We start from the raw sequence: 115,343 nt of genomic DNA, 5'->3' as shown, positions 1-115,343 counted from the left end.
CGATCCACGCGTTTAACGCCGACCCTCGCGTGACCGGCATCATCCTCCAGCGCCCGGTGCCGGACACGCTCGACCTCGAGGAATTGGAAAACACCATTCATCACAGCAAGGATGTGGAGGGGATGAGTTCGCTCAATATTGGCAATATCGTCTATGGCGATTCCTCGCTCGGACCGTGCACCTCGCTCGCTTCGGTGGAACTGCTCAAATCTACGGGGTTGAACTTGCGCGGGCTGGAAGTGGTGGTAGTTGGGCATTCGGAGATCGTAGGCAAGCCGGTGGCGTTGTTGCTCGTGGAAGACCTGTGCACGGTGACGATCTGCCATCACGGCACGCGCAACCTCTCGTATCACACGCGGCAAGCAGACGCGTTGATCGTGGCGGTTGGCAAGCCGGGGCTGATCACGGCGAACATGGTCAAGCCTGGCGCGGCGGTAATCGATATCGGCATCAATCAGGTGGATGTCACCCTGTCCGATGGCGCGCGCGGCACGAAAGTTGTGGGCGATGTGGATTTTGAAACTGTGAAGGAAGTGGCGGGGTGGATCACCCCGGTGCCCGGCGGCGTGGGTCCGATGACGGTGGCGATGTTATTGCGGAACACAGTGGTTGCCACAGAACGCCAGCGCAAAAGGTACGAAGAGTTGGTGCGCGCATGAGCGTCGTTCAAATTGCGCGCATGGACTCGACCACGCCGGTGACAGTGTTCCGCTTGCTCGAACGCGTGTCGCTCGATAATTTCGCCGAACTGGAAGCCATCACCAAAGACGCGCACGCCAATGGGACGCGGAACCTTGTGTTCGACTTGGGCGCGCAAGAATCGCTCTCCAGCATTGGGGTTCGCGCCATTGTGGTGATGCATAAGATTCTTGCCAAAGATGGGGGCAACCCGTTGAAACTGGCGGGCGTGGCTGGGGGCATACGCGAGGTGTTGAACATTTCAGGCATCACCACATTCATCGATATCTTCGATACCGTCGATGACGCAGTGAGCTCGTTTCAATAGACCTCTTGCGAAAACCGTTTTTGCCACAGAGAGCACAGAATAAAGATTTTGTGGCGCGGCAACTTTTGTAAAGTCATTTCAACAGATCAACCAGCTGATCCAGCGACAATTCAGCCAGCGAACCGACGACCAGATCGGCGCCTTCGAGCGAGAGGCGTGAGGTGACGTGGTTGGGCGCCGCCACGACGAAGATGCCGGCGCGATTGGCGGCTTTGATTCCGTTGGGGGAATCTTCGAAGACCACCGCTTCGTTTTTCTGGACTTGAAGTTGATTCAGCGCCGTGAGAAATAGATCGGGGTTCGGCTTGGTGCGTCCCGCGCCCACATCGTCTGCGGCGATGACGGCATCGAACAGGTCGAAGATGCCGAGGCGTTTGGCGTGCGTATCCACCCACTCGTGATGTGAGCTGGAGGCGATGGCAAGCTTCCATTGGCGGGCTTTTGCGTTATGGATGATTTCGATCACGCCTGGCAGGATGGACTGCGCGTGAACCATGGCAAGGCTTTCCACGCTGTGACGGGCGCGTAGGGAAACCGGATCAAGCCGCCCCTGCGAAAGACGCGAGAGAGTATCCGCCGCGTCGAAATCCAGGAGTCCGTTTCCGCCGATGATTTTGCCCCAGTCGTCGTGAGGAAAGTCGAATCCGTTTTCTTCGTAGATGGTTTTCCAAACGATGTATTCGGGGGTTTCGGTGTCGAGGATGAGTCCGTCGAAGTCGAAGATCAGGGCGTTGAGCATGAAGGGGATTATACTCAGGGCAGGCTTGTATCACAAAGGAGAAACCAACATGGACGATCTATATTACGGCGAGTATATTGGGCTCGATACGATCTTGAACAGCCAGCATCCGCGCAGTTTTGACAGGGTGGAAGACGGCAACGATGAGATGTTGTTCATCATCATCCATCAGGCATATGAATTGTGGTTTAAGCAGGTGATCTTCGAGTTGGATCGGGTGCGGCGCATTTTCATGGGAGGCAATATCAACGATAATGCGGGCGAGATGGGCGCGGCAACGAGCAAGTTGAAGCGCGTGGTGAAAATTTTGGAGTTGGTTAATCAACAGGTGGGCGTGCTGGAGACGATGACCGCGCTCGACTTTTTGGAATTCAGGAATTATCTATTGCCCGCTTCGGGGTTTCAGTCGAAACAGTTCCGTTTGATCGAGGTGAAACTGGGGTTGAAAATGGAGGAGCGGCATAAGCGCGAGTATTACAAGCACACGCGGCGCGGAAGTCTATCGGAAGCCGATATGCTGGATGTGACGCGCGCGGAGGGCGAGCCGACGTTAAAGGGGCTGGTGGTCTCCTGGTTGGAGCGGATGCCGTTCTTCGAGGAGCAGTATTGGGCGGAGTATATTTCCACCAGCGGGGCGGGCGCGGATAAGTTCTGGTCCGATTACCGCGAGGCGTACCGCGAGAGTCTGTCGGCGGGGGAGGGCGGGAGGTTTGCGGAGTTCGAGAAAGTTTTATTCGCCGAGGGGCGCGGCGATCTGACGCCGAAGGCATTGCAGGCGGCATTGTTCATCACGTTGTACCGCGAAATGCCGATTTTTCAGTATCCATTTGAGTTGTTGAACACGCTCTCGGAGATCGACGAGTTATTGTCGAATTGGCGGTACCGCCATTTTTCGATGGTGCGGCGGATGATCGGCATCCGCGCGGGGACGGGCGGCACCAGCGGGGCGGGCTACCTCGAAGGGACGTTGAGCCAGCATTACGCTTTCCGTGAGATCACAGAACTTGCGACATTCTTGATCGAACGTAGTAAGTTGCCAAAGTTACCTGAAGCGTTGAAAGAGAAGGTGAGTTTTCAAGCGTAGGTTGCGGGGTTAGGTCAATTCTGCTTGGATGATTTTGTCGAGCGACGCCACCTTTTCACCCGCTCGACGATTCTCTCCTCCCGTAATTCTGCGCACACTTTCTTCAAGCTTGATCGAGCTCCCTGCCACTCCAAATCGTTGAGCGATTCTTTGAGCGGCACATCCAGCCGAAGCGTGGACAATTCTCTGAACAGCAACGCGTCCTTGTAATTCTGCTGGAGATTTTCGCTCAGAGTCGTCGCGCGCCCCAGACTGAACGGAAGTTTCTTCGGGTCTTTGGGAATCGACTCGATATGCTTGTACTTCGCCAGCACCGCAGACGTGGACGCCGCGCCCCAGCCTTTGATGCCAGGGTAGCCATCGGCAGAGTCGCCAACTAGCGCAAGATAATCGGGAATTGATTCTGGCTTCACGCCAAATTTTTCAACCACGCCTTTTTCATCCAAAGTAATCTCGCGGCGGCGATCCCAGCAGACCACTTTCTTGCCATCCACCATTTGAGTCAAATCTTTGTCCACCGAACAGATGATGATTTGCTCCACAGATTTTTCTTTTTTGAATTTTGTCACAGCCGTCGCAATCGCATCGTCCGCTTCAAACTTGACCATTGACCAAACAGGCACACCCAACGCGGCGACCGCTTTTTCAGCGATCTCAAATTGATTCAAGATGATCGGGTCAACGCCTTCGCTGGATTTGTAGCCCGCATACATCTTGTTGCGAAATGACTCGATCACATGGTCAAACGCCACAGCGACGTGGGTCACGCCTTCAGTTTGGAGCAACATCAACAAACTGCGGACGAGTCCCAGCGTTGCGCCTACTTCTTGTCCGCTCAAAGATTTTTTTGGTGGTGCACCAAAATGTGCCCGAAATAATTCGTATGTGCCGTCAATCAAATGAATTTTCATGTGATGTTCCTTTACAACTAGAAAACGCCGATTCGCTTTGGATTGTATCAGCGAAATCAGCGTTCAAAATTGAAATGTCGCTCTGATTAGAGCAAAGAGTCTCTGAGACTACTTCTTCACAGGCTCGTAATGCAAAACCAAAACACCTGTGCTGAATTGTTTCACTTCCAAAAGTTTCATGGCGGTTTGGTCAATGTTTTCAAAGAGACGCTGTCCTGTTCCAACTGCCACAGGGTAAGCCATCACTCGAAATTCATCAATCAAGCCATGTTTGAGCAGTGTGCGCGTCAATTCGCCGCTTCCGTATTGCAAAATATAACCACCCGATCCCTGCTTCAAATCGGCAATTGATTTTGTGACATCACCCTTGATTAGGTTTGAATTCCAAGTGAGCGGTTCTTTCAAGGTCCGTGAAGCGACATATTTCGGCAGGCTGTTCATTCGATCTGCAAAATCGTCAACGCCAGCGCGCGCGGGCCATGCCGATACAAAGCCTTCGTAGGTCACTCGCCCCATCACCAACGTATCGGTTGCAAAAAGTTGTTCGCGCGCATAAGCCAAAAACTCATCGTTGACATAATCGAACGCCCAATTGTGCGCGTTGCCGATCACGCTGTCCATGCTTGCTTGTGTGGATACAATTAATTTTCTCATTTCAAATCTCCTTGTTCTTTGATGCCCCCATCGTATCTCCGCTCGAAAAAGTTGTCTTGAATAAAAACGACAACTTCCGTAGGTCACGCTTTGAGCGTGACTGTCACGTTATAAACGTGACCTACGGTTATTTGGATTTAACCACCTCAGACGGAGTCTGCCCCGCGAACAATTTCAACGAGCGAGTCAGATGCGGCTGATCGGAATAGCCCGCTTCAAACACCACGTCGACGATTGGTTTGCCCGCCTGCAACATGGTCAACGCCCGACGCGCCCGCTCGATCTGCTGGAATGTCTTGTGAGTCAAACCCGTCACATGCAGAAAACGCCGCTGTAAACTGCGAACAGACAGACCCTGAGTCGCGCCGCGCAGAACGTCATCCACCACCTGGTCGCGATTCAACAAATCCTGCCGCACAAGATGGGTCACGAACGTATCCGCATTTTCAAAGTTGGGAATTTCATACACGCCGCCCATGACCGTGAACGCGCTGCGCGTGGACTGCGGCAGGTGAATCGATTCGTTGACAAGATTTTGTTTCGGCAGATGCGGCATGAACACACTGCGTTTGAAAATGATCCCGAAATATTCGGCATGACCATTTGGGATTTGCGCCCGCGACGCCTTCGCTTCGGGTCCGCGGATGCTCAAGGTGTATTTGCCCAGATGTTTTGTGATGACCATCTCCCAGCGGCTCTCGGCTGTGGACATGAACGATTCGTCGTTGCCGATTGTTTCCGTGTGCCACACGGCTTCAACCAACGGCGAGTCTGATGGGCGGATTTTGAAATCGAAGGACATGGTTGTTTGCATGTCACTCTAAGCGATAGCGAAGAGTCTCTTGCACGATCATCTGAGACTCTTCGGTCGCAACCAACGCTCCCTCAGAGTGACAGGTTATATATGTTATTTCTTCTTCGCCGAATTCAACGCCACCGCCTCACGGATCAACTCTTTCAACGCGGCTTCGTCTATTTTTGAATTTTCGGTCAGGTCAATGCCGCGCGAACCTTTCGCTTCCAGACCAGCGTTGAACAATTTCTTCGGGTCTTTCAGCGACGCGCCTTTGAAGAAATTCAATTTGACGTGATCTTTGAAAATCCCAGCCGCCACCACATTTCCTTTGGAGACAAATACGGCGGTGCCCCACTTCCAATCTTCCGTAAGATCGGAAGTGGCGGAAAGGATCAGTTTTCTCATACGCGCCAGCAGTTTGCCGCGCCAGTCACTGCCTAGCTCTTTGATCTGTCTGTCAATCTCTTGGGATGGAGTTAAGCTTGTCATAACTAATCTCCTTAATTCGTCTTACGTTTTTTGCCGCGGAGTCACAGAGACGCTGAGAAATCCTATAATTTTTTCTCTCTGTGACTCCGCTCGCTTACGCAGTCTGTGGCTAGACTGCGTAACATCAATCCTTAATTCCTCAAATACTCACTCGTGATCGAACGCTTCGCACTGACCAGTTGCTTGGGCGTGCCTTCGAAGATGATTGTACCGCCCTTGCTTCCACCCTCGGGACCCATATCAATGATCCAATCCGCATTCTTGATCACATGCAAATTATGTTCGATGATGACAACCGTATTGCCAGTGTCCACGAGCCGATTGATGACTTCCATTAGATGCCCAATATCGGACATGTGCAAGCCTGTCGTGGGTTCGTCCATGATGTAGACGCTTCCCTTTTTGTGCAACTCACTAGCAAGTTTGATGCGCTGACATTCTCCGCCAGATAACGTGCTCAACGGCTGACCCAGACTCAAATAATCAAGTCCCACATCACTCATAGCTTGCAATTTCTTTGTCACTTCGGGAATCTGGAAATATTCCAACGCCTCTTCCACTTTCATCGCCAAGACTTCCGAAATATTTTTCCCGTTCAGTTTGTATTTCAACACTTCATCTTTGAAACGTCTGCCTTCACAAACTTCGCAGGGAGTCTTGGCTTCGCTGAGAAACGCCAGATCGGTGTAGATCACGCCAAGCCCCTGACAATTTTCGCACGCGCCTTTCGAGTTGAAACTGAATAACGAAGCCTGCACTTTATTCGCCGCCGCAAACGCCTTGCGGACATCATCCAAAATGCCTGTGTAGGTGGCAGGGTTGGAACGGCTGTTGGCTCCGACAGCGGATTGGTCAATCACAACCGCATCAGCATGTTGCGCCAAAAAGACTTCGTTGATCAGCGAACTTTTCCCCGAACCCGCCACACCTGTGACGACAGTCAAGATTCCCGTCGGAATATCCACGCTGACGTTTTGCAGGTTGTTCACTTTTGCATTCTTGATTGGCAGTTTGCCCGTTGCCTTGCGGAACTCATCTTTCAGCGGGACTTTCTGATTCATGAACTTACCTGTCAGCGTGTTTGTTTTCAGCAAATTCGCAAAACTGCCTTCGTAGACAATCTTGCCGCCGTGCGTGCCAGCCTTTGGACCAACATCCACGATATGGTCAGCGGCTTTGATAACGTCGGGGTCATGTTCGACGACGATGACTGTGTTGCCTTTGTCGCGCAGTCTTTGCAACAACTCGTTCATTCGATGCACATCGCGCGGATGCAAGCCCACGCTCGGCTCATCGAAGATGTAAATCACATCCGTCAAACTGCTTCCCAAGTGTTTGACTACTTTCACGCGTTGCGACTCGCCGCCCGACAAAGTGTCCGTTTCGCGGCTGAGGGAGAGATATTCGAGCCCAATGTCTACGAGATGTTCCAGGCGTTCAATCAAGCCTTTGACAATGGACTGCGCCGCAGGTTCTTTGAATGTTTTCACAACTTTGATCAACTCTGGAATTTCCATCGCGGTCAAATCTGCAATGTTATAGCCGTTGATTTTGCTCTTCAACGCCGCCTGACTCAACCTTGCGCCATTGCACAGGTGACATGGACCCATCGTCATATACGGCTCCACTTGCTTTTGAGTCCGCGCCGACATGGTCTTCAAATCACGTTTGATGTATTTGTTCGTGAAGCGCGTGACGATGCCCTCATAAGTCATGTTGAAATCTTTTGCGCCAACTTTGGTCTTAATCTTTATCGGCTCGCTGTGCAACAGATCATCTATTTCTTTTTTTGTGTACTTGGACAACTTCTTATCAGGGTCGAACAAGCCTGTGCTGATGATTTGACCCCAATACCATCCATTCACCGCATATTCGGAGAATAATATCGCGCCTTCATTCAACGACTTGGATGTATCCAACAATTTATTCAAGTCCACATCCAGTTTGCGACCCAGTCCGTTATAATCGGGGCACATCCCTTTTGGGTCGTTGAAGCCGAAGAGATTGGCAGAGCCAACATGCGGTTTGCCGAGCCGTGAAAATAATAAACGCAATAAAGTATTGATGTCTGTAATGGTTCCAACCGTCGAGTGTGAACCGCCGCCCATGCGTTTTTGATCCACCACGATGGACATGCTCAGGTTTTCAATCGAGTCGGCGTCGGGTTGTCCGTACTTCGGCAGAAAATTCCGCACGAACATGCTGAAGTTTTCGTTCATCAATCTCTGCGATTCGGTCGCGATCGTATCGAACACAATGGACGATTTCCCTGAACCCGATACGCCTGTAAAAATTGTGATCTTGCGCTTGGGGATTCGCAGTGAGACATTTTTCAAATTGTTTTCGCGCGCGCCGCGAATTTCGATGTATTCTTGTGGCATGGATTCTCCTCAGTTCATTAGTCATGTAGGGCAGGTTTTTTACCCGCCATGAATAAAATTTCAAGAGAGCGTCAGGCTAAAAGCCTGACTACGAATGATTTGATGGTATTACAACATCTAAACCAACCTCCCGAAGGACATCAGGACGATGTGCGGGATGGTTTTTCTTATGAATTCAATTTTATCAACTGCTTGAGAATCTTCTCAAGTTCAGATTTCTTTGCCGTGATGTCCTTCATGTTCGCAAAATACATCATGCGCCTGTCTTTGTAATCGCCTTCGAGCAAATCACTTTTTATTTTTGCAATCATCGGGTTATGAAAAACAAGATGGATTCGATTTACATCACGCAGATTAAACGTTACCAAATACTCGCCTTTGTAATTGAAGGATGGCGCTTTCCATTTGATTTCTTCATTGATACCTTTGCTCGCGCCCTTGATGATCGCCCGCACCGCCTCTACCTCCGCTTTGAGTGGGTGACTCAAACCCCGAAGGAATTCATCCACTACATCCATGCGGCTGACGGGCGAGCCTTTCTTCTTCAACTTCTCGCCTGCTTTGGCTGGCTTGAACGACCAGCCCCTTGCTTTCAACGCCTCTTTCAAAATACGTATCGCCCTCGGACCGACCCCATGCAATTGAGCCAACTCCGCTTCGGAGACTTTGGTCAACTGCTTGAGGGTTGTGTAGCCTTCGTGAGTCAACGCGCGTGTGGCGGGCGCGCCAATGTTGGCGAGGTCGAATGCGGGGCTTTTGGTGGTCATGAAAATCTCCTTTTCCCTCACCCTGGCCCTCTCCCGAAGGGAGAGGGGACAAGACTCCCTTCTCCCTTCTTCCTTTGGGAGAAGGGCTGGGGATGAGGGCATTACGCCAACTCGCCTTCAGGCAAGGCTGGCGACTCGCTTTCGCCGTCCATGTATCTATCAGACAACAACTTGTAATATTTTGAGTTCATCGCAATAACGGTGAGGATCAAGCCGATGATACCTACCACCGTGAAGACCAGCGCAATGCCGCGCGCGGGACCTGTCCCGAACCAACTGCCGATCAAGCCGACGCCTGCGCCCGTCGTCATAAAAGGGATGAAAAATGTCTCAGTAATTGGACCAATTAGAAAGGTCGTCAGAGGCGCGGCAGATTGCTCAATGCTTTGCGCGAACCCGAAGACGCGTCCCTGTCGTTCAAACGGGACCACCTTCTGAAGGATCGTCTGCTCAGCGGCTTCGATGAACGGCACAACGCTGATATAAATGAACATGCCGACTGCCAGCAGAATGATGGAGGGTTGAATGGTGAAGACGGCGGAGACGATCCATATAACGATGTTGGCGGCGAACATGGCGAACAATGGATTCTTGCCTAAGCCGTATTTTGCAATGATCATCCCGCCGACGATGAAGCCTGTGCTGATGACTGCGAAAAGCAAGCCCCATGTTTGAACCGAAACGAGCGAGAGGCCGTACGCATCCATGAGTCCCATGAACGCGCCGCCTAAAAAGTTGTTGATGGTGGCGAAGAGGATCATCGCCATCAAACCAGGGATGGCGGCGACGACTGCGTACGTGCCGCGCAAATCCACTTTGGGTTGTTGTTCGAGATGCACAATTTCTTTTTCTGGAATTTGTAACGTCCACATGTGAAAAATGGAAAGCGCCATCATCACGATTCCAAGGATCAACACATAGAACATGCCGCCCGCGCCCACCAACAAACCGCTGATGGCGGAACAAATTAAAAATGCGATGCCGAAGGCTGTGCCGACGAGTCCGTTGGCTTTGGCGCGGTCATCTTCGGGAATCAAAATGGTGACGAGAGTCGGCACGGCAATCGAGCGGATGTTGCCTGCGATCACGCCAACCAATAGAAGCACATTGAAAACCCAGAGCGTGACGCTGGTTGGGTTCTTCCATGTTTCGGCGGGGAAGGCGAGATAGATTCCAAAGCCGACGATGTAAATGAGCAGTGAAATCACGCCCGAAAGAATCATCATATTCTTTTTCTTGTTGTGGTCAACCAGGCTCCCGAACCATATCCCCAACCCAGCGGTGAACACAAGGAAGATGCCCGAAACAATTGAAGTGGCGGTGACCGATTTCGTTTCGAGATACATAAAAAAGATCATCGCAAACCAGACGGTCATATTGGTGACGTTGGCAATCACGGTATTGGCTAAGATTTGATAAAAAGTTTTCACGAGATTTTTCCTTTATTAGACCTCTTGCATAAGTATTTGTAGGGCGGGTTTTCAACCCGCCATTCATAAATATGGAGGGTGTCAGGCTACATACCCATATCTGGGCACAAGAGCCTGACCTACGAGTCTCTTGCTTTGAACCACGGAGACGCCGAGTCACGGAGTTTTTTATGTTACTTCGCAATCTCCCAAATAGTACCGCTGGGATCCATAAAACTAGCGGTCCGCACACCCCACGGGCGATCCATCGGACCGTTCAGCAGTTTCACGCCGCGCGTCGCCAACTCGGCGCACATTGCGTCCACATCGTCAACGCCAATCGTGAAGACAAAGCGGGGGCCAGCGTCACGGCTCCCCACGTTCGCAGGTTCGATGAGTTCCTTTGCCTCGCTAGATTTCAAAAGGTTGACCAGCGTGTTCCCGAACTTGAACACGCACGAATCTTTATCTTCAAAAACTACTGGCAACCCAAAGATCTGTAAATAAAATTGTTTTGTCGCAGGCAGGTCTTCGACAAACAAAGTAACCGTCGTAATTTCTTTTACCCACGAATTTGTATCCATGCTCGAAACTCCTTATTGATTGGACGGAGAGATATTCTGATTCATGCGGAATAGATTCGTGGGATCATATTTCGCTTTGACGTGGCGCATCTTTTCCAACGTGGAGGCTGGGTACGCCGCTTCGAGTTCTTTCTCGCCGATAGTGTTGATGAAGTTGACGTACTTGCCCTTGTCGCTTTGTCGAATGGCGTTCTCAAATTCATCCACCCATGTTTCGTGGACGGATTTTTCATTCAGGTCTTGATACAACGCGGCAAGGTTCGCCATAATCTTCGACTTGCGATGAGCATACGCAGTGACATCCGCTGGGATGCGCGTCATCGCTCCGCCCAACACGCGCAGTTGACTCACCGCCATCATGCCTGTTGATTTCTTCAAGTGACTCAAGATGGTTTCAGCAACTGATACATCCACGTAATCCAAAAACATCGTGCGGTTTGCGGCAATGGGATGATACTCTCCATTCTCTGGCGGGAACATTTCAGGGTAAGCCATCGGGCGGAGCATGTCGGCATAGGGTGTGGCGAGATTGCGGAACGGAGTCATCGCCTGTTCGCCTTGTGCAGGGTCGCCCGCATAAAACATCATCGCCATGAGGATGGGCTTGCCAACCACGTCCTCGGGCAGGAACGGCATCGGGGGCGCGGTCATCACGTTTGCAATGGTGGATAATGCCTCGGGAGCCGAATCAGCCTCCCTTAAGAAAGAAGCGACTGTCTCCGCTGTGGCTGGGAGGAACAGCATTCCGCCGTACGCTTGACCCAAATCCTGCAATTGAAATTTGAATTTCGTCGCCACGCCAAAGTTTCCGCCGCCGCCGCGCATCGCCCAAAATAAATCGGCGTGATTCGATTCATCGGCTTGCAAAATTTTTCCGTCGGCGGTGACGACTTCCACGGCGAGCAAATTATCAATCGTCAGCCCGTGCTTGCGGACGAGAAAGCCAACGCCGCCGCCAAGCGTTATGCCGCCAATGCCGACCGAACCCGTGTCGCCGAAGCCTGTGGCGAAACCGTGTTCGGCAACCGCACGCGTATATTCCGCGGCGGTGAGCCCCGACTCAGCCCACGCGGTTTTTGTGTTCGCATCAATCTGCAAATTTTTCATCAGCGAAACATCCAACAGGATCCCGCCGTCGTTGACGCAGAACGCGCTGTGTCCGCCACTGCGGACGGCGAGTTCAAGTCCCGTTTCTTTTACAAGCGCGATGACTTGTGCCACTTCATTTACATTCGTCACCTTGATGATGACAGCAGGGCGGCGGTCAATATCGCCCGCGACAGCGGTTCGCGCTTTGTCATAATCTGCATCTTTGGGCGCGATCACATGCTTGAATGTTTTACGAAGTTTTGTAATTGAAAGTTTGTTTGACATCGTTTCTCCGTGGATAAATTAATTGTATCTGCCTTAAGTTAATTAAGATAATAGATGTCCGATTATAGAACGTGCGTTCTAGTATGTCAAGCAGAAAATAAGAGGCGAAGAAGGTGGGGAAATTTCAAAAATCTTGACGATAAAGAACATCCGCACTAATATTTTAGAATGAATAAAGATAAAAAAGTAGACGCATATATCGCCTCATTTGATGAACCTCTACGCGCTAAATTAAGTGAGATTCGAAAGCTCATTCGACGTCTCGCGCCACAGGCTAGCGAATTAATCAGCAATGATATGCCTGGTTATATCTTGCACGATAGTTTAGTTTGGTTTGCTGGAATTGGAGAGCGCGTTGCTTTATATCCGCGGGGTCACCATTTTAAGAAAGCCTATGCAAAGGAACTTGTAGGCTATCAGACGATAAAAGGCGCAATCCTGTTCTCGTCCGATGTCGCGTTACCGATTACGTTAATCACAAAAATAATTAAGGATAGGGTAGATCAAAATATACTTGTTGCAAAGCCGCTCCCCGAAGGTTTTCCAGCAAAACTTGCCTTACCAGTCAAACGAGCGCTGGCAGTTGCCAAGATCACAAGTTTGGATATCCTAGCAAGCTACTCTGAAAAGGAGATTTTAGATTTGCACGGCATAGGTCCGAGTGACTTCCCTTTGTTGCGTTCGGCGTTGCAAGTAGTTGGTCTAAAATTTCGGCGCGACGAGTAGGCTTAACAATGGGGTAGTTAGTCAGCTAATACCATGTTGAATTAAATGGCTAACGAATATGCCGAAAAATGTAGCCACAAAAGTCTCTGTGACCTTTGTGGCTAATATATCTTAGAAGGATGTATATGGCGATGCTTAAGCTTTATCTGACCGCTTTCTTCACCAGCGCGGTGATTATGTTGCCAAATCGCCGCTTGTTTCTCAGCATGCGTTCGTTGGGCGGGGCTCAGACCTATCGACGCCTTGAGCTTGTTCGACTCTCATGCAGTGAGCGTTTACGCATAACTCACCGGGTAGCGCAAATGCGTCACGCCGACACCTTGAATTACCGCCGGGCTCCCAAGTGCGGCCCTTGTACCTGCGAGGTGATCAAAGAGGCGGACTCCGGAACCCAGAAAGATCGCGGCTATATCAACGCTAATTTCGTCCAGGAGCCCAGCTTTGATGCATTGCTGGATGGTATCGGGACCATGCATTCCGACCGATTTTCCACCCGCGGCGGCTTTCGCTTTCTCCACAGCGCTTTCGATACCGTCCGTCACGAAATGGACCGTTGAATTCGGACGCGGCCAGCCAGCAGGGATGCTGTGTGTCAGGACAAAGGCAGGTCCCCAAGAGTGATTCCCGCCCCAGCCTCCAGCAACTTCAAAAGTGCGTCGTCCCGTAAGGACTGCCCCCAGCTCGGAGGTGAGACTACGAATGTGCCCAGCGCTCGGCTCGGACACCTTGAATGTCATCGAATCCGGTCCCCCTGTGCGGACTTCAACATTTCCCGAGCTGAAGTACCAATCGAAGACTTCGGACACGCTGTCATTCGGGCCGGCGACAAAGCCATCTAGCGACATAGACATGATTGCAATTACTTTCGACATTCGGATGCTCCTTTTTGTAAGAAATTATCTCAAAAGGCATTCTGAGCCAATCTGCGAAACCAAAGCATAGCGCAGGCAAACTGAAGCAGGGCGAGATAGTTTTTCGCTTTCTTTTCGTAACGGATCAACAAGCCGCGACACTTGGATAACCATGCTAACGTTCTTTCCACCACCCATCGTCGAGCAGGATGCTTTTTTTACCCCTGCTCAACTTCTCTTCACCAATACGGCGAACATGCCCCGTATAGCGGTGCTTCTCTATCGCCGCCTTGCCTGTTGGGTTGTCATAGCCTTTGTCCAAACAAAGATGTTGAGGCTTTGCTTTCGTTACTTTCGGTCGTTCCACCACAATGGCTTCAATCGTTTTGTCCAACAACTTCGTATCGTGAACATTTGCCCCCGCGACAATAATCGCAAGCGGCCCGCCCAACCGATCCGTCAAAAGGCTCTTTTTCGAGCCGTTTTTGCCTCGATCTGTCGGGTTGGCTCCAATTTCATCGCCTCCCGAACGAGCCTTGCCCAGCGTGCCATCCGCGGCTTGCCATTCCCAATCCACCAGCCCCAGTTCTTCACATTCCTCCAGCAACAATGCCCAAAGCTTGGGAAACAAATCGATTTCCACCCAATGTTGGAACGTTCGATGAATTGTAGAATCATCGCCATACACGCGTGGAATGTGATTCCATTGACACCCCGTGCGCATCCGAAAAATCAAGGCATCCAAAACATTGCGCGGATGGATGCGCGGTCTGCCCGTTTCTTTGGGTGGGTCAAATTCCAAGATGAGCGGTTCCATGCGCTTCCATAATTCATCGGGAACCTCCCAGATAGTGGGTAGTGGCGTCTTTTTCTTCATCGTTGGGTTTCCTTTGTTGGCACTGAAATTATATGCCCTCAAAGAGTTTTGAGATAGTTACTAAGTGGGTTTCGGGATCAACAAAACGCTCTGGTTACAAATAAGCCTTTTACGAAAAGAGGCAAACCTCCGGCTCGGAGCGTCCGCCCAACTGGTATTAGTTGACTGCTCTTTTCACGAGCGCGGCAATCTTCGCTTCCTCCGCAGGGGATATCTTCACCAACGCAAAACCAGCCGCCCACATATTGCCATCGTCGAGGCGCGCCGAATCGGTGAGTCCGAACGTGCAATACCGCGAGCCGAACTTACTCCCTGCCTGAAAGAAACACACCACCTTGCCCTCCGCGTTGGCATAGGCGGGCATCCCGTACCAGGTCTTTGGCGTGAGCCCGGGCGCGGCGGCTTTGACGATCTCGTGAATCTTTTTCGCCATCGAACGCTCCGCGTCGTTCATCTTGGCGAACGCCGCAAAGACAGCCTTCTCCATCTCTTCCTTGTTCGCCGCCATCTTCCGCTCTTTGAGAGTCTCCTTCATCGCCGCTATTTCTTCTGCCGATAACCCTGTGGTGGATTTTTTTACAACTTTCTTGGCGCTCATCATGATCTCCTTGTTTAACCTTGCGTCAAAACGAATTTAGTTATATAATAAAGATACTTTATAACAAAGATAATGTCAAGGGTAGCGCTATGGCAAACTCCAAAACAGAATTAAAAAAACGAGCCTTTATGGCAGTCAGGGATTATGGCGTCAACTTAAAGTTATTCCAAAATGCTGTGGATGAAAAGGCGGGTCTCAACACAACCGACACGGAATGTCTTAGGTTGCTGTTTCAAAAAGGCACTGCCACGCCCACTGAAATTGCCAAACATACAGGTCTCACCTCTGGCGCAACCACCGCCATGCTGGACAGACTTGAAAATGCAAAATTAATTGAGCGAAAACCAAACCTCGCTGACAGACGTGGAACTTTAATCACGCCTGCAAAATCAGCCGCAGAAAAAGTGGCGGCATGGTTTCAACCAGCCCGAAACGCCCTGGACGAATTAATTGCGAGTTATTCAGCAGAGGAATTAGAAATCATCTCTGGCATTTTTGAACGATTCGCAAAACTATGGGATGATGAACGCGGGAAGTTGAAAAGAGGATAACCCCCGCACCCCGTATCGCAAAGGTCACTTTGCGCTTCCTGAACCCGAAAGAATCCTCATGCGTTTATTTCTCCTCTAACATTGAACCATGAAGGATCTCCTGCGCGCGCGGATGCTTCGCGTACACGCCGCGATAGGATTCGGGCAGGAGCGCGGCGATCTGGCACATGATCTCATCTGTGGCGTTTTGTAGCGCGGCATCGCGCTCTTTGTTGGGGAGCGGGGAGATGGTGAACGGCTTGCCCCCGGTTAACGTGATGAGCGATTTTCGCAGGCGTTTGAGGTTGCCGACGACAAGTTTGTCCTCCGTGCCTGTGATTCCCACAGGCACGACTGGGAAGCCCGAACGCGCCGCCAGGTAAGCGACGCCCGGCTTGCCTGCGATCAGCGCGCCGGTAGGCGAACGCGTCCCCTCGGGGGCGATGATCAGACACTTGCCTTGCTCCATGAGGGCGATCATTTTCCGAATCGCTTTCAAGTCCGGATTGAAGCGATCTACGAAGATCATGTTCAATGGACCGCTGAGCGCGCGAATCCACCCAACCTTTTCCCATTTTTCCGCCACAGGGATGAACAAGTCCGTGCGGTTGATGGCGAAGTAGACCAATATCAGGTCGAGGAAGCCGATGTGATTCGCCGCAAGGATCATCCCGCCGGTGAGCGGAACATATTGTTTGCCGCGAATTTCAAAACGGCAGATCAGGTTGAGCGCCAGGCGGATAAGCGCTCTAAGTAGACGCAGGATCATGATGGTTCACAAGTTCAAGCAAGCGCGGATGGTTCGCATAAAAGCCGCGGTACGACTCAGGGAGCATCGCGCCGATCTGGCACATGATTTCATCGGTGGCCGCGCGCAGGGCTTGTTCGCGTCCCTTCCCTTTAGGGATTTCAATGCGGATCGGGTCGCCCACTCTGACTACGATCTTCGCGCGCCGGAAGCGCTTCAAGTTTTCCAGAACGACGCGGTCTTCTGTCCCGGTCGCCGCAACTGGCAACACAGGGAATCCGCTTTTGCTGGCGAGAAACGCCACGCCGAGTTTTGCCTCTTGCAATGCTTCGCTCTTTGAGCGCGTGCCCTCCGGCGCGATCACCAGCAAACCGCCCTTTTCCATGCGCGCCAGAATCTCGCGCAACGCGGAAAAATCGGCTTCGAAGCGGTTGAGCCAGATGGCGTTGGCGGCGCGCCCAATGAGACCGAACAACCAGTGGTTCTTGTACTTCTCAGCCACCGGCATGATGATGTCTTCGCGCTCCACCACGCATAGCAGGGCGGCGGTATCCAGCCTGCCGAGGTGGTTCGACGCGCCGATCAAGTTGCCGGGCGGCATTTTTTCCAGCCCGCGCACTTCGATATCGGCGATCAAGTTCATGATGAAACGGATGATGGAACGGATCAGTCTGAATTTCATGCGCCAATTTTACAACAAGCAGGGCAGTCTGGCGGAAAAACGGGCACTGTAAGAGTTACACCGATCGGACTCTACCCGAAGCGGGCAAAGAGACTGGTCTGCGCAGTTTAATTTTCGTAACCGCGCTTGTCCGCGAAAAAAAACCGACCAAGTTCAACTGGTCGGTTTTCATCTTGCTCGATGCAGACAAAAGAAAATCCACGAGGGACGGCGCGCTCCGTGACTGAATCGTTAAATAGATCTCTTGCGAAAGTCATTTTTGCCACAGAAAACACAGATGACCTCTTGCGAAAGTCATTTTCGCCACAGAGAACACAGAGAAAAAGAGCATTTCTCAAGGGTCTCTGTGGTCTCTCCCGAAGAACATCGGGACGATGTGTGGCTAAGCAGGAGACAGTTATGCAAGAGGTCAAATCTTGAAGATCATCACGATGGCGGAGATGAATAGGGCAGGTCATCGCCACAAATAATCGTTCGAACTTTTTTTCCGCGCTGTTTTTTCCGAGCCGTACTTTTCAAACATGCGCTGGAAGACCAGCATATCGCTCGGCGAAATATTGACGATCTCAAACCCCACGTTGAACGTGTTCGGGTCCACGTAATCGGGGCGCGTCCACTTACTGCGCGCAATGAACACCATCGTCTCTTTCTCGGAGATGTCGGGCGTCAGGTCGATCAGCATGTGAAAATCCTTGCCCGGCGGAATATTCTTCGGCGAATCAAGTTTGAACCCGCCCGAACTGATATCCGATAGATAACCGATGGTCTGCTTTGTCGATTCATCCTTAACCTGCATGTAATAGGTAAAGTCGCGGCGATCGATCTTTCTCTTATCTGACATTCTTACTCCTTCTTTCTTTGCAGTATAAATCTGCCTTGAAGTTATGTCAAAAATAAAAATGCGTTTGTAACGCAGACCAAACCATATCTGGCGGCGATGCGCGCCGCGTTCCAACCTGTGGTTGTCAATCGGCTCTCAAAATGTGCGTGACGATCGTCGCCCCCGAGCCGCCGATGTTTTGCGCCATGCCGATTTTTGCCCCATCCACTTGTGTGACGCCACACTCGCCGCGCAATTGCTGGACAACCTCCACGATCTGATAGATTCCCGTCGCGCCGACTGGATGCCCCCGCGCTTTGAGTCCCCCGCGTGTGCAGACGGGTCTTTCCCCGGTCGGGCTGATTCGCCCTTCCAAGCCGAGTCGCACCCCCTGCCCTTTTTCCGCGAACCCGCACGCCTCGAGCGACAGCGCCGCCATGATCGAAAACGCGTCGTGCAGTTCGAACACGTCAATATCCTCGGGTGAAACGTTTGCCATCTCATACGCGCGCTTCGACGATTGATACGCGGCGGATAAAAACAATGGGTCTTTGCGCGAATGTACTGCGATGGTATCTGTCGAAGAGGCGGAACCCGCAATTGTTATCTTCGGCTTTCCATTTAATGAGACCACTTTTTCCGCAGGGACGATGACCACAGCCGCCGCGCCGTCGCCGATGGGAGAGGCGTCGAGCAGATTGATCGGCGTGGCGACCATGCTCGACCTCTCGAATTTTTCGACGCTGATCTTTTCATGCAATCGCGCAAATGGGTTGTGCATGGCATTCGCGTGCGCGTTGATCGAGAACGGTGCGAAATCTTCATGCTTCCAGCCGAACTCGTGCATGTACCGCCGCATGATGAGCGCGTTCAACCCGACGAAGGAGATGCCCTGTTCCAATTCGTAGTCCGCGTCGGCGGCGGTGGCAAGCGCGGAGGTGACGTCGTGTCCCGCTTTGTCGGTCATCTTTTCGACGCCGACCACAAGGGCCGAGTCCGCGTCGTTTGCCGCGACAGCCATAAGGGCGGAACGAAGCGCCGCCGCTCCCGAAGCGCAGGCGGCTTCCACTTTCACCGCTTCCTGTTTCCACAGCCCGATCCAATCCGAAAAGAACGCGCCGAGTTGGTTCTGCCCGCTGATGGTGGAGGAGAGCATGTTGCCGACGAAGAGCGCGTCCACTTGTTCGACGCCCGCGTCTTGCATGGCGGCGAAGGCGGCTTCCCCGCCGATCTCGCGCAGGGATTTGTCCCAATGCTCGCCGATCTGTGTTTGTCCGATTCCTAGAATTGCCACTGGTCGCATGTTTGCCTCAGATGATTTATACTCGTGATGCGTGTTCTCGACGCAGTTGTACTGCGTTGAGGCTGGCGGCACATAGTTCCTGACGGCAGTGCAACTGCCGTCAGATCAGATGATTGAACCCTTGTAATTGTAATCGGAGCGACTCTCACTTGCTATCAAAAATGACGCGGGCGGCATGGAGCCAGAATTTTTTGCTGGCGCTCGAAGGATTCGGCGAGGAAGGGCAGATCGCCTCCTCGTATTTGCGGGCGCATCGAACGTACATCGGCTTTTGGAAAGTGCGGAAAAATGTCGGCGCGTTTTGGACGTTTCTTGGAACGATCCATTTCAACTCACTTTATTATTCGTTGCAAACGAATCCCGCCGACCCGCGCTTGCTGACGTTGTTGATCCATGAGGTGAAGCACCTGCAACAAGGACTCGTCACCGCGCTTTCGGTGTATGGCGAGTTGGAGGCGTGGCAGTTGCAGTTCAGGTTGTATCATCAAAAGACAAACGCAAAGATGCACCCCGTAATCGAAAAACTTTTATCGCTCCCGCTTGGTTGGGATCGTGACGTGTTACAGCAAGCGCGTGTGTTGATGCAGGAATTCGCGGGCAAAGGCTATCGCGCCGATTTGCTCCCGCTGTATCCGCTGGGGAAAGAGATTCGATTTCGTCTGTTTGGGAAGACCCCATGAGCGCGCGCGCAGATATTCTTTTGCTTCTCAATGGAAATAGACTCGCTACGCCTCCCGCGTTTAGCGGGTTGATCCATGTCACAGTGGAGGGATTGCAAAACGAGGGGCTTGCATTGCACGAAGTCCATCACGATGCAATGAAGATGGCGCGCGCGGCGGCGAGTACCTTCAAGTTGACGGGGATGCGGTCTGCAACGTTGCCGCTGGATTTATGCGCTCCTGCCGAGATGCTAGGCGCAGAACTGAATTATTTTGAGGGCGGAGAGTTGATGCTTCCGCAGGTGAGGAGGGCGATCGCTGAAAGCGCGAAAGAGATTAGAGAATTAGAGAATTGGGGATTGGAGACTGGAGATTGGGAGAATTGGAGAATTGGGAGAATTGGGTTGGTGTGTGATGCAATCCGATTAGTGAAGGAAGATGTGGGAAATGAGATCGTCGTTTCGGGGATGATCCCGGGTCCGTATACGTTGTTATTGTATTTGTGCAACCCGAAGAATTTATTTATTGAAATGAAACACGAGCCGCAAGCGGTACTCGATGCCCTCTTTCATCTTTCCTCTTTCCTTGCGAAGATCGGCAACGCGTATCGAAGCGCAGGCGCGGACTTCATCACCATCCACGAGATGGGAGGGTCGCCTGGGTTCATTGGACCGTCGAAGTTCGAGCAGTTTGTCCTGCCCGCGTTGAGGGAGTTGCACGCGAGTCTGCCGAGTCCGCGCGTGTTGTCGGTGTGCGGGAATACAAACAAGTCGGCCGCGGCGTTGGCTGAATCGGGCGCGGAGGCGGTTTCGGTGGATCAGTTGAACGATCTTGCCGCGTCGCGCGAGGTGTTGAAAGATACTCTGCTGTTCGGGAATCTCGATCCTGTTGCGACGCTGTGGAAGGGCGATGAGGCTGAGGTGGCTGAATCAACTCGAAGGGCGAAAGAGGCGGGCGTGGACGCCGTCTGGCCCGGCTGTGATCTCGTCCCATCCACGCCGATCCGAAACGTGAAGGCGATGATGTAGGAAAACGTCCCGCAGGGTGGGCTGAATGCGGTGATGCTTTCGAAAAAACCTGCGGGACGGTTTTCTCCATTGACTTGTAATTTCACGGGCTGTATCATAGATGCGTTGTCACCCAAATGAGGAGAGATGGGCATGGCGAGGAAGCCGAATTCGGCAGGCAAGGCGGCGAAACCCAAGGCTAAAAAAGTTACGAAGCGGGGTGTGTTGACGCGTCGGACAAAGGCGTCAAAAGTCAATTCGACGAAGAAATCAGCCAAAGTTTTGCGTGAATCACACACTATTGAACAGCAACTTGCACAACGCGAAGCCGAGTTGCAGATCATCAACTCCATACAGCAGGGACTCGCCGCGGAGTTGGGCTTCCAAGCGATCGTGGACTTGGTCGGCGATAAGTTGCGCGAAGTGTTCAACACACCCGATTTTGAGATTAGATGGTATGACGAAAAAACCAATTTGCTTCATTTTCTTTATGTTTATGAACATGGGAAGCGTATTGCTATATCACCAGCGAATCCGCCCCCGGGCGGCGTGTTCGATACTCTGCAAAAAACTCGTCAACCTTATGTGCTCAACACTAAGGAGGGAAGGGATAAACTGGCGGCTTATAGGATTCCTAACACAGATGAGGGGAAGTCTGTTGCCTGGATACCCATTATCAGCAGTGACCGCGTATGTGGGCTCATTGGTACTCAAAATTTTGAGCGCGAGAATGCTTTTGGTGAATCTGAAATCCGCCTGCTAACTACGATTGCCGCGTCGCTCGGAACCGCGCTCGAAAACGCCCGTCTCTTCGATGAGACCCAGCGCCTGCTCAAAGAGACCGAACAACGCAACGCCGAACTTGCCATTATTAACAGCGTCCAAACCGCGCTGGCGGCAAAACTGAATATGCAAGGGATCTACAATGTTGTTGGCGATAAGATCCGCGAGATATTCAATGTGCCAAATGTTGTTATCTTCGCCTTCGACCGTCCGTCCAACCGCATGCAAATCCCTTATGGGGGAGATGAAATCTACTCTTTCGATATCAACAAAGTAAAGGATAAGCGATTCTTTGAGTACTTTGATGAAACCAAAAAATCGCTCTTGATCGATCAAAACGTAAAAACGGAGGCGCCCAAATACGGCATTTATAGTTTTGACGACCCTGTCTTATATGACCCAGAAGCCACGTCAACTACAACCTATAGCGAAGGTTCTCTGCTTTTTGTGCCTCTTATTGTGGGAGATGAAGTCAAAGGCATTATCTCTCTCCAGAATCTTGAACGCGAAAATGCGTTCGCTCCATCCGACGTGCGCCTGCTGGAAACCCTCGCCAATTCGATGAGCGTCGCGCTCGAAAGCGCGCGTCTCTTCGACGAGACCCAGCGTCTGCTCAAGGAGACCGAATCGCGCAATGCCGAACTTGCCATTATCAACAGCGTCCAACAAGGATTGGCATCCAAACTGGAGATGCAGGCAATTTACGACCTGGTCGGCGATAAGATGCGCGAGATCTTCGACGCGCAAGGCGCGGGCATCGCGATCATTGACCGCCCTCAAAACCTGGTTCTCCTCAAGTATTTGTTCGAGGACGGGCAGATCTACCGCGACAAGACTTTCCCACTCGGGCAGGGACTGACTTCGTATGTTTTCGAAACCAAAGAGACGCTCTTGATCCAGTCGGATGATGACCGTGAAAAATATCAACACAGGTTCATCTATCCCGGATCGCAGTCCATGTCGAAGTCATGGCTTACCGTTCCGATCCTCATCGGCGGCGAGGTGATCGGCGGACTCAATGTTCAAAATTTTGAGCGCGACCACGCCTTCTCTGAATCGGATGTGCGATTGCTCCAGACGCTGGCTTCCAGTTTGGGCGTGGCTCTCGAAAACGCGCGTCTTTTTGATGAGACTCAACACCTGCTCAAGGAGACCGAATCGCGCAATGCCGAACTTGCCATCATCAACTCGGTGCAGAACGGGCTGGCTTCTGAACTGGATATTGACGCGATCATCCACTTGATCGGAGATGAGATCCGAACGATCTTTAGCGGCGCCGATGTGGAAATCTCGCTGTATAACTCCGTCACGCGCATGATTTCTTTTCCCTACTGGTGGTCTGCAAAAGATGGGATGATTCCCGAAGAGCCGCTCCCCTTGGGGCTGGGTCTGCATTCCAAGTTGATCGAATCGCAACAACCGCTTCTGCTCCGCACGTCTCAGGAAATTTCCGCTCAAGGTCCTGTGATGCCCGAAGGCGTGGCGCTGAGGAAGTCTTTCCTCGGTGTGCCGATCAATTCGGGAAAAAATGTTGTCGGCGCGCTCACCTTGCACGACGCGTTTGTCGACAACCGTTTTACCGATGCCGATATGCGGTTATTGACCACCCTTGCGAATAGCATGAGCGTCGCGCTGGAAAACGCGCGTCTTTTCGATGAAACCCAACGCCTGCTCAAAGAGACCGAACAGCGCGCCGCCGAGCTTGCCACCGTCAACACCGTAACGAACGCGCTGGCGGGCGAACTCAATCTCGAGGCGTTGATCGAACTGACTGGCGAGCAGATCCGCGCCACGTTTCGGGCAGATATTGCCTACGTGGCATTGCTGGATGAAAAGAGTCAAACGGTCAACTTCCCCTATACGTTTGGGGAGGACCTCCGCGCGCTTAACTACGGGGATGGGATCACAAGCCGCATCATTCGGACGGGGAAGCCGATTCTCATCAACGAAGAGTTGGATCGCCAGGCGAGAGAGTTGAGCGGCAGGGTGATCGGGCGGCGGTCGCTGTCTTATTTGGGCGTGCCAATTTTCGTCGGCGGGCGAAGCGTGGGCGTCGTCAGCGTGCAAAGCGCCACAGCGGAGGGGCGCTTCTCCGAAAGCGACCAGCGACTGCTAGGCACCATAGCGGCGAACATCGGCGTGGCTCTGCAAAACGCGCGGCTGTTCGACGATGCCCAGCGAAGCAACCGCGAGATCATCGAGAACCTCGAACAACAGACCGCCACCAGCGAGATTTTGCGCGTCATCGCCGAATCGCCGACGGATATTCAACCGGTCATGGAGGTGATCGCCGAAAACGCCCGCTGGCTCTGCGATTCGACGTTGTCGGCTGTCTATCGCACCGATGGGCAAATGGTCTATGAGGTGGCGATCAGCGATGTGTCAGCCGAAATGCTCGAGACCACGCAGGAAGTCTCCGGGCAATCGTACCCTGCCCGGTTAGATTGGAACAACAGCCTATCCTCCCGCGCTATTCTCAGCCGCTCGGTCCTGCATATACCGGACCTCGTCCACGAGAGTGATCTGCCTGTGATCACGCGCCGCTATGTGGAATCAAAAATTCTCAACAGCGTCTTGTTTGTCCCGATGATCCGCGAAGGCGAGGCAATTGGGTGCATTGGCGTGGGCAAACGCGACGCCATGCCCTTCACTGAAAAACAGACCGCGCTCTTGAAGACCTTTGCCTCGCAGGCGGTGATCGCCATTGAAAATGTGCGTTTATTCAACGAACTGGAACAGCGCAACCGCGAGATTACCGAAAACCTTGAACAGCAGACCGCCACCAGCGAAATCCTGCATGTGATGGCAAGTTCTCCCACCAGCATCCAACCTGTGCTCGATGCGATCACAGAGAATGCGGTGAAACTGCTGGGCGGCGATTTTGGGAACCTTTATCAAACCGATGGCAAACTCGTTTACGAGACGGCGCAATATAACTTTCCGCCGGAAGCGGTGGCAGAAGCAAAACGCTCCTATCCCGCGCCGCTCATCAGGGATCGATTGTCGTCGCGCGCCATTCTGGATCGCGCTGTTGCGCACCTCCCCGATATGCAGAACCATCCCGACCTGCCCGAAGTGACGCGGCGCTACACCAAATCGCTTAACATGCAATGCGTGGTCATGGTGCCTCTCATGCGCGAGGGAGAGGCGATCGGGAGCCTGGGTATCGGCAAACATGACCCGGCGCCGTTCACTGAAAAACAGATCGCGCTGTTGCAGACTTTTGCCTCGCAGGCGGTGATCGCCATTGAGAACGTGCGGTTGTTCAATGAACTGCAAGACCGCAACTTGAAAATCTCTGAAAACTTGAAACGCCAGACCGCCACCAGCGAAGTGTTGGGGGTGATTGCCGGGTCGCCGATGGACGATCAGCCGGTCTTTGATGCGATCATCGAGCGGGCGGTCAAACTCTGCCGCGGCAACGGCGGATATATTGCCCGCGTAGCCGATGGGATGATTCACTTTGCCGCGGGGCATAATCAAATTAAACCTGTTTCGGCGCGGGACATTCTCGACGGTTTCCCCATCAAGTTGGAAGGTCACGACGAACCCAGCACTCTGTTGAATATCATCAAGGATCGCACAACGCTTCACGTGGAGGATTTGAGGAACGACCCGCGCGTGACGCCCAAGAACCGGGAGGATGCCGCGCGTTGGGGGTTGGGCAGTACGTTGTGGGTGCCTCTCTTGAAGGACAACAAAGGTATTGGCGCGATCGTCATCGGCAGGGACGAAGTCCGCCCGTTTAGCGATGATGAAATCGCGCTCGTGAAGACCTTTGCCAGCCAGGCGGTGATTGCCATCGAGAACGTGCGCCTGTTCACGGAAACCCAGCGCCTGCTCAAAGAGACCGAACAACGCGCCGCCGAACTCGCCATCCTCAACAGTGTGGGCGACGCGATGGGGAAAACGTTCGATTTGAAATCAGTGGCGCATATCGTCGGCGAAAAAGTGCGCGGCATCTTCAGGGCAGAAGTGGTGGATATTTTGCTCTTCAACCCCGATACGCGGGTGGTTAGCCTGGTATATAGCTTTTGCGACGATGAATATTATGAGAATGAACCGCCCTGGGAACTGGGGGAGGGCTTGACGTCGAAGATCATCCTTACGCGCCAGCCGTTGTTGCTTCATACCGCCGTCGAAATGGACGAGCAGGGCGCCGCGGCATACGTCACTGCGCCGGCGGGAGAACGCGATCCCGAATCGTATATGGGAGTGCCGATCCTCGTCGGCGACAAGGTGCTGGGTGTTGTGGATGTGCAGAGTTACCGCGCAGATGCGTTCACCGAAGATAACGTGCGTTTGCTCTCCACGCTCGCATCCAACATGGGCGTGGCAATCGAGAATGCCCGTCTTTTCGATGAGGCGCAGGAAGCGCGCGCCGCCGCCGAGCAAGCCAACGAGGCAAAGAGTTCCTTCCTTGCCACCATGAGTCATGAGATTCGCACGCCAATGAACGCGGTGATCGGCATGAGCGGTCTGTTGTTGGATACAAACCTCGATCACGAACAAGAGGATTATGCCGAAACGATCCGCAACTCGGGCGATGCCTTGCTGACCATCATCAACGATATTTTGGATTTCAGCAAGATCGAAGCCGGGCGCATGGATATTGAAAGTCGTCCGTTCGACCTGCGCGAGTGCGTCGAATCCGCGCTGGATCTGGTTTCCGTTCGCGCCGTGGAGAAAGGGCTGGACATTGCCTACATGATGGAGGATGACGCGCCTGCCGCGATCTATGGCGATGAGACGCGCCTACGCCAGATCCTGCTCAACCTGTTTAGCAACGCGGTGAAATTTACCGAGAAGGGCGAAGTGGTTCTCACAGTTTCACGTGATCGAAACTTGAAACCTGACAGCCTGAAACTTGAAACACTGATTTTCACCGTCCGCGATACGGGCATCGGTCTTTCCGAAGATGGCATGAGCCGACTCTTCGAATCCTTCTCTCAAGCCGATTCCTCGACGACCCGAAAATACGGCGGCACGGGGCTGGGACTTGCCATCAGCAAACGCCTCGCCGAGATGATGGGCGGCACGATGTGGGTGGAAAGCGGGGGGGCGGGCAAAGGCTCCGCATTCTCCTTCACCATTCGCGGCGAGGCGGCAGAATTGCCCAACAATGCCGAGCGCGAATATAACGGCGTCCAACCTGAGTTGCAGGGCAAGCGCGCGCTTGTTGTGGACGATAACGAGACGAATAGAAAAATCATGCATGCGCAGACATCCAAGTGGGGGATGTCTGCGCGCGAAACCGGGTCGGCAACCGAAGCCTTGCAATGGCTCCGGGACGGCGCGGTATTCGATCTCATTATCCTGGACATGCGCATGCCCGATGTGGACGGCGTCGAACTGGCGAAGCGCATCCGCCTGACCGGCGTGAAAACTCCCATGGTGTTGTTCAGCTCGCTTGGTCGGCGTGAAGCGGGGGTGGATGAAAGTCTGTTCGCGGCATACCTGACCAAGCCGATCAAACAATCCCAGTTGTTCGATACGCTCGTCGGTATTTTTGTGGGCGCCAAACCGCGCGAGCAAAAGACGATCACCGGGCGCTTCAAACTCGACCTTGATTTTGCTTCGCGCAACCCGTTGAAGATCCTACTGGCTGAAGACAACGCCGTGAACCAAAAGCTGGCGTTGCGCCTGCTCGAGCAAATGGGCTATCGCGCCGATGTGGCGTCGAATGGGTTAGAAGCAGTAGAGTCTGTGGCGCGCCAGAAATACGATGTGATCCTGATGGATGTGCAGATGCCCGAAATGGATGGCTTGGAAGCGACGCGTCAGATCGTGACGAATTGGTCGCGCAACCATCCGCGTATCATTGGTTTAACGGCGAACGCCCTCGAAGGCGACCGCGAGATGTGCCTTGCCGCCGGTATGGCAGATTACATTTCAAAGCCCATTCGCGTGGAGGAGCTGGTTGCCGCATTGGAGAGGGCGAGGGTGGAGCACGGAGGGCGGGCTTGAGCCCGCTGGGATGAAATGCGCGTTTCAGTCCTGAAGAATACGCGGCAGTTTTTCTCTCTCTGTTCATCAGCGTGAATCAGCGTTCACGCCGCACTGGCGCTCGGCGCAAGCGTCTGCGTCCTGTTCGGAAACACATAAATTGGTTTACCGTAGTAACGACTTCAGCGTTTTTTGTAGCGAAAAGGCGACCGAAGTCGCCACTACGATCTCAGGCAATCATGGTTACTCAGAATAAAAATTATTTCCGATAGAGTCTATGGCGTACCATCACTCACATAACTTTGCGAGCTACGCACAACGAGGAGAAATGCGATGGCAGGAAAACAATCAAGCAAGCCGAAGAAAAACAGGAAGACCAACGAAGTTCAACCCGCGCCGCAGCAAGCCGCGCCCGGCGGCTGGATGACGCATCCAATCTTTGGAATAGCAAACCCCCGTTCTGAACAGCGCCGTATGCCCTGGTTCGGCTGGCTGGGGTTGGCGATCATGATCCTCGCTGAGATATTCCTCACGCCGGGCGACCATCCGCTTGCGCTGGCGTTCACGCCCATCATGTGGAGCGGCTACATCCTGTTCGTGGACGGTTGGATCTGGCAAAGACACGGCGATTCGTATTTCATCGAGCGGCGGCGCGAATTCCCCATGTTGTTTTTGATCTCGATCCTGCTATGGTCGATGTTCGAAGTGATCAACTTCAAAACAAGGACCTGGCATTACGACAATATTCCCTCCGTGGGCATGCGTGAATTCCTCGGCGCGTGGGCATATGGGACGATCATCCCCGCCTTGTTCCGCACCTGGGATTTTTTCGCCACCTTGAAGATGTTCGAGAAAGCCCCGGCTCGCCATGTCAAAGTGACGCCGTTCAAGTTGGCGTTTTCTTTTATTTTCGGGGTTGCCTGCATCAGCATCCCGTTGTTGATGTCTGATTATTGGGCGAATTTTCTCATCCCGTGCATCTGGCTGGGGTTCATCTTCCTCGTCGAACCCATCAATTATCTGCTCAATATCCCGCGCATTTCCATTTTCCGCCAGTTGGAAATGGGGAACTCCAAATCGCTTTGGCAGTTGCTTGTGGCAGGCTTGTTTTGCGGCGTGATCTGGGAATCGTTCAACGCGGAGGCTGTGCGCGCGGGCGGGCTGGTGTGGGTTTATACCCTCAATCAATTTTGGGTCGATCTGGGATTTGGGATCTACCCGATCCGGAACGATTCGATGCCGCTGATGGGTTTTGGCGGGTACCCTCCATTCATCTGGGAGAATTTTGTCATGTATGAGTTGATCAAATACGCCATGCAAGGCAACAAGATGTGGAAGACCCCCGGCCAACATCATCCAGATGATGGGTTGCCGACGGAGTAAAAAGATCAAGCGTTGTAAATCCTAACCGTTGAATACCAATGCTCACAAGGTGATCGATGGAAGAGTCCGCTGAATTTGCGATCAAAGAAACCCTGCATACCAGCGCGCGCACAAGGGTCTATCGCGCCGCGCGCCGTTCCGATGGCAAGCCGGTGGTGTTGAAGACCCTCCATGGCGCGAGGATCACGCCCGAACTTCTGGCGAGGTTTCGTCAGGAATACGAGATCAACGCCTTGCTCAACCCGGTTGCCGGGGTGAGCGAAGTCCACAAGTTCGATACCTCTGGAACCCCGACCATCGTGATGGAGGACATCGAGGGCGATACGTTGAGTCAAACAGCCAAGCCAATCCGCGACTTGACCGAGTTCCTCAAGATTGCCATCGCAGTGACAGACGCGCTCGGGCAGATCCATGCGCGCCAGATCATTCATAAAGATATCAATCCATCCAACATCATTTACAACCCGAATACGGGGAACGTCAAGATCATCGACTTCGGGCTTTCCACATTGCTACCGCGCGAAACGGTTGCGCAAGTCAATGTCAACGTGCTGGAAGGGACGATTGCCTATATTTCGCCGGAGCAAACCGGGCGCATCAATCGACCCGTAGATTACCGCGCGGATTTTTATTCCCTGGGCGCCACGTTGTACGAATTGCTGGGCGGCGTTCGTCCCTTTGAAGAAACAGACCCGCTGTCTCTCATCCACAGCCACCTGGCAAAGCAACCTGTTCCGGTCAGCGCGGTCAACCCTGCGGTCCCGTCGCCTCTATCGGATATCATCATGAAATTGCTGGCAAAGAACGCGGCCGACCGGTACCAGTCCGCCTTTGGGTTGAAGGCAGACTGGATCGAATGTCAGCGTCAATGGCAGGCTGGCGGCGCGATTCGTGAATTTCCCCTCGGGCAAAACGATGTATCAGACCGATTCCAGGTTTCGCAAACGTTGCACGGGAGGGAAGATGAACTACGCCAATTATTGAGCGCATTCGAAAACGCGCGGCGCGGTTCGGCTGAGGTGGTCTTGATCGCGGGCGAAGCGGGCATGGGGAAGACCAACCTGGTTCATGAACTACAAATTCCCATCGCCCGCCAGAATGGAATATTCATTAGCGGCAAATACGCCCATTCTCCCAACCCCACGCCTTATTCAGGGCTGGTAGACGCCCTCCGCGCGCTCATTCGACAACTTCTCTCTGAAAGCGAGGCAAGCCTGGCTTCTGCCCGCCAAAAGATCAACGAAGCCATCGGCGTAAACGGGCAGGTGATTCTCAACCTGATACCGGAGGCTGAGCATGTTCTCAGACCGCAACCGCCCCTGCAATCCCTTTCTCCCGAGGAGGAACAAAATCGATTTAACCTTACCCTGCAGAACTTTCTCGAGTCGTTTTTGAATTCCGAACGCCCGCTGATCTTGTTTTTCGACGACATTCACTGGGCAGATGTCGCCTCCAGCTCCTTCCTTCAGCGCTTTGCGGCGTCTGCCAACCTGCATCATGTGATGGTGATCGCCTCGGTTCGCAACAGCGCGATCACCTCGGATCACCCATTACACGGGCTCCTTCAAAAATTTATCGATGAAGGCAACACCGTCACGCAAATCGATCTCAACCCTCTGCGCGTCGACGAAGTGAACCGCCTGCTTGCCCAATCCCTTCACTGCCCGTTGGACAACTCGTTGGCGCTTGCCGAAGTGATACAAGCCAAGACAGGTGGCAATCCGTTTTTTATCAATGAATTCTTGCGAGGCAGTCACAGCGACGGACTGATCCGATTGAACCTGGAGCGCGGCGGCTGGGATTGGGATCTTCAAGGCATTCAAGCGCGGCAACTCACCGACAACGTCCTCGAAGTCATGGCGGAAAAAATTAATGAGTTGCCTGATGATACGCGCCGCATGTTGGAATTCGCCGCCTGTATCGGATACGAATTCGACCTCTCCACCCTAGCCGCGCTTTCGAATCAACCCCAGCCTGAAACTGCCTCTGCCCTGCGGCCTTCCCTGCGCTCCGGCCTGGTCGTCCCCCTAACCCCAAATTACCTGATCGCCGAACAGGCAGAAACCGAATCTGACGCGCGATACGCCTTTGCTCACGCGGGCATTCAGCAAGGGGTTTACGAAGCCATCCCGCAGGCGGGAAGAACATCCATCCACTGGAGGGTGGGTCAACGCCTGCTACAAAGCAGTTCCGCCACAGAACGCGAACAGACGGTCTTCGGGCTGGTGAATCAGCTGAACCTGGGGGCTGGGATGGCTGACACCCAGGAGGATTACCTGGAATTGATCCGCCTGAACTTGCTGGCAGGGCAAAAGGCGCAAGCAACCGCCGCGCATGATATTGCCTATCATTACCTGAAGACCGGCGTCGGCTTACTTGAACATATCCCAGCCCATTGGCGGGAACAATATTCGCTCGCCTTCAACGTACATGTTGCCTGCGCTGAAGCGGCATATTTGACCGGTGACCTCGAGGAAAAAAACCGTCTTGTGAGCGCCCTGCTTGCCCATGCCAACCCCGGGCTCGATCAATCCCGCGCTCACGAGATCGATATGCGCGCCTATCTTGCGCGCGATGAACGCACCTCAGCCGTGCGCGCCGGACTTGAAGCCTTGCGGTGTCTTGGGGTGATCCTTCCGTTAAAACCCAACACATTCCAGATTCTGGCGGCTTTGCTCAGGGTGCGTTTCCTGCTCTCGCGCAAATCGAAAGCCGAGTTGCTTCAACTCCCCGAATTGGACGATGAACGCGTCGAGCGAATTTTCTGGATCGTGCGTATTATCTTCTCCCCGGCGTATACGAACATTCCAACCCTCCTCCCGTTGTTATTCCTCAAAACTGTGGAACTCAGCCTCAAGCATGGCAATGGCTCCATCTCCGGGTTTGCCTTTGTGGGATATGGCTTTTTGCTCACAGTGGCATTGGGGGATATCAAAGGAGGCAGCGAGTTTGGCGCGATCGGTCTACAACTTGCCGATGCGCTGGATGTGGAGAAGGAGCGATGCGCCGCAAAAGGATTGCATGCCACCGTGCTTCAATTTTGGACGGAGCCTTTGCGAAACACTCTCAGCCTTCTTATGGATTCATACCGGGCAAGCCTGAACCTGGTGGGAGATTATGCCCAAGCCAGCAACAGCGCATTGATCTACGTTTACCATTCCTATTGGGCGGGATGCAAATTATATGAGTTGGAACAGGAAATGAGCGCGTTTAGCGGCAGAATCAAGCAGATGCGCCAATCGTCCAACCTCAATCACGTTGGGTTTCACCATCAAGTGGTCTTGAACCTCATGGGAAAATCTGCCGACCCGCGCAAGATCGTTGGCGCCGCCTACGATGCCGAGAGCCAACTGCCCGAACAGATCGCAAAGAACAATCGAAGCATCGTCATGAACATTTATATGTATACGATGTATCTGAATTTTTTGTTCGGGGACTATCAATCTGCCCTTGGATATTCAGCCTCTTGCAAAGAGTTTTTGGATGGCGGCGCGGGCGCGTATACATCGTTTATGTATCCGTTCTTTGATTCTCTCGCGCGTCTCGCTTTGTGGAACGACGCCACGCCTGCTGAAAAGGAACACTGGCTGAAGATCATAACCGCCAATCAAAAAAATTCTAAGAAGTGGGCGGCATTTGCCCCCGAAAATCACCAGCATAAATATTTGTTGGTCGAGGCGGAACTGGCGCGCGCGCGCGGCGACACCGGCAAGGCGCGCGAACTGTACGATGAGTCGATTGCGCTGGCAAAACAGAATTTATTTTTGAATGAAGAGGCGCTGGCGCGCGAGTTGGCGGGCAAATTCCATCTTGAGCGCGGTTTGCATGAACTGGCTGGTCATTACCTCGGTCAGGCGGTTCGCGCCTACCACGAGTGGGGCGCCTTCGCCAAAGTGAAGCATCTCGAAGAAGCGTATCCGCAATTTTTTTCAAGAGCGGAGGCTGGCGCTGGGCTCTCCTCTTCAGTGATTACATCGTCGACAAACACCGACGGCGCGGCCGCCATCGATTTCGCCAGCCTGATGAAGGCGACGCAGGCGCTTTCCAGCGAGATCGTGCTGGAAAAATTGTTCGCTTCCCTGTTGGAAGCCGCGATCGAAAACGCCGGGGCAGAGAAGGGCTGGCTACTGCGAGAACAAGCCGCAATGTGGATGATCGAGGCGCAAGGGGTGCGAGGCAACGTCCGCGTGCTGGCCGAGTCGCCCGCGCATCCGCAAGACTTGCCCGTTTCCATCCTCAGCTACGTTGCCCGCACGCAAGAAACCGTGGTGCTCGATGATGCCGCGCGGAGCGGTCAGTTCGCGCGAGACCCTTATCTCATTGCGCACAAACCCAAGTCGATCTTGTGCGTGCCGATGTTGAATCAGGGAAAATTATCGGGCTTGCTGTATCTTGAAAATAACCTGACGACGAACGCGTTCACCCCGGAACGCCTGGAGGTGATCCGCGTGCTTGCCTCGCAAGCCGCGATCTCGTTCGATAACGCGCGGTTGTACGGCGACCTCAGGCGGAACGAGGAGAAATATCGCGCGTTGTTCGAGAATTCGCGCGACGCCATTTTTGTGATCACGGCGAATGCCGACATCGTGGATGTCAACCAGGCAACGCTCGACCTGTTCGGGTATACGCGCGACGAACTGCTGAAACTTGGGATGGCGGAGATCGGCGTGACCGAGGAACAGTTTGCCGGGTTCCAAGACCTGATCGGCGCGCAGGGTTCGGTGCGCGACTTTGAGGTAAACCTGACGCGCAAAGACGGTGTCGTGATGGAATGCCTGCTGACCGCCACACTCCGCCGCGACGATGATGGCGCGCCCAACTCGTATCAAGGTATTTTGCGCGACATCACCGAACGCAAACGAGCGGCGCGTATGCTTGAAGCATACAGTCACAACCTTGAGCAAATGGTCGAGGAGCGCACAACCGAAGCGCGCCGCGCCCGCCAGGACGCAGAAGCCGCCAACGCGGCGAAATCCATCTTCCTCGCCAGCATGAGTCATGAGATCCGCACGCCGATGAACGGCATCATCGGCATGACCGGGCTGTTGCTCGGCACCGAACTTACCAACCAACAGCGCGATTTTGCCGAGGTGATTCGCGCCAGCGGCGAAACCCTGCTGACCATCATCAACGACATCCTCGATTTTAGCAAGATCGAATCGGGCAAAATGGAACTCGAGAACCAGCCGTTCAACCTGCGCGAATGTATCGACAGCGCGCTCGACCTCGTCGTCACCCGCGCGGCGGAACATCACCTCGACCTTGCCTGCATCCTCGAAGAGGATGTGCCGCCGGCGGTCTTCGGCGACGTGACGCGCCTGCGACAGGTGTTGTTGAACTTGCTGGGCAACGCGGTGAAGTTTACCGAGAGCGGGGAGGTGGTGGTGACCGTGAAGGTGGACAAAGCGATAAGCCAACAGAACGACTCGGAGCGTATCTCGCCTGTTTCCGCGTCTACGGTTGCGCTCCAATTCACTGTCCGCGATACGGGCATCGGCATTCCCCAAGACCGCATGAGCCGTTTATTCGAATCGTTCACGCAGGTGGATGCGTCGACCACGCGCAAATATGGCGGCACCGGGCTGGGGTTGGCGATCAGCCAGCGGCTGGTCGAATTGATGGGCGGAAGCGTGTGGGTCGAGAGTGAGGGCATTCCCGGCCAAGGTTCGTCCTTTCACTTCGCCATCCACGTCGAGCCGGCGGAGAGGGTTCGCACCGCGGCAAACCCGCGCGAGGATCGGCATCTTCTGGAGGGGAAACGCGCGCTCATTGTGGATGATAACCTCACGAACCGACGCATCCTGAAATTGCAGTTCGAAAAATGGGGCATGCTCGCGCAAGACACCGAATTCCCGCGCGATGCGCTTGCCATCCTCGAACGCGGCGAACCGTTCGACCTGATCGTGCTCGATATGTTCATGCCCGAGATGGACGGCGCCATGCTGGCCGGTGAAATTCGCAAACACAACGTGTCCATCCCGCTGCTTCTTTTTTCATCGATGGCGCAAAGCGAACTGGGGGAATACAGGACTTTGTTCAACGCCTTCCTCGCCAAACCGATCAAGCCCTCGCTTCTTTTCGACGTGCTGGCTGGTCTCTTTGACCCCAGCCGACTCGCCCCGGTCAGCGCCCCCAAAACCTCCGCCTTCGACATGGAAATGGCGTCCCGTCATCCATTGCGCATCCTCATCGCGGAGGATAATGCCGTCAATCAAAAACTCGCCATCCGCATGTTGGAGCAGATGGGCTATCGCGCCGACCTCGCCTCGAATGGACTCGAAGCCATCGAAGCGATTACGCGCCAGCCCTACGACGTGATTCTCATGGATGTGCAAATGCCCGAAATGGACGGACTCGACGCCACGCGAAAGATCCGTATGATCCAAACGGTTGCCCAACCTCGCATCGTTGCCATGACCGCCAATGCCATGCAAGGCGATCGTGAATTATGCCTCGCCGCCGGCATGGACGATTACATCTCCAAACCGATCCGCGCGAATGAACTTGTTGAGTCGTTGATGAGGGCGGGGAGCCATGCGTAGCCCGGTGGGCATGGGGATGCGTGAACATATTCATCCCTGTGTGCATGCTCACTTGCTCGCTTGCTCATTTGCTCACTTGCCCACTTGCTCACTTGCCCACTTGCTCATTTGCTCATTTGCTCACTTGCCCACTTGCTCATTTGCCCACTTGCTCACTTGCCCACTTGCTCACTTGCTCATTTGCTCCCCTGTACACCCGTTTCCCTGTATACTTGCGCGCAGGCACTTAACCAAAGGAAACCAATCATGCCCGTCATTGACCGCACAACCTTCGACGAACTCAAGCAAATCTCCGGCGCGGAATTTATCAACGAATTGATCGACACGTTTCTAGACGATGCGCCGCGCTTGTTCGATGAGTTGAAATCTGGACTGGCAGAGGGGAATGCCGATTCGTTCCGTCGCGCGGCGCACTCGTTGAAGTCGAATGCGGCGACGTTTGGAGCAAATCGACTGGCGGAGTTGGCGAACGTGTTGGAGGGGATCGGGCGGGAGAACCGGCTGGGGGAAACGGGAGACAGGCTGAACGTCCTGAATGAAGCGTTGGGATCCGCCTGCGATGAATTGCGAGGGCTAAAGTCATGAGCGCCACGCACGAGCCCGGTCGCATGTTGATCGTGGACGATAACCGCGTTAACCGGCTATTGCTCACTCATGCGCTGGAACAGAATGGGCATCACGTATACACAGCCGAGAACGGCAAGATCGCCATGGAGATGTTGCGCGAGAAGTTGTACGATGTGATCCTGTTGGATATCGATATGCCCGTGATGAATGGCTTCGAAGTGTTGGAAGCCCTGTTAAGCGACAACGAACTGCGCGACCTGCCGGTGGTGATGACCTCGGCATCGGATGAGCTTGACCGCGTGGTGAAGTGCATCGAAATGGGCGCGGAGGATTATCTCGTCAAGCCGTTAAACCCGATCCTTCTGCGGGCGCGCGTCAACGCCAGCCTTGAGAAGAAGCGACTGCGCGACCAACAGCGAAAACTGTTTCGCACGTTTGCCACACCCGAGGTGGCGGAGCAACTCTTGCGCGAAGGGTTTTCACTCGGCGGAAAATATGTGACGGCTTCGGTGATGTTCGCCGATATCCGTTCGTTCACCTCTCTCAGCGAAAAACAGGAACCGACCGAGACCATCGAACTGCTCAATAATTATTTTGCGTTGATGTTCGACGCGATCACCAGTCACCATGGGACGGTGAACCAAATGGAAGGCGACGGGATGATGGCGATCTTCGGCGCCCCGGTCTTTCATGAGCGTCACCACGACCACGCGGTGCGCGCCGCGCTCGAAATGATCGACCTGCTGAATGTGTTCAACGAGCAACGCGCCGCGCAGGGCAGAGGGCAGATCAAGATCGGCATCGGCATTGCCACCGGGCGAGTCATTGCGGGGTACACCGGCACACAACATCGCGCCACCTACACGTGCGTCGGCGATACGGTCAACATTGCGGCGCGTATTGAAAAGCACACGAAAGCCGCCCAGCGCCCGATCTTGATCGATCGCGCCACGCGCGACGGTTTGAGCGAAGATTTCAAGACTGAGGATCTTGGTGATGTGATGTTTGCGGGCAAGGAACAAGCCATCAAGATTTTTTCCGTGAGCGCGTGATTTGTTCTTAGGCAACGACTTCGCACAGCCATGGAAATCACCACCCCGTAACTTGACGCGCCCTCTTGGATGTGCTACCATCCCCGAAACTTTGTTCTGTGTTTCAGGAGAAGATTATGTTGAGAATGAAGCGAGGCGCGATGATCGCCTCCATAACAGTGATCGGCGCGATGTTGCTCACGGCGTGTCGACAACCGTTTTCCACGCCGGTGTCTGTCACCAGCACGGCGATTGATACGAGTAATTTATTCGAAACCCTCGGCACTCCGGTTGCCAGCCCCACCGGGCTGGGAGGCGTTCAGCAGGCAACCACACAAACCGCGCAAAGTATCGACCCGAATTTGTTGAACACTGCCACACCGGGCGGCGTCGCAGAAACCGCCACATTGACTCCATTCGTGCAGTTGCCATCCAACCCCACTGCGACACCCACAACGACTCTCGCCCTCCCCAGCGGGCCGACCAGCACGCCTCAACCGCAGGTTCCGCCCGGTTCGCATCCTTCCACGTATGCCCTCAAAAGCGAGGAATTCCCATTCTGCATCGCGCGCCGCTACGGGATCGATCCCGCGGCGTTGCTGGCGGCAAGCAACCTCTCCAGCCCGGATATTTATTACGCGGGCTTGGTCTTGACCATCCCATCGGGTCCGGCTTGGTCCGAAGCCGATTTGGGCCCGCGTTCGTTGCGCGCGCATCCCGGTTCCTATGTGGTGACCGGCAATGCCGATACAACCGTGTTTGGAGTGGCGTGTAAATTCGGCGATGTAACGCCGGACGCCATCGTCGCCGCCAATGGCGGGCTTACCCTCAATTCTACGCTGGCGGCTGGTCAGAGTTTGAGCATTCCATAATTCAACGCTTTAAGTAAAATACGATTAACCTCAGGACTTACGCAGTTGGCGGGCAGTTCGATTTGCCAGGCAAATCGTGCCGCCGCCGCAGTGCAACTACGGCGCAACAGGTTCAACTGCGTAAGTCCTAATCCTTTAAAACGCTGATTGACGCTGAGAGAGTAGCATCAGCGTTTTCTGCATGAATCAGGGTCTTATTCATTTTCAAGCGAGTCGTATTTCTTTTATAATGCGATCATCACGATCTGAGGAAACTTACATGACCTTTGAACTCATCAAATCGGAAACTTTATTGCAAGGGCGCGTCTTCCGCATCCGCCGCGACACACTCAAAACTCCCGATGGACGCGAAACCAAATTCGAGATCATCGAACATGGCGGTTCGGTGGTCGTCATCCCGGTGGATGAACATGGAGACATGTATTTCGTGCGGCAATATCGTCACGCCGCGGGGATGGATCTGCTCGAACTCCCGGCTGGCACGCGCGATGGTGACGAACCATACGAAGAATGCGCCGCCCGCGAGATCCGCGAAGAGACCGGCATGGAAGCGGGGAAATTGCAAAAGGTGGGGGAGTTCTTCCTTGCCCCCGGCTATTCCTCCGAATTTATGGAAGTGTATCTAGCCACCGACTTAAAGCACAACCCGCTGGAGGCTGATGAAGATGAATTCCTGTCGGTCGAGAAATATCCGGTGCGACAAGCCATCGAAATGGCGGAGCGCGGCGAAATGCCCGATGCCAAGTCGCTGGCGGCGCTGTTGATGGCTAAACCCTATTTGAATTTGTAGATTCATCCCTCTGATACAATCGCATCATGAAGCCAATTTCATCCACTGAAGAACGCGTCTGGGCTGTGCTGGCGCATCTTTCCGCGCTGGTGATGGGCATGGGACTCATCCTGCCGATCATCGGCTGGGCGGAGCAAAGGCGGAAATCAAAATTTATCGCGTATCAGTGTTTGCAGGCATTGGGGTATCAGACGCTTGGGTATACGATCTGGCTTCTAGGCTATTTGCTGTTCATTACCGTCATCATTGTTTTAATGATGATCGTTGCGATGGTCAGCCCGAAAGACGGAGATGCGTTTGCGGCGTCACTCGTCGGCTTCAATATCTTCTTTTTCGTTTTTGTCATTGGCTCTCTCGGAGTTTATCTTCTCCTGCCGATCATCGCCGCTGTTGCGTGCGGCATGGGAAAAGATTTTCGATACCCGATCATGGGCAAGCGGCTGGCGAAGTATCTTGAATACAATGCCGAAAGCGAGAACGGGCTGAACGAAGATCACGAAGACCGCTGGGTCGCCGCGGCGGGACATTTCAGCGTGATCCTCGCGTTTTGGGGATTGCTCGCCCCAATCACCGCGTGGATTCTGCAAGGCAAACGAAGCGCGTGGCTGAAGTTCCAATCCGCGCAGGCGATTGCGCTTCATGCGTCTGTGCTTATTCTTGGAATTATTGCCGGTATGTTTTACATGGTTGGCATGGTCGCCTTCATCGCGCTCACTGGCTTCGACCCAGAGTCAGTCGCGAATTCATCTGCGGGACTCATGGGCTTGGTGGTCATGTTCGGTTCGATGATTGTCGCGCTGTTGATCGCGCTTCTCGTTCCGCTATTTCACATTGCAGGGCAGTGGGCTGGCTATCGCGTGTTGAAAGGCGATGATTATTGGTATCCGATTATCGGGAAACTGATTGCGCGCGTCATCCCCCCGAAAGAACATTGGGACGATGTGAGTGGAGCGAAGAATCTCCCAGCCCGCGAGGAAGACCCTTCGCTACGCTCAGGGTGACATTCCGAGGAGAGTTATGAAAATTCTTATCGCAACAGACATGGAAGGGATCACCGGCGTCACCACGTGGGATCAGGTCACGCCGGGACATGCAGAGTATGCGCGTTTTCGCAGACTCATGACACAAGATGTGAATGCCGCCATCCGCGGCGCGTTCGATGCCGGCGCGGATGAAGTCATCGTTGCCGATGGGCATTGGAATGGCTCGAATATCCTCATCGAGGAACTCGACCCGCGCGCGAAATTGAACACCGGTTCGCCGAGTCCGCTTTCGATGATGCAGGGCATTGATGAAAGTGTGGACGGTGTTTTCTTCGTCGGCTATCACGGGCGCAACGGTTTGCAAAACGCGGTGCTTGATCACACGTGGTCATCGAAGACCGTTGCGAATCTTTGGCTCAATGAAATCCTCACCGGCGAATATGGTTTGAATGCCGCGCTCGCCGGTCACTTTGGCGTGCCGGTCATCATGGTTTCTGGCGACCAGACTGCCTGCGCCGAAGTGGAAAACTTGCTCGGCGATGTGGAACGCGCTGTTGTCAAACAGGCGACGGGGCGATATGCGGCGGAATGTTTGCCCGCGCAAGCGACTCACGATCTCATCTTTATGTCTGCCGCGCGGGCGGTGACGCGGCTGGCGGAGGGCGACTCGCCTGACCCGTTCGTGTTGGATTCTCCGATTCGCGCCACAGTGGAATTTTTCACCTCCGACATGGCGGATCGCGCCGCGCTTATGCCTGCCACACAACGCGAAGAGACTCGCGTCTCGTTGACCGGGCAGGATATGGTCACGGTCTATCGCGGTTTCCGCGCGATGGTGACGCTGGCACTGTCTAGTTAACTGATGCTGAGCAGTTGAAGTTGATTTGTCTGGTAATGCGATATTTTGCCTATTAACCAATACATCTAACAATAAACAAGATATGGATTCTTGCCATAAAGCCAATCCCGAAGGGATGGTAGGATTCTAAAAACGGCAAATGGGTCTCCAAATCCCGAAGGCGTCGCGTGGCGCCGTGGCGACAGATGACATAAATTTTCCTCTTCTGGCACCCCTTCGGGGTTGAATGAGATGCATCCTTCAATACTATAATCATTTGACCCCTTCGGGGTCTGTGGGAAAGTGCCGTATTGCTCGGTTTTATTGTTAACCTGCAACATGTCGCTCTTGTGCAAGAACAGCCTGAAAAGTGAGACGCTTCGTAGTCTCGATCTACGGGTTAACTGCGTAAGGTGGGTAGCTAAGGCTGACGCGGGCGAACCAGTTTGCCCGTCGGGGCGAAGCGGGTTGTTCATCCGAATTCGGAAAATTTGCATTGACGTATCGCTGAAAGCCTCCATATAATTGGATATGGCATATCCAAAAAGCGAAGCGGGTGTTGTATTGCTATCTCACGAAAGGAGGTGGCTTTTCGGGGTGAATTTCGAGGATGGTTCGTTTCTTTTCAAACCCAACCAAACTTAAGGAGAGAGAATGAAATCAAAATCGTTTTTGTTGATCAGCGTGCTCGCGCTCGTCAGCGTGGTACTTTCCGCTTGCGGAGGAGGCGGCGGAGGCAATATGATCACGAAACTTGGCGAGGGCGAGGGTCAAGTGGATATCATTGCCTGGGCGGGATACATCGAGAATGGTTCAACCGACGCGGCATACGATTGGGTGACCGAATTCACCAAAGCGACCGGTTGCGTGGTGAACGTGAAAGTCGCGGCGACATCCGATGAGATGGTCTCGTTGATGAATCAAGGCGGCGTGGATCTGGTGACCGCGTCGGGCGACGCGTCGAATCGTCTCATCGCGGGCGGCACTGTCCAGCCGATCAACATTGAATTGATTCCCTCGTACAGCACGGTGGATGAACGTTTGCAAAATGCCGCGTGGCATACGGTGGACGGAGTCCACTACGGCACGCCGTATCAATGGGGCGCGAACGTGTTGATGTATAACACCGAGGTCTTCCCCGAAGCGCCCACTTCGTGGGATGTGGTGTTCGAGGAAATGGACCTGCCGGATGGACAGAGCAACAAAGGCCGCGTGCAAGCCTACGATGGCGCGATCTATATCGCGGATGCCGCGTTGTACCTCAAGGCGCATAATCCCGAATTAGGCATTGGCGATCCGTATGAACTCACACAAGAACAGTTCGATGCCGCGGTCGCGTTGCTGAAAACGCAGCGCGCTTTGGTGAGCCGCTACTGGCACGACGTTGTGGTTCAAATGGAAGACTTCACCAACGAAGGCACGGTGGCTTCCTCCTCATGGCCCTATCAGGTGAATCTGCTTCAATTCGACGGCAAACCGATTGCCTCGGTGGTCCCCTCCGAAGGCGCGACGGGCTGGGCGGATACGACTATGATGCACGTCAACGCTCCGCATCCGAATTGCGCGTATATGTGGATGGAACATTCGCTCGACCCCAAAGTGCAAGGCGACGTGGCGGCGTGGTTCGGGTCGGTGCCGGCAGTCCCTGCCGCTTGCTCGGCAAGCGAATTGCTGACCGATACCGGCTGCGCAACGAACGGTTTCGACAACTTCGATAAGATCCAATTCTGGAAGACGCCAACCTGCGGGGACGGGAAATGCGTTCCGTACAGCAAGTGGGTCGAAGCATACAATGAGATCAAGGGACAATAACTGTTCCAGATAAACACAACCGCGTTGAGTCGCAAGACTCAACGCGGTTGAAATTTTTAGAGCAACGAAATTTCATGGATAAACCCTCCGCAATTATTTTTTCCAATGTGTCGCGTTACTTTAACGAAGTTCACGCAGTGGACAACGTTTCGATGGAGATTCGAGATGGGGAATTCTTTTCGATGCTCGGTCCCTCCGGCTCCGGCAAGACCACGTGCCTGCGGCTGATCGCGGGCTTCGAGCGTCCCGATTCTGGGGCGATCCAAGTCTATGGCGAGGATGTTTCTGTCCTGCCGCCGTATGACCGCCCCGTGAACACGGTCTTTCAAGATTACGCCTTGTTCCCTCACATGACCATCGAGGACAATATCGCGTATGGGCTGATGATCAAGAAAGTTCCGAAAGCCGAGCGCATCAAGCAAGTGAATGATATGCTGGATTTGGTGCAACTCGCCGGCTTTGGGCGACGCAAACCCTCGCAACTTTCTGGGGGACAGCGGCAACGCGTCGCTCTCGCGCGAGCCTTGATCAACCGCCCCAAGGTTCTTCTGCTCGATGAGCCGCTCGGCGCGCTCGACCTCAAATTACGGCAACAAATGCAAGTGGAGTTGAAATCGATTCAACAGCGCGTGGGGATCACATTCGTCTTCGTCACTCACGATCAAGAAGAAGCGTTGACCATGAGCGACCGCATCGCGGTGTTCAACTTAGGGAAGGTCGAACAGATCGGGACGCCCTCGGAAATTTATGAACATCCCGCCTCGCCGTTCGTGGCGGGATTTGTCGGCGTGTCAAACATCGTGGAGGGTGAACTTGCAAAACGCATCACCGGGTCAACGCAAAAGTTTTCCATCCGCCCGGAGAAGATTCATCTGCTGTCAACAAGCGAAACTCCCGAGCCTGACACGTATTCAGCCGACGGCGTTGTGCGCGATGTGGTGTATCTGGGTTTATACACGCGCTATCTCGTTGAGTTGAGCGACGGCGGAGACTTGGTGGTGGTGGCGCAAAATCTCAAGACCACTTCGATGGACGCGCTCAAAGTGAAGGGCGCGTCGGCGCGGCTGGTTTGGAAGCGTGAACACGTCCGCCCGCTGGGCAATTGACATGATGCGCCGATTTTCCACTTATCTGTATTACCGACCGAAACTCATCCTTGCATTGTTGCTTGGTCCGCCGATGTTATACATGGTGGTGGTGTATTTGGGGTCGTTGTTCGGTCTGCTCTTGAATAGTTTCTTTTATTTGGACGATTTCAGCGGGAAGGTGATCCATTCGTTCACGCTGTCAACCTATGCCACGTTGTTCAGGCGCTCTAATCTGCTGATCATCAACCGCACTTTGCTGATGGCGTTATCGGTGACGTTGGCTGACGCGTTGATCGCTTTTCCGCTGAGTTATTACATGGCGAAGTTCGCCTCGCCGCGCATGAAATCTTTCATGTACCTTGCTGTGCTGGTCCCGCTCTGGTCAAGTTATCTCGTCCGCGTCTATGCGTGGAGGTTGATCCTCGCCAAAGAGGGCATCATCAGTTGGTTCGTCAGCCACATGGGGTTGCAGGGACTCCTCGACTGGGCGCTCAGTTCCGAATCCATCGGCGGACCCTCGCTTGGGTTATCCATGCTCGGCATGTTCATCACGTTTGTGTATATTTGGCTTCCATATATGATCCTGCCGATTCAAACCGCGCTCGAACGCGTGCCTCGGTCGCTCGAAGACGCCTCCAGCGACTTGGGAGCGAAACCGCTGCAAACGTTCCGCAATGTGATTCTGCCGCTGGCGTTCCCCGGCGTGGTGGCTGGCTCGATCTTCACATTTTCGCTGACGCTCGGCGATTATATTGTTCCACAAGTGCTTGGGAATTCAAAGGTGGTCATCGGCATGGCGGTCTATTCGCATCAAGGCACGGCGGGGAATATTCCGCTCGCCGCCGCTTTTATGATGGGACCGATCGCGATCATGATCGTGTATCTTTTGATCGCGCGGAGATTAGGAGCCTTCGATGCGCTCTAACTCATCATCCAACCGAAAGCGCGCGCCATTTTTGTTGTCCATTTCGGCGTGGGCGGCATTGTTGTTCCTTCATTTCCCGGTGTGGATCATCTTCCTGTACGCGTTCACCACCGATGAGTCGACCTATTCGTTCCCGCCGCCGGGTCTGACCACGCGCTGGCTGGAGGTCGCATTCCAACGAAACGATATGTGGGAAGCGATGCTTCTCTCGGTGGGCGTTGCATTGATCTCAACCGCCATCGCGATTGTGTTAGGCACGCTTGCGGCGGCGGCAGTCTATCGGACGGAGTTCTTTGGCAAGAATGCTGTCTCGCTTTTGCTAGTGCTTCCGATTGCATTGCCCGGTATTGCGACAGGCATTGCGTTGCGCACATCCATTGGGGCGGTGGGCTTGCCGTTTTCATTTTGGACGATCGTGATCGGTCATGCCACGTTTTGTATCGTGACCGTGTACAACAATGTGATCGCGCGTTTCCGCCGCACGGGGAATTCGATGATCGAAGCTTCGATGGACCTCGGCGCGGATTCATGGCAGACTTTTCGATACGTTGTGTTGCCGAATATCGCAACGGCGTTACTCGCAGGCGGGATGCTGTCCTTCGCGCTTTCGTTCGATGAGATCATCGTGACCACATTTACTGCGGGTCAGCAGGAAACCCTTCCCATCTGGATATTCACGCAGTTGGCGCGTCCGCGCAACCGACCGGTGACGAACGTGGTCGCCATGTTGACATTCCTCATCACGTTGATTCCTATTATCCTGGCGGAACGAATCACTTCGAGGAGCGGAGATACCGAAGGCGAGACGAAGTAGCCGCGGGCGAATCAGGCATCCCGTCGGCGCGAAGCGGTTTTGAATCCAGCAAAATTCCTCCCTCAAAAATATTGACAGCACGTCAAACCCCATTACAATTGCGATCATTATTCTATAAAGGAGCGTTGATATTCTAACGACTCGCACGAGTGTGAATGAGCAAATGCTTGTGCCCTTCATCTAAATTACGCCACGAATAAAATCTGGCTTCCGCCGCCCTCCAACTGATGCTTGGTGAGGCGGCGGGACTGCTTAAGGTCTATGCAGTCAACACAGTGGTTAAGAGCTGTTGTTTTGGCTGTTTTTGATTCTCTGCTATGTCATTCTGAGCCGCGCTCTTGCCCTTTGCGGCGAAGAATCTTCCTCAAGGCGAAGAGACCCTTCGCTATCGCTCACATCGTCCCGATGCTCTTCGGGAGAGTGACATATTGAAAATGGTTTCACCTTTGGCATACATTGCCAAAGTATCTTTTTGGGCGAAATGCCCTCCTCAAAAAACGAAAGGAAAGAATGACCGGTCAATTTACATCCCATTTGAATCCGAAATGTAGTTCGGGCGCGTTCGAAGAGAAAGGCGGATGCGGCGTGTTTGCCCGCGAGCCGATCAAGAAAGGCGAACTGCTCGCGCTGTTTGGAGGGCAGATTGCGGCGAGAGACGAACTCGACCCCAACATGCCGCACTTCACCCAGCGCGTGCTTCAGATCGAAGATGATTATTATTTGATCACTCCCGATCCGTTGGAGCCTTCTGATTGTTTCAATCATTCCTGCGAACCCAATGCGGGTTTTACAGGACAGGTTGGCGTGGTGGCGATGCGCGACATCAAAGCGGGGGAGGAGATCAACTTCGATTACGCCATGTGCGACGGTTCGATCTACGACGAGTTTGAATGTCATTGCGGCACTCCCAACTGCCGAGGTCAGGTCAAAGGCTCCGATTGGACGAAGCCCGACCTGTGGGAAAAATATGACGGTTATTACATGCCGTATCTCGCGCGGCGCATTGAAAAGCTCAAAGCCGCATTGCCCGTCCCTGCATAAGACAAACGGATTGCACGGTACAATGGTGCAATCCGTTTTATGTTTAAGTTATCAAAACGTCCCGCAGGTTTCCTCGATCAACATTGTTTTTCACGCCAACCTGCGGGACGGTGACTCTCATTATGTTCAAATCCTTCGCCTTCAAAATTTATCTCGTCGCACTGATCCTCCGATTGATTCCCATCATCGCCGCGCGCGGACTTAGCATCGGACTCGACGACATGTTTCAATACGACATGCTCGCGCGCAGTCTCGCTCAAGGACATGGATTCCGCTGGTACGCCGAATCGGATTTAAACCAACTCGCCTCTTTCGTGGACTTCGACCTGTCTACCGCTAGGGAGTATGATCCACGCCTCGGCATTCCCACCTCGTTCCGCGCGCCGCTGTACCCAGCCTTTCTCGCCATCGTCTATTTTTTCAACGGGATAGATTTCTCCCGCTTCTTCGCCGCGCGGCTGGCGCAAGCAATCTTTTTGGGAGCGCCGCTTGCGCCGCTCACGTATTGGGTGGCGAAGAAATTCTTCACTTTCCACTTTCCATCATCCACCGAAATAGAAAGTGGAAAGTGGAAAGAAAGTGGTTCTCGTACCTCTGCATGGATTATCGCCGCCTATCCCATGCTTCTCGTCTACCCTCTCGGTCTCGGAACTGAAAATCCATTCTTCGCCCTCCTCCTCGCCTCTTTCCTCTTTCTTCTTTCCTCCATCGAAAAACCAACAACTTCAAACTTTTTACTCTCTGGAATCTTCCTCGCCCTCACCGCCCTCACGCGCTCAGTCATTCTCGTATTTGCCCTCGCCGCATTCTGCCTTCTCTTTTATTTGCACGGCAAGCGGACAATTCTCTCCATCCTCGCTTTTGTCCTTGTCATTGCGCCGTGGATCATTCGTAATTCCCTCTTACACGGCAAACTCACGGGTATCGAAACTTCGATGGGCTACAACTTGTACCTCGGCTATCATCCGCAGGGAAACGGCTCCTTCGTGTTCGGTCCCTCGCTGGATCTACTTCCCATCCTCGACGATGCCGAGCGTGACAAAATTGGGACAGAGAAAGCAATTGAATTTATCAAAGCGCAACCTGAACGATTCGTTCCGCTGGCGATCAACCGCCTCGGCTTCTTCTTTGGGTTGGAAAAGCGCGTGCTGATGTACTTTTATGGCAACGATCTGCTCGGCTTTATCCCTCTTCCGCTTTTGCTAACGATTTCCGCCATTCTGCTTTTGCCGTTTGTCATCATTTCCACCTCTGCCGCGCTGGGACTATCTCTCCTCCGCTGGAATCCGCAAACTTGCTTATTGGCTCTTTTGCTGTTTTGTTACACCATCCCTCACGTGTTCATCCTCGCCGAAGACCGCTTTCATCTCGCGCTCGTGCCTTACTTTGCCATCCTTGCCGCATGGTTTTGGGTGAACGGATTCAAAGCATTGTCCCTCCGCTGGCAAGAATCGCAATCGGGAAAAATTCTCCTAATCCTCTCAATTCTCTCTGTAATTCTCCTCGTAACCAACTGGGGACTCGAACTCGTCCGCGACTGGGATAAAATTGCGCAACTCCTCGGTCCCAGCGGAAACCAATCCTACTTCCCCTACTGATCACTGATAACTGATAACTGATCACTGATCACTGCTCACTGATAACCATGACCTACCTCCTCGGCGAACGCCTAAAATTTGACTGGAAGATCGTAACGATCACAATCGTATCCACATTACTATTCATGGTGGATTTCTATCATCGCAAACTTCTCTTTGAGAATTTCGGATATTCGTTTCGAGTCGTTTTGTATCTTGTTATCCCTCTTCTAGTTATTCTTGTTCTTTTCCGCGAAAACCCGAAAGAATATGGTTTTGGGCTTGGCGATTGGAAAGCGGGTCTCATCATCACGATCATAGGAATAATCGTCATGGCTCCAGTGATCTATTTCCTCGGCAAGGACAATGCGTCCATGCAGAAGTATTATCAGCCCTACGTGAACGGACTCCCGTGGTCAACCTTCCTCGACCTCATCGGCTGGGAGTTCATCTTCCGCGGCTGGATCCTGTTCGGCTACGTCCGCAAATTCGGACCCGAAGCGCTGTGGGTGCAAGCCGTCCCGTTTGCGTTGATGCACAACGGCAAACCCGAAGTGGAGACTCTCTCCACGATCTTCGGCGGCTTTGCCTTCGGCTGGGTGGCGTGGAGAACAAAATCCTTTCTCTATCCGTTCCTGATCCATTGGTTCATCGCGACGTTCATTATCATCGTCGCGGCAGGGCTATCCTGACTAACGGACTACGCAACTGCATGACTACATTCACTCTCCGCCCCGCGCGCGAATCGGAATCCCGCCAGATCAAGGAGCTGATTCGCCTGGTGGGCATCAACCCGATGGGCTTGGATTGGAAGCGGTTTATCGTCGCTGTGGATGCGGACGAGCGCGTCATTGGCACGGGACAGTTGAAACCGCATGGCGCGGACATCCTCGAATTGTCGTCCATTGCGGTTGCGCCGGCGCATCGCGGCGAGGGAATCGCGCGCGCCATCATCGAACATTTTCTGAAGGAAGGTCCGCGCCCGTTGTATCTGACTTGTGTATCGACGATGGGTCTGCTGTATGAAAAATTCGGGTTTGTCAGTCTTGAGTATAAAAACATGCCCCGTTATTTTCAGCGTTTGAGCAAGGTGGCAAATGTGATGTTGAATTTCACGCGGGAAGGCGAATTCCTGCTGGTGATGAAGTTACAGTAAAATATCTGCGATGCAAACGATCAAATCAATCCTGTATATGACTTCTGGCGTATTATTTGGCTTGTTTATTGCTGTGGTGGTGTGGGTGGTGGCGCGCAACCCAAGCGGGCAGGCGGTGACTCTGCGCCCCGCGCCCACAGACGCGCCTATTGTGGTTCACATCACTGGCGCGGTGCCGCGACCGGGCGTGTACGCCCTGCCACAGGGCGCGCGCGCGCAGGATGCCATTTCTGCCGCGGGCGGTTTTTTGGCAGATGCCGATAAAACAGGCATCAATCTTGCGAGACTTCTTGAAGACGGCGAGAAGTTGGATATTCCCTTTGTGGAGGGTTCTTCGCTGGTGGTGGAGCCGGTCTCGGCTCCGACAGCGTCGGCGGCTTCCACAGAATTGATCGACATCAACACTGCCTCGCAAGCCGAGTTGGAGACGCTTCCCGGCATCGGTCCGACCACCGCGCAGAAGATCATCGATTACCGTGAGGAGAACGGTCCGTTTCAAACGACGGAAGACCTCATGAACGTATCGGGGATTGGTCCCGGCACGTATGAACGCATCAAGGATTTGATCACGGTGGGGGAGTGATACGCGCAATCGTGAGTCCCCCGGTCACTCATGGAATAAGAATTTCAAAATCTCTTTGGCTTTGATCGCCGCCTTTGCCCGATGGCTGAGGCGGTTTTTTTCGTCCATGCCAAGTTCTGACATGGTTTTACCCAACTCTGGAAAAAGAAAGATCGGGTCATATCCAAATCCGCCTGTGCCGCGTTCTTCGGGGATGATCTCGCCTTCGCAGACACCCTCGGTAAGTTGTAATTGGTGACTGGTGTCTGCGATTGCAATCGTGGCTTTGAAGCGCGCGGTCCATGGGCGGGGATGGTTTTGCAGTTTGCTCAACAAGTATTTTCTTCGTTCGCCATCGGAAAGTTTTTTACCGTCTGTTGAACCGTAACGCGCGGAGTATAAGCCTGGCTCGCCGTTGAGCGCGTTCACTTCCAAGCCTGAATCGTCGGCGAGGGAAATGAGTCCGCTGGCTTGGGCGAAGGCGGTGGCTTTCTTTGCTGCGTTCTCGGCATAAGTCAATCCATCTTCGATGACGTCGAGTTCGAGGTTAATGCCCGCTGGCGTGAGGAGTTGAAGGTTCAAGTCCTTGAGCAGGTCTTGTAGTTCGATGATCTTGTCTTTGTTGTTGGTGGCGAGGAGGATGGGGGATGCCATAGTGGATGAGAGAGGAAAAGAGAATTGGGAGAACTAGAGAATTGGGGGGCTAGAGATCGGAGACTAGAGATTAGAGACTTTGCTCATTTGCCTATTTGCTCATTTGCCTATTTGCTCACTTGCTCATTTGCCCTCTTGCTCATTTGCTCACTTGCCCACTTGCTCACTTGCTCTCTTGTTGATCTGCTCTATCGCCCATTGCGTGTGTGTTCGGATCATGGGTTCGTCGTCGTTGAGGGCGTTTTGCAGGACAGGGAGGGCGTGTGTGTCGGCGGTGTTGCCGAGGGCGACGGCGACGTTTCGCAGGTAGCCGCGTCGTTTGGCGCGGGAGATGGGAGTCCGCTTGAAGCGTTGATTAAAGGCTTGGGGAGTGAGAGTCAGTTCGCCCGTCGGAGAGGGAAGCGGCTCGCCATCTGAAAAAGCGGAATCACCTTCCGGCGCGAATCGATTCCATGGGCAGACCATTTGGCAGATGTCGCATCCAAAAACCCAATTGCCGATTTTTTCGCGCAGTTCAACGGGGATGTCATCTTTGAGTTCGATGGTGAGATACGAGATACAGCGCGTCGCGTCGAGGGTGCGGTTTGGCAAAATGCAATCGGTGGGACAGGCGCTGATGCAACGCGCGCATGTGCCGCAGTGATCGGTGACGAATGGCGAATCGGGTTCGAGTTCGAGGTCGAGGAAAATTTCGGAGATGAAAAAATATGAGCCTTGTTTTGGATTGATGAGGCAGGAGTTCTTTCCGATCCAGCCGATGCCGGCGCGTTGGGCGAGGTCGCGTTCGAGGATGGGACCCGTGTCTGTGTAATAGCGGTTCTTGATCGGACGGGCAACCTGCTCCTCGATGAAGCGAACAAGTTCCGCCATTCGAGCGGGGAGGATGTTGTGATAGTCTTCGCCGCGGGCGTAGGAGGCAACCTGGATTTCACCCTCACCCTGCCCTCTCCCTGAGGGAGAGGGGTATGCAGTAGCCAGAACTAAAATGGATTTACATTCGGGAAGAATTTCGCGCGGGTCGGCGCGGCAGATGCGGGCGCGTTCGGTGGCGAGGTAATTCATACTGCCATGAAGCCCTTGCGCGAGCCAGTGTTCAAATGTGGAGTAATGAGGGGGTGGGTCAGGGAGAGTCACGCCAGCCAGGGAAAACCCCAGCTGGCGCGCTTTGTCTTTGATGCGTTGTTTCAAGCCGGACACAATATTTATTGCACGATAACCTTGACGAAGATTCTTTCCGGGAAGAAGACGCCCGCCGCGTTTCGCATCGACCACGCGCTGACGTAAATGCCAGCCTGCGCAGGAGCCTTGAACTGGACGGAGACTTCCACTTCCTGCCCCGCTTGCACAACTTCGGTGAGGGCAATGAACTGCCCGTCCATGTCGTCATCGTAGCCGGCGTAAGCGAGCACATATCCCGCGCCCCATGGGCATGAGCCGGTGTTTTTCACGCGCCAGGTTTTGATAAACTCCTGTCCCGGCGCCATGATGGTGTTATCCGGCACATTCACATCCACGGTGACTGGGTCGTAGTTGAGCAGGTCGCACGGGATCTGTGTGCCGGGTGTGGATGCCGACGTTTCTTGCGCGACGGTTTCTGGTGTGGCAGTGGCGGCATCTTCCACGACCGGGGGTTCGGTCGCCGGGGCAGAGACCGTTGGTGTAAAGACTGCCGCGGTTAGGGTGAATTGAGAGACAACCGTGCTGGCGGCGGAAGTCCGCACGGCGGCAACATCCGGCGTCGGTTCGGAGGGGGTGGCTTGCCCGCCGCACGCGGCGAGGAGAACGATAACCAGCAGAGAGATAAAAACTATTTTACGTTTCATAGCGCCTCGTATCGAAATCATTTCAGGATCATTTCTTTACCGTAAAGTAGACGGAAAGAATCGTTCCAAAGTAGTAGCCTCTGTCGTTGCGCAGTCGCCAATGCCCTTGATAATCCCCTGGGGTAAGCGGCGCAGTCAACCGGATGCCGATGTTGATCGATTCGCCCGGGCTGACAAAATCTTCCGGTTTCTTGAAGGAGAAGTCATACGGGTCGATTGACCGGTCGCCTCCAATGAAGACGAGCGTGAATCCTTCATCCCAGGCGCAGTTGCCTGTATTTTTGATCGCCCATTGTTTTACGAAATCTTGACCGGGTTTAAGGACCGTGCCATCGGGAATGGTCACATCGCCCTCGAATGCGCTATTACTGCATTCGTCACCCAGCGCGGCGGTTGCCCCGGCTTGAGTGGGGGAAGGCAGGGCTGTGAAACCGGGCAGGGGCGTGCTATTGAAGGAAATGGTGGGAGGCGTTCCAACCGTTGGAGATGCGCCTTCGACGGTAACGATACCCGTAGTAGGGGATGGCTCAAGGGTATTTGTCGGCTGAACGGTCGGGGATGGATTGGCAAGCGCAGTTTGGGTGAATTGCAAAGCGAGTTGCGCAACGGTTGTGCCGGCAATGGAAGTAATGGCGGCGTTCACATCCATTGTTGGCGCGGGCGTGGCGCCAAAATTACACCCTGCAAGAATGAGCGTAATCATCAAAACAACTGGCATGACCCGCCGTGCGGGTTGTCGAGCAGGCATGTTTGTTCCTCCGTGAGACTGGTTCAAAACAATGATACTGGAAGGATTGTTTGTTTTTGCGCCTTCCAGCATCATTATATCGCAATTGTTTTGAGGGCTTATGGCGTAGGTGTGGGCGTTTCGGTCGAAGTAGGCGTGGTTGTTGGGGTTAAAGTCGATGTGGCTGTGACTGTGACAGTCGGAGTGGAAGTAACGGTCGGGGTCAATGTGATGGTGGGTGTTTGTGTGATGGTGGGAGTCATAGTCACTGTGGCCGTGGCAGGGTCGGCGCTTTGGCGTGTGATGCGAGGGGCAACCCAGAGGGCAAAATCATCGTGCGATGTTCCATTGGCAAGCACGGTTAGGATGAATTTGACCTTTTCACCGGCCAGGGCGCTCAGATCGACGCTCAGGGAATTGTATTGTCCTTCGTACACTTCCTGCCATTGCCCGAGTGTTTTCACATCTCCGTTCCCGATCTGGTATTGCAAGCGGAAGACGACATTACACTCTGTGGCTTGATATTGACAGCCGATCAGCGCCTGGAAACGGTCGCCCTTTTTTACAGTGAAGCTCGGGAATTTCCCGGTGATCGATCCGCTTCCAGATTTATTGGGGTAGGTGAGCAAGGCGTCGCCGCGCGCGGTTCCATCCTCCATTTTGGGGGAGGTTAACGCCCGGGTGAATCCCCGGTCGTCGCCTTGTGATCCCGGACAATTCAGGTTTTTTGTTTCGCTTTTCCAGGCGGCATCGCAATAGTTGGCAACAAAATCATACGCGCCCAGGGTATATCCGTTGACGCTGACATCCACGTAAAAACTTGAATCCGCCGCGTTGCCTATCCCAAATAAGACCCCGGCCGCATTTCGTAGAATCCAATAGCCCCGGTATCTGCCGTTCTGGCTTGGAGCGACGAGGTTGAGCGTGATATCCACAGTTTGGCCGGGTCCCACATTGCCCGGCATGGAAACCGAGTTTGGCGCGCCAAATTTTTCCCCGCTGACGTACACAATGGCGTACGAAGTTGTCCATGCGCAGGCGCCGACGTTTTTCAACCGCCAGATTTTTGTGAAGTTGCTTCCGCGTCCGACCGCGGCGCCGTCGGCATACGTCACATCGCTGACAAAGGCGGCGGCGTCGCATCTTGTCAGCGTTGCGACCGGCGGCGCGTTGGTCGATGTGTTGAGTGGCGTGGGGCTCGAATTGCCAAATAACAAGGTGCTTGTTGCCGTAGGTTGAGGGGTTGGGGTAAACGCCACCTGTGTGGAGAGTGCGTCCAACGTCTGCGCGGCGGATGTGTACAAGGCGTTCAACGTTTCTGCAGGCTGGGGAGAGGGATCGGGAGAAAAGAGTCCACAAGCCAAAATGGTGGAAAGAGCGAGCGTCCAAAGTAGAAATTTTGTAAAGCGGGCGGAAATCATAATGCCTCCGAGGGTATCGTCACATGTATAAACGCAATTTGCCTCCGCCGGGTTCCCAAAGAAAATCGCCGAAGCGGTTCGGCTCCGGCGATTTTGAAGCGTTTATGGGCAGTTATTGGGCCACGTCGCTTTTGGAAATTCTGTGTACTCGGGCATCAAGACGATGATCTGCATCCAGCGTTCATTGGGGCTGTCTCCCCTGCCGACCATCCAGCTGCGTGAGACGGTCTTCGAGCCTGCGGCGGCGAAGGAAAGTTCTTTCACCGCGCTTTCATTTCCGTCTTTTTGCTCCCAGTAATAACTGAGATCCAATGGTCCACTCGTGGTGATCGTGGCGTATACCGTATACAGCACATTGACGGGACAACCCTCGGCGGGTTCGCGGACAATTTGGTATTCTAAGTCCACAATCCCATACTCCCGTTGTGGGCGTTTATCCACCACAATGTTTGCATAAAACGCCTGGCTGTACTGACCCACGCCAAAGACGGCGTTCCATGGGGTCTGTAAGCGCCAGTAGCCGGTATAGGTTCCCTCGGCAGAGGGGGCTTTGAGATTGATCGTGATCGGAATATCGTCGCCGGGCGCGACGATCTCCGGCAGGTTATAGTACGTGGCGCCGCCCAGTGCGTCGCCGCTCCAGAAGATTAATCGATAGGTGGAGTCCCATGTGCAAGTGCCTTCGTTTTTGATCGTCCAGGTCTTTGTAAAATCTGTGTCCGGTTTGTAGACCGTGCCATCGGGCGGGTATTCGCCGACCAGGTTGGCATGAATGCAGTTCGGGTCTGATGGCGCGGAGGAGAGAGTCGACTCTGCCGTTGGGGTAAACCCCGGCGTGAGCGTGGGTAGCAAGGTGGGAAGGCTCGGCTCGGGCGTGTTTGTTTGAAGCACCGGCAATGGCGCGGAGGACGCGCCCGCTTCCACTGTTTGCGCCACTGCGGTTGCGATGGCTGCTTCGTTTTGCGAATTTGCGCCGCAAGCCGTAAGGAACAAAGACAGACTGACCGCCCATGCCAAGATGTTGTGCGTGCGAATTTGGAACATGCAAACTTCCTTTCTAAAACGAGGTGTGTCGAAAAGATTATACCTGTGATGAAAAACGCCCGACCAGTTCCGCCGGGCGTTCTCACTTTTCATTTATCTGCTTATGGGCAACTAAAGTTTGCCCGCCCGAACTGCTGATGATTTGGAGCGTCGATGTAAATTTCCATCCAGAACGATTGCCCGGGCGCCGACACAGACCAGGTTGTATTGACCGATTGCGTGCCCGCGGCGGCAAATACGATCGGGGCATGCGCGGCATTATCGGTAGCGCCATCGCTCCTCATCCACTTATACGTTACGTTGCCCGGCCCATTGGCGGTAATATTTGCCGTAATGGTAAAGCCGCCGCACGAGCCGGAAACCGAGAACGTGACCCCGGTGACAGCGAAGGGACCTCCACTACCCCCGCCTACCTTAATCTCAACAAAGAACGATTTGCCTTGTTGCGCGCCGCCCTGCACGGGAATTAACACGCCGCTGGCATTGCGAATCCGCCAATACCCGCGATACGTTCCGTTGGACGCGGGCGCTTTGAGGCTCACAGAAACATCCACTTCCTGCCCCGGGTTCACAGCGCCGATCGCCACCGGTGAAACACCGCTCATCGCGTCGCCGCTGTCGAAGACCAGCGCATATCCGTTCCACACGCAGGAACCCGCGTTCCTCAGCCGCCATGTTTTCGTGAAGGTATCGTTCGCGTTAAAACTAGAGCCGTCGGGCACGGTCACATCTTTGACGAATTGCGCCATATCGCAAGTCTGGGTGGATGTGGAGATCGGGGCGGTTGTGGAGGTGGGAATGGCAAGCGTCGGCGGGGCGGCAATCGTATTCGTCGGCGCGGGAGGAGGTGGCAGGGTCGGCGTGCTAAACGGCGTCGCCTGGTTCAGCAGGGCTTGCACCGTGAGCGCGGCGTTAGTCGAAACCGCATTGGGGTCTTCAGTGGGCGGCTTGTTCGATGGCAGGTTGCAGGCGGATAAGATAAGAACCACAACCGTTGCGATCAGGGTAAGGCGGTGAAAATTTCTCATTCTCTATTCTCTTTCTTCGATGGTAGTTTTCGATATTCTACACCAGTCCAGACGGAGAAAAATTGCCCTTTGTTCCTAAAAAAACCATCCCTCTCGATTTTTCAAGAGGGATGGTTGTGGATGAAAAACGCGCGTCAAACCGACGGGTCAGGCTGGTTCATGCACCCCAGCCATCAACAAGCCCAACTGTTCGCGCGAGGCGTCTTTGCTATCCACTGTGGAGATGATCTCGCCGCGATAGATCACCGCGATCCGATCCGAGAGCGACAGGATCTCGTCTAATTCTGCCGAAACGAGCAGGACCGCCACACCGCGATCGCGCATGGCAATGATCTGCTTGTGGATGTATTCGATCGAGCCCACATCCAAGCCGCGCGTGGGTTGCGACGCAAGCACCAGTTTTACCGGGCGGCTGAGTTCGCGCGCCACAATCACCTTTTGTTGGTTTCCGCCGGACAGTTTGCCAGCCGCAGTATATGGGGAGGGCGTGCGCACATCGTAATTTTCGATCAGTTTTCGCGCATTCGCATCCACTTGATTCTGCTGAATGACGATCCCTTTTGAGAATGGCGCATGGTAGTAGTCGCAGAGCGCCATGTTATCTGCGATGGTGTAGCCAAGCACCAGCCCATGCCGTTGACGGTCTTCGGGAATATTTGCCAAACCGGCCTCGGTGATCTGGCGCGGCGGCTTCCCGGTCAGTTCGCGCCCGCCAATCGAGAAATGACCTCCTTCACTGGCGCGCAGACCGCTCAGCGCCTCCGCCAGTTCGGTCTGCCCGTTGCCTTGCACGCCCGCCAAGCCCAACACTTCGCCGGCGCGAACGTTGAACGAAACGCCACGCACCGCTTCAAGCCCGCGCACATCTTTGACGCGCAGGTTGTTGACGATGAGAACGTCCTCTTTGGGTTCGGCGGGTTTCTTTTGCACGGTGAGAATCACTTCGCGCCCCACCATCATCGAGGCAAGTTGTTGCTCATTGCTTTCTTTTGGGTTGGCGCTTCCCACAACGCGCCCCGCGCGCATGACGGTGATGCGGTCGGCAACTTTCAATACCTCTTTGAGTTTATGGGTGATGAACACGATCGATACGCCCTTGTCGGTCAACTCGTGCATAATGCGGAAGAGATCATCCGCTTCTTGCGGGGTTAACACGGCGGTCGGTTCGTCGAGGATGAGGATGTTTGCCTTACGGTAGAGCGCCTTGACGATCTCGACGCGCTGTTGAACGCCCACAGGCAGGTTCCCCACAACCGCCTCGGGATCAACTTCAAGCCCGTATTGATGCGAGAGGTCTCTCACTTTTTGCGCCACCTCCGCGCGATCCAATTTCACCAACGGCATTTCGTTCGGCGCGGCGCGATGGTCGGTTTCGGCTCCGAGCATGATATTTTCGGTGACGGTGAACACCGGGATGAGCATGAAGTGCTGGTGCACCATACCGATGCCGTGTTGGATCGCATCGCGCGACGAGTTGAGCGCCATTGGGTTTCCAGCCACGGTCACTGTTCCAGAATCTGGTTTGTATAACCCGTAGAGAACGTTCATCAAGGTCGATTTGCCCGCGCCGTTTTCGCCGAGCAAAGCATGGATCTCGCCCTTGTGCAGGTCGAAATTGACATTGTCGTTTGCCAGCACGCCGGGGAATTTCTTGGTAATGCCTTTGGCTTCGAGAATGATGGGGGTGATGTCAGTCATGGCTCATTCTCCTATTTCTCATACGGCACGCCATCGGCGGCGGGCGGGGTGGTCTTTCCGATGATGCCGGTCAGGATCACCATGGTGAGGATGTAGGGAACCAACCCCACGATGTACGATTGTTGCAGGAATGCCAGTTGCGGAGGAATGACCGCGCGGAAAATCTGCATGTTGATCTGTAACGCCGACGATGCGCCAAAGACCAGCGCCGCCGCCCATGCGCCGATGGGCGTCCAGTTGCCGAAGATCATGGCGGCAAGCGAAATGAAGCCGCGCCCGTTCGTCAGCAAGGGTTCAAAAGACGGCACAGATTCGATGGTGAAGTATGCGCCTGCCAACCCAGCTAATGCGCCGCCGATCAGCACATTGGCGTAACGCATCTTGATCACGTTGATGCCCACCGTGTCTGCCGCTTTGGGGTGCTCGCCCACAGCGCGCGTGCGCAACCCCCAGCGGGTGTTGAATAACACATAATGGGCAACGAACACCAGGAGGATGGCGCTCAGCGCGATCGGCTTCTGGTCGAACACGCGGTTGATCGCCGTGATATTTTGAATACAGAGCGGCGAATTTGCCCCGCAGAGCGGCGACAACATCTCAATGATAGGGATGTGTATGGCAGGCAGGATGCCGGGAGAATTAGGAATGCTCCCCTCAAAGACACTGCCTTTTCCGAAGAACATCTGGCGGTTGAGGAACCCGGTCAAGCCCACGGCAAGAATATTGATCACGGTCCCGCCGATGATCTGGTCCACCTTGAATGTGATCGAAAGCACGGCGTGCAATAAGCCCATCAACATGCCGGTGATGACGGCGAACAACGCGCCGACCGTAATGCTGATCCCGGTTGGATAGTCGAATACATGGAACATGTAAATGGCGGCGAGCCAGCCGAAAAAAGCGGACGAAAGCATCATACCCTCGATGCCGATGTTCACAACGCCGGCGCGTTCGCAAAAGACGCCGGATAAGGCGCCCAGGGTGAGCGGCGTTGCCACAGCGATGGTGGTTGCAAGCATGCTCGTGACGATCAACAGCGGGCGTTGTTGCACCTGCCCGATGGCAACTACACCGCCGAAGAGAATGACGATAATGATGGCGATAAAGCCGAAGCGTTTCCAGTCCATGAGATTGTCCTAGCCTCCCCATCCTCGGGTGAGCACAACGCGCTCGCCCTTCGATTTGATGCGAAAGATAAAACGCACGATGGCGTCTGCCGCGACAAAAAGCAGAATGAATGCCTGGATCATGGAGATCAGATCCACCGGCATTTGTGTGAGGAATTGCATGCGGGTCGCTCCGTTTCGCATGGCGGCAAATAGAATCGAAGCAAGCACCACGCCGATCGGATGCGACTTCCCCAATAACGCGATGGCGATGGCGTCAAAACCGTATCCCTGTGAAAACCCAAGTTCGTGGCGATAGTTCAACCCCGTCACTTCAATGGCGCCCGCCATCCCAGCCAGCGCTCCCGAGAGGAACATGGTCAGGATGATCGCGCGCTTCACGTTGACCCCCGCATAATGAGCCGCGTCGGGGTTCGCGCCCACCGTGCGGATCTCAAACCCAAGCGTGGTCTTATTCAATAACCACCAGATAAAAACGGCGGTCAATAATGCCAACACAAATCCCCAATGGACGCGCAATCCCTCGAAGATCGGGGCAAAGCGCGCGCTTTCCGCGATCAGCGGTGTGCGGGCGATGACGTTTGTGGGGCTGGGGTCTTTCATCACACCGTTCAGCAAAAAAGATGTGGAGTTGAGCGCGATATAGTTCATCATGATGGTGTTGATCACCTCATGGCCGCCGGTATAGGCTTTGAGCGCGCCCACAATTCCCGCCCAAATCCCGCCCATCACCAAGCCTCCCAAAATTGCCAGGGGCAAGTGAATGATCGTCGGCAGATCCACGCCAAGCCAGCCGGGCAGGGCGTAACCGATCAGCGATGAAAAAACAGCGCCGAGGGCAAGTTGACCCTCCGCGCCGATATTGAACAAACCGCCTTTGAACGCCAGCGCCACAGCCAACCCCGCAAAAATGTAGGGCGTAGCCCAAACAGCGGTTTCACTGATAGCGCGTTGTGATTTTACCGGACCGAGTTCGGCGGAACCGAACGAGCCTTCCAGCAGACCCTTATACGCCAGGAGGGGATCGCCGCCAACAGATTTGATGATGATGCCGCCCACGATCATGGAGGTCAGGATGGCGAGCAGGGGAACCAGGATCGGATCGATCCACTCAATAAACCGCGTCAATGACGATGTAAATTTCGATAGCGAAGTTGTTTTCGTTTCTGATGGCATCCATCGCTCCAGTACACATTGAATTTAGTTTGATTATATCAACCCGCCATCAAAACAAAAAGGGAAAGAGGCTCAGCCTCTTTCCCTTTCTTTTGAGCGTTTTTAACTTACGGCTTGACCGGCGGAACTTCGGTCTTAACCGAACCGTCGAGCAGCGCGGCGTTGAGTGTTTCCATCATCGCGGAAACTTCGGCGGGAACTTCGCCTGCCACATCGTGGAACGGAGCGTAACCCGCGTCACCGAACACGTTGCCGTAGGTGAGCGAACCATCCTTGGCGGCGGCGATCAATTCAGCCACGCCCGGGGTGATGAGCTTCATCGCGCTGGAGAGCATGCGAGGAGCCGCTTCGGGCAGGGTGAGGTACTGATCGGTATCCACGCCGATGGCGTAAGCGCCAGCCTGGGCGGCGGCGGTGATGGCGCCGTTACCGGTAATGCCGCCACAACCGAAGATCGCATCCGCGCCGTTGTCCATCATGGACGTGGCGGTCTGCGCGCCCCACTCGGGGTCGGTGAAGGTCTTATCGAAGCCCACATCGCTGTGATACACAACGAATACTTCGGTGGTGGTGCCGTTCATGCCATCGGCATACGCGGCGCCGGCTTTGTAGCCTTCGCCAAAGCGCCAAACGGGAGGAACCACATCGGTGCCGCACACGGCGCCGATCTTGTGGCTCTTGCTCATCGAAGCGGCAAGCGCGCCGACGAGGAAGCCAGCCTGATCTTCAGGGAAGTTCAGACCCGCCACGCCGTCTGTTTCCGCAGCCTGGAACTGATCCACACCGATGAAATTCACATCGGGGTAGGTTGCCGCGGCGGCAACAGTCGCTTCACCGAGCGCGAAACCGACGGTCACGATCACATCGAAGCCGGCATCGCCGAACGTGCCGATGTTCTTGGCGTAATCTTTCGCATCGGTCGTTTCGATGTATTGGACAATGTCAGCCACACCATCGGTCTGGGATTGCAAAACGCCTTCCCAGGCAGATTGGTTGAACGACTTGTCGTTGATCTTGCCCACATCGGTCACGAGACCCACGCAGAACACTTCTGCCTTGGGGCAGTCAGCGGCGGTCGGTTCGACAACCGGCGGCTCGGTCGGAGCCGCTGTCGGCGCTTCGGTGGGCGCTTCGGTGGGCGCAGGCGCTTGCGTGGGCGCTTCTGTTGCCGCAGGGGTGCAGGCGGCCAGAACCACGGAAGCGATGACCAACAAAGCAATCATCATATTCAACTTCTTCATTGTTTCTTCTCCTCTTTCAGGGTATTGATTGGTAGGGTTTACACAAACCCTTTTCGGCGGCAAGTATACAATCACTTGAAACATTCGACAAGCGTGCTTTCCATCATGTTATGGGCTTTGCAAAGTCGCCTGACAAACTGAAACTGTAGACCACCACGCCGGCTCGCGGACGACAAAGCGAGTCACTCGCGGAGTGACTCTGCTCCTAACCCTACGCCTGCGCCTCCCCCCGGCGGACTCCCAGCATCAGCCATAACGCGATCGCCATGAACACCGGCGAGATGATCATGATGATGTTGTAGTTGTTGTTCGCCAACTGCACCGCCCATCCATTGAGATTAGGACCTGCGATTGCCGATAACGTGGAAAATAAATAATACAACCCGGTGAACGTGCCGATGCGCGCCGCGCCGGTCAAGTCCACCACCATCGGCAGGGAATTGATATTGACGAACGCCCAGCCGATTCCGCCGAAGATCAACAGAACGCCCGCCAGCGTCAACATCCGCGCGCCGCCCTCCACAAGTGGAATCCCTACAAGCGGCAGGGGCGCGATCCCCGTCAACAACGCCTCAACCGGTGTGATGTAGATCAGAATCAACATAATGATCAGCATGATCAAACCGATGGCGATCGTCACCCGGCGACCGATGCGGCTTCCCAAAAAGCCGGCGGGAATGGCAGACAGCACAAAGAAAAGCGGCAGAACCGATAACAATGTCGCGCCGTCTCCCACCTCCAAACCGAGGCGGTTCCTGGCGTATAACGTGAAGAAGGTTTCAACCGCGGAATAACCGACGAACCAGAAGAAGATGGCAAGCAAGAGGCGCAGTCCGCTTTTCTCTTCATCGGCAAATACTTCTTTCAGACTCGCCAGCAAGCCCGGTTGTTGTTCCGCTTGTTCATACTCCTTCGGCTCTTCAATGAACAGATACACCACCAACGCCGCCAGCAACACCAATGCGGAACCCATCCAAAATGGGAAATTGGGACTCATCTTGTACAACAAACCGCCGGTCTGCAATGCGATGATGGAGCCGAGTCCGCCCATGAAGTTGATGACCCCATTCGCTTGTGAGCGGAATGCGGAGGGGGTGATGTCTGGCATTAACGCCACGACCGGGGTCCGCCACAACGCCGCGCTGAGCAATGTTGTGCTGGTGCAAGCCACAAACAGAGGAATGATCGACGCAACGGGAATTAATCCAAACGCCAGCGCGGTGAGCGGCGCGCCGATGATGATGAACGGAATCCGCCGACCCAGCGGAGTTCGCAAGCGATCGGACCATGCGCCGACCGGCGGCTGGATGAACAACGCCGCGATGTTATCCAACGTCATGAAGAAGCCGATGAGCGCGGGAGCAACGTCAAATTTTTCGGAGAGAAAGATGGGGACGAACGCGTTGTATACCCCCCAGATGACACTCACCCCAAAAAAACCGAAACCGAGCAGGAAGGTCTTGCCGTAGTTCAATCGTGTTGACATATCTCCTCCAGGTTGATTCAATGGTCAAAAGTCGAAGGTCAAACATCCTGCTTTCGACTTTCGACTTTCGACGATAAGCTTGCCGCCAACTTTCGATCTTCGTCGGATAACTCCGCCTTCTCCAGCATATCCGGTCGTTTATTCAATGTGCGGAGCAGAGATTGCTCCCTGCGCCATTTGTCGATCATTGCATGATTGCCGCTTTGCAACACTTCGGGAACCTTCCAGCCGCGAAATTCCGCCGGCTTGGTGTAATGCGGATATTCGAGCAAGCCCATCGAGTGCGAGTCATCTTCCGCGCCGGTGGGGTCGCCCAACACGCCGGGGATGAGACGCGAGACGGCGTCGATCAAAATCAGCGCGGGGAGTTCGCCGCCGGTCAACACATAATCGCCGATGGAAATTTCATCGGTGACGAGGCGCTCGCGGATGCGTTCGTCCACGCCTTCGTAGCGTCCGCAGATCATTGCGATGCGTTCGTGTTGCGACAATTCTTCGGCAATGCGCTGGGTGAAAACGCGTCCCTGCGGGGTAAGCAGAATGATTGGAACAGGCTGACCCGAAGGTTGAAGCGGAGCGTGTCCCAGAACCGATTCAACCGCTTCAAAGACCGGCTCAGGTTTCATCACCATCCCGCCGCCTCCGCCGTAGGGCGTATCGTCGGTGACGTGATGTTTGTCGTGTGTGTAGTCGCGGATGTTGTGCAAGCCCACGCTGATGAGTCCCCGCTCGTTCGCGCGTTTGAGAATACTGGATGCCAAATAGGGGGAAAATACTTCGGGGAGAAGCGTGAAGACCTCGAACTTCATGCGGCGATTTTATCATCCTCTTCCACTTTCCACTTTCTACTTTCCACTTAGGGCAATCGCATCTAAATCGGTGAGGCGAGGACTTTGAGGAGGTAATCCTGGTTCCAAGCGGCTTGGAGTTGCTTGGCATGCATACCGCCTTTGGCGGTTTTCTCCTGTTTGAGCAGATTGAGCGCAATGTGGCGAAGGACGGCGAAGTTTTCAGGAGCTTGATCTTTACGCACACGACTATGGTCTTCCCGCAAAGCCACATCCAAGACCCAGTGCAGTTCATTTTCAATCGCCCAGTGTCTGCGCACCAGATGTAACAATCGTTTCGGGTGACTGGGCAGGCTGGAGATATAGTAGCGTACTGTTTTGGTTTCCTTGCCAGCCACGTTCCGCGTGCACACGAGCATGACAATGCTTTGCAGACCAGCCAGTTTTCTTTGTTACGAATCAAGTTTAGATAGGCAGGATCAGAGGTACTCCAGCATTCTCGAATTTCTATGCGCCCATGTCCCTTATTCGCTGTCTTGTCATAGTCCAGGGAAGCATATTTGAAGTTGTGGGCTTGATCGACCGCAAACACGACCGAAATATCTTCAAACAGACGCCCCTGGTTCTCTTTCACACTCAAAACATAATCTGCCTGAGCTGCGACGATGGTTTGGGCAATATTGGTTTGGGTTCCTATGGCATCTATGGTCACAATACAGCCTGCAAGCGCCAGAATCTTGAGTAATTCGGGGATGGCGGTGATCTCGTTCGACTTTTCGTCCACTTTACGCTGTCCCAGAACAATCTCGTTTTCTTCCGCCCAAGCGCTGACCATATAAATGGCTCGTTTGCCCAGTAGCCGATCCTGCGAGCCACCCAAACGCTTCCCATCCATATTGATGATTTGCCCTGGGATGATCTCATTGACTGCCCAGACCCATTCGTAAAACGCCAACTGGAACTGTTGGGCATCCAACTTCGAGAAGACCCGACCAAAAGTGTCATGCGACGGGATACCATTCGGCAATTCAAGAAACGTGCTCAGCCAGACTATCTTGCTATTCCCAAAATGCTCAATGTCCGTCCAGCCTTCCGCTCCACAGATCACCGCACATATGGCGATGCTGATCAAATCTATGAGTTTATGTTCCTTCGTTCGATCCACCCGCGGATCGCTCACTTTGCTAAAATGCTCGGCGATCGCCTCCAATGGCTTCTTTGTCATGGCTACCTCCTTCAAGATAGCCCTTTTTTACCTCAATTTAGATGCAATCGCCCTAACTTTCCACTTTCCACTTTCCTCGCCTTAATGCTCCTTCATTTTTTCATGGTAATATGAAATTATGTATTTACCGAGAAGCAGTAAGTGGAGTATGAACCGCCGCAAACGCCGCCCAAATTATTTTGGCTGGATCGTTTTTCTGTTGGTGGCGGCATTCGGCTATTACTTCAATCAAATCTATTTGCCAACCCAGCCAAACCCGTTCGAGGCGACCCCAACGCCCACCCGTTCCGCCGAATCGTTCGTGACCGATGCCGACCAGCTTGCCACCGAAGGCAAGTTCATCCAATCCATCGAGGCGTATCAGGAGGCGATCCGCTCGTCGCCGCAGGATGCGGCGTTATATATTGCCATTGCCCGCGTGCAAGTGTTGGCTGGCAAACCTGCCGACGCGCAAGCCAACGCGGAGAACGCGTTATTGCTCGACCCCGGCAACGCGCTGGCGATCGCGGTGCGCGCCTGGGCGGCGAACGCGCAGGGCAATACTTCCGATGCGCTCCGTTGGATCGAGGAAGCGTTGCAAATCGACCCGAATAATGGGCTTGTCCACGCGTATTACACAGAGATCCTTGTCGACTCTGGCTCGTTCGATAACATTACAAAGGCGATTGAAGAATCGAAAGTGGCGCTGGCTCTCGCCCCCGACACCATGGAAGCGCACCGCGCGCGCGGCATTTTGTTGGAGGTAACGGATAATTACGATGAGGCGATCCGCGAATTCGAACAGGCATTATCGTATAACGACAATATCGCCGATTTGCATTTGCGGATCGGGTTGAACTATCGCGCCATCAGCGCGCCCTCTCAGGCGATCGACGCGTTCACGCGCGCCGATGTGCTGAACCCCGCCGACCCCTACCCCGACCTGTATATTTCGCGCACCTATGCGGGGACAGGCGAATTGCCTAAAGCCTTGCAATACGCCGAGACCGCCGTGCAAAACAACCCGGTGGACCCGCGTTTGCGCGGCAACTTTGGCGTGATGTATTATCAAAACGATCTATGGAAAGAGGCGATCGCGCAACTGCGCCTCGCCATTTTCGGCGGCGCGGCGGAAGATGGAAGCCCCATCGAAGGTCTTTCGCTCGTCGGAAATGATATTCGATTGGCGGAGATTTATTACACCTACGGACTCGCCCTGGCGCGTACCGGTCAATGCGGCGAGGCATTACAGATCGCCCAGGAGATCCAATCCAAGATTCCAACCGATGAAACGGCAGTGTTCAACGCGGGCGAAATGATTCGCATCTGTGAAGAGAATCTTGCCAACCCGCCCGCCAGCACATCTACACCGGCAAGCGCAGAGGCGACCTCCGCCGCGCCTCCGTCTACAACTCCCACGCCATGAATATTTCACCGCGTCGTCCGCTCTTCAACCGCAAGCCGCAGTCGAATATCTACCGCATGTTCATTTGGGTGGTGATGCTCCTCGGCGGGATCTGGATTCTTCAGCAGATCAGCAGTGGAGACATTCAACCGCTCTTTCAAAACACGCCGACTCCCACTCGTTCACCCGCATCGTTGATCTTGGAAGGGGAAGCCTACTTCAGCGCGGGGAACGTGGACGCGGCGATTCAAGCCTACCGCGCGGCTGTGGACGTGAACCCCGGCGACGCCCAAACGTGGGCAAAACTGGCGCGTATCCAAACGTATTCGTCTGCCTTCCTCATTACCAACGAGCAGAAAAAGGCGCGTCTCACTGAGGCGCTCGAATCGGCGACCAAAGCCGTTGAACTTGCGCCGGATGATAGCACCGCGCACGCCATCCGCGCGTTCACGTTGGACTGGAACGCCAACTCCAACTTTCGCACCACCGAAGAAGTGCAAGATTTCTTGCGCGACGCGGAGGCCGAATCATTAACCGCGTTGCAGTTGGATAATTCCAACACGCTGGCGTTGGTGTACTACGCTGAAGTGTTGCTCGATCAGCAGAAATGGGACCAGGCGGATTTGACCATTAAGCAAGCGCTCGCGCAGGACGATACCCTCATGGACGTTCACCGCGTGAATGCGGCAGTGCTGGAAACCTTCGGTCAATACAACCTTGCCATCACCGAATGGGACAAGGCGATCGCCATCGAGCCGAATTTTACGTTCCTATACACCCGCGCCGGGGCAAACTACCGCATCCTTGCGTTCGATATTGCAAATAGACAAGGCATCGAGGCGGCGCGTCCCACGTATGTAAAGTCGCTGGAGTATTTTGATAAAGCGGTGCGGATTAATGAACAGATCAAAGTCAAAGACCCGGGTCCGCATTTGTCCATTGCGCGGACGTATTCACAGTTGGGCGAATATTTTGCCGCCGCGCGTAACGTGCAAAAAGCGTTGGAATATGAACCGTCGAACCCCGATATTTACGGACAGTTGGGGATCGTATACTTTCGCTCCCGGAATTATGAAGGTTCGATCTTCTCCTTTAAGTGCGCGACCTATGGTTGCTCCGGTGAAGATTCGTGCAAAGGGCGCGGACTGGAACGTTGTTTCCCCGACCTCAACGAGAACCCGGTCGATGTGCCGGGGCTTGCGATTTCGCCGAATACCATTGTTTATTACTACACTTATGGGTCGGTCTTGTCCGCGTTGAGCCGCCCGAGGGCTAATCAATGCGGCGAAGCGATGAAAGTACTGAACGATGTGCGGACTGAACTCCGCAACAATCCGGACGATTATGCTGATTCACAACAGACGATCCTCGGCATTGTGCAAACGGGAGAATTCATCTGCGCGTCGTTGGCTGACGATGGCGCGCCAGCCTCACCCGTCCCGAGTGAAGCGGGTGGGGGAGTCACTGCAACCCCGACGCCTTGACCCCCTCCGCCGCTGAAGCGGCACCTCCCCCAAAATCCGACTGGGGTTCGTCGGATTTTGGGGGAGGGCTGGGTGGGGGCGGCATCAGAACTCCATAAGAATTTTTACAATCCCCTTGACTTGCCCTCTTGAAATGAGTATTATTGCGTTTAGCACTCGTGCAAGCAGAGTGCTAATTTCATGAATATTCTAAATTCCAATCAGGAGGCAGAAAGATGGCAAGCAAATTGAAGTTGAAGCCCCTTGGCGGACGCGTGATCGTTGAGCCGATCGAGCAGGAAGATATTACTGCCGGCGGCATCATCCTTCCCGAAACCGCAAAGGAAAAACCGCAGGAAGGCAAAATCCTTGCGGCGGGACCCGGCGAGCGCGACGAAGACGGCAAGCGCATCGCCATGGACGTCAAAGTGGGGGACCGAGTGCTGTACGCGAAATATTCCGGCACCGAAGTGAAAGTGGATGGCAAGAAACTGCTCATCCTCAAAGAGAACGATATTTTAGCCATCGTTGAAGGCTAACAAACATACTGTGTAATCGGCGTTCTCTAACGCCGGGCGCGTTAGACGCTAGAGCGCGCGCCACACAACCCGGAGGATTATTACTATGGCTGCTAAACAAATTGTCTTTTCAGAAGACGCCCGCCGCAAACTCAAGAACGGTATGAACGTGGTTGCCAACGCGGTCGGCGCAACCCTCGGACCGAAGGGCCGCAACGTGGCGATCGATCGCAAATTCGGCTCCCCGACCGTCACTCACGACGGCGTTTCCGTTGCGAAGGAAATTGAACTCGAAGACCCGTTCGAGAACATGGGCGCGCAACTTCTTAAAGAAGCCGCGTCGAAGACCAACGACATCGCCGGCGACGGCACAACCACCTCGACCGTGCTGGCTCATGCCATCGTCAACGAAGGCTTGAAGACGCTTGAAGCCGGCTACAACCCGATGCTCCTCAAGCACGGCATTTCACTCGCCACCGAAACCATCGTGGAAGAACTCCGCAAGATGTCGGTGAAGATCGATACCAAGGGCGACATCGCCTCCGTCGCGACCAACTCCGCCGCCGACGAAGAGATCGGCGGCTTGATCGCCGATGTGATGGACAAAGTCGGCAAAGACGGCGTTATCACCGTCGAAGAGTCGAAGTCCCTGCAATTCGAAACCGAATTCGTCGAAGGGATGCAGTTCGATCGCGGTTACCTCTCCCCGTACTTCATCACCAGCACCGAGAAGATGGAAGCGGTGATCTCCGACGCGTACGTGTTGATCAACGAGAAGAAGATCTCCGCCGCGCAAGACATCGTTCCCTTGCTCGAAAAACTCGTGCAGATCGGCAAGCGCGAACTCGTCATCATCGCCGAAGATATCGACGGCGAAGCGCTCGCCACACTCGTCCTCAACAAACTACGCGGCATGTTGAACGTGCTGGCTGTCAAAGCCCCCGGCTTCGGCGACCGCCGCAAAGCCATGCTCGAAGATATCGCCAAGCTCACCGGCGGAACCGTGATCGCCGAAGAGACGGGCCGCAAACTCGAAACCGCCACCCTTCAAGATTTGGGTCGCGCCGAGAAAGTCGTCTCCGACAAAGAGAACACCACCATCGTTGGCGGCAAAGGCAAGAAGGCGGACATCGAGGGCCGCATCAAGGAAATCCGCTCTGAGATCGATAAAAGCACCAGCGACTACGACAAGGAAAAACTTCAGGAACGCCTCGCCAAGTTGAGCGGCGGCGTCGCCATCATTCGCGTGGGCGCAGCCACCGAAACCGAAATGAAGGAAAAGAAACATCGCGTGGAAGACGCGCTCTCTGCCGCGCGCGCCGCAGTGGAAGAAGGCATCGTCCCCGGCGGTGAAATTTCCCTCATCAATGCCGCCTCCAAGTTGGATAAACTTGCCAAAGAGAACGGCGACGACGACAGCGAAGTCCGCGTGGGCATCAACATCGTCAAGAAGGCGCTCGAAGCCCCGATCCGCAAACTCGCTTCCAACGCCGGGCAGGATGGTTCCGTCATCATCGACACCGTCCGCCGCACCGCCGCCGAAAAGAAAAACAAGAACATCGGCTACAACGTGCTCACCAACAAGTATGTGGACATGATCGAAGCCGGCGTGATTGACCCGGTCAAAGTGGTGCGCGGCGCGCTTGAAAATGCCGCCTCCATCGCTTCGATGATCCTCACCACCGACGTGCTCATCACCGACATGCCCGAGAAGGATAAACCCGCTCCCGCCATGCCGCCCGGTGGAATGGATTACTAAGAGCCAATCCGGAATGCGGACTTCAGTCCGCTTCGTGTGCGGACTCAAGTCCGCGCTCCGAACGATCGATTTATGCAGGGGCAGACGCGCAAGTCTGCCCCTGCATATTTAATTTATAATCGGGGGATAATGCCTCAACCTCATCGCCGCAACTTCATCTGGATATTTCTCATCCTCGCGCTCGGACTCACTTCATGCGCTTCTCCCTCGACGGTTCAGCCTGTTGACACACCCTCAGCAACCTCCACGCCTGAGCCTCCGACCTCCACACCAGAGCCGCTTGCGTTAACTGTCAACGGCGAAGGAGTCACCCTCGTCGAATTCAACGCGGACGTGGCGGATTACATCAACGCGCAAGCCGCGCTCGGCGCCCCGGCCGATTCGGCGACGGCAACCAGCGCGGTGATCGACGATCTCGTGGCGCAAATGCTCCTTGCGCAAGCCGCCCGCGCGGAGGGCTTTACCCTCGATGACGCCGCCCTGCAAGCGCGCATCGATTCGCTGACACAACAACTTGGCGGAGCCGACGCGCTCGAAGCGTGGAAAACGAGTCATGGGTACAGCGACCCAGCCTTCCAGTCCGCGTTGAAGCGCGCGGTCGAATCCGCCTGGATGCGTGACAAAATCATTTCATCCGTGCCTGCCACAGCCGAGCAAGTCCACCTCCAGCAGATTTTGCTCTATAATGAAGACACAGCGCGAAGTTTTCTCCTGCAATTGAACGGCGGAAGCGACTTTGACGACCTCGCGTTGAAAGCCGACCCGGTCACGCGCGGCGATCTCGGCTGGGTGCCGCGAGGCTATTTGCTCAATAAAGAGATCGAAGACGCCGCGTTTAATTTAGCAGTGGGCGAACACACGGATGTGATCGCCACAGATGTTGGCTTCCATATTTTGAGAATTCTGGCGCGCGACCCGGCGCGCCCGCTTTCGCCGGATGCCTTGTTATCGTTGCAGGAACTTGCGCTGAAGCATTGGGTCGCGGAGCAACGTCAATCCGCTGTGATCGTGACGCAGTAGTTTCGCTATACGGAGCAATTTGATGAGTGATGATTTTAATTTCGACGGCAAACAATCGGGATCGCGCGGCGGAGGGCGAAAGCTTGAGGTATGGGATTTTCTTTCGATCCTTATGTTGCTTTCCACCGTTTGTCTTGTGATCTACTTTGGCATGGTGTTCGTCGATCCGAATTCAGAGTTGAATATTTTGCCTCCCAGCGGATTGGGACCGAAAACAGCCACGCCCACCGTCACCCCGCTTCAGTTGCAAGCGACATGGACTGCCAGCCCAACCATTGCGCTGACCGCCAGCGATACGCCGCGCCCGACCTTCACCCCATTTTCAACCAATACGCCGTTCTCGCTCATTCCGCCCACGCGCACGCGCAAACCGCCCACCGCCACCCGCACACCCAAAGCTCCCTTCGGCGCCACAACCCAACAGGTGGAAAGCACCGTAGTGCATCCTGAATTTGCGTGCAATTGGGCGGGCATTGGCGGCACGGTGGTGGATGTTAATAACAGCCACATCTACGGTCAGGTGATCGTGTTGCGAGGCATACTGGACGGCAAGACCATCGAGATGCAGACCGTCAGCGGCATCAACAAGGAATATGGCCCATCGGGTTTTGAATTTGCGTTGGGCAACGCCCCGGTCGCTTCGACCGCGCTATATGTTCAACTCGTAGACTTAAATGGCTTGCCGCTTTCCGATCAAATTTCCGTCCCCACGTCTGCCGACTGCGGAAAAAATCTTGTTCTGGTGCGTTTCAAGAAGAATAAGTAATCGATCGATTTGTCCATTGAAAAACAGGAGACCCATATGGGTCTCCTGCTTTTTATTACACAGCCACATTCCAATGTTCGTACTTTGGAAGCTTTGCCCGCACGGCATCATCCACCAGCGCGCGCAGTTGAGTTGTGACGGGACCCATTACGCCTCTTCCAATGGGGCGGTGGTCCACCTTTGTGATGCCGGTCACGCCTGCGGCGGTGCCGGCGAAGAACATTTCTTCGGCGATATACACTTCTGTGCGATCGATCGAGCGTTCCACCACGTCGATTCCCAATTCGCGGCGGGCAAGTTCGATCACCGTTCTGCGGGTGATGCCTTCGAGAATATTATCGGTGATGGGCGGCGTGACCAGCGCTCCATCGCGTACCATAAAGACATTCATGGCGGAGCCTTCAGAAACGTGACCGTTGTTATCGAGCACGAGCGCCTCGTCAAACCCCGATTGTATGGCGTCCGACTTGATCAGCGAAGAATTGACGTACGCGCCCGCCACTTTAGCGCGAGCAGGGATGACGTTATCGTCCACCCGGCGCCATGAGGAGAAGGTCACATGCGCGTCGGTGTCGTTCTTCACGTATTTTTCATACCCCATGACAAAGATGCTGAACTCATCTTTGATATCGTGCAGGCGCACGCCAATGCCCAGGTCTGCCTTGTAAAACGTGGGGCGGAAATAAATATCCTGCTTCCAGTTGTCCGTTCGGAGAAGATCGAGTGTCACTTGAATCAGGCTTTCTTCATCGTACCCCGTTTTCATAGACATCATCTTCGCGGAGTGCAACAGTCTGCGAAAATGATCGTAGGGGCGAAAAACGAAGAGACGCTTCTTCTCCTCGTTCCAAAATGCGCGCATGCCTCCGAACACTGATGTGCCATACAGAAATGCGTGCGCGGCGATGCTAATTTTTGCTTCAGACAGGGGAACGATCTTGCCTTCAAAATAAGCGTGCTTCGAGAGATCCACGTGCGCCTCCAAAAAATGAGATTGGGACCGACTCTTACGGGCGGATTATACCTGAGGACTCCGAATCAATCGCCCTTACGGCTGATTCAAAATAGCGGGCTGGACTCAACGGGTCGGCATTTCTGCTCTTGACGTGTGACGGAATCCTATTAAAATCTAATTCGATAAATATCGAATTAGATTAAGTGAGCGGAACCATGAATGCCCAGCCCGAAGTTTTGGATTTTGTCAAAGCGATGGCGTCCGCCGAACGCTTGCGCGTGATCGGCGCGCTGGCGCATGGACCTGCTGCGCAAAGCGAGATCGCCGAACAATTGCACGCCCCGGCGCGAGACGTGCTCCAGCATCTGTCTTTTCTTGTTCGCGCGGGCATTGTCCGCGAAACGGATGGGATGTACGAATTAGACGAGAAGGCTGTCGAGTCTTTGGCGCGGGGACAGTTGAAAGATAGTCGCCCGCAATACCAGGAACAGCCCGAGGATGTCCGCAAAGTGTTGAAGGCGTATCTCAATGCGGATGGAACGATTAAGGAATTTCCGCTGGAAACGAAAAAGTTGGTCATCCTTTTGAACTTTGTCGTGGATGTTTTCGCCTTCGACGCAAATTACACCGAAAAGGAAGTGAACACCATCCTGCGCCGTTTTCACGTGGATGTCGCCTCCCTGCGCCGCGATCTTGTGGATCACGGTCTCATGGCGCGTGAGAGCAACGGGTCGAAATATTGGAGAGTTAAAGATGGACAATAAGAAATCGAGAAGAGAACTCAACCGCGAATATGCGGAGCGCGTCAAACCCTCTGGCGTGTATCAAGTGAAAAATCTTGTCAATGGAAAAGTTTTGCTTGGAAGCAGTTTGAATTTGGAAGGACCGCTCAACCGGCATCGATTCATGCTGAAGGTTGGCAGTCATACCAATAAAGTCCTGCAACAAGATTGGAATGAACTGGGCGCCGAAAAATTTGCTTTTGAAATATTGGAAGAAGTACAACGGAGGGATGATCCGAATTTCAATCTGGAAGATGAGTTAACCATCCTGGAGATGATCTGGCTGGAGAAACTCCAGCCGTTTGACGAGCGCGGTTATAACCTCAATGCAAGGATCCGTGAGGCATAAGGAAAGCTTTTAACCACAAAGGTCACAAAGAACACAAAGGGAAAACCTATGAGAAGGCGATCCGCTCATCATTCGTCCATCCTTAGTGACCTTCGTGCCACTTCGGCAGGCTCAGTGCAAGCCTTCGCAGTAAAAAAACATGACAAACTCAAGCGAAGAACTCGTCACATTTTTCAAAGCGTTGGCAGACGCGAACCGCCTCAAGATCGTCGGTCTGCTGGCGGAGAAATCATACAGTGTGGAGGAACTTGCCGCGCTGTTGAATCTCAAGCCATCCACCGTATCGCATCATTTGGCGCGGCTCGCCGAGGCGGGGTTGGTCACCTCGCGCGCTGAAAGTTATTACACCGTGTATCAATTGGATCGTAAGACGCTGGAGGCAAGATCGCGGAGCATGTTCTCGCAAGCTGAACTTTCGACCGTCGTCGCGGATGTGGATGCGGATGCTTACGATAAAAAAGTGATCAAAGATTATTCCCGCCGCGATGGAACGTTGAAGGCGTTTCCGTCGCAACGCAAGAAATTCGATGCCATCCTCCGCTACGTGGTGAAAGCGTTCGATGTGGGAAAGCGCTACAGTGAAAAACGCGTCAATGAAATCCTTGCGCAATATCATGAAGATACAGCGACGTTGCGGCGCGAATTAGTAGGATTGGGCTTGATGAAACGCGAAGGCGGTGGGGGAGAGTATTGGAGGATATAGAAAAACAGCCCCAGGTTATGCTGTGGCTGTTTTTCTACATCTTTATTTTCGCGCGAGTTGCTCGCGGTTGACCAGTCCCTTTTGCCAGGCGTACACTGCGACCTGCGTGCGGTCGGCGAGATGCAGTTTGCTGAGGATGTTGCTCACGTGTCCCTTGACTGTGTTCTCGCTGATGACCAGTTTCTCCGCGATCTGGCTGTTGGTCATTCCGTTGGCGATCAGGCGCAGCACATCCAGTTCGCGTTCGGTGAGTTCGGTGAAGAGCGGCTGTTCGTCGCCGTTCTCACTGCGGATGTTTTGCAGGACGCGCGCCGCCACCAGCGGATGCAATGTCACTTCTTTTTGCGCGGCGCGGTGTAACGCCTCTACCAACTTTTCCATTTTCATATCTTTCAGGATATAGGAGATCGCGCCTGCCTTCAACGCGGGGAAGATGTGCACATCCTCGTGATAGGAAGTCAGCACCACGATCTGCGTGCGCGGGCTGATCTGTTTGATGCGCCGCGTAGTCTCCACGCCGTCCATGCCGGGCATGATAAGATCAAGGAGAACGATATCGGGGATGTAATCAGAGATCAGTTTGAGCGCGGCTTCGCCGGAGGCGGCTTCGCCAACCACCTGAAATTCTTTTACGGTTTCGATGTAGGAACGGATTCCGTTCCGCACCACCTCGTGATCGTCCACAATGATGACGCTGATTCGGTTGTTTTGATTATTTTGTGCCATAGCCGCTTCCTTCTCAATTTTTGATTGGCGCCTGTACCAGGATCCTTGTTCCGTGTCCCGGCGCGCTTTGGATTTGCACCGTTCCGTGAATACTGCTTACGCGTTCGCGCATCGAACGCAAGCCCATGCCGTATGATTTTTTTTCAAGGTCGAAACCGCATCCGTCGTCGGCGAGGGAGAGTTGCACTGAGTCGTGATTATAGACGAGGGAAATATCCATGCGGCGAGCTTTGCTGTGTCGCGCCACGTTGGCAAGCGCCTCTTGCGCCACGCGGTAGAGCGCTTGCTCCATTTCGAGGGGGAGGCGACGCTCGCCACGGTTGACCAACTGTATGGTGGTGTCGTTGCGGTTCTCCCATTCGTAGATGTAGTCGCGCAGGGCGGCGGGTAACCCTTTTTCTTGTAGCGCGATCGGGTAGATCTCCTGCACGAGGAAGGTTAATTCTTGAATCACATCGCTGACGAGATTTTCCGCTTCGCTGAGGTGCATCGAGACCGGGTCGCCGTTGCCGTTCAAACGACTGCGGACGGTTCCCAGTTGGGCAAGCGCGGCAAATGCTTTTTGCTTTGCCGAATCGTGCAGGTCGCGCGCGAGGCGGTTACGTTCTTCCATGACCGCCAGGTCTTTGGTCTGTTCGAAGAGTTCCATGTTGGCGATCGAGATGGACGCCCGCTGGGTGATCGCGGAGAACAGGCGGGTGATGTCGTCGCCGATCAGGTTGGGCGAGGTGAAACCGACCTTGAACACGCCGACGATTTTCCGATCGACGGTGATGGGGATTAGCGCGAAGGAGCGAATGCCCTCGTCGATCAGCGCCTGGCGAATATTCGGTTGAAATTCGTTCAACTCAATTTGTCGCACGATCACCGGTTGCCCGGTCTCAAGCACCTCGCCGATCATCCCTTCGCCTTTTTCAAATTCAAGGACGTTGAGCGTTGCGGGCGCGAAGCCTCGGCTGACGCGCGGCGTCACGCGAGTTCGTTTTTCATCCCAGGCAAAGACCACGCTTCGGTCGGCGTTGAGCATGTCCACTGCCACATCGACCAGCGTTTGAAAGACTTGATTCAAACTGACGTTGCGCAGGATGCGCTCGTCTGCCTGATAGAGCGCTTCCATTTCGCGGTTTCTGGTTTCCAGCGCGAAGGTTCGCTCTTTTACGAGACGCTCCAGAGCGCGGTTTCTATCCTGGATGGATTTTGTCCGCAAGCGGACCCCGCCCGCGACCACGAACGCCGCAAATACCGCGATGAGCGCGCGAAACCAGACGGTTTGCCAGAAGGGCGGGATGACCGTCAGCTTAATGCGGGTGGGTGTTTCACTCCAGACTCCGTCGCTGTTGGAGGCGTTTAATAGCAGGGTGTAGGTTCCCCCGGGCAGGTTGGTATAACGCCCGTTGCGCCGGGCGCCGATGAAATGCCAATTTGTGTCGAAGCCTTCGAGAGTGTAGGCGTATTGATTTTTGCCGGGTTGGTTGAAACTGAGGGCGGCAAATTCAAACTCGAACGAAGTTTGCGGGTAGGCGATGGTGATCTCGCGCAGTGTTTCCACGCTTGAGTTGCCGGCAAGCGACTGGCCCTCCTGGTCGAGCGACAACAAGGAGATTTGCGGCGGGTATGCGCTATCCGTGATTTCGAGAGGGTGGAAGACGGTCAAGCCGTCGATTCCGCCGAAGTAAAATTCGCCGTTTTTTCCTTTCGCAAACGCGTTCGAGTTAAATTCATTGCTTTGTAGCCCATCGCCGCGATCGTAATTGCGGAAGGTTTCGGTATCCGGGTCGAAGCGGGCGATGCCGTAATTGGTGCTCATCCAGAGGCGCCCATCCCCGTCTTCGAGGATTCCGTACACAGACCCGTTGGGTAGTCCGTCTTTTTCCACATAGTGAGTGAACGAATCGGTTTCGGGGTGATATAGATTCAAGCCGGTTCCGGCGGTGCCGATCCATAACCTGTCTTTCGAGTCGAGGTAGATGGAAAGGATGGAATCTCCGCTCAAACTGGACGGGTCGGTGGGTTTGTGCTGATACTGTTTTACCTCGTTGGTGACCGGGTCCATGCGGTTCAGCCCGGCTTCGGCGGTGCCGATCCATAAATAGCCCCGGCTATCCTCGGCAATGGCGAGCGGTTTGGCGCCGCTCAATGTGGATTCGTCGGCAGGGTCCGAACGGAAATGCGTGAACACGCCGGTGGTCTTATCGAAGCGGTCTAACCCGACGAAAGTGCCCACCCAAAGTTGTTTGCGGCTGTCTTCGAAAATGGCGTATACGAAGTTGGCGCTGATGCTCTCCGGGTCGGTGGGGTCGCGGCGGTAGTGGGTAAAAGAATTCAGCGCCGGGTTGTACCGGTCCAGCCCGTTGGTGGTGCCAACCCAGAGGATGCCATCGCTATCTTGGAAGATCGAGATGATCGTATCGGAACTGATACTGTCCGGGTTTTGCGGGTTGTTATAGTATTTTTTGTTCGCGCCTGTTTCCCATTGGAAACGGTTGAGCCCGGCGTCTGAAGTGCCGATCCAGGCATAGCCTTCATCATCCACATAAATGGGAAAGATAAAATTCCCGCTCAGGCTGTTCGGGTCGTCTGGGTCGTGGCGGTAGTAGGCGAACTTGTCGCGTTCCCGGTCGTAGCGATTGATCCCTCCCCCGTGCGTCCCGAACCACAGCACGCCTCCCCGGTCTTCGTAGATGGCGAGGATACTGTTATTGCTGATACTCCGTTGAAAGGTTGGATCGTTGCGATAGTGGATGAAATGGGAACGATCCGCGCTCATGCGGTCCAGTCCCTCGGGTGTGCCGATCCATAGATTTCCCGAGCCGTCGATGCGCAGGACGTTAATGGCGTCGCTGATGATCGATTGCGGCTCATCCTGATCGTGCATAAAGGAGGTGAACTTTTCTTCCACCGGGTCGAAGACGTTCAACCCGGTTTGTGTGCCGATCCACAGATCGCCATCGATCCCCTCCGCGATGGAAGTGATACGACCGCTACTGATACTGCCAGGGTAATCGGGCGCTGGCAAATAATTTGTATAAGTTTCGGAGGGCGGGTCAAACACGTTCAAGCCGCCATCGAGAGTGCCGATCCAAATGAATCCCTCAGAATCTTGAAACAACGCGCTGATGTTTTTGCTACTCAGTTTTTTAGACCTGGTCACCGGCTTTGCTTCATCCTGGTTTTTTTCCGCGTCTGAATCCAGCTCTGGAGTGACGATCAGATCGTCGTTTGTGCTGGGTTGAGGGACATGGTATGGAATATGGTGAAAGGTTTGCGTCTCCCGGTCGAACCGATCCAACCCGCTCAAGGTGCCGACCCAAAGTTGGTTTTCATTGTCGATCAGCAACGCGGTCACATGGTCGTCTGCCAGGCTGGCGCTATTCCCCTCGGTATGTTGAAAATGAGTAAATGTGCCCGCGCGCGGATCGTAGCGGTTCAACCCGCCCAGGCGCGTGCCGATCCACAGGTACCCATCGTGGTCTTCGACAATATCGTTGATCCAACCGTCGCTGATACTGTTGGGGTTGCCGGGGTCGCGCTTGAAGGTGGTGAAGTTGTACCCGTTGTAACGATTTAATCCATCCTCGGTGCCGATCCAGAGAAATCCCTGACGGTCTTGAAAGATGACTCGCCCGGAGCTTTGCGAGAGTCCCTGCTCGATGCCGAGCGTATCGAAGCGCGGGACACAATTGCAGATTGCGGGCAGGTCGGCGGGGGAGAGGCGGTCCGGTCGGACGGGGAGGCTGGTCGCAGGCGATTCAGGTTGAGGCGCGGTTTGAGGCGTTGCCCGCCCGGCGCAGGAAGCCTGCGAGAGGAGCAACAGAATCCCGATGGTGAAACCGAATCGCCTCGTCCAAATCCTGCGCATGGTGTTAATTATAGACCCGTATTCCGTATCGTGTATGAAGCCGATTTTATTCGGCTGGAGGCACAGCGCCATATCCCTCGGAGGAGGGGTTTTTCCAGATCAGGCGCGCGAGGGGAATACTACGTTCGATGATCTCTGCGAGGGAACCCAAACCATCACTCATGCGGGTGGGAAATACGCTTCGAGGCGGATGCTTGAATTTTCCGGGGTAGGTATGATGTGCGCAGGTTAGTCATGCTAATCCGCTTTGCTTTCAACGATCTCCTCACAAGAAAGCGATACGTCGGCGTCAGGCGGGATCCCGGTCTACGCAACCGGGTTTCCGCCTCGCTCGCTATAGGTTCAAAGGAGGTGGCTCGAGAATATCGCGCATGTTGATTCCTCGCATCAAGATTCACTCAAATTTTTTAGGAGAGAAGAGCATGAAAAAAAGTAAAGTATTTCACCTATTCAGCCTGCTGGTGGCGTTGAGCCTTGCGCTTGCCGCATGCGCTCCTCAACAAGCAACGGAGACCGAGGCGCCTGTGGCGGAAACCGAAGCGCCCGTTGTAACCGAAGCCCCAGCCGCAACCGAAGAACCCGCGGCGACTGCCACTACGCGCCACGGCGGTTGGTTGGATGAAATTGATATTTCCGTCGTGGCGGGCGATTCTGCCCTTTCGCAAATTCAGGCGGGCGCGATCGATTTCTTCTCGTTCAATCTTGCTTCAGACGTGTACCCCGCGATTCAGGAATCGGGTCTTTCCAGCACGCAATCGCTCGGCGGTTATTACGGGATCAGTTTGAACCCGGCGGTGTTCGAGGATGCGGCTGTGTTGAATCCATTTTCGAATCGCAAGATCCGCGAAGCCTTGAACTGGTTGATCGACCGCAATTATGTGAACCAGGAGATTTACGCCGGTGGTTCACTGCCTCGGCTGTTCCCGATCACCACAGAGTTGGTCGAATACACCAACCTGATCGACACCGCCCGCGCTTTGGAAAGCAAATACGCTTTCAATACGGAACGCGCAAAGGCTGTGATCGACGCTGAAATGCCCGCCATGGGCGCCGAACTCGGCGCGGATGGCAAATGGCAATTTAACGGCGCGCCTGTAACGTTGATCTTCCTCATCCGTTCCGATGGCGATGGCACGCGCCAGCCGATGGGTGATTACGTATCGAATCAACTCGAAAGCATCGGCTTTACCGTGGACCGCCAGTATAAGACCGCTTCCGAAGCCTTCCCGATCTGGCAGGGGACCGTTGCGGCGGAAGGTCAATGGAATTTATATACCGCCGGTTATGGTGTTTCTGGTTTGGGTTCACTGCGCGACGAGAGCGGCAACATTCAACAAAGTTACTTAAATACGAGCACGCAAGCGAGCGAACCGTTTATCTCGAATGTCTCTGATCCCGAATTCCAAAAACTCGGCGATGACCTCGCGCAAGGCAATTACGACTCGAAGGAAGAACGCGATGCCATGATGGCGCGCGGGCTCGAACTTTCGCTGGAAGATTCGCTGTTTGTATGGGTCATTGATCAAAAGACCTATGCGCCTTACGCCAACAATGTGCAAGTGACATATGATCTCGCGACCGGTCCCGAATCTACAAACGTCGGTCCGTACAACTTGCGCTTCAAAGATCAAGAAGGCGGCACGATGAAGATCGGCACAAACGACCTGTTCACCGAGCCATGGAATTCGGTCGCCGGAAGCAACTGGATCTGGGATGGTTTTGTCAGTCGTATGACCACGCAGGGCAGTTCCAATATCACCGGCGCGGGCGGTTTGATGGCTGATCCGTATACCGGGCTTGCCTATCCTCAGCGTATTGCCAGTGCCGAATTGACTTATAAGGAAGGTTTGCCGATCAATCAGAGTCTCGATTGGTTGACCGTGACTGCGGCGCCCCAAGTGGATGTTCCCGCCGACGCCTGGATCGATTGGGACGCGACCGAGCAACGCTTCATCACAGTCGGCGAGAAGTATCCCGACGGTCTGACAGCCAATGTCAAAAGCCTGGTTGTGTATCCCGATGATTTGTTCGAAACGGTGAAATGGCACGATGGCAGTCCGCTTTCTGTGGGCGATTTTGTGATGAACATGATCCAGAGTTTCGACCCCGGTAAACCGGAAAGCAAAATGTACGATGAAGCGCTGGCATTGAGCATCAACGCCACGCTCGCGGCATTCAAAGGGTATCGCATCGTTTCCACCGACCCGTTGACCATCGAAGCGTATTCCGATACGTACAACACCAACGCGGAACTCAACATCTTAACTCTCTGGCCTCAGGACCTTTATGGTTTAGGGTATGAGAACAGTTGGCCCGTGCTGGCAGTGTCTAACCTCGCAGAAGTGAATGGCGAACTGGCATATTCGGAAGATAAAGCCGGAACGCTTGAAGTGGAACAAACCAACTGGGTGGGCGGCCCGAGCCTCGAAATTCTCGGCAAGTATCTCGATCAGGCGGCGGCTGAGTCGCATATTCCGTACGCCGCGACCATGAGTCAATTTATGACCAAAGAAGAAGCCGACCTCCGCTACGCCAACCTCAAGCAATGGGTTGCGGATCATGGTCACTATATGGTTGGCACGGGTCCCTATTATCTCGACCAGGCGTTTCCCACGGAAAAATCGGTTGTCCTTAAGCAGTTTGCCGATTTCCCCGATCTCGCCGATCGTTGGGCGCAATTTAGCGAGCCAAAGTTGGCGACGACCCTGCTGGATGGGCCAGGGCAGGTCAAATCGGGCGATGAAGCGACGTTCGATGTGGCGATCAATTTCAAAGATCAGCCATATCTGCTCTCCGATATCGCGCGGGTGAAATACATCCTGTACGATGCGAGCGGCGCGGTCGTGTCGGTGGGCGATGCCACCGCAGTCGCCGACGGTCAGTATCAAGTGACGCTGACCGCGGAGGAAACGAAGAAACTCTCCACTGGCTCAGCCAGGCTCGAAGTGGCGGTGGTGCCGATCCCTGTGGCGATCCCTTCGTTCACCTCGTTTGATTTTGTGGCGGTTCCGTAGGATTTGACGATTGAAGACTCACAGGGACGATCCGTTTTCGTCCCTGTGAGTTCATTCAAGAAAATGAGCGAGGCATGCATGGCAGTGATAACCCAACCCACAACCGATTCGTTGGTTTCCCAGAGATCGACGCGCTACGGCTCGTTGCTCCGTATCTTGCGATATTCCATCACGCGCCTGTTGACGTTGTTCGTCACCGTCATCATTGGCATTTATCTCACCATCGTCATCGCCAATATGGGCGGCTATGTGGATGAGATCATGCGCGGAGAGATTCGAGACCGCGTCACGCAGGCGATCATCAACAGCCCCGCGGGACAAGCCATGGACCTCGAAGTTCGCCAGCAATTGATTAAAGACAAGATCGCCTCGGAGGAAAAACGCATGGGCTTGGATGTGCCCATCGCGGCGCGGAATGCGCGCTATCTTGCGAACGCGCTGACCTTGAACCTGGGGCGCGCCATGAATATGACCAGCGACTCGGGGTCGAAGCAGGTGCGCCTCATCTTGCTGGAGCGCCTGCCCGCCACGCTGTTATTAATGGGCATCTCGCAATTATTCCTGTTTTTCTCCAGCATTCTGCTCGCTTTAAATCTTTCCCGCAAGTATGGAAATTTTTGGGACAAACTGGTCGTTGCATTATCGCCGACCTCCGCGGTGCCGCCCTGGTTTTACGGCATCTTTCTCATTCTGATCTTTGCGGCATTGTTGAAAGTGTTGCCTTTCGGCGGCATGGTGGATTCCCCCCCGCCCTCCAACCCGTTCGATTACTCCTTGAGCCTGCTTAAACATTTGATCCTCCCCACCTTCTCTCTTGTGCTAAGTTCGTTTTTTCTGAGCATTTATAACTACCGCACGTTCTTCCTGATTTACTCCAGCGAAGATTACGTGGATATGGCAAAGGCAAAAGGTTTGCCCGCCCGCGATGTGGAACGGAAGTATATTTTGCGCCCCACGCTTCCCAACATCATCACCAATTTTGCCCTGCTCATCATCACGCTATGGACGGGCGCGACCATCACCGAAACGGTCTTCCTGTGGCCCGGGCTGGGGCGCGCGCTCTTTCAGGCGATCGGGTTATATGACATTCCTATCATCGTCGGCTCGACCATTATTTACGCCTATCTGCTTGCCATGACAGTATTTCTGCTCGATTTCACGTACTCTCTCGTTGATCCGCGCGTAAAAGTTGGGGGCTGAGATGACCGCGCTGAAAAATTCGATTCAAAAGTTTTTTTATTACCCATCCGCTGTGTTTGGATCGTTCGTCGTTCTCCTGCTTGTGTTACTGGCTGTGTATGCCATGCTGAAGATTCCGTATCGCGAAGCCATCCGCCTGTGGCGAGGAGGGGAGGAAGTCTGGTATCAAAACCCGAAGTTTGCCGCGCCCGCATGGATCAATTATTTCTCGTCCACACAATACGCCGAATCGTTCTCGGTCACTACCAGAGATGGAAGCCTGACCGGCGAATTCACGCCCGGCGCGGAAGGCACAGGCGAGTTGCTCGCCAACTATGCCTTCGATTTCACCTATGATACCTACCCGCAGGATATGATCCTGTATTTCAAATCGAGCTACGCCGAGAAGCAACCATTCGTTTCGCTCGAATGGCTCACCCCCGATGGGCAAACGATACGCATCGCAAACATGGCGATCGGCAAGGAATTTACCTATCGTTTCGCCCAGGATGAAAAACTCAAAGCCCGCCTCAAAACGGACGATACGATCGCCTCGCTCTTCTCGGACCGTGAAACTGGTTCGCCGGTCAAGGGGCAGTATCGTCTCCTCATCACCGCCACCACCTTTGAGCCCGACTCGCGCGTAGATGCCGAATTCGTCTTTCATGGTCAGGTCTATGGGTTGGCGGGCACCGATCAGGCGCGCCGCGATCTGATGGTGCCGTTATTGTGGGGCGCTCCCGTTGCGTTGACGTTCGGCTTGATCGCCTCGCTCGGTTCCTCGGTATTGACGATGATCATCGCCGCGCTGGGCGCGTGGTATTCAGGCTGGGTCGATGAATTGATCCAACGCATTACCGAAGTGAACCTTGTTCTCCCCTTCCTGTCCATTCTCATCATGATCGGCACGTTCTACTCGCGTAGTCTGTGGGTGATCCTCGGCGCAACCATTGCCCTGAGTATTTTTACCGGCGCCATCAAGGGGTTTCGCTCGATATTTCTCCAGGTGAAGCAATCCATGTACATTGAGGCAGCGCGCGCCTATGGGGCAAGTGGAATCCGCATCGTGTTCTTTTACCTGATCCCGCGCATGATCCCATTGCTGATCCCGGGGCTGGTTTCCTCTGTGCCAGCCTTTGTCTTCCTCGAAGCCTCGTTGGCGGTCCTGGGCTTGGGTGACCCGGTCCTGCCGACCTGGGGCAAGATCATTCAGGATGCCAATATGAACGGCGCGTTGTATCGCGGCTATTACTACTGGATCCTGGAACCGACCATCCTGCTCATGATCACTGGCCTGGGGTTTGCCATGCTGGGCTTTGCCCTGGATCGTATCTTCAACCCCAAATTGAGAGACGCATGAACCAAACCACATCGAGCAAACTCCTTCAGATCGAAAAACTCGAACTGCATTTCAAAACACGCGGCGGCGCGGTGCAAGCCGTAGACGGCGTCAATTTCACGCTCGACTCGAATCGCGCGGTCGTCGTTCTCGGCGAATCGGGTTGCGGGAAGAGTTCGTTGGCGAAAGCCATGCTCCGCCTCCTGCCGCGCAATGTGGATAAATACGACGGCAAGGTATTCTTGCAGGGCGCGGATGTGATGGAATTCGATGATGAGGAATTCCGCAAGAATGTCCGCTGGCTGGGCATCTCGCTGGTGCCGCAAGCCGCGATGAATGCCCTCAACCCGGTCATCCGCGTTGGAGAACAGGTGGCGGAACCCGCCATCATTCATTTGGGACTGAGCAAAGCCGAAGCCATGCACCTCGCGCAAACAATGTTCCAGCATGTGGGCGTGCCGCAGGATTTTGTCAGCCGCTACCCCTTTGAGTTGAGCGGCGGGATGCGTCAGCGCGTGGCCCTGGCGATGGCGCTCGTCACCAGCCCCAGCCTGATCGTCCTCGATGAGCCGACCTCCGCCCTCGACCTGCTTACCCAAGCCAACATCATGAACGTTCTCAAACGGATCAAACACGAACTTGGCACATCCTTTATTTTGATCACGCATGATATCGCCACCTCCAGCGAACTGGCGGACGAGGTTGCCATCATGTACGCCGGTCAGATCGTGGAGACCGGTCACGCGAGAGATTTCTTTCCCGCGCCGCTTCACCCGTATTCGCAGATGTTGATGGCGAGCGTGCCGCGCCTGCGCAGCGAATCGAACCCGATGTTTATTACCGGCCAGCCGCCCAGCCTGATCAGCCCTCCAAAGGGGTGCCGTTTTGCGGCGCGGTGCCCGTTCCGATTTGAAAAATGTGTCGAAGAACCGCCCGTGTTTGAAAAGAATGGGCGAAGCGTCAAATGCTGGTTGCACGCTTGAGAATCGCGGAACCAACCATAGGAGTACCGAGGCATGATTACCGACTTGCGCGAGGCGATGATGAGCATTGAAAAAATCAACGAGGCACAACCGTTGCTGTCTGTGCAGGATCTGCGCGTGTGGTACGAATTGCGCCGGTTTGGCTTTGGGCATGCTGGGTATGTTAAAGCGGTGGATGGCGTCAGTTTTGAGCTGGCAGAAGGGGAGACGGTGGCAGTCGTCGGAGAATCGGGATGCGGGAAATCCAGCCTGATGAAAACCATCCTGGGGTTGAACATGCCCACCAGCGGGGGAATCGTTTTTGATGGAGAAAATCTCTCGGAGCTACAAGGCGGCGGGTTGCAGAAATACCGTTTCAAGATCGGGTATGTGCAACAAGATCCGTATGGCGCCTTGCCGCCGTTCATGAGCGTGCAAACGATTTTGGAAGAACCGCTCATCATCAGCGGGTTGAAGGGCAGGGAGGAGCGGTTGTCGCGCATCCACAAAGTGATGACGGAAGTGAAGCTCCATCCGGTGGATGACTTTTTGCCGAAATTTCCGCACATGCTCAGCGGTGGACAACAGCAACGCATTGTGATCGCTCGGGCAATGTTGCGCGAACCGAAGTTGATCGTGGCTGATGAACCAGTATCGATGCTCGACGCCTCGGTGCGCGTCGAGATTTTGAAACTCATGCATGCCTTGCAGGAATCTCACGGTCTTTCCGTGATCTACATCACTCACGATCTCTCGACGGTGAAATATTTTTCTCAGCGTATTTTTGTGATGTATGCGGGGAATCTCATCGAAAAAGCGGATACGCGCCGCCTGCTTGAGAACCCCCTGCATCCGTACACGCATGCGTTGCTCGCCGCCACCTCCGACCCCGATGCGCGTAACGCTGATTCGTTCAAGGAAGTGCCGCCCGGCGAGCCGCCGAGTCTTGTGAACCCGCCGAAAGGTTGCCGCTTCCACCCGCGTTGCGCCAGGGCGATCGCCGGGTTATGCGACCAGAAAGAGCCGCTAGACTTTGAGCCTGAGCCGCATCATTTTGTGGCGTGTTGGTTGTATCAACCGCAATGACACACCCCCGCTTTCTCCTCTTGTTTGGCGTGACCCTGATGCTGACGGGTATCGTCCTGCCGTTCCTCATGGTGATTCACGTTCTCGAATCAACTTTCATGTTGAACTTTTTCTCGTGGGGCGCCTCAGTCGCCGGGCTGGCGTTTGGCACGATCGGCTTTGCGCTGTATGCGCGAATCAGGAAATAGACTCGGTTGGAAATAGTTCTTGACGCAGTTGCGCGGCGTCAAGGCAGGCGGCTCGACCAGTCGCCTGAACTTACGTGAGGCGCTGGTGATTTGTAATAAGCGCAAAGCATTTGTTGGACGCGAAATATGATGTGATGTTGCGGATCCAGGATTCGAAGAAAGTTTCATAAACAAAAAAGGAGCGCTGCTTCAAAAGCAGCGCTCTTTTTTTGTTTGAAAAACGATTACGGCGTCAAGGTGCGCACGAACGCAATCGCTTGCCAGATCTGTTCTTCGGTGAGAATACCCGCCCACGGCGCCATGGAGGTGCCGGGCTTGCCGGTGTTCACGCGCCAGAACAAGTAATCATCAGAAGCGCGTTGTTGCAACTCGCCCAGGTTCTTCGGTTTCGGGTCGAGCGCCGCGCCTGCCGGACCATCGCCATGGCCTTGCGGTCCGTGGCACGGTTCACAGTTCACTTGAAAGACCTTTGCGCCTTCCGTTGCCGCATCGGCTCCGAGCGGGTTGGTCTTGCCGGCGAAATCGGCCGGTACGGGTTCCAGGGTGGCTGTTGCTTCAGAATTCCCACCGCCGCCGCATGCCGCCAGAATCATTGTGGCGACCACAAGGATTGAGAGTAGTAGAGCGAACTTCTTCATTATTATTAACCTCCGGGTTGAATATGGATAAATTGTATGAGATTTACATGGGATTGTCAAAGTGACAATTGTTACCCCTGCGGCATGATGATTGTCTGTGGGCTGACGGAGGCGAAAAACCGCAAGGTGAAGATCAGCCGTCCATCGAGACATGAAGCGAATTTTTATAACTAGAGCCATTTTGTCCAATACTGATAAATGTCATATCACATCCTGTGACATTCTTCACATTTGTTTTGTAACCTACAATGCTATGATTGGACAAATTTTTAGGCTTTGGAAGTTGAACAACTACTAAAGGAGAATGCCATGTCCAAGAAGGAAAAGCAAGAGCACGAACCCGTATCGCTGGGTCAGAAGATATTCGATAATATCTGGTTGTTGTTCCTGCTGTCTTTGCTCATCAGCACATTGATCTACAATGTGTGGGGAATTTCGAACCTGTTGAGCATTCCCCCGGCGCCCTAGCCGAACATCACAAAAGGAGAATTGAAATCATGTTAGCGCCTGAACAAAATTGGTGGAAGCCGTTAGGTCGCCTCGAGAAGACATGGCTCACTGTGGCTCTCGTCTGGTGCATTTTCTTAACCGTGATGATGCCGCTCTGGTATTACATGGGCAAGCAGAACGTGCCCGCGGAGACGTACCGCACTACGCCGCAACAGTATGCCGCAACGGTGAATGAATTTGTAGCCCAGTATCAAGTGGGGGAGGAGAACAGCGTTCCGGTGGTGGCGCCGCCGCCCGGCAGCGACGTGTACATTCGCGCCAGCGCCTGGCAGTGGTATCCCATCCTGCAATTGGAAAAAGGCAAAGAATATCGCCTGCATATTTCCTCCATGGATTACGCGCACGGCTTTTCTCTGCAGCCCGTGAATATCAACCTGGAAGTTCTGCCGGGTTATGATTACGTTGCGACGATCACGCCAACCTCTTCCGGCGAGTTCACCATCGTTTGTAATGAATATTGTTATCTTGGTCACCACACCATGGTGGGCAAGATCATCGTGAAATAGGAGAAGATGCAATGGCAACTCTTGCGCCTACATTCCCTTGGGCGAAGGACTCGAAGGACGACTATCGCACCTGCCCGGTCCTCACCCTAAAAGTGGATATGCACGCCGAACGCCTGATCATCGCCAACGCGGTGATGGCGGTCGTCACCTTGACCCTCGGCGGGATCGCCGCGCTGTTGATCGCGCTCACGCGCTGGCAGGCGATCCACCTGCTGGATGCTACCTGGTTCTATCGCTTGCTAACCCTCCACGGCATCGACATGCTCATTGCCTGGATGGTCTTTTTCGAGATGGCAGGCTTGCACTTCGGTTCGACCGTGTTACTCAATGCGCGGCACGCCGCGCCCAAAGCCGCCTGGCTCGGTTTCATCCTCATGACCGTCGGCGGGCTGATGGCGAATTTCGTCGTGTTGTTCGACGCGAAGAACACCGTGGCATATACAGCCTACCTGCCGCTCAAAGCCAGTCCCTTGTTCTACTTGAGTTATATTCTGTTCGCGGTCGGGGCGTTGATCGCGGTGATCACCTTCTTCATCAACATTGTGGTCGCCAAACGCGAAAAGCGTTTTGAAGGTTCGTTGCCGCTTGTGGCTTTTGGTTTCATGACCGCCGCCATTCTGGCGACCTACACCCTGCTTCAAGGCGCGGCGGCGGTTGTGCCGGCGTTCCTCTGGTCGTTGGGCGTGCTTCCTAGTTTTGATCCGGGTATCTACCGCAACTTCTTCTGGGGTTTCGGGCATCCTGCTCAACAAGTGAACCTCGCGGCGATGATCTCGATCTGGTATTCGCTTGCTCAGATCACCGTTGGCATTCGCCCGGTGAACGAAAAGTTCTCGCGTCTTGCGTTCGTGTTGTACCTGTTCTTCATTAACTTAGGTTCGGCTCACCACTTGCTGGTGGACCCGGGTCTGTCGTTCTCGTGGAAGGCGGTCAACACCTCCTACGCTATGTACCTCGCCGTGCTTGGTTCGATGATGCACGCGTTCTCCATCCCCGCCGCGTTGGAAGTTGCGTTGCGCGCCAAAGGTTTCAGAAAAGGCTTGTTTGGCTGGCTCCGTAACGCCCCGTGGGGCGAACCGGGCTTCGCCGCCCTGGTCGTTTCCATGGTCATGTTCGGCTGGATCGGCGGAGTGACCGGCGTGGTGATCGGCACCGAGCAAATCAACCTGCTGGTTCACAACACCATGCGCTTGCCGGGTCACTTCCACGCCACAGTGGTATCTGGAACGACAACCGCCTTCATGGGCTTCACCTACTATGTGATCCCGCTCATCTTCCGCAAGGAACTGAAACTCAAGAAGTGGGCGGTCTGGCAACCCTATGTGTTTGGCTTTGGCATGCTCCTCGTCTCCCTTGGCATGATCGTCAGCGGCTTGCAAGGCGTTTCGCGCCGCAACTGGGACATCACCTTCGCTGGCGTCGTCCCCGGCACCATTGAGTTATCGCTTGCCATCTTCGGCATCGGCGCGATCATTGCGGTCATCGGCGGCATCATGTACGTCGCCATCGTGCTGACCTCCATCCTCACCGGCCCGCGCCTCGAAGCGAGCAAACTGCTCCTCGTTTCCGGCGACAACAACCCCGTGCTTGAATCCACGAAGTTGACCGAACACGATATGGAAAGCAAGCAAAATCAACCGAAAGGCTCTTTTGTATTGGTCATTGCCTTCCTCGTTTGGTTTGCGGTCTACTATCTGACAAATTGGTGGCTCCTCGGGCGCACGTGGTTCATCCGATAGTTTGAATCAAAAAACTTCGGAGGTCGCAAGACCTCCGAAGTTTTCTCGTGTATATTTGTACATTTGCGGTAAACAATGTTGGCTTCGTTGCTGTTGGGCTTGTTAGGCAGTCTGGGTCACTGTGTGGGGATGTGCAGCGCTGTTGTGATTCTATTCGACCGCCAGCCCGTATTTCAAAATAAAGTCGCCTGGGCGCTTGCGCACGCCGGGCGTATCACCACCTACTCGGTTCTCGGCTTGATCTTCGGCGCCTTTGGTCAAGCCCTCTGGTCGCTCGACAAACTGCAAGCCGCGCTTTCGATCCTCTTTGCCCTCGTCGCCTTTTACATGGCATCCGCATTTATTGGATTAACTGCCTCGCCCGAACTTTTATTCTCTTCTTTGACTCAACGCTGGGGACGCGCCATCCGCGCCTTCAAAACCGCTTCGCTCCCGACCTCTTACCTGCTCGGCCTCCTCTGGGGACTCCTCCCGTGCGGCTTGGTCCTCACCGCGCTAGTGACGGCGATCGCATCCAAGTCGGCTGTCTTTGGCGCGCTCAACATGCTTGTCTTCGGCATTGCCACTGTTCCCAGTTTATTCGCAGTAAAATGGCTCGCCAATAAAACTCACTCGCGCATCTGGTCGCGCGGACTCGCCGCCTTCGTCATGATGCTCTTCGGCTTTCAATTTGCCATGCGCGGGTTTGCAGTGATCGGCTGGGTAGACCATCTGATGATCGGTGAGATGATGGTATGGTAAAGGATGTATATAGGTAACCACGTAAACAAGTAGACACGTATCCCGTAACTCGTATCACGTAACTTGTACCTTGCAACTCGCACCACATAACACACACCCATGCAACTCGCCAACTACCCCACCACGCAACTACTCTCCACCTGCTCCCTGTGCGGATTGACCACCCTGCATCCGCTCACCAACGAGCAAGGAGACATCTTCTGCTGTCCCTCATGCAGAGAAGTGGCGGCATTGCTGGCAGAGTCTCCATCAACGCCCGTGACGAAAACGGCGAGCGCGGAAAACGCTGAAACGATCACCCTCAGCCTCAATGGGATGTGGTGTTCCTCGTGCGCGTGGCTGGTCAGTGAACAACTCAAACGGACCAAAGGAGTGGTGAACGCTGAAACAAGTTTTATTCAGGGGCAAACCAACATCACGTTCGATGGCGCGATCACCAATCCCAAAACGCTCAAAAAACGGATCCGCTCGCTCGGTTATCGAGCCACGCTTCCCGACGAAAAACCCTACGATGAGGAAGATGCGTTTTTCACAAGCCTGCTCATCGGCGGCGTGATGGTACTGCACGACATGATCGTGGGCGCGGGGATCTACGCGCGCGAAATTTTCAACTGGGCAACGCCCGAATCGCAACCGCTCGTCGATTTCTTCCAAGTGATGATGATGGTCACAAGCATCCCCGTGTTGCTTCTGCTTGGCTTGCCCATTCTGCGCGCGGGTTTTGCGAGTTTACTGCGTGGGCAACCCAACATCCACACCCTCATCATGATCGGAACGTTTTCGGCGTTCGGCTTATCCGTCCGCAATTTGATCGTGGGTCATGGCGGGCTGTATTTCGACACCGCTACCATGCTCATCTTTTTAGTTTCAGTGGGGCGTTGGCTTGAAATGCAAGCGCATAAATCGAGTAACACCGCGGTGATGAAATTGCTCGAACAAATTCCAGAGACCGCTTGGGTTGTCACCGGTGAAGCGGATAAGGAAGTGAGTGTTGCCGATCTCAAACCCGGCATGCGCGTCCGCGCGAAGCCCGGCGGACGTTTCCCGGTGGACGGTTTGATCGCCACCGGGGAGGGCGATGTGGACGAGTCGTTGCTGACCGGCGAACCCAAACCCGTGACTCACCGAGCAGGCGACGTGGTCAAAGCCGGGACGATCAGCCTGGACGGCAGTTTTGAAGTGATCGCCACGGCTGTTGGAGAGTCGACCATGGCCGGTCAGATCGGACGCCTGCTTCACGAGGCGTTGTGGGCGCGTTCTCCGCTCGAACGAACGGTGGACAAACTCTCCGCGTGGATGACGCCCGCCGCGTTGACGCTTGCCGCAATCGCGTTCCTCGTGTGGAGTCACATCGGCGGCGCGGAAAAGGGATTGATCGTCGCCCTATCTGTGTTGCTGATCGCCTGCCCGTGCGCGTTGGGGCTTGCCACACCGTTGACTCTTTGGCTCTCGCTCCAACGCGCCGCCGAATCGGGCGTGATCCTGCGAAGCGCCGCCGCGCTCGAACGACTGGCGAAAGTGAATCGGGTCTTCTTCGACAAAACGGGAACTTTGACTCAACTGCCGATGAAAGTGCATGGTGTGTTTTTGGGAAAAGATGAATCGAATAAGAAAGTGGAAAGTGGAAAGTGGTTTTTGGAAGTGGTTGCTTCTATCGAGAATGAATCCGAACACCCGCTGGCGAAGGCGATCGTGGAGTATGCCAAAGCGAATCAAGTTGAACTCATCAAGCCTGAATCGTTCAAAGCCATTCCCGCGTTTGGCGTGACAGGAAAATTACCAAGTACCAATTACCAAATTACAATCGGCTCTTCTCGCCTGATGTTTGCCGAAGGGTTGGAGATGCCGGACGAAATCGGCGACCAGGCTGAGGCGTGGAAAGAAGCGGGGCGCGTCGTCGTCTATGCGGGGTGGGAAGGGCAAGTCCGCGGCATCCTGTCTTTGGATGAAACCATCCGCGATGAATCCAGCGAGGTTTTGAATCAACTGCAATCGCGCGGGTTAGCCCTCGGCGTGTTGACCGGCGATGAGTTAAGCGCGGGCGAACGCTGGCAGAGTGTGTTGGGAATCCCTGTGCAAGCGGCGCTGACGCCCGATGAAAAAATGAAGCGGCTCGCCGAGAATGCCGCGATGGTCGGCGATGGAATTAACGATGGACCCGCGCTCGCCTCGGCGACGGTGGGCTTGGCGATGAATCACGGCGCGGATGTGGCTCGTTCCGCCTCCGACATTGTGTTGATGCGCGACGATCTGCGCGTGATCCCGTGGCTGTTCGATCTGTCGCGCGAGGCGATGCGGCGCGTGCGGCAAAACCTCGGCTGGGCTGTGGTGTACAACATCGTCGGTGTTGCGCTTGCGATGGCTGGGCTGTTGCAACCTGTGTTTTCCGCGTTTGCGATGGTGGCGAGCAGTATCTTCGTCACGTCGAATGCGATGAAGATGAATAGATTTCCATTATTGACCGAAGAAACCCCGGTGGTCGAATCGTGAGTCTGCTGGGCGAAATTGCTACTTGAAACCATTAACGATACAAAGGAACCGATGACTAAAAAACTCTATTCTGAACGGCGCTTCATACGCGCCTTTGAAAAAGGTTGGATCTCTGTGGAGGGGGTCGTCAGCCGCTTCGTCAAATCGGATTTCAATCCGTTCCATCATCTCGGCACGCTCACGATCTTTATGTTGGTGGTGTTGATCGCCACCGGCGCGTACCTGACTCTTTTCTATCGCCCCGGCGCGGAAGTGGCGTACGATACGGTGGCGAAGATCAGTTCCACCTGGTACGGCTCGTTGATCCGCAGTGTGCATCGCTACGCCTCCGACGCGATGATCATCCTCATCGTCCTGCACTTGTGCCGCATGTTTTTGGGCGACCGTTTCTGGGGTCCGCGCTGGCTGGCGTGGACGAGCGGCTGGATCATGTTGGCGATGGTGTGGCTGACCGGCACGTTCGGCTATTGGATGATCTGGGACGAGCGCGCCCAATGGATGACCGAATTCATGATGAAAAATATCGCGGGCTATTCCGGTCTGACGTATATCTCGACCGACCTCGCCTCGCGCACATTTTCGAACTTCGTCATCATCCTGTTCCTGCATTTGTTCGTGCCGCTCATTGCGTTTTTTGCCATCAATATTCACAGTTTGCGCCTCTCGCGCGCCCGCTGGTGGACTCCGCGCTGGGCGGCGTTTCAGGCGTTGGTTGGGCTGATCGTCCTTTCGTTGATTAAGCCCGCCATGTCGTATCAGCCCGCCGATCTCAATCGCATGGTCGAATCGGTGCCGGTGGACAGCCTGTATCTCATCCTTCTGCCTCTAACGGATATGTGGGGGAACGTCATCTTTTGGGGATTGGCGATCCTGCTTGTGGGGAGCCTGTTCTTCCTCCCGTGGCTTGCCTCCGGTCGTGACAATGGTCCCGCGATCGTCACCGACGCGAAATGCACGGGTTGCACGCTGTGTTATACCGATTGTCCGTATGATGCCATCCGTATGGTGGAACGAAACGACGATTCGGGATACCCGAAGCTGGCGGTGGTGAATGCGAGTCAATGCACGGCTTGCGGGATCTGTGTGGGCGCGTGCCCGGTCGACGCGTTGGATTTGAAAGGCGGCTATAACGGCGAGCAGGTCTTTGGCGTGGTGAAGGGCGCGCTGAAACGCGAAGTGAAAGACGGGCATCCCGTGACGGTGTTGTTTGCCAGCCAGCGAACCCAAACGCTGGGCGGCTTGCCCGCGAAGTTAAACGTCAATGAGGAGAAAGCCTCAGTCGGCGTGACAGATTGGGGGTCGGAGGATTCGGCGCGGGTCGTCACAGCGGTGTTGCCGAGCATTGGCGCGGTCAACATCGATTGGATCAAGTCCCTGCCAAACGAAGGCGCGCGCGACGTTGTGCTGTTGTCGTCTCCATACTACGACAATGTGAACCGTGAAGACGCCTATTCGATTCTGAATCGGTTAAACAATCGTCCCGCGTTGGTGGGGGAAGGGTTGCATTGGCTGGAAGCCACGCCGACCGACCCGAAGCCTGTGGAAAAACTGCTCGATGAGTTGCATAGCGAGGCGGGTCAGAAAAATAAACCTCAACCGATCCTGCCGGAGATCAAGCAACGCAACAAACTTGCGCCGTCGCTGGTGGGCGGATTGCTTGGCACAGTTTTGTTGTTGGGCTTGTTTGCGCTCGCCCTGCCGTTGGACATCCGCACGGGAATGGCGGCGGCGGACGAATCCGCTTTGCGCATTGCGGTGGATGCGAAAGGCAAGGTGGAACTTGCCGAAATCCCCGAGGGAATCACCCTGCCCGAAGGCGCCGACCCGGAGAAGATCTTCGGCGGCACGCATTACCCCATGAGCGTGCGCGTTGTCATTGACGGCGAGACCGTCTTCGAAGATGTCTTCAAACCGACCGGCGTCAGCGGCAATGGGCGCATCGCCGCGCTCGAGTTCGTCGAAGTGGACTCTGGAACGCGCCTCGTGGAAGTATTTATCAAAGATGATTCAGATGAATACCGATTGGCGTTTTCGGGCGAAGTGAATTTTGAAAAGGGACAGGTGAGTATTCTGGCGTACGACGAAAAGACGGATATGTTCGTGTTGAGATAAAGAGTACAGTTGCCGTATGATGAAAGAACTCCGAGGCTTAGACTGCACCCAATAGACAAGACAAAAAAAGAAAGCCCGCCCGGTCAACTCGACAGGCACCTGGTTTCAAAAGGCGTCTGTCGAGTTTTCAATTGTATCCTCTCGTAGTTGTAAAAGTAGATGTATTCGTCAATGAGCTGCTCCATTTCTTTAAAGGTGGGTTTTTTGAAGCGTCGCAGGTACTCTTCTTTGAGGTGTCCAAAGAAGTTTTCCATGGGAGCATTGTCCCAGCAATTGCCCCGCCGTGACATGGAAGGCGTGATTTGACATTCTTTTGTCAGGACATCATGATAGTCCTGCGAGGTATATTGCGCGCCTTGATCGCTGTGCAGGATCAATCCAACTGTGACTTTTTCTTTTTGTTTGGCTTGTCGCACCGTGCGCAGGACCAGAGCCACCGAAGGAGTGAGCGCACAGCCATGGGCTACAATAAAGTTGTCGTACAGGTCTTTGATCGTGGATAGATAACACCAACCTTGTTGAGTAGCAATATAGGTAATATCGGTGACCCATTTTTGGTTAGGTTGGCAGGCTGTGAACTCGCGGTTGAGCACATTCTCATAGCGATGGTATGTGCCCAATTCAGTCACCTTCTTGTAGATTTTGCGTTGGCGGGCAACTGAGCGAATGTTCATCCTATTCATGAGCCGCAAAACCGCTTTCGAGTTGATCTGTACTTCTTTGTGTTTGCGGAGCCATAACGTAATCCGACGATAGCCATAGGTCTTATGAGATTTCTCATAGGCTTCCTGGATCAATTGCTTGCGTTTCGCATCTGGGTCGCAAACCTCCCCATGCTTGACCACCCAAGCATAGTAGGCAGCTCGCGAAACACCAAAGAACTCACACATCGCTTTCACGGGGTATTGTGCTCGTTGGTGATAGATAATCCGATATTGCGCTTCGCGAGCGCCTCTTTCCGCAATTCGGTATGAAATTTTTTTAGCAGCGCGTTCTCCATGCGTAAACGTTCCAGTTCGGATTGCTCACTGTCACGCTTGCGTGGTCGCCCTTTCGGCTTCTTCAAGGCATTGACTCCGCCGCGTCGATATAACTGACCCCATTCCTTCACCGCCGATGCATTCGCAATCCCTAACAACTCCGTAATCTCAGCTCGTGTTTTGCCCTCCTCATAGTAGAGCCGCACAGCCTCCAGCTTCAATTCCACGGGATACGATTTCATTCCTTTTTTACCTGACATAAAAGCACCTCCTGTGCCATTTTCTCACAGGAGGGCTTTCTTTTCGTGTCCGCTTTTAGGGGTTCAGTTCAGCTTGCTCTCGGAGTTCTTTTTTACTTGGTTGTGTATCGCCCGGCTTCTTCTTGGACTTTTTTCAATTTCATGACCAACTTCAATGCCTCGTTTACCGCTTTTTCATTCGGAAAAGCTTTTGCCACTTCTGGTTCCAGCAACACGATATTGGTTCCCGCGCGGTAACGCGCCGCGTACTTGCCCCGCATACCTCCTTTGAGCAAGGATTTCAAATCATATTCGGGACGAAGTTCATCGCTCAGTTTAGATTTCTTCTTCATATGTTTTTCGCAAAATCAGGAAGTTGCTTTTTTCCGATACGCCACAAAGAACACGACGAGGATCACAACCAGCACAGCCAGCGGAAGCCACGTCAACAAGGCGCGTTGTTTGAGGGCGGAGAGGAACGGCTCTTTCGCCGCCGGGTCGGCTAAGAACCACTTCTTGTCATACTCGGACGATCCCTCTCCTATACCATTGTAGTAGACATACCCGGTGTAGGGATAATATTGCAGGCTGTCGAACGGCGCCTCTTTGTTGTTCACCACGTACGAGCGGATGATTTGGTAGCCTTCGCCGGGATCGGCGGGCGCGTCAACCGCGCCTTTGGAAAAATCGCCAAAGGCAAAGAAGCTTTGAGTCAAGACGGGGTTCGAGATGGTCAGTTCGCCGGTGATGCCCGGTCCGCTGACGGTGATGTAGGTGAATTCTCCCTTGGCAAGCGCCGACATGGAAGGGATGAGAATCAGCAGGGCGGCAATGACCCATGATATTTTTTTCATGTTAGATTTCCTTTGCGTCCAACGCGCGGAGGCGGTGGATGAAATAGACGCCGAGAGCGAACAGCCCAATGGCGGTGGCTTGATGGAGCAGGGCAATGACGATGTTCACGAACGACAGGATCGTGAGCACGCCGAGCGTGATCTGCAAAACGACCGCGCCCGCAAGATGGAAGAGTCCTTTTTTGATCTTGTCTTGATAATTCTGCTTGCGCGCGCTGTTGTACATGAAGAACGCGGCGATCAACACGGCGAAGGCGAACCAGCGATGGATGAAGACGATGGTCTGCGGCATTTCGAATATGTTGATGAACGAGTTGAACAGGTTGGGCGGGATGAGTTTGCCGAACATGAGGGGCCACGTGCTGGAAACATGACCGGCTTTGAGACCCGCCGTCATGCCGCCGTAGGTGATCTGCAAAACCAGCAGGATGAAATACAGCAGGGCGAACTTCGAGGAGGCAGACCAGCGCGCTTGCTTGCCCGCTGGGTGAAAGCCGTATTTGTGCCCGAGGATCGTCCACACCGCGAGACCGAACAGAGTCAATGCCAGCAGGAGGTGGATCGTCAGGTTGAAGTGACTGACTTCGGGACGGTCGACGAGTCCGCTGGCGACCATGATCCAGCCTGCGAAGGCTTGCGAGATGAACAACATGCCCATGAGAAAGTAGATGCCGAATTCCTTCCAGGGGATGGCTTTCTTGAACAGGAAGTAAAAAACAGGGAAGGCGTAGACCAGACCGGCAAAGCGCGCGATGAAGCGGTGAATCCACTCGATGTAGAAAATATATTGATATTCTTCGAGCGTCATCCCGGTGTTGATCTTGATGTATTCGGGCGTTTGCTGATACTTGGCGAATTCCTCCTGCCAGGCTTGCTCGCCGATAGGCGGAACGGTCCCGCTAATGGGATTCCATTCGACGATGGAAAGACCGGAACGGGTGAGGCGGACGAATCCGCCGAAGACGATGAGAAACGCCACAATGGAGGCAAAGTAGGTCAGCCACTTCATGACGGCGCGGTTTTGGGTGTGAGGCATTCTTGCCCCTCCAGAAATGAGAGTATTGTAAAGCGAGGCGCGCCTTACGATGGGCGATTATAGCATCAGCGTGTGAGAGGCTGATGAGCAGAGTCAAATTGACATTGGGGATGAGGCGAAAAAAATCCCGCCTCATGCGCGGGCGGGATTGGCTCACTGCTGGATCTGACTCAAGAGTTGACGATATTGCTCCGAATTCGGCGGGTTGAGCAGGAGTATCTGATTCACGATCATCATGGCTTCCTCTTTCTTGCCGACGCTCAACAACGAATCGGCGACGGTGTCGAGTTGCGCCACCGCATCCTCCACCCGCCCCGCTTGTTGATAGGCTTGCGCTAGCGCGCGTTTCACCAACATATCGCTGGGGCGTTCGTTGAGCACATCTTCAAGGAAGGGAATGGCCTGCGCGTCGCGGTTGCTCGATTGCAGATAGGACAGATAACTTTCAATCTCGGCGTTTGCCTGCGCGGGTTGACCCAATTTGAAGCTGAGATCGATCAGGCTTTTGCGAACAGCCTCATCGTCGGGGCGCAGTGTGCGGATCTGTTCGTAAACGCGGATGGCTTGTTTCCAGTCTAATCTCTGCATGTCGATGTCTGCCATGCGTTGCAGGATGTGGATGTTCCATGCGCGGTCGACGTTGTGCTGTTGGACGACGCGCAACGCGGTGGTGAACGTTTTGCGAGCCATATCGAGTTCGGCGAGGCGGTAGTAAATGTCGGCGAGTTCGATGTACTCGCGGATGGCCTCATCTACCTGCCCGCGCGAAATGAGTTGATCGATCAATCGCGAGCGCGCCGCCATATCCATTGGGGCGAGTTGCACCACGCGCTGTAACATCTTGGCAGATTGCGCCGTTTCGCCGCGCGCGCTATATGCCTGCGCCACAGTCATATATTTTGCGATCGCTTCCGGTGTATGTTCCTGGCGCACGAGCAGATCGCCCATCAGGATGTGAAGCGGCAGGTAGGTGGGCGCGTGTGCAAGCGCGCCGTATGCCTCCTCCATGGCGGTGCGCAACTGACCAGCCCGCGCCAGTTGATGGACATGGTTGATCACTTCGAGCACAGCGCTCGATTGCGCCTGCATGAGCATGTCTGCCAGCGGCAGGGGCATATCGCTCTCGTTTGTCCGTTGCAGTTCCTCGCGCGCCTTGCGCAGATGATCGCGCCAGTTCTTGCGCATCAACATATCGTTGATATTGTCGCACAAGCGATTCAGGACCCCTTCTTCTTTGACGGATGTCTGCGCTTCGATGAGCGGCTCGTACATCTGACGGATCTCATCCGCCTGTTCGGCTGGCGCCACCTGCCCGTCGGCGATCTTCAACGCTTCAAGGTATTCGACGGAGGCGGGACCGAAGCGCCCCATTTTCTGGTTGATCTGCCCCATCAACAACCGCGCCCCGAGACCGAACTCGGCATGCTTGACGGCGTTTTGCAAATTCCGCAGGGCAGATTCGTTCCGGTCGATCTTCGAGCGGAGCAACCCCAAATTGAAGTAGAGCGCGGGGTGGTTGAACCCGGCTTCGAGGGCGTGTTCCAACTCTTCGGCGGCTTGGGCGTCGTTGCCTTTGGATTGCATGTCGATGGCGGCGCCGAGGTGCAAGACCACTTTAGTCTGCTCGGAGGATTGCATCGAAAGTTGACCGGTGCCGCGCATGAGCGCCTGCAAGCCGCGTTTTGCCTGCACTGTGTTGGAATCGTCGGTGGTGTATTCGAAGAGAATTTCTGCCAGGCGGGTGAGCGACTTTTGGCGCGCTTCAGCCACAGGGTCGAGTTCGGAATCGGATTCGGTCTTGCGCTTATCCAACTGTTTAACTTGCGCCATGGCGATGGGACCCGTCCCGCCTTTGGGGCGCAGGGGTTTGGGGAGCAGTTGTCCCGAGCGAAGAAGCGCTTGCGCCTGTTTTGCCTCGGCGCTGTCGGGCAGGATTTGCAGGGCTTTGTTGACCAGTTCGTTGGTTTTTTCCACGTTGCCGGTGCGTTGGACGAGACTGGCAACCGCCACATATTCCGTTACCGCCTGGGGTTTGTGGCCGAGTTTTTCGTGCGCCAATGCCAGGCGGGAATGGGCAAGGATATTTTCAGGGTCGAGGGATGTGACCCGCACCCAGTTTTCCATGGCTTTGTCCACATCGCGCTGGTTGAGGAAGAGTTCGGCGGCGCGGGTGGATGCCTCGATGGCTTCTTTTAAATGCCCGGTGCGTTCCAAAAGTTGCGCCAGTTTTTCCATGGGCACGGGGTCTTGCGCTGAGATCTGCGCCACGCGTTTGTAGACCTGCATAGCTTCATCGAACTCGCCGAGTTGGAACAACGCCAGGCCGAGGCTATTCAACGCCTTGGGCTGGTTGGGGATTTCTTGCAGGGCTTTGCGGTACGCCGACGCGGCTTTCATCCACTCCTGATCCCACGCGGCGGAATGTCCATCGTTCATCGCTTTTTGGAAGATGTCTTCGTTTCCGGGCATGCGCCAATTATACCGTAGGGATTCTGTATCTTTCCCCTTACAAATGGATTGTTATTTTCTCTGTTGTAGGCGTCGTCGTAGCGGCATTTGCGAATAAATGACGCCGTTCTTGAGTTATGAGACGGGTTATAATCTGAACATGGCAAAGTTACGCCCACGAGTAAGAGCGCTTGCGCTTGCGCGCGAAGTCCGGAAAAGGCTGACTACTGAACTTGGTCAACCTATTCAGGTGATCCTGTTTGGCTCTCAGGCGCGCGGCGACGCGACGAAGGAGTCGGATTTTGACCTGCTGGTGATCCTGCCGATGATCGACGCGCGGACGACGCGTCTGGCTTCGCGGATCGGCTGGGAGGTCGGGTTTGACGCTGGGCGCGTCATTTCGATTATCCCCGACACGAGAGAACAGATGAAGCGTTTCGGCTTCCTGCCCTTTTATCGCGCCATCAAGACCGAGGGGATCGCGGTATGACGAAGGAGAAGTCGTACAAGAGAGACTTGATCCATTATCGGCTCGATTTGGCGCGTGAGATGCTGCGGGATGCGCAAGTCTTGAAAGAAAACGGCGGAAGCGCTGTGAGCATTGTGAACCGCGCCTATTATTCGGTCTTTTACGCCGCGCTGGCGTTGTTGGTGACCGAGGATGTCGAGCCGAACAAACATGCGGGGGTGCTGGCTAAATTCGATGAGTTGTTCGTGCGGCAGGAATTTTCCCAAGGGAAATGAGCAGGCTTCTCCATCATGCGTTTGACATGCGGCAAGCCGGGGATTACCAGAAGTCCAAAGTGATTACAGAAGAACAAGCGATTGAAGTGTTGCATTCAGCAGAGGAATTCGTGGACGCGATTGTGAAAAAACTTTTGAAGGCTTGACCCCATCTCGTTGAAGATACAAAAACGGTCTCGCGGACATTGCGCCGGGGACCGTTTTTATTTTGCTTCTGCCTATCACCGATTTAGATCGTCTTCATCTCACCCCAATTCGCTCCATACCGCGCCTCAGTGGAGAGAGGGATGTCCAGCGGATACGCGTCTGCCATCGTCTCTTTCACGACCTTCGCCGTTTTTTCCAATTCATCCTTCGGACATTCCAGCACGAGTTCATCGTGCACTTGCAAGAGCATCTTGCCGCTCAACTTTGCTTTTTTCAACGCGGGCGGGATTTTCAACATGGCGATCTTCATGATGTCTGCCGCTGTCCCTTGGATCGGCGCGTTGATGGCTTCGCGTTCTTCGCGCGCTTTCAACTGCGGGTTGGTCCTGCCTTGCAGCGCGGGGAAATATCGCCGCCGCCCGAGAAGCGTTTCGACGTATCCCTGTTGCGCGGCTTGCTTGCGGATGCCGTCCAGATATTTTTTCACGCCGGGGAATTTTGTGAAATAGGCTTTGACGAAATTCTCCGCCTCTGCCAGCGTGAGGTCGGTGCCGCGCATCAACCCGAACGCAGACATGCCGTAGATCAGACCGAAGTTGATCGCTTTCGCGTGACGGCGCATGTCTTTGGTCACCGCGTCGAGCGCGACGTTGTAAATTGCCGCGGCGGTGGTGGCGTGGATGTCCTCGTCGGCGCGGAAGGCGGCGAGCATCCCTTCATCCTGTGCCATGTGCGCCACGATGCGCAACTCGATCTGCGAGTAATCTACAGAGATTAACCAATTTCCTTTGTCCGCGATGAATCCATTGCGGACCCGGCGTCCCGTCTCGGTGCGAATCGGGATGTTCTGCAAATTCGGGTTGTTCGAGGAGAGTCGTCCCGTCACCGCGCCAATCTGACTGTACGAAGTGTGGACTCGATTCGTCTTTGGATTAATTGCGACAGGCAACGCGTCCACGTATGTTGATTTGATCTTCGAAAGTTCGCGTTGTTCGAGAACCCAATCCACAACGGGATGTTTGCCGCTCAATTCTTCGAGCACGCCCGCCGCCGTGGAGTAATGTCCGCTGGCGGTTTTGTTGTTTTTATCGGGTGGTTCGAGCCTGAGCGTTTTGAACAACACATCCGAAAGTTGTTGCGTGGAGTTGATGTTGAACGGCTTGCCGACAGAATCGAATACTTTCTTTTCGATCTGCGAGAGTCGTTTCGTCAACTCTTTATCCATCTCTGCAAAAAATGGAAGATCGAGCGAGATGCCGGTCATTTCCATATCTGCAAGCACAGGCGTGAGCGGCATGTCAATTTCTGCGAGCAATTTTTCGCCGTCCACTCGTTTCAGTTCATTTTCTTCAAGCGGCATCAATCGCAATGTCGTTTCGGCATCCGCCACTGCGTACGGCGCAACGGACTCGATTGCCACATCCGCCATGCTGATCTGCTTCTTGCCTTTGCCGATCAACGCTTCGATGTGAGTCATCTCTTCGCCGAGTTTCACAAAGGCGAGATTCTTCAAGCCGAGACTGCGCGACGAAGGGTCAACGATGAATTCGGCGAGCATCGTGTCGAAGGTGAGCGGCGAGACGGTGAGTCCGTGTTGCGCTAGCACGATGTAATCGTATTTCGCGTTGTGCGCCACTTTGCCGATTTTCGGATTCGTCATCGGCGCTTTAAGCGCGGCGACAACTTTCTTCAGCGGAAGATTTGTCCCCGCGTTGTGACCGATGGGAATGTAATATCCTTCGCCCGCTTGAATAGCCAGCGAAATGCCGACGATGTCCGCGCGCATCTCTTCGGTGGAGGTGGTTTCAGTGTCGAACGAAATGACCTTTGCCTTGTTCAGCGCTTTGACGAGATCATCCAGCTTCTTCTCGGTGTCCACGATGAGGACGGTGACATTCGATTCCACTTTGGGAGAGACAACCACCTGCGGCTCATTCGCAAACATGGACATCTGTCCACTTGCATTCGCGCTGAGCGGAGAGTGGGTGTTTGTCCCACTCGCAGACGAAGCGGATGATGTTGATTGCCCCGTCACTTTTTCGAGCGTCTTCAACAACGTGCGGAATTCAAGTTCGGTGAAAAAGGCTTGAATCGCAGGGACGTTCAAGTCGCGCGCCTTCGCGTGTTCGAGATCGAGTTTGATATCCAAATCGGTTTTGATCTGCGCGAGCGTATAACTGAGGTAGGCATTCTCTTTGTTCGCTTCGAGTTTGGTTTTCCAGCGCGGCTCGACCTTGTCAATGTTCTTGTAGATGCCGTCGAGCGTTTTGTATTTTTCGAGCAGGGCAATCGCGGTCTTTTCGCCCACACCTGCCACGCCGGGGATATTATCCGATTTGTCGCCGACGAGCGCTTTGTAGTCCACCACTTGGTTGGGCGGCACGCCGAGTTTTTGAGCAACATCTTCATCTTTGATGAACGTTTTGTCATCGCCCGCGAGATAGACTGCCGTGCGTTTATTGACGAGTTGCAGAAGGTCGCGGTCACCGGTGACGATCTTCACGCCGAGTCCCTGTTCGGCGGCGATACGCGCAACCGAGCCAAGCACATCGTCCGCTTCGTAGCCTTCGAGTTCGAGGCGTGGAATGTTGAACGCATCCACCATCTCGCGGATGCGCTTGATCTGCGGACGCAGGTCATCGGGCATTTTGTCGCGCGTGCCTTTATATTCGGGGAAAATTTCATCGCGGAACGTTTTGCCCACATCGAACGCGACGGCGAGATATTCGGGCTGTTCCTGCTCGATGATACGAAGTAACTCGCGCGCGAATCCGTAGATCCCTGCGGTGGGCTCGCCCTTCGACGTTTGCCAGCGTTGACTCCCGCCGACGGCCGTCAACGCGAAGTACATTCGATAGGCGAGGGCGTGTCCGTCAATGAGGTAGAGGGTGGGGGGCATTTTAGGTTCTCGTAGGGGCGGGGTCTTCCCGCCCTGAAATTAGTTGATGAGGAGAATTGGAGAATTGGAGACTAGAGATTGGAGACTTGGCACCGTTTGGCTTGATATTGTTTCATGTTTTTTTCAAATTGGTTTATTCGCGCGATATGTCAATTCGTAGTATTCGCGTTGAGAATCTATAAGCTTTCCAGGGTTCTTTTGCCAAAAGGATAATCCCGAAGGGATGGAAGGATTCTAGAACCAAGATAAACAACACCCAAATCCCGAAGGGATGACACGATTTTCACGAAAAAAAAACGAGGCAATAAAAAATAAAACGCAAAGTGATTATACTCTGCGCTTGGCATTTTTAGAACACAATTTCCAATAATCTTGTGGGTAGATTCGTGGCGATCAGCGAATCCTTGGCGGGTCTGAATAGCCTTGGCGGGTGCGGGTATCCCGGATGTAATTCTTCACCAATTGCGGCGGGTGCGGTTGCGTGCCGCCCATGATGAGATACCCGGGCGCCCAGAAATCGCCGGAGGGATTTTCCTTCTTCAAACGCGGGAATTCGATGAATACCTTTTCCGATAACTGCTGGCGCATGATGCGCATGAGATAACCGGGCGAACTCGAAGGCGGCACATTCACCACCCATTGCATATATTCCGGGCGCACGGCGAGGTATTCCAAACGCCAGCCGAACGCGATGCAAATTTGCGGCAACCATTCCGACAGTCGGTCCGAAATATCGCCGGTCAGGTAATGCGAGCTAAACCGCGGCAACAACAGGCAGGCATACGGCAGGTTATACAAACCGGGCGTGAGCGGTTCGAGCATGACCCGGCTTGCCACCTCGGTGATCGAGTGCGGGCGGGTCTCATCCAGTTCGCCGGGCATGGGTTGTCTCATTGGGGTGCGCGGGCGCGGCGCGGATTTCGATGGCGTGGTGGCGTTGAAATCTTGCGTCGCATGTTCCACCGTCTCTTCCAAATTTTGATTCGTTCCGAGCAACTCATCCACATGCATGGCGGGAGAACTTTCGCGGCTATAGCGCCTCGATTTGATGGGCGTGGACGGGCGGGTTTCAAACGGAAGGTCGGTTGTGACCGGGTACACTTTTTGTTCGGGGGTTGGGGAGGGGACGTCTGACAGAATATCCGCGATGGAGGGGATTTCCTCTTCCGCGTCTTCATCCAGATATTGAGTCGGCGCGTCGAACGCGGTGGCGGGCTGGCTCGGCATGGGGGGCGTTTCCACAACCTCAGCCTCCGAAAGCGCCAGCGAATCGGCCAGTTTGCCAGCCTGCGAGCGGATGGTGCTGAACGGCGTTTCGGCGTCGAAGACGAGGGCAAGCACAACGTCGTCGGCGAGGCGCGTGGCGTAGAGCATGTGTTCAGCGCGGGTGGCTTCAAGGCGGATGAAGCGCAACAGGTCGCTTCCTTTTTGTCCCTCCCAGCGGCGGGTGACAGTGACGGCGATCTCGTTCGCGGCTTCTTGTGAGAGCCCGCCGGCGTAAGCCCACATCGCATTGCCGCGAGTGATGAGCGCGGCTTGCGCGGCCGATTCAAGCGTGAGGCGCGTGAGGTGTTGCGCGGCTTTGGTCACATCCTGCAACCAGGGCAGGGCGGGGTCGCTTGTTTGCACAAGGCGATTTTGAACGGGGCTTGAGATGGGGGTGGATTTTTCGTTGATCATGGTCAACACATCCGGTAGGTAGTAGGGCTTGCGGAGGAGCGCCCATGGGCGGAGCGAATCGAGCGTGGGCGGGGTATCCTCGTCACAAAACAGAACCAGTTTTATGGTCGGTTTGAGCGCCCGTAGGGCTGTTCCAGTTTCGTGGATGGCGCGCTCTCCCAGGGCAATGTCTAGAAAGGCGAGCGCGCAATTGTGCTCATCTGCCCGCACAACGGCTTCGCCTCTGGTTTTGGCGAGGTGAAGGCGACGCCCTGCCCGCTCCAGCCCCAAGTGAAGCGCCTTTGCAAAGCTTGCATCGGCGGTGACGAGCAGGAGGTTGTTAGACATTCCATCAAGAGTGTATCACGGGGGAGGCGATGGGGCAAGCGGGGTAATTGGGGGAGGTTTACGGTTTTGGAGGGAGGGTTGGAGACTGGAGGCTTGTCCTGAGCATTGTCGAAGGATTGGGTGTGCGTTTTGTGGGAGCGGGGACAACGGACGGTTGTACTCCCCCATCCACGTATCCCGCGTCAAGAAGCGACCATCGCCGCTGGAATAGTACCGCGCCCGCAGATACGTCAACCCGCTCGCGTCCACCTGCTCGCCCGTAAACGCGAAGGGACTGGTCCCACTCCCCGCGCTCGCCAGCGTTTCTCCGTATGGCTGATAGGATTTGGCAAGCGTGATCGCGCCGCTGGCGTCGGTCAATTGGCGCACGGAGCCGAGGGCATCAGTGAGGAAGTAATCAGTGGTTGTGTTCACTTGTGCGATTCTACCAAGTCCGTGTGGAGAATTAGAGGATTAGAGAATTGGGAGAGGGAGACTAGAGATTAGAGACTGGAGACTTGTCCTGAGCATTGTCGAAGGATTGCGCGTTCGTTTTGCGGGAGCGGGGACGATGGACAGCTAACTGTGGTTACGTGTGTGAGGCGGTTGCCGACGGCATCGTAGGTGTAATGGTAGAAATCGCCAATGGAGTAGTTGGCTTCTGTGAGGCGGTAGAGGGAATCGTATAGATGGTCAATAGTTATTGACACGCTTTGTTGCCGAGGCGCGGATATGCGTCCACTTTTAGTGATATGAGATCAGATTCTACTTTTTACTCCAATCTTCGAATTGTCCCACATTCAGCCACCATTCTCGAGCATCTATTACTATCAAGGGCAGACCATTGTTGTCAATGCTATACACTCCTTTAGAACCCGCCTCTCTAAATTTTTCACCCGTTATTTTAGCGATAGATTCGGCGCAAGATATTTCTAAATTGTGCAATTGATATGTTTGCTCTTCGAAAAGAGTAGCAACAAGATCTGGAACAGCCTGAGGATCTCCAATAAGCCCTAAAGCGTCAGCTGCTGCCGCCCTCGCATGATAATAAGAATCATTACGCAACATATGTATCAAATCTGGAATAGCGGATTTGGCACCTGGCCCAAATTTACCAAGTGCATCAGCAGCCGCCTTTCGGACATCAGCATCATTGATATATAAATTGTCAATCAATGCAGGTATAGCAACCGTGGCCGCATCTCCGTACTTTTCAAGTGCATATATTGATGAAAGCCTAACTGCCACATCGTCACTTTTTAGATCCTTTAAAAGATCGGCTAGTGTTGATGCTGGAGTAGGTAAAGTCGATGCTTCGACCTCCGGAGACGGCGTTGGCTTAACCGACATCTGATTGCAGCTAGTAAGAATTGCTAGTAGCATAAATATCAGCCGGTTAATATTTTGTTTGAGATTCATTTCATCCATACTCACATCTAGGATCAACTAAGGTAACAAGAAATCGAAAATCTTGTCATCGGGTATTGAATAAGATAAAAATGTTTCACTGACGTATATTTGTAAATTTTCAGACCAGGTAATAGTAAAAGGATATTCTTGTGCATAATTAGCATCTCGGAGCGACACCTCCCACTCATGTGGAATTTCCACCATTCCAACTATGGATGTAAGTTTATCTGGTCGCCAAGACCAAGGCCAACTTATGAGACCAAGCGGCAATGGCGTGCCAGCTTTCCCGCCCCATCTGTATTCATCCGCAATGCTATAAGTTACGGTAGTTGACACCCAGTAACCATAGGAACCTGGCACAATTCGATTGTTAGAATATCGCGCATTTATTATTACATGACCAAAAGCACCCCACCAACCTACATCATAAGGGCGAGCCGCCCGGTTAGCGGGGTTAGGATCCGAGTAGTAGGGAGCGCCCTGTATTTCTTGGTTAGGGAGTATTCCATTGCATATTCCTAGTAAACGAACATTCCTCAAAAATACATGAAGCAAAGGCGTTATCTCTTTTGCATCATCAGATGTTGTAGATTTTTTTATTTTTGTTGCTCTCAGAATACCTGAATCGGATTGGAAGGAGGAATTTGAACTTAAGTTTATGCTCATAGAACCACCTCCGTCCAGGAAGGTTTCTAACATTATGGCAGCGTACCAATATCCATCACCAAAGCCTTGGCTAGCCTTATTGCTTAATTTTGCTATCTCTCTGAAAAACTTTTCTCGAGCATCTAGAACATCATCCTTAATATTTGGGTCACTCGTATCACCGTTTCCGATTTTACAGAGTTTTCTCATGCGATTGAGTAGTATATTAATGCGGTCACACTGTACATGGGTCGCCGCCAAACCCGACGGGTCAATATTATTTATTGGATTTGCATATCCATATGCCCATACATTATAGGACATTGGTGCGTCTGCATCCCCTTCCCACGTATCCCGCGTCAGGAAGCGACCGTCGCCGCTGGAATAGTATCTCGCCCGCAGGTATGTCAACCCGCTCGCGTCCACCTGCTCGCCCGTAAACGCGAAGGGACTGGTCCCACTCCCCGCGCTCGCAAGCGTCCCTCCATACGGTTGATACGACTTGGCAAGCGTGATCGCGCCGCTGGCATCGGTCAATTGGCGGATGGAGCCGAGGGCGTCGGTGAGGAAGTAATCAGTGGTCGTGTTCACTTGGGCGATTCTACCAAGTCCGTAGAGGTATTGGTTTGTTCCATCGTTCAACACTTGGGTGAGACCCGCGTTCAAATCGAGCGTGTAGTTCACTCCGTTTTGGGAGAGGCGGTCGCCGAGTCCGTTGTACTGATAACTGCTCACTGTTGACTGGTTACTCAAGGTCTTCAACCGATTGGCGGAATCGTAGGTATACGTGTTCACGCCATCGTTCAACAAGTTGCCATTGGCATCCCAAGTGTATGGAACGCCATTGACATAAGCGAGTCTATTGGCATCGTCATACAAATAGGCAGTTGAGGATGGTAGACCGCCAACGAGTGTATCTTGCGAAAGACGATTCCCAATAGCATCGTATGTGTAATGATAGTAATCACCAGTCGAGTAGTTGGCTTCGGTGAGGCGGTAGAGAGGGTCGTATTCGTAGGTGATGGTAACGGGTCCTTGCGGCGGCTGTCCGGGGGTAGAGGTGAAAGTAGGTGTATTCGTCAGCGTAGGCGTGAAGGACGGAGTGAAGGTCTGTGATGGGGTGAGCGTTTGAGACGGGGTGAAGGTAACAGTCGGAGTGTCGGAAGGAATCGGTGTGTCCGACGGTGTAAGGGTAAGAGGGGGAGTACTCGTGATCGTAGGCGTGTTGGTAATCGTCGGAGTGAGCGAGGGTGTGTTGGTCTGCGTAGGCGTAGCGGTATTCGTTGGCGTCTCGGTTGCCGCCGCAGAGACGTTGCCGCCGCCGAAGTCATCTACGATCGCGCCGCTGGCGTTGGAGTACCACAAGCCGATGTAGCCGCCGCCGGAGTAAGGCGCCCACTCGGTCACGCTGACCGTCCCGAGGGGTGAACCGTTCTTGTACACGTCCACGTCTCCGTTCGCTTTGGCGCGCGCCCCCAACTGGTCGCCGTTGTTCAGCGTGATCGAAATGTCCGATCCGCGCTGAAGCGCCCGCCAGCAACGCCGCGATCACTACAATGCGGAAAACAGTTTCGATTCTTGGTTTCACTGCAAACATGATGCCTCCCGAGTTTGATCCGTAACCAGAAACTTGTGCTAATTTATTTATCTGAACTTTTGTTGGCTTTCCTCATTGGGTTTCCCCCAATGGAATAACTTTTGGCATTCTACTCCTCCCTCATAAATCTTGTTAGGGCAAATTAATTTTTCATACACAAATATGTCAGACATCTTTTTATTATCTCTCTACCGTACATGTGCGCCGCTACGTGTCGCCATGGCGCCATGCGACACCCGCAAAGAACGCAAAGAGAACCTTTTTAACTTGGCGACCTTAGCGTGCTTTGCGGTAAAAATCTTCTCATGTACGGTAGAGAATTTATTATTCAAGTATTACGAAAACAAAAGAGTCTGAAAAACATCACTCAACTCCCTGTCTGTGTGTTTACTTGCCTACTCGTTTACCTCTCCTCAAGGCTTCTCCAACCCATGCGCGTTCAAGAATGATTCATTTTGCAAAATTTCTTTCGTCGCGCCATCCGCCACGATCAAGCCTTCATCCATCACGATCGTGCGCGGGAATAATTCATCCACCAATCGCATATCGTGCGTGGAGACCAGCATCGTGATCGGCAGGTCGCGCAGTAAATTGATCAGCGTCCGCCGCGCGCGCGGGTCGAGTCCTGCCGAGGGTTCATCAAGAATCAAAATGCTTGGGTTCATCGAAAGCACGGTGGCAATCGCGATCCGTTTTTTCTCGCCTACGCTCAAGTGATGCGACAAGCGGTCGCGATACGAAGACATGCGCACCGATTCGAGCGCGCTGTCCACGCGGCGAAATACTTCGTCTTCGGGCAGTCTCATGTGAAGCGGACCGAACGCCACATCCTCGAACACCGTCGGCGAAAAAAGTTGGTCGTCGGGATTCTGAAAGACGAGTCCCACCTTCGAGCGGATGACCGGCAGATTGTCGCGCGTGAGGCGCATGTTCCCGATCTCGATATCGCCGCGCCCGGTGAGAATTCCGTTGAGTTGCAACATCAGCGTGGATTTTCCCGCGCCATTCGGTCCCACCAGCGCCACCTTGTCTCCTTCACACAGCGTGAACGTAACGCCGCGCAACGCCGTGTGACCATCGGGATACGAAAATTGCAGATCGCGCACGGAAACAATATCGGTCACAACGCCCTCCCGACGACCTGCATGATCATAAGACAAACGAACGACAGCAAAGCAATCAACCAATCGCTTGCGTGAACATGATGCGAATGGATCGTCATCAACTCGCCTGTGTAACCGCGCGAACGCATCGCATTGTAGACTCGGTCACTGCGCTCGTAACTCCGTAAAAATAATTGCCCCGCCATATTCCCGGTGACGCGCGCCCGCCACAGCACGCTTCCTCCCGCCCCTCTGCCTGCCGCGCGCGCCGAACGGGCTTCGCGCGCCCTCAGCAGTCGCAAGACTTCGTCTGCCAGCACGAAGAGATAACGATAGAGGAACGAAATGATCACAGTCAACACCGCCGGCACGCGCAAATGCCGAAGCGCATGGACGATCTTTGGGAACTCCGTCACCGCCACAAGCAGGATCGCCATCTGCACCGACAACCACGAACGGATGACGATGCTCGCGAATCGCAAGAGCCCCGCGTCGGTGATGGTGAAATGCCACATCAAAAATTGAAACGATGTGACTGGCTTGCCCGGAATGGAAAATAAAACAGTGATCGCGGCGAGCGCGAACGGCAATGCAATGAACGAACGGCGGAAGGTGAACCCAAACCCCAGCTCTGAGAAATAACTTGCGACCAACACAAACATCCACGCCAGCGCAAACGCCGTCCACGCGCCGTCGGGGAGTAGCGCGTTCGAGAGGATGAATCCAACCGTCACCACGACCTTGACGCGAGGGTCAAGGTCGTGGATGAAACTGTGTCCGTGGTGATAACGGTCAAAGGCGTCGGAATGCATGGCGAATTACGATTTTTGGATTTACGACTGACGATTTACGATTTTGGATTGACGATTGATGGTCGAGTAGCCCAGCGCGTGCTGAGCGGCGTGGTGCGTGATGTTCGCGCCATGAAGACAAAGCATCGCGGGACGTGTCCGCTGGGTTGACTAGCGAAGCTGTGTCGAAACCAAGACCACATTTGCCTACTTGCTCATTTGCCTACTTGCTCACTTGCTCATTTGCGATTTCTTCTGCAACGACCTGCCCGCAAGGATCGAAAGCCCAAGCACAACCAACGCGCCAATGATGCCGGCAACAATCGTGGAAAGCGCTGTCGTGCCGAGGAACGGAACCGTGTAATCGGGGATGATCGAATACGGCGCAGACTGCCCGAGTTCAAGGAAGCCCATATTCTTCGCCACGCGTTCGAGCCCATCGGGATGAGCGGAAGCAAGCGGTGAAAGCAAAACAACCGCCACTGAAAGAGCAATGCCCGGGATCACCCATCCACGCCCACCCTGCGCCGAAGCGGATGTTTCATCCAACAAGTCGGGGCGGGTTTGCATGATGAATGTCAACGCGGCAACGGTGATTAACGCCTCGCCGACCCCGATCAACGCGTGCACTCCCAACATGGCGATGGTCACGGTTTGCAGATCGCTCGTTCCGCTCAACCACAGCTGAAGCGCGGTGGCGAGCGCGCCCGCCATCACCGAAAGCCATGCGGCAACGCCAGCCACAACAAGCTTCGTCGTGCGGCTTGCATTCGAAACACTGCGATACAAACCATACCCGATCATCGCGGTGATCAAGCCCATATTCAAAATGTTCGCGCCCATGACGATCAAGCCGCCATCTTGGAACAACAACGCCTGCACGGCAATGACCGCCGTCATCACCAACATCCCCGCCCACGGACCGAGCACGATCGCCGCAAGCGCGCCGCCCAGCAAATGCCCCGAGGTGCCGCCCGCAACCGGGAAATTCAGCATCTGCGCGGCGAAGATGAACGCCGCCATGATACCCATCAACGGAACTTGTTTTTCGCCGAGCGCTCTGTTCGTGCGCGAGACAGCCATTGCCAGTACGACTGCCGTGATCGCCCAACAGATCAGCGAAACTACCAGCGACAAGAATCCGTCGGGAATATGAAGGGCTACAGGTGAGTAGTGCATGGTATTCTCCTCGTTTAGGTTTTCAGACACTCCGGGCACACCCCGAAGAAAGTCACATGACGATCAATACGTTGATACCCGCTGGTTGATTCCATTTTGCGATACATACTTTCGAGCAGTTCATGCTCCACTTCGATCTCGTCGCCACATACGCGGCAAACGAGGTGATGGTGCTCGTCCTTTGCCATTTCATACCGTAAACGTCCTTTACCCGCTTGGGTCGGACGCGCCAGCCCGTTCTTTGCAAGAAAATCCAAGGTGCGATAGACCGTAGGCTCGGTGAGAGTCGGAAGATTTTTTTTCGCCTTTTGATACACATCGCGCGGCGAAAGATGCTTCCCCGAGTGACACAACACATGCAGGATCGCCATCCGTTGCGGGGTGATGCGGTAACCCAGCGAGCGAAGTTGGGGAGCGTATGCTAAGCCACAAGACATATCGAATCCTTATTGCAAGTTTTTACAATAAATTTAATGCTTAGTCTACATGGCTGGACTAATTCTTACATGAGCAGGACTTACGCAGTTGAACCTGTTGCGCCGTAGTTGCACTGCGGCGGCGGCAGTGCAACTGCCCGCCAACTGCGGAATGCCTGATAAGAAAAAAATAGCGGACGTTTGGGAACGTCCGCCAGGGAAATAGAGGCGATGGATACAAGGCGAATATTATCTACGGCTCCCAAAAAAACTGTGTCAGCGCATAGATGTATGGCGCGCCGTTCACGTCATCGATGCCGATCACCCATGTTTGCCAATCGAGGAAACCGAATTCCTCGGTACCGGGGAAGTGGAGCGCGTAAAAATTTCCGTTATACGCCCAAGTGGGTTGATAAGTTGCGCCGCCATAACGGAGTTCGTTGCAGTGCAACGTGTAGGCTTGTTGGAGGAATTTCTGCAACTCGGGCACAACCACCTCGTGGAATGCGCCGATCACCTTCTCGCCGCCGGCGGGGCGCGCTCCCCAATCCGCTTGATACGTTGATATGAAAAGGAATTTTGCCCGCTCTTGAGAATAGGTCAATACGTTCCCAGCGCGGAAGAAACGGACATCCATGCCGCTGACCGGGCTTACGAGCAGGCTCAATAACGGACCATCTTCGTTGAGCATGGAGGATTTGAACGAATCGATCACCGCCATCACCTGCGGGTCTGTGCAAAATCCAGCGTTGGCGGGAGCCGGTGTCGATGTCGAGATGGGTGTGTTGCCTACGGGTAACGGGGTCGGCGATTCGGTGGAAATGAAGGTTGGCGTTGCGGTAATCAGAGGCAGGGAAGTCAACGTTGGCGGCGGAAGCGGCGTAAAAGATGGCTCAACCGAGGCGCTAGGGGGAGCGGCAGGCGTCGGCAGGCAAGCG

General features: G+C 54.3%; 100 protein-coding genes and 2 pseudogenes (2 of these 102 running past the window's edge). 50 read left to right on the top strand and 52 right to left on the bottom strand.

Annotated features, from left to right (window positions below):
• A protein-coding gene (locus IPM31_02695; GenBank protein MBK9005881.1) for a bifunctional 5,10-methylenetetrahydrofolate dehydrogenase/5,10-methenyltetrahydrofolate cyclohydrolase crosses the window boundary here: on the top strand, positions 1-659 show its 3' portion. Its footprint begins 241 nt before the window's first position; 659 of the gene's 900 nt are visible here — the last part of the coding sequence; the start codon falls outside the window, past its left edge; its stop codon occupies positions 657-659.
• Complete coding sequence (locus IPM31_02690) at positions 656-1,006, top strand: STAS domain-containing protein (GenBank protein ID MBK9005880.1); 351 nt, start codon at positions 656-658, stop codon at positions 1,004-1,006. The genes IPM31_02695 and IPM31_02690 overlap by 4 nt, the downstream gene beginning before the upstream one ends.
• A 73-nt stretch (positions 1,007-1,079) precedes the next feature.
• On the opposite strand, the gene IPM31_02685 is transcribed toward IPM31_02690, so the two are convergent.
• Positions 1,080-1,745, bottom strand: a complete 666-nt coding sequence (locus IPM31_02685; protein MBK9005879.1) for an HAD family phosphatase — start codon at positions 1,743-1,745, stop codon at positions 1,080-1,082.
• Positions 1,746-1,794: 49 nt separating this feature from the next.
• Between IPM31_02685 and IPM31_02680 the strand changes: the two genes are divergently transcribed.
• The gene (locus IPM31_02680; protein MBK9005878.1) at positions 1,795-2,829 is read left to right on the top strand and encodes a tryptophan 2,3-dioxygenase; all 1,035 of its coding nucleotides are present in this window, start codon (positions 1,795-1,797) and stop codon (positions 2,827-2,829) included.
• A gap of 14 nt (positions 2,830-2,843) precedes the next feature.
• Here the strand turns inward: IPM31_02680 and IPM31_02675 are convergent, their stop codons facing one another.
• From IPM31_02675 to IPM31_02635, 9 genes are all read right to left on the bottom strand, one after another.
• Complete coding sequence (locus IPM31_02675; GenBank protein MBK9005877.1) at positions 2,844-3,740, bottom strand: flap endonuclease; 897 nt, start codon at positions 3,738-3,740, stop codon at positions 2,844-2,846.
• A 108-nt stretch (positions 3,741-3,848) separates the two neighbouring features.
• Positions 3,849-4,394 (bottom strand): dihydrofolate reductase, encoded by a 546-nt coding sequence (locus tag IPM31_02670; protein ID MBK9005876.1) that lies wholly within the window; start codon positions 4,392-4,394, stop codon positions 3,849-3,851.
• Positions 4,395-4,521: 127 nt separating this feature from the next.
• On the bottom strand, positions 4,522-5,196 hold the full coding sequence (locus tag IPM31_02665; protein MBK9005875.1) for an AraC family transcriptional regulator: 675 nt from the start codon (positions 5,194-5,196) through the stop codon (positions 4,522-4,524).
• A 105-nt stretch (positions 5,197-5,301) separates the two neighbouring features.
• Positions 5,302-5,679, bottom strand: a complete 378-nt coding sequence (locus tag IPM31_02660) for a DUF1801 domain-containing protein (GenBank protein MBK9005874.1) — start codon at positions 5,677-5,679, stop codon at positions 5,302-5,304.
• Positions 5,680-5,810: 131 nt separating this feature from the next.
• A complete protein-coding gene (locus tag IPM31_02655; protein MBK9005873.1) occupies positions 5,811-8,060 on the bottom strand; it encodes an excinuclease ABC subunit UvrA in 2,250 nt (749 codons plus the stop codon).
• Positions 8,061-8,227: 167 nt separating this feature from the next.
• Complete coding sequence (locus IPM31_02650) at positions 8,228-8,827, bottom strand: DUF1801 domain-containing protein (GenBank protein ID MBK9005872.1); 600 nt, start codon at positions 8,825-8,827, stop codon at positions 8,228-8,230.
• Between the two features lie 101 nt (positions 8,828-8,928).
• Positions 8,929-10,257, bottom strand: coding sequence for an MFS transporter (locus tag IPM31_02645; protein MBK9005871.1), 1,329 nt, complete (start codon positions 10,255-10,257; stop codon positions 8,929-8,931).
• Positions 10,258-10,430: 173 nt separating this feature from the next.
• Positions 10,431-10,820: a VOC family protein gene (locus IPM31_02640; GenBank protein MBK9005870.1), complete on the bottom strand. Its 390-nt coding sequence runs from the start codon at positions 10,818-10,820 to the stop codon at positions 10,431-10,433.
• A gap of 12 nt (positions 10,821-10,832) precedes the next feature.
• Positions 10,833-12,194, bottom strand: a complete 1,362-nt coding sequence (locus tag IPM31_02635) for an FAD-binding oxidoreductase (protein MBK9005869.1) — start codon at positions 12,192-12,194, stop codon at positions 10,833-10,835.
• Positions 12,195-12,362: 168 nt separating this feature from the next.
• Between IPM31_02635 and IPM31_02630 the strand changes: the two genes are divergently transcribed.
• Positions 12,363-12,920 (top strand): DUF1801 domain-containing protein, encoded by a 558-nt coding sequence (locus IPM31_02630; GenBank protein MBK9005868.1) that lies wholly within the window; start codon positions 12,363-12,365, stop codon positions 12,918-12,920.
• 275 nt (positions 12,921-13,195) lie between these two features.
• Here the strand turns inward: IPM31_02630 and IPM31_02625 are convergent, their stop codons facing one another.
• From IPM31_02625 to IPM31_02615, 3 genes and pseudogenes are all read right to left on the bottom strand, one after another.
• Positions 13,196-13,792: a dihydrofolate reductase family protein gene (locus IPM31_02625; GenBank protein MBK9005867.1), complete on the bottom strand. Its 597-nt coding sequence runs from the start codon at positions 13,790-13,792 to the stop codon at positions 13,196-13,198.
• A 29-nt stretch (positions 13,793-13,821) separates the two neighbouring features.
• A pseudogene (locus IPM31_02620) lies at positions 13,822-14,648 on the bottom strand (IS5 family transposase).
• 157 nt (positions 14,649-14,805) lie between these two features.
• Positions 14,806-15,246: a DUF1801 domain-containing protein gene (locus IPM31_02615; GenBank protein ID MBK9005866.1), complete on the bottom strand. Its 441-nt coding sequence runs from the start codon at positions 15,244-15,246 to the stop codon at positions 14,806-14,808.
• A gap of 89 nt (positions 15,247-15,335) precedes the next feature.
• Here IPM31_02615 and IPM31_02610 point away from each other — a divergent pair, with 89 nt between their 5' ends.
• Positions 15,336-15,797: a MarR family transcriptional regulator gene (locus IPM31_02610; protein ID MBK9005865.1), complete on the top strand. Its 462-nt coding sequence runs from the start codon at positions 15,336-15,338 to the stop codon at positions 15,795-15,797.
• 64 nt (positions 15,798-15,861) lie between these two features.
• On the opposite strand, the gene IPM31_02605 is transcribed toward IPM31_02610, so the two are convergent.
• The 4 genes from IPM31_02605 to IPM31_02590 form a co-directional block, all read right to left on the bottom strand.
• A complete protein-coding gene (locus IPM31_02605) occupies positions 15,862-16,545 on the bottom strand; it encodes a 1-acyl-sn-glycerol-3-phosphate acyltransferase (protein ID MBK9005864.1) in 684 nt (227 codons plus the stop codon).
• Positions 16,526-17,206: a 1-acyl-sn-glycerol-3-phosphate acyltransferase gene (locus tag IPM31_02600; GenBank protein ID MBK9005863.1), complete on the bottom strand. Its 681-nt coding sequence runs from the start codon at positions 17,204-17,206 to the stop codon at positions 16,526-16,528. Before IPM31_02600 ends, IPM31_02605 begins: the two co-directional genes overlap by 20 nt.
• Positions 17,207-17,660: 454 nt before the next feature.
• Positions 17,661-18,047 (bottom strand): PilZ domain-containing protein, encoded by a 387-nt coding sequence (locus tag IPM31_02595; GenBank protein MBK9005862.1) that lies wholly within the window; start codon positions 18,045-18,047, stop codon positions 17,661-17,663.
• Between the two features lie 124 nt (positions 18,048-18,171).
• Complete coding sequence (locus tag IPM31_02590; protein ID MBK9005861.1) at positions 18,172-19,329, bottom strand: thiolase domain-containing protein; 1,158 nt, start codon at positions 19,327-19,329, stop codon at positions 18,172-18,174.
• Positions 19,330-19,478: 149 nt separating this feature from the next.
• Between IPM31_02590 and IPM31_02585 the strand changes: the two genes are divergently transcribed.
• The 20 genes from IPM31_02585 (at position 19,479) to IPM31_02490 (ending at position 49,726) form a co-directional block, all read left to right on the top strand.
• Positions 19,479-20,009, top strand: a complete 531-nt coding sequence (locus IPM31_02585; protein ID MBK9005860.1) for a hypothetical protein — start codon at positions 19,479-19,481, stop codon at positions 20,007-20,009.
• Complete coding sequence (locus tag IPM31_02580) at positions 20,006-21,016, top strand: hypothetical protein (protein MBK9005859.1); 1,011 nt, start codon at positions 20,006-20,008, stop codon at positions 21,014-21,016. The genes IPM31_02585 and IPM31_02580 overlap by 4 nt, the downstream gene beginning before the upstream one ends.
• Before the next feature lie 132 nt (positions 21,017-21,148).
• Positions 21,149-27,745, top strand: coding sequence for a GAF domain-containing protein (locus IPM31_02575; GenBank protein ID MBK9005858.1), 6,597 nt, complete (start codon positions 21,149-21,151; stop codon positions 27,743-27,745).
• 312 nt (positions 27,746-28,057) lie between these two features.
• Entirely contained in the window at positions 28,058-29,107 is a 1,050-nt protein-coding gene (locus IPM31_02570; protein ID MBK9005857.1) for a hypothetical protein, read from the top strand.
• Positions 29,108-29,163: 56 nt separating this feature from the next.
• Positions 29,164-35,649, top strand: a complete 6,486-nt coding sequence (locus IPM31_02565; GenBank protein MBK9005856.1) for a response regulator — start codon at positions 29,164-29,166, stop codon at positions 35,647-35,649.
• A 246-nt stretch (positions 35,650-35,895) separates the two neighbouring features.
• Positions 35,896-36,234, top strand: coding sequence for an Hpt domain-containing protein (locus IPM31_02560; protein MBK9005855.1), 339 nt, complete (start codon positions 35,896-35,898; stop codon positions 36,232-36,234).
• Positions 36,231-37,268: an adenylate/guanylate cyclase domain-containing response regulator gene (locus IPM31_02555; GenBank protein MBK9005854.1), complete on the top strand. Its 1,038-nt coding sequence runs from the start codon at positions 36,231-36,233 to the stop codon at positions 37,266-37,268. The genes IPM31_02560 and IPM31_02555 overlap by 4 nt, the downstream gene beginning before the upstream one ends.
• A gap of 116 nt (positions 37,269-37,384) precedes the next feature.
• Positions 37,385-38,119 (top strand): LysM peptidoglycan-binding domain-containing protein, encoded by a 735-nt coding sequence (locus tag IPM31_02550; GenBank protein MBK9005853.1) that lies wholly within the window; start codon positions 37,385-37,387, stop codon positions 38,117-38,119.
• Between the two features lie 259 nt (positions 38,120-38,378).
• On the top strand, positions 38,379-38,909 hold the full coding sequence (locus IPM31_02545) for an NUDIX hydrolase (protein MBK9005852.1): 531 nt from the start codon (positions 38,379-38,381) through the stop codon (positions 38,907-38,909).
• Positions 38,910-38,935: 26 nt separating this feature from the next.
• Positions 38,936-39,910, top strand: a complete 975-nt coding sequence (locus IPM31_02540; protein ID MBK9005851.1) for a DUF4870 domain-containing protein — start codon at positions 38,936-38,938, stop codon at positions 39,908-39,910.
• A gap of 16 nt (positions 39,911-39,926) precedes the next feature.
• Positions 39,927-40,751, top strand: a complete 825-nt coding sequence (locus IPM31_02535; GenBank protein ID MBK9005850.1) for a M55 family metallopeptidase — start codon at positions 39,927-39,929, stop codon at positions 40,749-40,751.
• Between the two features lie 633 nt (positions 40,752-41,384).
• Positions 41,385-42,542 carry an ABC transporter substrate-binding protein gene (locus IPM31_02530; GenBank protein ID MBK9005849.1) on the top strand — a complete coding sequence of 386 codons (1,158 nt, stop codon included), beginning with the start codon at positions 41,385-41,387 and terminating at the stop codon, positions 42,540-42,542.
• Positions 42,543-42,616: 74 nt separating this feature from the next.
• The gene (locus tag IPM31_02525) at positions 42,617-43,648 is read left to right on the top strand and encodes an ABC transporter ATP-binding protein (protein MBK9005848.1); all 1,032 of its coding nucleotides are present in this window, start codon (positions 42,617-42,619) and stop codon (positions 43,646-43,648) included.
• Position 43,649: 1 nt separating this feature from the next.
• Positions 43,650-44,555 carry an ABC transporter permease gene (locus IPM31_02520; protein MBK9005847.1) on the top strand — a complete coding sequence of 302 codons (906 nt, stop codon included), beginning with the start codon at positions 43,650-43,652 and terminating at the stop codon, positions 44,553-44,555.
• Positions 44,545-45,369 carry an ABC transporter permease gene (locus tag IPM31_02515; GenBank protein ID MBK9005846.1) on the top strand — a complete coding sequence of 275 codons (825 nt, stop codon included), beginning with the start codon at positions 44,545-44,547 and terminating at the stop codon, positions 45,367-45,369. The genes IPM31_02520 and IPM31_02515 overlap by 11 nt, the downstream gene beginning before the upstream one ends.
• A 510-nt stretch (positions 45,370-45,879) precedes the next feature.
• Complete coding sequence (locus tag IPM31_02510; protein MBK9005845.1) at positions 45,880-46,410, top strand: SET domain-containing protein; 531 nt, start codon at positions 45,880-45,882, stop codon at positions 46,408-46,410.
• 122 nt (positions 46,411-46,532) lie between these two features.
• The gene (locus IPM31_02505; protein ID MBK9005844.1) at positions 46,533-48,008 is read left to right on the top strand and encodes a glycosyltransferase family 39 protein; all 1,476 of its coding nucleotides are present in this window, start codon (positions 46,533-46,535) and stop codon (positions 48,006-48,008) included.
• Positions 48,009-48,055: 47 nt separating this feature from the next.
• Complete coding sequence (locus tag IPM31_02500; protein ID MBK9005843.1) at positions 48,056-48,679, top strand: CPBP family intramembrane metalloprotease; 624 nt, start codon at positions 48,056-48,058, stop codon at positions 48,677-48,679.
• Positions 48,680-48,699: 20 nt separating this feature from the next.
• Positions 48,700-49,143, top strand: a complete 444-nt coding sequence (locus tag IPM31_02495) for a GNAT family N-acetyltransferase (GenBank protein MBK9005842.1) — start codon at positions 48,700-48,702, stop codon at positions 49,141-49,143.
• A 37-nt stretch (positions 49,144-49,180) separates the two neighbouring features.
• Positions 49,181-49,726, top strand: a complete 546-nt coding sequence (locus tag IPM31_02490) for a helix-hairpin-helix domain-containing protein (protein MBK9005841.1) — start codon at positions 49,181-49,183, stop codon at positions 49,724-49,726.
• 24 nt (positions 49,727-49,750) lie between these two features.
• On the opposite strand, the gene rdgB is transcribed toward IPM31_02490, so the two are convergent.
• From rdgB to IPM31_02420, 14 genes and pseudogenes are all read right to left on the bottom strand, one after another.
• The gene (gene rdgB, locus IPM31_02485) at positions 49,751-50,359 is read right to left on the bottom strand and encodes an RdgB/HAM1 family non-canonical purine NTP pyrophosphatase (GenBank protein MBK9005840.1); all 609 of its coding nucleotides are present in this window, start codon (positions 50,357-50,359) and stop codon (positions 49,751-49,753) included.
• 147 nt (positions 50,360-50,506) lie between these two features.
• Positions 50,507-51,556: a tRNA epoxyqueuosine(34) reductase QueG gene (gene queG, locus IPM31_02480; GenBank protein ID MBK9005839.1), complete on the bottom strand. Its 1,050-nt coding sequence runs from the start codon at positions 51,554-51,556 to the stop codon at positions 50,507-50,509.
• 5 nt (positions 51,557-51,561) lie between these two features.
• Positions 51,562-52,182: a hypothetical protein gene (locus IPM31_02475; GenBank protein MBK9005838.1), complete on the bottom strand. Its 621-nt coding sequence runs from the start codon at positions 52,180-52,182 to the stop codon at positions 51,562-51,564.
• Positions 52,183-52,210: 28 nt separating this feature from the next.
• Positions 52,211-52,930: a hypothetical protein gene (locus tag IPM31_02470; GenBank protein ID MBK9005837.1), complete on the bottom strand. Its 720-nt coding sequence runs from the start codon at positions 52,928-52,930 to the stop codon at positions 52,211-52,213.
• 98 nt (positions 52,931-53,028) lie between these two features.
• Positions 53,029-54,330: a hypothetical protein gene (locus IPM31_02465; protein ID MBK9005836.1), complete on the bottom strand. Its 1,302-nt coding sequence runs from the start codon at positions 54,328-54,330 to the stop codon at positions 53,029-53,031.
• 102 nt (positions 54,331-54,432) lie between these two features.
• Positions 54,433-55,374 carry a hypothetical protein gene (locus tag IPM31_02460; protein MBK9005835.1) on the bottom strand — a complete coding sequence of 314 codons (942 nt, stop codon included), beginning with the start codon at positions 55,372-55,374 and terminating at the stop codon, positions 54,433-54,435.
• Positions 55,375-55,475: 101 nt separating this feature from the next.
• On the bottom strand, positions 55,476-56,402 hold the full coding sequence (locus IPM31_02455; GenBank protein MBK9005834.1) for a hypothetical protein: 927 nt from the start codon (positions 56,400-56,402) through the stop codon (positions 55,476-55,478).
• A gap of 147 nt (positions 56,403-56,549) precedes the next feature.
• Complete coding sequence (locus IPM31_02450) at positions 56,550-58,100, bottom strand: ABC transporter ATP-binding protein (GenBank protein MBK9005833.1); 1,551 nt, start codon at positions 58,098-58,100, stop codon at positions 56,550-56,552.
• An 11-nt stretch (positions 58,101-58,111) separates the two neighbouring features.
• Positions 58,112-59,227 (bottom strand): ABC transporter permease, encoded by a 1,116-nt coding sequence (locus IPM31_02445; GenBank protein MBK9005832.1) that lies wholly within the window; start codon positions 59,225-59,227, stop codon positions 58,112-58,114.
• 9 nt (positions 59,228-59,236) lie between these two features.
• A complete protein-coding gene (locus IPM31_02440; protein ID MBK9005831.1) occupies positions 59,237-60,403 on the bottom strand; it encodes an ABC transporter permease in 1,167 nt (388 codons plus the stop codon).
• A gap of 107 nt (positions 60,404-60,510) precedes the next feature.
• Positions 60,511-61,644, bottom strand: a complete 1,134-nt coding sequence (locus IPM31_02435; protein MBK9005830.1) for a BMP family ABC transporter substrate-binding protein — start codon at positions 61,642-61,644, stop codon at positions 60,511-60,513.
• A gap of 211 nt (positions 61,645-61,855) precedes the next feature.
• On the bottom strand, positions 61,856-63,130 hold the full coding sequence (locus IPM31_02430) for an MFS transporter (protein ID MBK9005829.1): 1,275 nt from the start codon (positions 63,128-63,130) through the stop codon (positions 61,856-61,858).
• A 38-nt stretch (positions 63,131-63,168) separates the two neighbouring features.
• Complete coding sequence (gene trmD, locus IPM31_02425; protein ID MBK9005828.1) at positions 63,169-63,939, bottom strand: tRNA (guanosine(37)-N1)-methyltransferase TrmD; 771 nt, start codon at positions 63,937-63,939, stop codon at positions 63,169-63,171.
• Between the two features lie 62 nt (positions 63,940-64,001).
• Positions 64,002-65,143: pseudogene (locus tag IPM31_02420) on the bottom strand (ISAs1 family transposase).
• 148 nt (positions 65,144-65,291) lie between these two features.
• On the opposite strand from IPM31_02420, the gene IPM31_02415 reads away from it, so the two are divergent.
• From IPM31_02415 to IPM31_02390, 6 genes are all read left to right on the top strand, one after another.
• Complete coding sequence (locus tag IPM31_02415; protein MBK9005827.1) at positions 65,292-66,548, top strand: tetratricopeptide repeat protein; 1,257 nt, start codon at positions 65,292-65,294, stop codon at positions 66,546-66,548.
• Entirely contained in the window at positions 66,545-68,011 is a 1,467-nt protein-coding gene (locus tag IPM31_02410) for a tetratricopeptide repeat protein (protein MBK9005826.1), read from the top strand. Before IPM31_02415 ends, IPM31_02410 begins: the two co-directional genes overlap by 4 nt.
• Positions 68,012-68,226: 215 nt before the next feature.
• A complete protein-coding gene (gene groES / locus IPM31_02405; GenBank protein MBK9005825.1) occupies positions 68,227-68,529 on the top strand; it encodes a co-chaperone GroES in 303 nt (100 codons plus the stop codon).
• Between the two features lie 85 nt (positions 68,530-68,614).
• Positions 68,615-70,267, top strand: a complete 1,653-nt coding sequence (gene groL, locus IPM31_02400; GenBank protein ID MBK9005824.1) for a chaperonin GroEL — start codon at positions 68,615-68,617, stop codon at positions 70,265-70,267.
• 129 nt (positions 70,268-70,396) lie between these two features.
• The gene (locus IPM31_02395) at positions 70,397-71,287 is read left to right on the top strand and encodes a peptidyl-prolyl cis-trans isomerase (protein ID MBK9005823.1); all 891 of its coding nucleotides are present in this window, start codon (positions 70,397-70,399) and stop codon (positions 71,285-71,287) included.
• A gap of 22 nt (positions 71,288-71,309) precedes the next feature.
• Positions 71,310-72,053, top strand: a complete 744-nt coding sequence (locus IPM31_02390) for a hypothetical protein (protein ID MBK9005822.1) — start codon at positions 71,310-71,312, stop codon at positions 72,051-72,053.
• Between the two features lie 55 nt (positions 72,054-72,108).
• Here IPM31_02390 and IPM31_02385 read toward each other — a convergent pair whose 3' ends face one another.
• Positions 72,109-73,026: a branched-chain amino acid transaminase gene (locus IPM31_02385; protein ID MBK9005821.1), complete on the bottom strand. Its 918-nt coding sequence runs from the start codon at positions 73,024-73,026 to the stop codon at positions 72,109-72,111.
• A 197-nt stretch (positions 73,027-73,223) separates the two neighbouring features.
• On the opposite strand from IPM31_02385, the gene IPM31_02380 reads away from it, so the two are divergent.
• The 3 genes from IPM31_02380 (at position 73,224) to IPM31_02370 (ending at position 74,842) form a co-directional block, all read left to right on the top strand.
• Entirely contained in the window at positions 73,224-73,772 is a 549-nt protein-coding gene (locus IPM31_02380; GenBank protein MBK9005820.1) for a DUF2087 domain-containing protein, read from the top strand.
• Entirely contained in the window at positions 73,762-74,139 is a 378-nt protein-coding gene (locus tag IPM31_02375; GenBank protein MBK9005819.1) for a GIY-YIG nuclease family protein, read from the top strand. Before IPM31_02380 ends, IPM31_02375 begins: the two co-directional genes overlap by 11 nt.
• A 139-nt stretch (positions 74,140-74,278) precedes the next feature.
• Positions 74,279-74,842, top strand: a complete 564-nt coding sequence (locus IPM31_02370) for a metalloregulator ArsR/SmtB family transcription factor (GenBank protein MBK9005818.1) — start codon at positions 74,279-74,281, stop codon at positions 74,840-74,842.
• 42 nt (positions 74,843-74,884) lie between these two features.
• On the opposite strand, the gene IPM31_02365 is transcribed toward IPM31_02370, so the two are convergent.
• Positions 74,885-75,568, bottom strand: a complete 684-nt coding sequence (locus IPM31_02365; protein MBK9005817.1) for a response regulator transcription factor — start codon at positions 75,566-75,568, stop codon at positions 74,885-74,887.
• Positions 75,569-75,581: 13 nt separating this feature from the next.
• On the bottom strand, positions 75,582-79,427 hold the full coding sequence (locus IPM31_02360) for a GAF domain-containing protein (GenBank protein ID MBK9005816.1): 3,846 nt from the start codon (positions 79,425-79,427) through the stop codon (positions 75,582-75,584).
• A 422-nt stretch (positions 79,428-79,849) separates the two neighbouring features.
• On the opposite strand from IPM31_02360, the gene IPM31_02355 reads away from it, so the two are divergent.
• The 6 genes from IPM31_02355 to IPM31_02330 all read left to right on the top strand — a co-directional run bounded on the left by IPM31_02355 (position 79,850) and on the right by IPM31_02330 (position 87,195).
• Positions 79,850-82,441, top strand: coding sequence for a hypothetical protein (locus IPM31_02355; GenBank protein ID MBK9005815.1), 2,592 nt, complete (start codon positions 79,850-79,852; stop codon positions 82,439-82,441).
• Positions 82,442-82,519: 78 nt separating this feature from the next.
• Positions 82,520-83,641, top strand: coding sequence for an ABC transporter permease (locus IPM31_02350; protein ID MBK9005814.1), 1,122 nt, complete (start codon positions 82,520-82,522; stop codon positions 83,639-83,641).
• Position 83,642: 1 nt separating this feature from the next.
• On the top strand, positions 83,643-84,980 hold the full coding sequence (locus tag IPM31_02345; protein ID MBK9005813.1) for an ABC transporter permease: 1,338 nt from the start codon (positions 83,643-83,645) through the stop codon (positions 84,978-84,980).
• Complete coding sequence (locus IPM31_02340; GenBank protein MBK9005812.1) at positions 84,977-85,942, top strand: ABC transporter ATP-binding protein; 966 nt, start codon at positions 84,977-84,979, stop codon at positions 85,940-85,942. Before IPM31_02345 ends, IPM31_02340 begins: the two co-directional genes overlap by 4 nt.
• 60 nt (positions 85,943-86,002) lie before the next feature.
• On the top strand, positions 86,003-87,007 hold the full coding sequence (locus IPM31_02335; protein ID MBK9005811.1) for an ABC transporter ATP-binding protein: 1,005 nt from the start codon (positions 86,003-86,005) through the stop codon (positions 87,005-87,007).
• Positions 87,004-87,195 carry a hypothetical protein gene (locus IPM31_02330; GenBank protein ID MBK9005810.1) on the top strand — a complete coding sequence of 64 codons (192 nt, stop codon included), beginning with the start codon at positions 87,004-87,006 and terminating at the stop codon, positions 87,193-87,195. The genes IPM31_02335 and IPM31_02330 overlap by 4 nt, the downstream gene beginning before the upstream one ends.
• A 224-nt stretch (positions 87,196-87,419) precedes the next feature.
• Here IPM31_02330 and IPM31_02325 read toward each other — a convergent pair whose 3' ends face one another.
• The gene (locus IPM31_02325) at positions 87,420-87,833 is read right to left on the bottom strand and encodes a c-type cytochrome (GenBank protein MBK9005809.1); all 414 of its coding nucleotides are present in this window, start codon (positions 87,831-87,833) and stop codon (positions 87,420-87,422) included.
• Positions 87,834-88,142: 309 nt separating this feature from the next.
• Here IPM31_02325 and IPM31_02320 point away from each other — a divergent pair, with 309 nt between their 5' ends.
• The 6 genes from IPM31_02320 to IPM31_02295 all read left to right on the top strand — a co-directional run bounded on the left by IPM31_02320 (position 88,143) and on the right by IPM31_02295 (position 95,931).
• Positions 88,143-88,301, top strand: a complete 159-nt coding sequence (locus IPM31_02320) for a hypothetical protein (protein ID MBK9005808.1) — start codon at positions 88,143-88,145, stop codon at positions 88,299-88,301.
• Between the two features lie 29 nt (positions 88,302-88,330).
• A complete protein-coding gene (locus IPM31_02315) occupies positions 88,331-88,849 on the top strand; it encodes a cytochrome C oxidase subunit II (GenBank protein ID MBK9005807.1) in 519 nt (172 codons plus the stop codon).
• Positions 88,850-88,860: 11 nt separating this feature from the next.
• Complete coding sequence (locus tag IPM31_02310; protein MBK9005806.1) at positions 88,861-90,588, top strand: cbb3-type cytochrome c oxidase subunit I; 1,728 nt, start codon at positions 88,861-88,863, stop codon at positions 90,586-90,588.
• 75 nt (positions 90,589-90,663) lie between these two features.
• Positions 90,664-91,329, top strand: a complete 666-nt coding sequence (locus IPM31_02305; protein MBK9005805.1) for a sulfite exporter TauE/SafE family protein — start codon at positions 90,664-90,666, stop codon at positions 91,327-91,329.
• A gap of 99 nt (positions 91,330-91,428) precedes the next feature.
• Positions 91,429-93,819 carry a cation-translocating P-type ATPase gene (locus tag IPM31_02300; protein ID MBK9005804.1) on the top strand — a complete coding sequence of 797 codons (2,391 nt, stop codon included), beginning with the start codon at positions 91,429-91,431 and terminating at the stop codon, positions 93,817-93,819.
• A gap of 51 nt (positions 93,820-93,870) precedes the next feature.
• Positions 93,871-95,931, top strand: a complete 2,061-nt coding sequence (locus tag IPM31_02295; protein MBK9005803.1) for a 4Fe-4S binding protein — start codon at positions 93,871-93,873, stop codon at positions 95,929-95,931.
• Between the two features lie 83 nt (positions 95,932-96,014).
• Here the strand turns inward: IPM31_02295 and IPM31_02290 are convergent, their stop codons facing one another.
• From IPM31_02290 to IPM31_02265, 6 genes are all read right to left on the bottom strand, one after another.
• Positions 96,015-96,896 (bottom strand): IS3 family transposase, encoded by an 882-nt coding sequence (locus tag IPM31_02290; GenBank protein ID MBK9005802.1) that lies wholly within the window; start codon positions 96,894-96,896, stop codon positions 96,015-96,017.
• Positions 96,827-97,171, bottom strand: coding sequence for a transposase (locus tag IPM31_02285; protein ID MBK9005801.1), 345 nt, complete (start codon positions 97,169-97,171; stop codon positions 96,827-96,829). The genes IPM31_02290 and IPM31_02285 overlap by 70 nt, the downstream gene beginning before the upstream one ends.
• A gap of 92 nt (positions 97,172-97,263) precedes the next feature.
• Positions 97,264-97,503 (bottom strand): hypothetical protein, encoded by a 240-nt coding sequence (locus IPM31_02280; protein ID MBK9005800.1) that lies wholly within the window; start codon positions 97,501-97,503, stop codon positions 97,264-97,266.
• A 15-nt stretch (positions 97,504-97,518) separates the two neighbouring features.
• Positions 97,519-98,004, bottom strand: a complete 486-nt coding sequence (locus IPM31_02275) for a hypothetical protein (GenBank protein ID MBK9005799.1) — start codon at positions 98,002-98,004, stop codon at positions 97,519-97,521.
• Between the two features lies 1 nt (position 98,005).
• Positions 98,006-99,040 (bottom strand): COX15/CtaA family protein, encoded by a 1,035-nt coding sequence (locus IPM31_02270; protein ID MBK9005798.1) that lies wholly within the window; start codon positions 99,038-99,040, stop codon positions 98,006-98,008.
• Positions 99,041-99,193: 153 nt separating this feature from the next.
• Positions 99,194-101,509: a tetratricopeptide repeat protein gene (locus IPM31_02265; GenBank protein ID MBK9005797.1), complete on the bottom strand. Its 2,316-nt coding sequence runs from the start codon at positions 101,507-101,509 to the stop codon at positions 99,194-99,196.
• Between the two features lie 139 nt (positions 101,510-101,648).
• Between IPM31_02265 and IPM31_02260 the strand changes: the two genes are divergently transcribed.
• From IPM31_02260 to IPM31_02250, 3 genes are read left to right on the top strand one after another with little or no spacing between them, the layout of a single operon-like run.
• Positions 101,649-101,978, top strand: coding sequence for a nucleotidyltransferase domain-containing protein (locus IPM31_02260; GenBank protein ID MBK9005796.1), 330 nt, complete (start codon positions 101,649-101,651; stop codon positions 101,976-101,978).
• Complete coding sequence (locus IPM31_02255; GenBank protein ID MBK9005795.1) at positions 101,975-102,232, top strand: HEPN domain-containing protein; 258 nt, start codon at positions 101,975-101,977, stop codon at positions 102,230-102,232. Before IPM31_02260 ends, IPM31_02255 begins: the two co-directional genes overlap by 4 nt.
• Positions 102,229-102,378, top strand: a complete 150-nt coding sequence (locus tag IPM31_02250) for a hypothetical protein (GenBank protein ID MBK9005794.1) — start codon at positions 102,229-102,231, stop codon at positions 102,376-102,378. Before IPM31_02255 ends, IPM31_02250 begins: the two co-directional genes overlap by 4 nt.
• An 83-nt stretch (positions 102,379-102,461) precedes the next feature.
• Here IPM31_02250 and polA read toward each other — a convergent pair whose 3' ends face one another.
• The 8 genes from polA to cbiQ form a co-directional block, all read right to left on the bottom strand.
• Positions 102,462-105,278 carry a DNA polymerase I gene (gene polA / locus IPM31_02245; GenBank protein ID MBK9005793.1) on the bottom strand — a complete coding sequence of 939 codons (2,817 nt, stop codon included), beginning with the start codon at positions 105,276-105,278 and terminating at the stop codon, positions 102,462-102,464.
• A 393-nt stretch (positions 105,279-105,671) separates the two neighbouring features.
• A complete protein-coding gene (locus tag IPM31_02240; GenBank protein MBK9005792.1) occupies positions 105,672-107,285 on the bottom strand; it encodes a transposase in 1,614 nt (537 codons plus the stop codon).
• Positions 107,286-107,300: 15 nt separating this feature from the next.
• On the bottom strand, positions 107,301-107,699 hold the full coding sequence (locus tag IPM31_02235) for a hypothetical protein (GenBank protein MBK9005791.1): 399 nt from the start codon (positions 107,697-107,699) through the stop codon (positions 107,301-107,303).
• A 68-nt stretch (positions 107,700-107,767) separates the two neighbouring features.
• Positions 107,768-107,974, bottom strand: coding sequence for an RHS repeat protein (locus IPM31_02230; protein MBK9005790.1), 207 nt, complete (start codon positions 107,972-107,974; stop codon positions 107,768-107,770).
• 55 nt (positions 107,975-108,029) lie between these two features.
• Positions 108,030-108,683, bottom strand: coding sequence for a HEAT repeat domain-containing protein (locus tag IPM31_02225; GenBank protein MBK9005789.1), 654 nt, complete (start codon positions 108,681-108,683; stop codon positions 108,030-108,032).
• Between the two features lie 27 nt (positions 108,684-108,710).
• Positions 108,711-110,762: a hypothetical protein gene (locus IPM31_02220; GenBank protein MBK9005788.1), complete on the bottom strand. Its 2,052-nt coding sequence runs from the start codon at positions 110,760-110,762 to the stop codon at positions 108,711-108,713.
• Positions 110,763-111,329: 567 nt separating this feature from the next.
• Positions 111,330-112,022: an ABC transporter ATP-binding protein gene (locus IPM31_02215; protein ID MBK9005787.1), complete on the bottom strand. Its 693-nt coding sequence runs from the start codon at positions 112,020-112,022 to the stop codon at positions 111,330-111,332.
• 14 nt (positions 112,023-112,036) lie between these two features.
• Positions 112,037-112,831, bottom strand: coding sequence for a cobalt ECF transporter T component CbiQ (gene cbiQ / locus IPM31_02210; GenBank protein MBK9005786.1), 795 nt, complete (start codon positions 112,829-112,831; stop codon positions 112,037-112,039).
• On the opposite strand from cbiQ, the gene IPM31_02205 reads away from it, so the two are divergent.
• Entirely contained in the window at positions 112,826-112,981 is a 156-nt protein-coding gene (locus tag IPM31_02205) for a hypothetical protein (protein MBK9005785.1), read from the top strand. The genes cbiQ and IPM31_02205 overlap by 6 nt on opposite strands.
• A 60-nt stretch (positions 112,982-113,041) precedes the next feature.
• On the opposite strand, the gene IPM31_02200 is transcribed toward IPM31_02205, so the two are convergent.
• The 3 genes from IPM31_02200 to IPM31_02190 form a co-directional block, all read right to left on the bottom strand.
• Positions 113,042-113,989, bottom strand: coding sequence for an energy-coupling factor ABC transporter permease (locus tag IPM31_02200; protein ID MBK9005784.1), 948 nt, complete (start codon positions 113,987-113,989; stop codon positions 113,042-113,044).
• Positions 113,990-114,003: 14 nt separating this feature from the next.
• Positions 114,004-114,426: a transcriptional repressor gene (locus IPM31_02195; GenBank protein ID MBK9005783.1), complete on the bottom strand. Its 423-nt coding sequence runs from the start codon at positions 114,424-114,426 to the stop codon at positions 114,004-114,006.
• A gap of 232 nt (positions 114,427-114,658) precedes the next feature.
• Positions 114,659-115,343, bottom strand: the 3' portion of a protein-coding gene (locus tag IPM31_02190) for a hypothetical protein (GenBank protein ID MBK9005782.1). 44 nt of this gene lie beyond the right edge of the window; only the last 685 of its 729 coding nucleotides appear in the window; its start codon lies beyond the right edge, outside the window; it ends in the stop codon at positions 114,659-114,661.

Origin of the sequence: Candidatus Defluviilinea gracilis (assembly GCA_016716235.1) — a bacterium.
Lineage (GTDB): Bacteria > Chloroflexota > Anaerolineae > Anaerolineales > Villigracilaceae > Defluviilinea > Defluviilinea gracilis.
Note: the sequence above shows the minus strand (reverse complement) of the source record. Positions and strands in the feature narration are given on the sequence as shown.

What these genes read in the sequence shown, in the direction of transcription:
- IPM31_02335 (MBK9005811.1), top strand. Translation starts at nt 86,003, where the DNA reads ATGAGCATTGAAAAAATCAACGAGGCACAACCGTTGCTGTCTGTGCAG.
- IPM31_02565 (MBK9005856.1), top strand. Translation starts at nt 29,164, where the DNA reads ATGGAAGAGTCCGCTGAATTTGCGATCAAAGAAACCCTGCATACCAGC.
- IPM31_02360 (MBK9005816.1), bottom strand. Translation starts at nt 79,427, where the DNA reads ATGCGCAGGATTTGGACGAGGCGATTCGGTTTCACCATCGGGATTCTG.
- IPM31_02435 (MBK9005830.1), bottom strand. Translation starts at nt 61,644, where the DNA reads ATGAAGAAGTTGAATATGATGATTGCTTTGTTGGTCATCGCTTCCGTG.
- IPM31_02635 (MBK9005869.1), bottom strand. Translation starts at nt 12,194, where the DNA reads ATGTCAAACAAACTTTCAATTACAAAACTTCGTAAAACATTCAAGCAT.
- IPM31_02580 (MBK9005859.1), top strand. Translation starts at nt 20,006, where the DNA reads ATGAGCGCGCGCGCAGATATTCTTTTGCTTCTCAATGGAAATAGACTC.
- IPM31_02460 (MBK9005835.1), bottom strand. Translation starts at nt 55,374, where the DNA reads ATGTTCCAAATTCGCACGCACAACATCTTGGCATGGGCGGTCAGTCTG.
- IPM31_02520 (MBK9005847.1), top strand. Translation starts at nt 43,650, where the DNA reads ATGATGCGCCGATTTTCCACTTATCTGTATTACCGACCGAAACTCATC.
- IPM31_02495 (MBK9005842.1), top strand. Translation starts at nt 48,700, where the DNA reads ATGACTACATTCACTCTCCGCCCCGCGCGCGAATCGGAATCCCGCCAG.
- IPM31_02595 (MBK9005862.1), bottom strand. Translation starts at nt 18,047, where the DNA reads ATGTCAGATAAGAGAAAGATCGATCGCCGCGACTTTACCTATTACATG.
- IPM31_02605 (MBK9005864.1), bottom strand. Translation starts at nt 16,545, where the DNA reads ATGATCCTGCGTCTACTTAGAGCGCTTATCCGCCTGGCGCTCAACCTG.
- IPM31_02250 (MBK9005794.1), top strand. Translation starts at nt 102,229, where the DNA reads ATGAGCAGGCTTCTCCATCATGCGTTTGACATGCGGCAAGCCGGGGAT.
- IPM31_02615 (MBK9005866.1), bottom strand. Translation starts at nt 15,246, where the DNA reads ATGAGCGCCAAGAAAGTTGTAAAAAAATCCACCACAGGGTTATCGGCA.
- IPM31_02275 (MBK9005799.1), bottom strand. Translation starts at nt 98,004, where the DNA reads ATGAAAAAAATATCATGGGTCATTGCCGCCCTGCTGATTCTCATCCCT.
- IPM31_02410 (MBK9005826.1), top strand. Translation starts at nt 66,545, where the DNA reads ATGAATATTTCACCGCGTCGTCCGCTCTTCAACCGCAAGCCGCAGTCG.
- IPM31_02365 (MBK9005817.1), bottom strand. Translation starts at nt 75,568, where the DNA reads ATGGCACAAAATAATCAAAACAACCGAATCAGCGTCATCATTGTGGAC.
- IPM31_02675 (MBK9005877.1), bottom strand. Translation starts at nt 3,740, where the DNA reads ATGAAAATTCATTTGATTGACGGCACATACGAATTATTTCGGGCACAT.
- IPM31_02470 (MBK9005837.1), bottom strand. Translation starts at nt 52,930, where the DNA reads ATGCCTGCTCGACAACCCGCACGGCGGGTCATGCCAGTTGTTTTGATG.
- IPM31_02200 (MBK9005784.1), bottom strand. Translation starts at nt 113,989, where the DNA reads ATGCACTACTCACCTGTAGCCCTTCATATTCCCGACGGATTCTTGTCG.
- IPM31_02270 (MBK9005798.1), bottom strand. Translation starts at nt 99,040, where the DNA reads ATGCCTCACACCCAAAACCGCGCCGTCATGAAGTGGCTGACCTACTTT.
- IPM31_02455 (MBK9005834.1), bottom strand. Translation starts at nt 56,402, where the DNA reads ATGAGAAATTTTCACCGCCTTACCCTGATCGCAACGGTTGTGGTTCTT.
- IPM31_02475 (MBK9005838.1), bottom strand. Translation starts at nt 52,182, where the DNA reads ATGAAACGTAAAATAGTTTTTATCTCTCTGCTGGTTATCGTTCTCCTC.
- IPM31_02690 (MBK9005880.1), top strand. Translation starts at nt 656, where the DNA reads ATGAGCGTCGTTCAAATTGCGCGCATGGACTCGACCACGCCGGTGACA.
- cbiQ (MBK9005786.1), bottom strand. Translation starts at nt 112,831, where the DNA reads ATGCATTCCGACGCCTTTGACCGTTATCACCACGGACACAGTTTCATC.
- IPM31_02670 (MBK9005876.1), bottom strand. Translation starts at nt 4,394, where the DNA reads ATGAGAAAATTAATTGTATCCACACAAGCAAGCATGGACAGCGTGATC.
- IPM31_02570 (MBK9005857.1), top strand. Translation starts at nt 28,058, where the DNA reads ATGGCAGGAAAACAATCAAGCAAGCCGAAGAAAAACAGGAAGACCAAC.
- IPM31_02375 (MBK9005819.1), top strand. Translation starts at nt 73,762, where the DNA reads ATGGACAATAAGAAATCGAGAAGAGAACTCAACCGCGAATATGCGGAG.
- IPM31_02320 (MBK9005808.1), top strand. Translation starts at nt 88,143, where the DNA reads ATGTCCAAGAAGGAAAAGCAAGAGCACGAACCCGTATCGCTGGGTCAG.
- IPM31_02285 (MBK9005801.1), bottom strand. Translation starts at nt 97,171, where the DNA reads ATGTCAGGTAAAAAAGGAATGAAATCGTATCCCGTGGAATTGAAGCTG.
- IPM31_02380 (MBK9005820.1), top strand. Translation starts at nt 73,224, where the DNA reads ATGAATGCCCAGCCCGAAGTTTTGGATTTTGTCAAAGCGATGGCGTCC.
- groL (MBK9005824.1), top strand. Translation starts at nt 68,615, where the DNA reads ATGGCTGCTAAACAAATTGTCTTTTCAGAAGACGCCCGCCGCAAACTC.
- IPM31_02610 (MBK9005865.1), top strand. Translation starts at nt 15,336, where the DNA reads ATGGCAAACTCCAAAACAGAATTAAAAAAACGAGCCTTTATGGCAGTC.
- IPM31_02265 (MBK9005797.1), bottom strand. Translation starts at nt 101,509, where the DNA reads ATGCCCGGAAACGAAGACATCTTCCAAAAAGCGATGAACGATGGACAT.
- IPM31_02530 (MBK9005849.1), top strand. Translation starts at nt 41,385, where the DNA reads ATGAAATCAAAATCGTTTTTGTTGATCAGCGTGCTCGCGCTCGTCAGC.
- IPM31_02280 (MBK9005800.1), bottom strand. Translation starts at nt 97,503, where the DNA reads ATGAAGAAGAAATCTAAACTGAGCGATGAACTTCGTCCCGAATATGAT.
- IPM31_02355 (MBK9005815.1), top strand. Translation starts at nt 79,850, where the DNA reads ATGAAAAAAAGTAAAGTATTTCACCTATTCAGCCTGCTGGTGGCGTTG.
- IPM31_02545 (MBK9005852.1), top strand. Translation starts at nt 38,379, where the DNA reads ATGACCTTTGAACTCATCAAATCGGAAACTTTATTGCAAGGGCGCGTC.
- IPM31_02515 (MBK9005846.1), top strand. Translation starts at nt 44,545, where the DNA reads ATGCGCTCTAACTCATCATCCAACCGAAAGCGCGCGCCATTTTTGTTG.
- IPM31_02305 (MBK9005805.1), top strand. Translation starts at nt 90,664, where the DNA reads ATGTTGGCTTCGTTGCTGTTGGGCTTGTTAGGCAGTCTGGGTCACTGT.
- IPM31_02665 (MBK9005875.1), bottom strand. Translation starts at nt 5,196, where the DNA reads ATGTCCTTCGATTTCAAAATCCGCCCATCAGACTCGCCGTTGGTTGAA.
- trmD (MBK9005828.1), bottom strand. Translation starts at nt 63,939, where the DNA reads ATGAAGTTCGAGGTCTTCACGCTTCTCCCCGAAGTATTTTCCCCCTAT.
- IPM31_02510 (MBK9005845.1), top strand. Translation starts at nt 45,880, where the DNA reads ATGACCGGTCAATTTACATCCCATTTGAATCCGAAATGTAGTTCGGGC.
- IPM31_02450 (MBK9005833.1), bottom strand. Translation starts at nt 58,100, where the DNA reads ATGACTGACATCACCCCCATCATTCTCGAAGCCAAAGGCATTACCAAG.
- IPM31_02660 (MBK9005874.1), bottom strand. Translation starts at nt 5,679, where the DNA reads ATGACAAGCTTAACTCCATCCCAAGAGATTGACAGACAGATCAAAGAG.
- IPM31_02195 (MBK9005783.1), bottom strand. Translation starts at nt 114,426, where the DNA reads ATGTCTTGTGGCTTAGCATACGCTCCCCAACTTCGCTCGCTGGGTTAC.
- IPM31_02465 (MBK9005836.1), bottom strand. Translation starts at nt 54,330, where the DNA reads ATGATTTCCGCCCGCTTTACAAAATTTCTACTTTGGACGCTCGCTCTT.
- IPM31_02630 (MBK9005868.1), top strand. Translation starts at nt 12,363, where the DNA reads ATGAATAAAGATAAAAAAGTAGACGCATATATCGCCTCATTTGATGAA.
- IPM31_02390 (MBK9005822.1), top strand. Translation starts at nt 71,310, where the DNA reads ATGAGTGATGATTTTAATTTCGACGGCAAACAATCGGGATCGCGCGGC.
- IPM31_02440 (MBK9005831.1), bottom strand. Translation starts at nt 60,403, where the DNA reads ATGCCATCAGAAACGAAAACAACTTCGCTATCGAAATTTACATCGTCA.
- IPM31_02685 (MBK9005879.1), bottom strand. Translation starts at nt 1,745, where the DNA reads ATGCTCAACGCCCTGATCTTCGACTTCGACGGACTCATCCTCGACACC.
- IPM31_02650 (MBK9005872.1), bottom strand. Translation starts at nt 8,827, where the DNA reads ATGACCACCAAAAGCCCCGCATTCGACCTCGCCAACATTGGCGCGCCC.
- IPM31_02680 (MBK9005878.1), top strand. Translation starts at nt 1,795, where the DNA reads ATGGACGATCTATATTACGGCGAGTATATTGGGCTCGATACGATCTTG.
- IPM31_02240 (MBK9005792.1), bottom strand. Translation starts at nt 107,285, where the DNA reads ATGTCTAACAACCTCCTGCTCGTCACCGCCGATGCAAGCTTTGCAAAG.
- IPM31_02535 (MBK9005850.1), top strand. Translation starts at nt 39,927, where the DNA reads ATGAAAATTCTTATCGCAACAGACATGGAAGGGATCACCGGCGTCACC.
- IPM31_02395 (MBK9005823.1), top strand. Translation starts at nt 70,397, where the DNA reads ATGCCTCAACCTCATCGCCGCAACTTCATCTGGATATTTCTCATCCTC.
- IPM31_02255 (MBK9005795.1), top strand. Translation starts at nt 101,975, where the DNA reads ATGACGAAGGAGAAGTCGTACAAGAGAGACTTGATCCATTATCGGCTC.
- polA (MBK9005793.1), bottom strand. Translation starts at nt 105,278, where the DNA reads ATGCCCCCCACCCTCTACCTCATTGACGGACACGCCCTCGCCTATCGA.
- IPM31_02625 (MBK9005867.1), bottom strand. Translation starts at nt 13,792, where the DNA reads ATGTCGAAAGTAATTGCAATCATGTCTATGTCGCTAGATGGCTTTGTC.
- groES (MBK9005825.1), top strand. Translation starts at nt 68,227, where the DNA reads ATGGCAAGCAAATTGAAGTTGAAGCCCCTTGGCGGACGCGTGATCGTT.
- IPM31_02445 (MBK9005832.1), bottom strand. Translation starts at nt 59,227, where the DNA reads ATGGACTGGAAACGCTTCGGCTTTATCGCCATCATTATCGTCATTCTC.
- IPM31_02505 (MBK9005844.1), top strand. Translation starts at nt 46,533, where the DNA reads ATGTTCAAATCCTTCGCCTTCAAAATTTATCTCGTCGCACTGATCCTC.
- IPM31_02350 (MBK9005814.1), top strand. Translation starts at nt 82,520, where the DNA reads ATGGCAGTGATAACCCAACCCACAACCGATTCGTTGGTTTCCCAGAGA.
- IPM31_02550 (MBK9005853.1), top strand. Translation starts at nt 37,385, where the DNA reads ATGTTGAGAATGAAGCGAGGCGCGATGATCGCCTCCATAACAGTGATC.
- IPM31_02370 (MBK9005818.1), top strand. Translation starts at nt 74,279, where the DNA reads ATGACAAACTCAAGCGAAGAACTCGTCACATTTTTCAAAGCGTTGGCA.
- IPM31_02555 (MBK9005854.1), top strand. Translation starts at nt 36,231, where the DNA reads ATGAGCGCCACGCACGAGCCCGGTCGCATGTTGATCGTGGACGATAAC.
- IPM31_02415 (MBK9005827.1), top strand. Translation starts at nt 65,292, where the DNA reads ATGAACCGCCGCAAACGCCGCCCAAATTATTTTGGCTGGATCGTTTTT.
- IPM31_02260 (MBK9005796.1), top strand. Translation starts at nt 101,649, where the DNA reads ATGGCAAAGTTACGCCCACGAGTAAGAGCGCTTGCGCTTGCGCGCGAA.
- IPM31_02345 (MBK9005813.1), top strand. Translation starts at nt 83,643, where the DNA reads ATGACCGCGCTGAAAAATTCGATTCAAAAGTTTTTTTATTACCCATCC.
- rdgB (MBK9005840.1), bottom strand. Translation starts at nt 50,359, where the DNA reads ATGGCATCCCCCATCCTCCTCGCCACCAACAACAAAGACAAGATCATC.
- IPM31_02330 (MBK9005810.1), top strand. Translation starts at nt 87,004, where the DNA reads ATGACACACCCCCGCTTTCTCCTCTTGTTTGGCGTGACCCTGATGCTG.
- IPM31_02205 (MBK9005785.1), top strand. Translation starts at nt 112,826, where the DNA reads ATGCATGGCGAATTACGATTTTTGGATTTACGACTGACGATTTACGAT.
- IPM31_02300 (MBK9005804.1), top strand. Translation starts at nt 91,429, where the DNA reads ATGCAACTCGCCAACTACCCCACCACGCAACTACTCTCCACCTGCTCC.
- IPM31_02600 (MBK9005863.1), bottom strand. Translation starts at nt 17,206, where the DNA reads ATGAAATTCAGACTGATCCGTTCCATCATCCGTTTCATCATGAACTTG.
- IPM31_02500 (MBK9005843.1), top strand. Translation starts at nt 48,056, where the DNA reads ATGACCTACCTCCTCGGCGAACGCCTAAAATTTGACTGGAAGATCGTA.
- IPM31_02315 (MBK9005807.1), top strand. Translation starts at nt 88,331, where the DNA reads ATGTTAGCGCCTGAACAAAATTGGTGGAAGCCGTTAGGTCGCCTCGAG.
- IPM31_02655 (MBK9005873.1), bottom strand. Translation starts at nt 8,060, where the DNA reads ATGCCACAAGAATACATCGAAATTCGCGGCGCGCGCGAAAACAATTTG.
- IPM31_02575 (MBK9005858.1), top strand. Translation starts at nt 21,149, where the DNA reads ATGGCGAGGAAGCCGAATTCGGCAGGCAAGGCGGCGAAACCCAAGGCT.
- IPM31_02590 (MBK9005861.1), bottom strand. Translation starts at nt 19,329, where the DNA reads ATGCGACCAGTGGCAATTCTAGGAATCGGACAAACACAGATCGGCGAG.
- IPM31_02310 (MBK9005806.1), top strand. Translation starts at nt 88,861, where the DNA reads ATGGCAACTCTTGCGCCTACATTCCCTTGGGCGAAGGACTCGAAGGAC.
- IPM31_02640 (MBK9005870.1), bottom strand. Translation starts at nt 10,820, where the DNA reads ATGGATACAAATTCGTGGGTAAAAGAAATTACGACGGTTACTTTGTTT.
- IPM31_02340 (MBK9005812.1), top strand. Translation starts at nt 84,977, where the DNA reads ATGAACCAAACCACATCGAGCAAACTCCTTCAGATCGAAAAACTCGAA.
- IPM31_02540 (MBK9005851.1), top strand. Translation starts at nt 38,936, where the DNA reads ATGAAGCCAATTTCATCCACTGAAGAACGCGTCTGGGCTGTGCTGGCG.
- IPM31_02525 (MBK9005848.1), top strand. Translation starts at nt 42,617, where the DNA reads ATGGATAAACCCTCCGCAATTATTTTTTCCAATGTGTCGCGTTACTTT.
- IPM31_02560 (MBK9005855.1), top strand. Translation starts at nt 35,896, where the DNA reads ATGCCCGTCATTGACCGCACAACCTTCGACGAACTCAAGCAAATCTCC.
- IPM31_02295 (MBK9005803.1), top strand. Translation starts at nt 93,871, where the DNA reads ATGACTAAAAAACTCTATTCTGAACGGCGCTTCATACGCGCCTTTGAA.
- IPM31_02430 (MBK9005829.1), bottom strand. Translation starts at nt 63,130, where the DNA reads ATGTCAACACGATTGAACTACGGCAAGACCTTCCTGCTCGGTTTCGGT.
- IPM31_02490 (MBK9005841.1), top strand. Translation starts at nt 49,181, where the DNA reads ATGACTTCTGGCGTATTATTTGGCTTGTTTATTGCTGTGGTGGTGTGG.
- IPM31_02325 (MBK9005809.1), bottom strand. Translation starts at nt 87,833, where the DNA reads ATGAAGAAGTTCGCTCTACTACTCTCAATCCTTGTGGTCGCCACAATG.
- IPM31_02225 (MBK9005789.1), bottom strand. Translation starts at nt 108,683, where the DNA reads ATGAATCTCAAACAAAATATTAACCGGCTGATATTTATGCTACTAGCA.